Source organism: Pseudomonas sp. TTU2014-080ASC, assembly GCF_001446935.1.
GTDB lineage: Bacteria > Pseudomonadota > Gammaproteobacteria > Pseudomonadales > Pseudomonadaceae > Aquipseudomonas.
The window spans coordinates 57,672-173,014 of the sequence record NZ_LKKK01000013.1 but is presented as its reverse complement, the minus strand read 5'-3'; the positions used below and the strand labels follow the sequence as shown (position 1 = coordinate 173,014).

Here is a 115,343-nt window from a genome sequence, read left to right as displayed (position 1 = left end):
CAGCGCCTCAATGATGTGCTCCACCTCACGGATCTTATCCTTGGTGCTCTCACGGGAATTTACGTTGGGAATATGGAGGATGGTTTTTTCGTTTGGATCAAGCACCTTAAGCAGATCATCGGCATAGGCCCCCGAATAGAAGTAGTAACCGATATCTAGGTTCTTAAGATGCTCATAGCCATTGAGCTGTTCGTAGTAGGTATAAGTCACCGTATCGAAGCGGGCCTCATCCGCAGGGGACAACACCGCCTCAGCATCACCACGGAAGTAGGAGCCGGTCATCGCGACAATGTGCACCTTGTCGCGAGCAATCAACTGCCCAAGCTGCGCCCCCAACCGGTTCTCAGGGTTGGCAGAGACATGGTGAAATTCATCCACAGCGATCAAACGATCATCGAAGGCCTCAATACCAAACTTTTCTACGGCAAAACGGAACGTCGCATGGGTGCAGACTAGGACTTGATCTGTGCTCGACAAAAACGCACCTACCGCATTGACCTTGCCACCATCATCAGTGCCGGGGGCATCACATAGATTCCAACGCGGCTCCACATGCCAGTCAGCCCAAAACCCATAGCGGCTCAATGGCTCATCATGAAAGCTCGAACCAATAGACTTTTCAGGCACAACAATAAGCGCCTGCTTGATGTTTTGATGCGCCAGCTTGTCTAAAGCAATAAACATCAAGGCCCGACTTTTACCCGAAGCAGGTGGCGACTTAATCAGCAGGTACTGCTCACCACGACGCTCATAGGCACGCTCCTGCATCGGGCGCATGCCCAGCTCATTAGCCTTGCTTGAGCGGCCGTTCTGAGCATAAGAGACGGAAACAGAGGGAACAGTTTTAACCATGACTAAGCATCCGTTTAGGGCTTCATGCCCATGTAATTTGATTTTCGAGCAACTGAATTTTGGTGGATTTACCGTTTGCCCTTGGCTGACTTCTGTTTAGCCGTCATCTCGGTGTACAGCTCAAAGAGTTTTTCGAGGCGCTCTGTGTCGTTTTTAAAACGGCGACCAATGTAGATGCGCTCAAGCACTTCGTCATTACGCTCATGGGCGGCACGAAGGTTGGCCGGCATTTTCTCTGGGTCGTAGAGTTCAGCAATGGTGGCAGGGAAGTGCGCTTCGCGGGCAAGAAGAATATCTTCAGCACAACGCGTAAGATCAGCTTTGTTCTTTTCGGTTAGAGTAGGGACTGGAAAAGTATTCCACCCCAGGGTGTTGGAATAGCGAAAATCGGTCTTCATCTTTCCACAAATCGTGGCTATCCAAACCAAGTGTGAACGTGACATAACTAGCGCTAAATTCCAGAGCGGCGCGTCATAAAGGGCAAAAGCCTCACTAGTGACGCGTTCATTCCCGTCGAGAATCCCAGCAGGAAGGAATGGCCGAGCTTCAGAAGATGTGCGAGGCATGGCGATGGTATGAAATCTACCAAAGTACATTTCTCGAAACTGATGAGCCCTATTAGCCATTTCATTGGCACCTTTGTCGCGGCTTTCTTGCCGCATCGCTCGCACGCCTTCAATTCGCTGTCTGATTGATAAGATTTTCTGAGCCTCAGGTAAATGCGCATCTTCAATCCAAAGGCAGTAGCGTGCTAGCCCTCTAATAAACTCAGCTGAACCGTATATTCGTCGAATAAACCGCCCATGCTCCTCAGTTGTCAAACCTAGACTCGAAACCTCATCACGAGAAAGTAATAAATGGCCACCATCGACTGGCTTGTTGCCGAAACTCATTTCAGCCTGGCCACTCAACGGAAGTGAAGACTTATTCACTATTACACCAGGACCGGCTACCAAATAAGCATTGATGTGCTCACATTGCCGCTCGTTTAGCTGCCCGATATCACCAATCGAGAATAGGCGGCGCACAGCGCTAGGAGTGGTCGTAATTCCAATGATGACAACCATTACCCCTGCGTTATTAGAAGCTAGGTTGGTCCATTTGAAGCTGGTATGAGCAAAACAAATTTGACAACCGGTGGAGAAAACTTCCGGCCACAAAATCGGTACTTGCTGCCCCTGACAAATGGAATTGGTTGATACAAACGCAGCTGCTGCATTGGCATTACGACAATAGTCAGCCGCTTTGAGGAACCAACCAGCAACATAATCCAAGGATTTCCAGTTCTTTAATCGATGATCAAAGAGCTTCCTGAGATCATCCTTTTGCTCATCACTTTGCCAAGTACTTCCTAGATAAGGCGGGTTACCGCAGATGTACGTTTCTCCCCCTTCGTTTTCGAAGTCAATCTGCGCTTGAGTTAGTGGACTCTGAAAGAGGTCATCTGCTGCAAACTTAACCCCAGTACCAGAGGGTGGACAGGTACTGAGCCAATCCACCTGCAATGCATTTGCACAGGTAATCCAGTTCTGACTACTGAGAGGTAGAAACTCCAGCAGTGCTTCCTTTTGCCCCCGATAGAGGACATCGCACTGATACTCTGCAATGATTAGCGCCAGCCGTGCAATTTCCGCTGAAAAGTCCCGTAGTTCGATACCCCTAAAATTGGTTAGGGGTATATCGCTCTTACGGCCTGGCTCGCCACGGCGCTCATTAATTGTGCTTTCAATCTCACGCAGCTGTTTGTAAGCGATAACCAAGAAGTTACCTGAGCCGCATGCCGGATCGAATACACGAATACGGGCTAGGCGCTTACGCAAATTGAGCAAAGTACGTGGGTTATCGCCTGCCTCCTCAAGTTTGGCGCGCAGCTCATCCAGAAACAGCGGGTTAAGCACCTTAAGGATGTTAGGCACGCTGGTGTAGTGCATCCCTAAAGCACCACGTTCTTCATCATCAGCCACAGCCTGAATCATTGAGCCAAAGATATCTGGATTGATTTGCTTCCAATCCAGCGCGCCAATATGCAACAGGTAACTGCGAGCTATTTTGGAAAAGCGCGGTACATCCGGCTCGCCGGAAAACAGACCACCGTTGACGTACGGGAAAACATCCGCCCAGCGCGGCAGATTTGCCGAAGCTCGCTGAGCAATAGGCGTGTTCATGGCGCGGAAGATCTCGCCCATCACCTCGTGCAGGTTACTGGCATCACGCTCACTCATTTGTGCGAGCGTGTCGGTGAATAGGCCGGTGCCGTTGAAAATATCGGTGTCTTCAGCAAAAAAGCAAAAGATCAGCCGCGCCATAAAATGGTTCATCTCATGGCGGCGTTCGGCGGTTCCCCAGTCTGGATTGTCCTTGAGCAGCTCTACATAGAGCCGATTTAGGCGGCTGGTAGCGCGGATATCAAAGGAGTTCTCCCGGATCTGCTTAACGGTGGAGATACCGGCCAACGGCAAGAAGAAGCCAAAGTGGTCAGGAAATTGCTCATAGGCACAAGCAACTGTTTCCCCACTTTCGAGCTCTTCCGCTTCTAGGGTTTCACCATCGGTCGCCAGCACAAACTTGGCTTTAGCTCGCGCAGTCGCAGGACTGGCCTTGAGGGCTGCTAATGTCTCGCTGACCTGACCCGGCTCACACACTGCCAGATGGATGTTGTTGGTTTGCAGTACACCGCCAAGGTCAGACTTATTGGTAGCCCCCGTGCGTAAGCGCTTAAGCGTTGTCTCTTTGTTGCCAAAGGCTTGCAGAAACGCATAAGGGAACTCAGCACAGTCAAAAGGCTGGCTGGCAAGGTCTGTAATGGCTTGTTCAATCTCAACGGCGTTCATGTGGGGCTATTCCGGTCACTGCTGCCAAAGCAGCAAAGAAGCGAGCCCAAAGGCCCGCCATCCATGCAAAGTGACCCGATAATAAAGCAAGCCTAGATCAATGTAGAGAACCGTCCTCTAGCCATCCACGATTTGAGCCGGAAGTCGCAGTCACTACATCTGATGGTCGTAACGAGCCATTTTTAGCATGTAGTAGACGTAGTCCAGCTTTTCTTCCGTGGGCTCATCATCACGCAACCAGCGGATCTTAATGTCCAGGTACTGCGCCCACTCAATGCCCTTCTTAAAGGCTCGCCGATTATCATTTTTTGCAGCAACCTCGACATACTGATTCACCAAGTCGTATTGGCTTTTACCGGCTCGGTACTTGGCATTTTCAAAGGCCTGCTCGAGGTAGGGCATAGCTGCCTCGAACTCTTCTCTGCGGTAGTGGCACACCCCGCGCAGCCAAGGCTCCATCCAACATAGCTGCTCACCAAATCCATGGGCAGCTACTGCAGAGGCGTACTCATCGATCTGTTCCATTTGGGTTGTTGGATCTTTTTTCAGATCAAAACCTCGATACAACAGCCCAGCAAATTCATCAGGAATGACAAAGGCAGACTGTCGCTCAAGCAGGTCTAAATTAAGACCCACCGCAAAAAGACCGTACTTACTTTTAAGGGCAGCTACTACCTCATGGCGCAAAGGCATCCCAGGCCTTGCCTCTTGAAGACGACGCACAGTGTCTGCAACAGATGCCAATTTGCCGCCAAAAAAATTCCAGTAGCTGTAACAAGCATTGCCCCATACAAACTCAGCAGATTCGGGTGTTTCCTGCCGCAGCATTACTGGCTCCATCTCGGCCTTGAATTCGTTAACCTCTTCAGTGATCCACAATGTGTAGTCAGTTAACTGCTGGCAAACATCCGCCAAATACTGATGGCCATATATCTCTGTAATTCTTTTTGAGAGGTAAGTCGAAACCCTTGCGACCAGAAGAGCGACTAGCACGCTGATCTGCATAACCTCAGGCAGCACCTGTCCATGCTCTGCTTGGGCGGCAAAAGAGTCTTTAAAGTTTTTAAACAGCACAGGAAGCGCAGGAAGGCTTCTACCTTGTGCCCATCTCGTGGCGCTATCAAGGCGCTGCTGGCACTGGAAATTTTCGCTATGCGAACTTTTACCTGGGTAATGAAACTGCGTCTGCGAAAGGTTGCTCTCCCTGTAGGCCCAACGCATTACCTTTTCCAATGGCATCTCCACGCCACCGTCTTCATTAAAGGTAGGCAGGTACCAAAACATCTCACTCGGCATTTTTAAGGCTGAGTATGGAAGCCGACTCTCAAGCAAGCTCCGCTGGATAGAGATCACAAGTAAAGGCACTGCTCTCAAAGAGACAAAATGCCTGATCGTGTCTAACTTGCTGAGGTAGGTGCCCTCCTCACGAAGGATTCCATTGTAACCCTCAAGCAGATCGTTAAAGGTTTCCCCTACAGCTCCCATTATTTCTGGGCTAGGTATATAGGCCGTTAATGTGTAGCTGAGGATCTTGATTGCTTCCCCTAGATTAGAAAGCAGCCCGCCTTCCTCTTTTGCCAATCTGGACAGTTGCTTTTGTATCGCTTTTTTCTGCGATTCATCCAAATCGTCAGCGCAGGCTTCCTTACGCGGTAGAACCCCAAATGCGTCGTAGGCCAGCTTGACCAGCTGGCCTAAAGTGGCAAAACAATAGTCCTTACTCATTTCAAATCCTTAACACCCCCGGCCTTTTCTGGCCGGGGGCACGCACTCCTAGCGTTGATTAGGGTTAAGCTGCTTACCTCGATTACCGTGCACATGCGCGTTTGTTGGGTTTGTGCCCGACGTGCCACGGTTATTGTTCAACGCATCTGAGCGATGATTGTGCTGCTGGCGCTGTTGATTGCTGGTTGGCTTGGACATGACTTTCTCCTACTGGGTTTAAGAAATTCGTACCCTACCCAACCCGTCCAATCCGGTATCTATGCATTTTGGCGACGAACTTTTACCAACCGTCCCTGCATTAGAATCGTCCAATCCTAAGCGCTTTTGCCCGTGCCGGCTTTAAGCGCAGATGCTGCCCATTCTTGACCAGATACCTAGCTACCTTCTGCAAAACCTCCCGAGCGCACCTATCAGAACGCTCTAGCCGCCCAATCCCGCAATCCTCAGCAAAGCCTTCTTTATCAAAGTTGCTGCTGTGGCTGCGCCCTTGGCGTTGGGTGATGTCTTGCCACAGTTGACCTAGCTGCTGCGCCTTAAAGACATCCCGGCATACCTGATTGCCGTTAAATAGGTACAAAGCGTGTATGTGATAGCCACTGCCATCAGCCCTATCACCTTGCTCTACGGCGTAGATGTAGCCGATTAGGTGATCAAAGATTGGGTTACGTCGATGCTCACTGATTAGCAGGTCTAGGTCTTCAAACACATGCTCTATCCGTAAGCGGCCTTGAGCTTCGGTTTTGTAGTGGTAATCCATCCGTACAACCGTAGTGCGTGAATAGCGATCGGTAATGGCGTTGACGTATTCAGCAGCCCTTAGCGCTTGCTTACGCGCCAGCGAGCGCCTTTCGATTGCAGTGCGCTTATAGCGACGCTTATTCACTACACGCCTGATCTGATCGACCAGCAGGTTCATGCTGCTGTGATGATCTAGGTAAGCTGTACCAGCATCGTTTAAGCAAACCGGGCCATCAGCGCCTGATTCCAAACCAATATCATGGCAAGCGTCCCTAAACGCCTCTAAGTGCTCACTAAAGCTGTAGTCAGCATCAGCCATCACCAAATCCACCATTTGCTGAATGTGCTTGAAATAGCGTGATAGCCGCGTGGATGCGATACTTTGGGTTCTACCCTTGATACGAAAGGCTGGGCTATCGCATCCGCAGATAGCCTCAACCAAGGATTCAACCTGTAAGGCCACATCAGACTGGTTTAAGTAAGTCGTGCTTAGAAATGTTGTCATGATCAGTGCTCGGTTATGTGTACGCATACCAAGCAGCTGTTATGTATTTTTTTAATCTGAGGCTGTAGACGCAGTAGGTGTGCCCTACTGCTGTAACCTGATCACGATATTTTGCCAGGATACAGAGGGGTATCCTGTTAGCCATTTACCTTGTGTATTGGATTGATTGATAGGTGTTAGCTATTAGCTATTAGCTATATCAATAGATGCAGCATCAAGCGAACTGACATGGCTTTGTAAACTAAGGCAATGCGGAGCATCATTGCCTTAACTCATAAAGGGTTTAACAGTCACAGCGCATAACAGAGTTAGGCCACCAGCTCATCTTCATCAAGCGGCATAAAACGCCATGCCCTTAGATACGGCATGGCGTTCTTTGTGTCAGCTGACCTCTTTTAATAGCGCATTACAGGCTGCAGCTCCCAAAGCCTGATCTCGCTCAGCAATCCTCGCCAAGACCCATTCTTGGACTTCGCTTTCGACCCACGCACAAGCTCGCTCCCCCAGGGATACCGATTGTGGAAAGGTCTTTTCAGAAATGTATTTGTAAATGCTGGACCGCGAAAGACCGGTCAAGTTGATGACTTCAGGTAAACGAATTAGGCGCATGAGCTGGCTCCTCTGTATGGCTCAGAGGATTGGTGGGATATGTAAAAAAATATGAAAAAACAGCCACTCTTGCCTAGCCAGCACGAAGCACTTTCCCCCGCCAGCTGCTTCTTACGAAAAGGCCTCGTCACCTTTCCAATAAAGGATTGCGGCTCTCCCACCTGGACACCAAAAGTTAATTTGTCAGCCCTCACTGCACCCAAAATGAATGCAAAAAAACGTCCACTCAGATTCGAAGCACAAGAGCTCATGGCTTAATACTTTCAATACAAATACGCCACGAACCACATAAAACCGCTTAACACCCAGTAAAACTGGGAAATTTTGGATATATTTAGGTAATAGAATCATTCTAGAATGCTTATAGATCAGCAATAGATGTTACATATAACTATACTAGAACATATCTAGAATCGACGATAAACGGCACCCTGCTAATCACATAAAAGAATATAAACAAATGGGAATAACATTTTCTGACATAACAAAAAACACAGATAAGTTGAGTGAGTTGCTCAATGAGCCGCATCAAAACAACCGCCATGACATCTGGTTGTGGCTGCACCTCAACTACGACCATGATGCCAAGCTGCCTTACGAAAGCTGCAACAGCGAAACTATGCGTAGTGAGATCGCTTGGTTTTTAAAGCCAGAAAGATCTTTAATTGACTCAATTCCTTCAGAAAGAGCCCGTCTCTTATTGCCAGAGATCTATCTGCACTGGATTGGCTACGATGCACGCCAGCATGAGTGGCTACGCCCCAAGATTCGGAAGATGACGGGGCGTCATTTATCCAGACGCTTAGTACATCTCACTGGCAGAGATCGACTAATCGCAATGATTGATCATTGGGATAAGGATGTTGCAGATAAAGCAAACGAGGTCGAAGAACTACGTGATGACTGGCTCAGACATATATCCAAAGACAGCGAGTTCGAGTGGTTTGCCGACAAAAAAGAGAGCACTAAACGGTGCGTTTGTGCCTGGGAATGGCTTGAGAGGAATTACCTGAGGCCACGTTCATTACAGACTCCTATCAGCAACTACCAAGAGCTGCTGATCTTCTTCGACCATGAAGATATAAGCCGCAGCGAACGGGCGGTCATGATTCGAGAAATCAAGAGGCGATGGAACCGCAAGCAATTCGATGAGCGCACTGCCGACAAAAAACAAGTCAATGTGATGCTTTCGAAATCAGTTATCACCCAGCTGGATGAGCTAGCGAAGAAGCACGGCCTGAAGCGAGCTCAAATCATTGAGCGCCTAGTGAAGATGGAGGCAGACGCTGGCGTTTACCTCAGTGATAAATGATTACCATCTCCCGCAGAGATCATGGGATCGCCACAAGGAAAGCAATCGCATTCTGAGGTCAAATCCAGTCGACCGGTATTCCAAAAAGTATTCCAATGAAATTCTTAACCGATAATTTCCCTTTATTTTCATACAGATAATGAATCGTTTCAGATTACCCCGGCCCACCAAATCAAAACAGCCTAAACCCTTGATTATCCTAGAGATATTCAAGGGTTTTTGCTTTCCAGGGTCAGCAACTGTCCCAAAAGTGTCACAGTAGCGCTATCACAATGCTAGATTGCTCTAATCCAACGGATCAGCAATTGGGTACTCACCATGTATCTAGCACGTAGCTCTGACGGAAGACGCATACCCTCTACCAAAGAAGAAAAAGGCTACTGCCAATTGACAGCCAGGCAGGGTGAAATTAACGAGTGGCATTGGAGCCATAAACCCAAACGCGCCTGCAGTTACAATAAGGCTACAAGTTCCTGGCAATATCGCTGGCTTAGCTATTTACATGAGGGGGGCGAATGGGAAGTTGAAGTGGATGAACAAGGGCTTCACTTTGACGCCATTCACCGGAAGAAGCGCTTAGCAATAATGCTTGCACCAAAACTAGATCTTATTCTGCTCAATAGCTTCATAAATGAATCCGCCCGTAGGGCCTATAAGTCTGTCATCCTGTTCAGCGCAAAGGCCTTAGAAAAGTTCAAACTTGAAGACCAACTGCTCGTTCACCAAAGAAAACAGGACGAGACTTGGACATTTTTCTCCAACCACGCCTCAAAATACCAAGACCGCACCGCCTCCATCTGGATGGATCTCGATCAAGATGCAGAGCCAAACTTCTGCCTAACCTCCGGTGTCTACAACCTGTTTTCTTCACCTAAACGCTACAATGCAATCGGTATAAACCCCAAACCGAAACCACGATTCAGCAAGCGCTTATCCATTGCGCCCCACTTAACGGACTCAGCCTCACCGCCTCCACTAAGTGATCAGGAGCTAAGTGCGCATAGCGCATGGTCATTGCAAGACTTGAGTGACCGAGAATTTTTTGCAGAGTGAGGATGTTACCGCCCTTCTGCATAAGAGGTAATGGGCACCTGGGAAGAGCTTTTTGTTCTTCTTTTTACGGGTTTTCCGGATCATGCCCCAACGACTGGATAAACAACGAGAACAATTCGGACTGTGACGATATATCCAGCTTTGCGTACAGGTGCCGCCGGTGAACCTTGATCGTATCCGGCGAAATATTCAGCCGCTCTGCCATCGCTTTGGATGAAAACCCTCGCAGCACCAGCCGGGCCACTTCAAGTTCCCGTTCTGATAACACACCACTGCCAAAGTGGCTCAGGGCATCTCTAATCTGGCTGGCGATTGAATCTTGGTTCGGTGCAGGCTGCGTACTCTGCTGCCAATGATGCTGCATTAGTGGCAGCACCCACGATGACATCAGTGTCATCAGGCCAATTTCTTCTGGGCTGAATATTCGCTGCATGCCCAGTGACAGCGACAGGGTTCCGCTGCCCGGTAGCTGCAATATGAACTGGGCTTCGTCTTCCAGCACATTGTCGTGAAAGTAGTTCAGGTAGTAATCACTTTGCCGGAAGTGATCCGGCGCTACTTCTTCAAGGCGATACACCCCGCTGGCACAGCCCTCCCGGCATATCTGGAAGAACGGATCAAGCAGGTACAAGCCGTTGAGGTACACCAGCATTGAGGCCGGCTCACTGCTGGGTTGTGCATCGTACTCTTCCAGCGCCAGCGGGGCCCCGTCCTGCGGGTAGAAGATGGCAAGGGCGTTATCGAACGGCAGGCACTGCTGCAACAGCAGGATCAACTGCCTCCAAAAACTCTCAGCACCTAACTGCGAAACCGTCCGGCCTAAACCAGCGTGCATGCCAACTTCCCTGAACAGGCTCATGAATGGTGCTCCCTCTGTGCATCACCGTACTAGGTTTGTTTTTTAAAGCGCCAACCGTCAAGTGGAGTACCCCAAAGGGGGAATTGGCCGCCCCGAGCACAACTCATAGATTCGGAACAGCGAGAAAAAATACTCGCCCTGCTCCCCCCATTCGTTCCTGCCTCACCTCAAAAACAATTACGAGGATAGCGACATGACCGAGTCATCTGCGCCTGATGGCGCGTTAAAACCGACCCTGAGTGTTTTTGACGTTGTTGCCATTACTGTATCGGCAGTCACCCCCGCCAGCTCCGTGTTCGTCATCGCCCCATTTGCTATCCAGCAAGCCGGTAGCGGCGTTTTCCTGGCCTTTGTCATTGCTGCGGCTCTGGCCCTGATGTTTGCCCTCTGCTACGCCGAACTGGGGCGAGCCCATAACAGTGCGGGCGGTGAGTATGTTTACGCTAAGCGTGTGTTCGGTGGCGCAGCGGGCTACGTAACCTTTCTGACAGTGCTGGTCATGCTGCTGTTCATCCCACCTGTCTTGGCTACGGGAGCAGCAACCTATCTCAATAACGCCCTTGGCACCGGCTTCGACTCGCAAACCGTGGCATTGGTTATCGTCATTTGCAGCTACGCGCTAGGGGTGCTCAACATCAAACTCAATGCCTGGATAACCGGTACCTGCTTGCTGTTGGAAGTAGCCGCTTTGCTGGTGATTGTGTTCGTTGGCTTTGGTAATCCGGTACAGCCCGTCAGTGTTCTGCTTCAACCTCAAATTGTTGATAACGGCGTCTTACAACTAGCGCCATGGGCCTTGGTTTTCGGCGCGGTGGGCGTGGGCTTGTTCTCATACAATGGCTATGGTTCGGCTGTGTTTCTGGCAGAAGACATGAAGTGTGGCGGCAAGGGCATTCATAAGGCCGTGCTGTGGTCGCTGGGCCTGGTCGTACTGATCGAGCTGGTGCCCATTACCGCGCTGCTGATCGGTGCCCCTTCCCTCGCCGACATGATCAGCAGCCCCGATCCGATTGGCTATCTGCTGACCAGCCACAGTAACGAAACCATGTCACGGTTGGTCAGTGCGGGTATCTTCCTGTCGGTGTTCAACGCCATCGTCGCCATCGTTATTCAGATCAGTCGGGTGGTGTTCAGCAGCGGCCGCGATGAGCTGTGGACGCCCTCCATGAACAAGCTGTTCACCCGCATCCATCCGCGTTGGGACTCGCCGTGGCTGGCCACTCTGTTTCTGGCAATTCCGTCAGCATTGCTGAGCTTTAACTCGAACCTGGCCGACCTGACGTCGTTCAGCGTGCTGCTGATCATTCTGGTCTACCTGATCGTGGCACTGAGTGCTCTGATGAGCCGCGTTCTGCTGCGTGACCGCAGCCATCCCTATCAGATGCCACTCTGGCCAATACCCGCAGCACTGGCGCTGCTGGGCTCCGCCTATTTGCTGCTGAATTTGCTTCTTGAAGCATCAGCCCGGGACATCTTGATCATCATCGGAGTGCTGGCTCTGTCGGTCATCTTCTATTACACCAGCGGCCGGTATAGCCCGGCGTATCAGAAACTGTAAGAGGTGGTTATGCGCGCACGTCAGTTGGGCATCACATCAGGGCTGGGGACTCCCGGCGAATTTAACGCCATTACCGACGTTCCCGGCGTGAGGGTTGGCCACAGCACGATCAAAGCAGAGATCAATGGCAAACAGGTTCGCACCGGTGTCAGTGTCATCCAGCCACGGCCTGATGATGCCCGGCAACAACCCTGCTTTGCCGGGTATCACGTGCTCAACGGCAATGGCGATGCCACCGGCCTTGAGTGGATCAGTGAGGCGGGCCTACTGACCACACCACTGGCAATCACCAACACACACAGCGTTGGCATCGTGCGAGACACGCTGATTGCCCTTGAGCGGGAAAAACTGATGGACTCCGCGGTGTACTGGTGCATGCCGGTGGTGATGGAAACCTACGACGGCTTGCTTAACGACATTTGGGGGCAACACGTCGGCCCGCAACATGTGCGCGAAGCGCTCGATGCTGCAACACCAGGGCCGGTTGCCGAAGGCGCGGTTGGCGGCGGCACCGGGATGATTTGCCACGAGTTTAAAGGTGGCATTGGCACTGCCTCACGCAGATTGCCGGCAGAACACGGCGGCTGGACCGTTGGGGTGCTGGTTCAGGCCAACCATGGCAAGCGCCAGGAACTGCGGGTTGATGGTTATCCGGTGGGTCGTTTTCTGCTGGAGATTCCCTCGCCGTTTGATGATCAGGGCACGCCAGGCATGGGCTCAATTGTGGTGATTATCGCCACCGACGCCCCTCTTCTGCCCCATCAGTGCAAACGCTTGGCGCAGCGCGCCTCCATCGGTATCGCCCGCACGGGAGGCGGCACTGAAGACTCCAGCGGAGACATATTTCTCGCCTTCTCGACGGGTAACCGGGACCTTCCTCCTGCGGATTACGGACGCAAGAACCTGCCGTTCACAACGCCACTAAACATGGTGAATAACGACCACATATCTCACTTGTTCAGCGCTGCGGCGGAGGCGGTTGAAGAGGCAATCATCAACGTACTTGTGGCCGGAGAAGATATGTACACCGAACGAGGTGTTCTGGTGCCGGCACTGCATCAGCAAACGCTGCTGGACGCTTTAAAGCAGTCAGGCTGGAACCCTAGCTGCTAATAACCAGGATAAGGGCCTCCCGTTGCCCATTGCGTGAACAACGGGGGCCTCAAATCAACTGCGCAACAACCTCAACCCGTTAAACACCACCAGCAAACTAACGCCCATATCCGCAAACACTGCCATCCACATAGTCGCGTCACCAGTCAGGGTCAGGCCGAGGAAGATGGCTTTCACCCCCAGCGCCAGAACGATGTTCTGCTTAAGCACGCTAGCGGTTTTGCGGGATAAGCGCACAAAGGCCGGAATCTTGCGCAGGTCATCATTCATTAGCGCCACATCTGCCGTTTCAATGGCAGTGTCGGTACCAGCCGCACCCATGGCAAAACCAATCTGTGCCTTGGCCAATGCAGGCGCGTCGTTGATACCGTCGCCGACCATACCAACGACTTGCCCTTTGCTTTGGCTTTCGTTGACCCACGCCAACTTGTCTTCTGGCAGCAAATCACCACGGGCGTCGTCCACACCTACCTGAACGGCGATGGCGGCCGCAGTGTGTACGTTATCGCCAGTGAGCATGGTGGTGCGAACACCCAGCTCATGCAGCTCGGCGATGGCCTGGCGGCTGGTATCGCGCACAGTGTCAGCGACAGCCAGTAGCATCAGCGGGCGCTGCGGATCACACAGGGCCACCACACTCTTACCCTGACGCTCCAGTTCGCCGATCGTAGCTTCCAGCTCCGGCGTGCACAGGCCCAACTCCTCGACCAGCCGATGGTTACCCATATACAGCTGGACGCCATCGATAACGCCTTTGGTGCCGCGCCCCGCCAGCGCCTCAAAGCTATTCACCTCGAGTAACGCCACCGCATTGTTTTCAGCATGCTTGGCCAAGGCCCTCGATACCGGGTGATCCGAGCGCGCAGCCAGACTCGCAGCCCAGCAGCCATGCAGCGCTTCACTGTCTGGAACCAGGCTGATTGCATCTGTTTGCACCGGCTTTCCGTGGGTGATGGTGCCGGTTTTATCCAGCGCCAGCGCACTCAGATGACGGCCATTCTCCAGATAGACACCGCCCTTGATCAAAATGCCCTTTCGAGCTGCAGCAGCCAGACCACCGACAATCGTTACCGGTGTTGAGATCACCAGCGCACACGGGCAGGCCACCACCAGCAGCACCAGCGCCCGGTAGATCCAGTCAAACCAGACCCCGCCCATAAACAGAGGTGGAACTATCGCAACCAACAGCGCGAAAAGGAAAGCCGCCGGGGTGTAGATACGTGAGAACTGGTCAACAAAACGCTGCGTCGGAGCTTTCGAGCCTTGTGCTTCCTCTACCGCATGGATAATCCGCGCCAGCGTGGTATCACGAGCCACAGCCAGCACACGAAAAGACAGCGCACCAGCTTCGTTAATGGTCCCGGCAAAAACCTGATCGCCCTGACGCTTTTCCACCGGCAGGCTTTCGCCAGTAATCGGAGCTTGATTGACGGTTGAGGTCCCCTCCACCACTTCGCCATCCAAGCCAATCCGTTCGCCAGGCCTCACGCGCACCACACTGCCTACGGCAATGCTCTGTACATCCACTTCCTGCCAGCTGCCGTCAGCCTGATGAACGGTGGCTTTGGCCGGAGTCAGGTCCATCAGGCCGCGAATGGCATTACGCGCGCGGTCCAGCGAGCGCGCTTCAATCAGCTCGGCAATGGTGAACAAGACCATCACCATCGCAGCTTCCGGCCACTGTCCGATCAGCACCGCTCCGGTCACAGCAATGCTCATTAAGGCATTGATATTGAGGTTACGGTTCTTCAGCGCAATCCAGCCTTTTTTATAGGTGGTCAGGCCGCATAGAAGAATGGCTGCAACAGCGAAAACGGCCGAAAGCCATTCAGGGCTGATCGACGCAAACTCGACTACTTCGGAGGCAATCGCCGCCACACCAGCAGCAATAAGTGGCCACAGTGACTTGCGTGGCGGTTCGACAACAGTCTCGCTGCTGAGCTGGCCTTCTTCCTCAACCACCCCAGACAAACCCAATCCGCTTAAGGTGGAAAGGACCTCTGGCAGCGCATCACGGCTATGGCTGACCGTCAAAATGCGCTCAAGCAAATTGAACTGCATCGCGCTAATGCCCGAGACCTTTGCCAGCGCATCGCGAATCAGACGTTCTTCGGTCGGGCAGTCCATCTGCTCAATGCGTATGCGGCTGCTGAAATCTGCATCCAACGGCAAGGCCTGCATGCCCAGCCTGGCGATGGCTTCGGTGATCGGCGCAGTATCAGAGAGGGTATGATTGACGCTCAGCTCACGCTGCACAAGGTTGAACTGCAGTGCGTTAATCCCGTCAATGTCTGCCAGCTTGTTCTGAATAAGTGTCTGCTCGGTCGGGCAATCCATCGCCTCAATCCGGAAACGGCTTACATTCCCGTCAGAGACGTGGCTCTGCGGGCTGTCTGCAGTCTGTCCGTGGTCATGACCACGGTGATCATCTACCTTGTTTGTATGACTACCGTCACTGCTCATTTCTGCAACTCCCTTTAAGTCAGTGTTGCGCAGTTAACACCCTGTAGTAACTATAGGGTCAAGAGATACCGGCAAGGTTCAAGGAGGTTTGATGAAAATCGGTGAACTGGCGAAAAAGGCGGGCTGTCAGGTTGAGACCATCCGCTATTACGAGCGTATTGGCCTGCTGCCGAAACCCTCACGAACAGAAGGCAACTACCGTGACTACAGCAACGAGCAGTTGGAGCAAATCATCTTTATCCGTAATTGCCGCACGCTGGATATGAGCCTGGAAGAAATCCAGCAACTGCAAGATTTACGCAATCTGCCTAAAGAAAGCTGCGTAGGCATTAACAGCCTGGTCGATGCCCATATCCAACACGTGGAAGCACGTATCAACAGCTTGCAGTCTCTACACCAGCAACTGTGCAGCCTGCGCGAACACTGCACCGATCCGACCGATGCCAGCGGTTGCGGCATCGTCCGGCAGCTCAGTAGCGGCACGGTCGCCAAAGCGGACGAATCCGACCAGCACAGCCATGTGGGCCGTAGCCATTCGCATTAATCCTCACTGGGAAACATCTGATAAACAACCGCACTTGACCTGCCTCAACCTGCTGTAAGGCAATTCATGATTGCCTTACACAAATAGCGTTACGCACCTAACGCACTCGCAATGTGGCGACACCAATGCTTCTAAACCCATAACCGGCATGCTCCGTTACAGAACGGCCGGAGCATTCAGCGCCCGAAATAACTCGATGAGGAAATACGCGTGAAAGAACTTGAAATCATGATAGGGCTGCTACTGGCCGGTTTTATCCTGCTGGTGGTCGGTTATGCCAAATGCGATAAGAAAAAGGGCCTGTGCATGCTGACGACAGGCATTCTGATCATGTTCTCAACCATCGCTTACAAGCTCTATCTAGAGCTGGCCATCTGACTCCCAGCCTGTACGCTGCTGCTCCTGCCTGGCGGGCAGCGGCACAATGCCTTTATACCCAGACATGCTCCATCAACCCACGCTGAATACAGAGCAATTCATTACAGATAATTCTTATATACCGTGAATTCAACCAGTTAAACACGAATTTTACGGGATAAATCACCGCATCCGCTCATCAGATTCCATACCGCACGGTTAGATTGCCTACCACTTAAGCACTAGTCTTGGTCTTGGAACCATAACCACAAGCCCTACAAAGGCTCTGATGAGTGAGGATGTGCCAATGAGTGACAAACCCAAGCTGACAACAGTGGCGGGCGCGCCGGTCCCTGATAACCAGGACTCGATGACAGCAGGCAAGCGCGGCCCCATGTTGCTGCAGGATGTCTGGTTTCTGGAGAAACTTGCACACTTTGATCGTGAGGTTATCCCTGAGCGGCGCATGCACGCCAAAGGCTCAGGCGCATTTGGCGAGTTCACGGTAACCAAGGACATCTCCAAATACACAAAAGCAAAACTCTTCTCCAAGGTCGGTAAAAAAACACCGATGTTCGTGCGCTTTTCTACGGTAGCGGGTGAGCGCGGTGCAGCAGATGCCGAGCGTGATATCCGCGGTTTTTCCATGCGCTTTTATACCGAGGAAGGCAACTGGGATTTGGTCGGCAACAACACGCCGGTGTTCTTCTTCCGCGACCCTCTGAAATTCCCGGACCTTAACCACGCAGTAAAGCGTGATCCGAAAACCAACCTGCGCAGCCCCAACAACAACTGGGACTTCTGGACCAGCCTGCCGGAAGCACTGCACCAGATCACCATTGTCATGAGTGATCGCGGTATCCCCGATGGCTATCGTCACATGCACGGCTTTGGCTCGCACACATTCAGTTTTATCAGCCCAGACAACAAGCGTTATTGGGTCAAATTCCACTTCCACACCCAGCAAGGCATTAAAAACCTCACCAACGAGGAAGCCGAAAAGATCATCGCCAAGGACCGCGAAAGCTCGCAACGCGATCTGTTTGAAGCGATTGAAAGAGGCGATCATCCGAAGTGGACCATGTACGTTCAGATCATGCCGGAAGAGGATGCAGAGAAAGTCCCCTATCACCCGTTCGATCTGACCAAAGTCTGGCCGAAAGGCGATTACCCGCTGATTGAAGTCGGTGAGTTCGTGCTCAACCGCAACCCGGAAAACTACTTCCAGGATGTCGAACAAGTGGCCTTTACCCCGGCCAACGTGGTGCCGGGCATCAGCTTCTCGCCCGACCGCATGCTGCAAGGTCGTCTGTTCAGCTATGGCGATGCTGCCCGCTATCGCCTGGGCGTGAACCATCATCAGATTCCGGTTAACCAGCCACGCTGCCCCGTACACAGCTACCACCGCGATGGCGCCATGCGTGTGGACGGCAACCACGGTGGCCGGCTGCACTATGAGCCGAACAGCTACGGTGAATGGCAGGAGCAGCCCGGCTTCAGGGAACCGCCACTGAAAATTGACCCGCTGGCGGACCGTTTCAACTTCCGCGAAGACGATGACGACTACTACAGCCAGCCTGGCGCACTGTTCCGTCTGATGACGCCAGAACAGCAACAAGCGCTGTTCGACAACACTGCCGGTGAAGTGGGCGGAGCTGAAGAAGCCATCCAGCTGCGCCATATCGTTAACTGCTACAAGGCTGATCCGGCGTACGGAAAAGGTGTGGCCAAGGCACTGGGTATCGACTGGTCGAAAGTCAAAGTGTCATAACTTCAGCCGTCCATAACGCAAAACCGGGAAGTGCTCTCGCGCTTCCCGGTCTTCTGACATAACCGCTCTAATCCGTGTTATCAGGCTCCATCCGCGTGAAAGGCATTAGCCTCGAACAAGGCTGAGCTTGATTGCAAAGCCAACACCTTGTGGCCTAAACCGTGAGCCGTCACTCCTGCCCAAGCCAGCCCGGTACACCCTGACGAATCAGTCGGGAAAACTCAGGTGACTGATCTGCTGCTTTAGCACGCTCGGTAATCCTTCCGGCCTCACGCAGCTCATCCAACGAATAACCTGCCTGCAGTCCACCCAACTCTCCGACATAGCTGGGCAAGTAGCCGGTGAGTAGCAGGCGGTGATCAAACTTCAGGCCGTCCACAATGTTTTGCAGCATGTGGTAGACGATGGTGGTGCAGTTGGCGGTAACGGTGTTGTAGAAGCGCGGTTGCTCTACCAGCTCATTGGCTTGTTCCACATACTGCACAAGCAGCTCACGGATCGCCTCGGGCGGCATGTTGAGGCGATACAGATAGACATCCTCACCGCGAACATTGGTCCGTACCCGTACCGCATCGCGCTCGTCGGTAGCGACGATACTCAGCTCAAACTCCTTGAAGAACCCGCCGATTTCAGAGTATTTCTCGTTCTTTTCCTTACGAATCTCTACCGAGAACAGCAGTTGCTGCCCGTCCTCAAAACCGAACGAAACCAGCACATGGGCGATGGCGGGCATGCCCCAGTACGAGGTGAACAAATCGATCGATTTGAGCTTATCGAGATCATAGCGACGGCTTTCCCAGCGCACGTCGTAATCCTCATCACTGCGCCAGTTGAAGTTGCGCACGTTGTCCAGAAACAGCTGATTGTCCTCGATACGGCCGTGAGTCATTTGCGCCACATCGTCCGCCCACAGCCGCTGGTTGGACGGTTGCAAACTCTGCCACCACAGCAGCAGCACACCCATAAGCACGGCATAGGCCACGACTGCCCAGATCAGCGGGCGCGCCCAGATCAGCCATAGCACACCCACTCCGGCCAGGCTCCACAGGCCAATCAAGGCCCAGCTCAAGTATCCCGGCAGCGTCAGGCGATAACTCAGCGCCAACGCGCCCCAGACCAGCGACAGCAGCACAATCAGGCTGAGCAGCCCGCGCGGGAGAATAAAGGTCAGCAGATAATTCATCGTTGGGCCAGCTCCTTCAGGTGTTCATGAAGTATGCGTCGGATTTCCAGAATCGCTTCGGGGGTTTCCTGAACGCTGTGCCAAGAAGGGATGACTTTTTCGGATAGAGCGCCCGCGAGGTGCGAGCTGCTGTAAGGCACCACACCATCACTGCTCTGCTCTAACGGCACTTCCGGCGTGTGGTTGCCGATGATGCTGTGATAGCGCACCGTCGGCGAAATCGGCAGCTCTGCCGTGGCCTTGATAAACGGATCAAGGTCGCTCAGGTTGTCGATGCTGTTGAAGCCACGGTTAAGCGCCACCGGTGAAGCCGAGTTGGGATCCACCAGCACTTGCGCTATCTCGGCAAAGCGGTCGAGTACCGAGAACGGCAGCTTGACCAAACTGGAGGCCCAGCGCGAGACACGGTTTTCGGCAAACGGCGTACCACGGTGGGGAGCGGCTACAAACACGGCACGACTGACTTGTGGCAGCGGCTCAAACTGCAGATAGGGTGCGATCTTGCTTTGCGCCTGGCGGCGCCTTTTGCTGCTCAGCTCGTGGCGGGACAAAAAGTTCTGCCACAGCTCATCGCCAGTCGAAGACACCAGCAAGCGCGACAGTACGCCGCCCATGCTATGCCCGATCAGCACCACATCCTGGCTGGCTTTAGCCTCACCGGACGGATCAAAGTGCTTGAGGGTTTGCGCGATGGCGTCTTTGACCGCGCGGTTGTTGAAGGCAATGGGATGGTTGGTGGGATAGTAAACCTGCCAGATCTGGTAACGGTTACGCAGTTCCTCGTCGCCCAACACCTCGTTGGCCACGTTGATCCAGGCCTCCGGGCTGCTAGCCAGACCATGCAGCATGATGACGATGCGCCGGTTCGGATCATACGGCTGGAGCAAGTGCACATGCGGCGCTTCCAGCACCTCGCCACGACCGATCAAGGTCAGCATGGACTGCCGGGCAAAGCCGGAGCGCGCCAGCCACAAGCCGTAACCGGAGGTGTAATTGGCTGCCAGCGGCACGCTGTGGCCGACCACATTGAATCGGGATGTCCGATAAGGGTCGTAGCCGGTAAGCACCACAGTGTTACTGGCCAGAACGGCATCCAGGGTCTTGCCGGGAAAGCGGATAACCGAGGTCAACGCAGGAAACGGCGTTTCACTCCAGGGCTGCTTGTCACTGCGGCTATTAATTACGCGATCTCTTGTTACCGCGACCAACTCCGCGCCTAAACCATCACGACGATACTGATTGCGTAAACCGGCAAACGACAGCGCCGATGCTGGGATCAGCTCTTTGGGCAGCTGTCGGCCTTCTGCCAGCCGCACATCTTTCATGCTGCCGCGAATGGTCCATTCGCCCATCTGAATACGGAAGCGCCCGTCAGCGTGCTCACTCTGCGGCGGTCTGCCTTTGTACAGAGTAAACAGTCGGGTTAAGGCTTCTTGGGAGGCAAAGTTGTAGTAATCGCGCACTTGAGTCTGGCGATCCTCCAGCGCGCGCTCCTCAGTTGAGCGCGCGGTAAAGAACAGGTAGGCAAAGGCATACCGCGCACTTTGCAGATAGGCATTAATGCGCGCCTCCGCTGGCATTGAGCGGCTCTGCATGCCTTCCAATAGCCACAGTTCAGACAGCGCAGCCAAGCGGGTTTCATCCGCCACACCGCCATTATGCTCAAGAGCGGCCCGGCACTCAGTCAGATTGCGACGGCATTGCTTATTACTGATCCCGACTACCTGCAAACTGGTGCGGGCTGAAGCGCTGAGTTCACCGGTACTGAGAACATCACCGCGGCGTTGTGCCAGGTAATCCTCATTCTGGATGGTATTGACCTTAACTCCGGCGCATCCCGCCAGGGTGAGGGCCATCAGCAGTAACAACGCATTACGGGCTAAATGAGTGAAAGCGTAGGGCACAGTCATTCTCAACAGTCTGGTTAGACGCGCAGGTCAGTATCCATGACCCGGTCCGCGCTCAAGATGAACGCGGTGCGCCAGAGGCAAACAGAGGATGTTAGCTCAAAGTAATAGCAAACCAGACGAATCTAATCGTGCACCACGTTGCAAATACACTAGGCCTTGCGCCACAGCTGAGTCACTACAAACAGCCGGCAACGCTTACAGGGTTTAGGGCGTTACCCGCCGCGGTGACAGTTGCGGCTCACTGGCATTGACCAGCGTCCGGTATTCATCACCTTCAAGGCTAAACAAGATGAGGCTGGGGCTGGGGCTATTCACAGACTCTTCCACGCCATGCCTCAAAGAGGCTCTAGCCCTATGTGTGAATAGCCCTGATTGGGTTTACGCGAGCTAAATGAACAGACTCAACTTTGGAGTGCACCAAACCGACACCTTCACTTGATTGATCATTTATCTGCGATTGCAACTTGGAACGGGCAATCTCGACATACCCCACCCCCCCCATAACCAGGGCCAGAATCCAGGCACAACTAGTCAATATAAACTCACGCCAGGTCATACGTTTACCTCGTCACACCACACACTCAAAAACCTCCCTATCCGCTCCGGCATGCAGCCCTAGTAATACTCACTGGGAGCGCCGGAAAAACGTGCACCTGGCTAGCTCTTCATCTGCTCAACGCTCCTTGCGTTAATCGAACCATCAGAGCGGCAACCATGAATGATGGCGAGCAGTCCTCGCACCTAGTAACGTCTGAAATGAAGCTCACCACACGTCGCGCAGTGGGGACCTCGATAAAAAACCGGTAATCGCCAATGCGACTACCGGTTGGTTGATACATGTAGCGGCCCGAGTTAAGGCCCTACGATCACCTGAACCTGGCGTTTCTGATCGCCTTTGAGCGGGGTGTAGGTCTGAGAGGTAGCACCGGCGATATCCGTAAATGAGCCACTGCCAATTGACGATTCGATCTGCCACTTGTAAGTCAGGCCACTACACGCGCCTTCACAGACAACATTGGCGGTCAGAGCTTGACCAACCTTAGGAGAGCCATCAACCAGACCGTCTACCGTCACGCTCAGAGGCTGACCTTGAGAGATCACAGGAATCTCTGTGCCACCTTCGCCGACGCCCGGAATAGAGCTATCCAGCACAGCCAAAGTCTCAAGACTCTCGGACGGATCGGTGAGGTTGGCATCAGTCTTGGCCAGCGTTTTCACCGTAATAGTCTGCCCCAGATGCTCGGCCTGAATAGTCAGTTCGGTATCACTCCCGACCAGTGCTGAACCGGCGTACCACTGATAAACCGCCTCAGTCACATCATCGCCATCAGCGTCGGAGACATCGCTGGCCAGATTCCAATTAACGCTCAGACGGTCGCCGGTATTGACCAGGCCATTACCATCCTGATCCGCAAAGCTGATAACAGCAGGATTCACCACAACAGGTGCATTACCTTTGACAGTCCCTGTCGGAGCCGATGTGACAGCTGCCAGAGCTGATGCGGTGAAGCTCATACCAACCAGCAGGGAAAGCACCTGGCGGCCTTTGTTCAATTGGAAAATACGCATGAGTGCTAACCTCAGATAATTAAGTCAGAATTTTTTCCACATTCAGCACCCTGGCTGATCCTGATCCACATCCTTCACTACAGATGGTGTATCACCCATCACAGGATCAACTATTGAATTGGCCTTAGCGTGGCAACGAGAACATCCTGATTGATCTGAGGTTTGGCCTGTAGCAGCAAATTCCGCCAAGCACGTAAGAAAATCCTTAAGATCAGCCGTCACTCCCCGGCGACTAAAGGACGCACTGATAGCTGATTGCACAGGAGACTATGAAGCCATGCGCTATCTCTGTCCGCTCAAAGCAAAGAACTCTTAAGAGATGACGCAACAGCCGCAGGCCCCTTCTGCATATCCCCTACAAGCATCGGCGTAAGTTGAAATAAACAGTCGCTGGAAGAAGCCTAATGTGAAGGGGCAACCTCTGCACGATTGCCCCTTTCGGCTTTACCTTTCAACTGAATAGCAACCAATCACCGGCATCTCCAGTACTCTTCGCTGAAGGAACTAACGATTCAAATCTGAGAACGACCGTCCGTGATTCGCCAACTCAACGAGTAAGTCTGAGGGCTTCCAGAACAAAGGATCGGTCTCGGCATAGCGCGCGATATTGGCCAGCACGCGTTCCAAACCCACGCTATCGGCATACCACATCGGCCCACCCTTATAACGAGGGAAGCCATATCCATTCAGCAACGTAACATCAACATCCGAAGGCCGAAGAGCAATGCCTTGGTGTACGACGTTGGCCCCCTCATTAATCATCGCCGCTAGGTAGTGATCAATGATCGTCTGCTGAGTGAAGTGCTTGGGCACAATCCCCGCCTCCGCACGTACTTCACTGAGCACATCTTCAAGCTCAGGATTGGGGCGAGCATTCTTCCCGTCCTTGTCATACAGGTAATAACCGATCCCGGTCTTCTGGCCGAACCAGCCACGCTCACAGAGTTTGTCAGCAACACTGACATAGCGCAGCCGTGGATCACGCTGTGATGCTTTGCGCTTACGGGTAGCCCAGCTGATATCGCCACCCGCAAGGTCAACCACCTGAAAAGGCCCCATGGGAAACCCGAACTCGCGTACGGCCTCATCGATCTGATAGGGGCTGGCACCGTCCAGCATCATCAGCTCCGCAGCCTCCCGATATACCGCCAACATCCTGTTGCCGATAAAGCCATCACACATCCCCGCTCGGACCGGGGTTTTCTTCATGGATTTGGCGAGCTGAAAGGCGATTGCAACAGTCCTCTGATCAGCCTTCTCAGGGACAACCACTTCGACCAGCTTCATCAGGTTGGCGGGTGAGAAAAAATGAATGCCAATTACTCGCTCGGGGTGATCCAAGCCTTCACTCATTTCATCAATATTCAGATAAGAGGTATTGGTGGCCAGGATTGCGTCAGGCTTACAGGCTTTTTCCAGCTGGCAAAGCAGCTCCTTTTTGACCGCCATGTCTTCGAATACAGCCTCAATGATCAGGTCAGCCCCATGCAAAGCCGAATAATCAATATGGCAAGCCAAGCGGGCCAAGCGTTCCGCCTTGACCTCAGCACTGATACGATTTCTCTCTTGCTGCTTACGGTAGGACTCGGCGATAGCATTGAGCCCCCTCTCCAAATAAGCCTGCTCACGATCCAGCAACAGCACTGCGTATCCGGCGTCAAGCAACGCGATGCTGATGCCGACCCCCATCGTTCCTGCACCAATTACAGCAATTGTCCTCAGAGGCGTCGGCAAAACGACCGACAAACCCGGCATTTTCGAGGCAGCTTTCTCTGCCAGGAAGGCATGAATCAAGGCTGAACGCTGTGGACTTTCAAGGCATTCAGAGAACAACTCACGCTCTTTGATCAGCCCTTTCTCAAAAGGAAGCTCAAGGGATGCCTGTACGGCCTCAACAATTTTTGCGGGCGATACCAACCCTTTCTTGGCTAGAGCGATATCCTTGGCCTGATCAATCTCCACCCGGGATTGGTCTGTATCACTCATAGCCAATGCGTCGCGACTCCTACGCACACATTGTCCAGACTGAATAATCTCATTCGCAAATTGCACGGCCGCATCCTGCAGTACATCGTCGCTACATACTCGGTCGATCAGTCCTATCTGAACAGCAACAGAAGCCTTTACTGAGCGACCACTCACCATCATGTCTAAGGCCCGTGCCGCTCCCACTAACCGTGGTAAGCGTTGCGTACCTCCGGCACCTGGCATCAATCCCAAATTGACTTCCGGTAACCCCAGCTGCGCTGGGGCCACTGCAATTCTGAAGTGTGCTGCCAAGGCCAGTTCCAACCCACCACCAAGACAAGATCCCTTAATGGCTGCGATCACTGGTTTAGTACTGTTTTCGATTTGGGTGCACAACGTACTCAGACTAGGCCCCGTGACCTGACCAAACTCACGAATATCAGCTCCACCACAAAAGTGCTTGCCAGCCCCAGTCAGGACGATGGCAGCAATCTCCGAACTATTTACAGCACTGTCGATCGCATCAGCCAGAGCCTGTTTGACTGGCGAGCTCAATGCATTAACCGGCGGATTTGAAATTTCCACAACCGCAATACGATCGCGCCGGGAGATATGAACACACTGCAAGGAATTGGCAGCAGTAGCCTGCGTGAAAGAACTCATACTTATCACCGATATAGTGTGAATTGCATTGCGACGCGGGTGCCAGCGGGCAGCTGCCACCCGGTAAGTTGAAGTGACTCAGGCCAGTCGTGGCTGACTGGAATGCACGGAGGTGGCATCAGAATCTGCCAACGAAACTCCGGCGATATCCTGCGCATCCGCCTGCTCTGCCGTGGACAGTTCACTGGCTTGGTGGCCGGTTTTCTGCAGCAGCAGCAAAGTGCAGATCAGCGAAATAATCGCGTAGCTGCCAGCAGCAATTGCCACCCAGAAAATCTCGCCCGTGGAGTTCAGAATCCACTGTGCCAATACCGGTGTTCCGCCACCTATCAACAACGAACACAGCTGGTAAGCCAGCGAGAGCCCGGTGTAACGAATACGTGTAGGGAACGCACGAGCCAGGATGCCGCCAACCGCACCGTAAAACATTGCATGGGGAATCGTTGCCAACGCCATCCCTGCAGCTGCAATCCAGTACACCTTAGTTTCAATGGCAAAGAACATCAGCGGCATAAAGATCAGCTCAGGTACGAGCATGATTAATACCGCTTTGCGCATATCAATTTTCGACGTCAGCCAGGCGCCGATTGGCTGGGAAATAAATTGGACGATAAGGGCGATGATAATGATGCTCAGGAAGGTGTCCTGAGAATACCCCAGGGACTTAGTAGCCCAGGAAACAGCAAAGGTGGTTTTGAAATAAGTGACGTGTATTGCAGGCAATACCAGCGCCCCAATCAGCACCAGCTTCCAGTGGTTACGCAAGACTTCCACCACTGGCATTTTTACTGTCTTCTTCTCTTTAATCAGGCGTTTCATATCCTCCGTTTCTTCAAGCTTGAGTCGAATGACCATGCCGATCACAACCAGTGCAGCAGACAGCAGGAATGGAATACGCCAGCCCCAGGCTACAAAATCCGGGAGCGGGATCGAGCTAAGGCCAAAGAACACCAGAGTCGCCAACAGATTACCCGTGGGTGAGCCTTGCTGGGCAAACGCCGAGTAGAGAATCCCTTTGCCTTTCGGGGCCTGCTCACTGGCGATCAGAACAGCTCCGCCCCATTCTCCGCCAACAGCGATTCCCTGAATAATGCGCAGGATAACGAGCAGGATTGGGGCCCAGTAGCCGATTGATTCATAGGTTGGCAGCAGACCAATACCAGTTGTGGCCACCCCCATCATGATCAGCGTAATTACCAGCGTGGTTTTACGCCCAATCTTGTCTCCCAGGTGCCCGAAGATAAGCCCGCCAAGTGGTCGGGCAATAAACCCAGACCAAAGGGTAAGGAATGCCAGAAGTGTGGCTATACCCGGATCTATATCAGAGGGGAAAAATACCTTTCCAAAAACTAGCGCCGCCGCAAATCCATATATGTAGAAGTCATACCACTCAATGGTAGTTCCGATAAATGATGCGATCCCAGCCTTACGAGCTTTGGCTGATTGAGCTTTATAAGCAGATTCCGCTTCTCTGTTCATACACGAGACTCTTTATTGTTTTCCTTTAGTACGAGTGCGCCATTAATGCCGCGTCACATCAGGTCTGAGCGAGTCTAGTGATGAGTTTTATAAATAAATAATCTTTAAATCTTATCGTGTGATAAGCACTTTCGAGCTAGCAAAAATATGAATTCACCGCACTAAGAATTAGCCTATTTAACCTTGGAGAATAGGCTTTCAGGATGATCACCCCATACGAGCCACATCAGGAATGTAACGGCGAAGCAAACCCAGAAAACTTTGTGCAACCTGTGGTATCTCCCCCTCTAGGTAGATGGCGTGAGTCTCCGCCCTGACGGCACGATTACCTGTCTCCACATAGCGAACATCGGCACTCCAGGCATTAACCAGAGAACGCGGAACCAGCGCGACCCCCATTCCCAGCCCCACCATAGTGATAATCGTCTGCCAAAGCCTGGCCTCGTGCCGGATGATCGGGCTAAACCCTGCATCAACACACTGCGCCACGATCAGATCATGAAAATGCGGAGACGAGGCCCGGGGAAACAGAATGAAGCCATCATCTTTTAATGCTGAAAGCGCAATTTGCTCATGATTCGCAGCTGGATGACTGACAGGTAGGCACCCCACAAGTGTGTCGCTCATCAACAACTCGGAGGCTATGCCTGGTGCCATGCGCCCCCAGTGCACAAACCCTAAATCTAGCTGTCCACGCTGCAGGGCCTGCGCCTGTTCAGCGGTGTTCATCTCCACCAGAACCACTTCCAGCCCAGGATTCTCCAACTGAAACTGATTCACAGCAGCCGGTAGCCCACGGTGCAACATCGAGTTGACGAAACCAACACGGAGTCTGCCACTGAGCCCCTGTGATGCTCTCAGAGTCTGACGCTTCACCTGCTCCAGCTGGACCAGCAATGTTCGGCTTTCTGTGAGAAGGGTTTCGCCAGCAGCAGTCAGCTTCACAGACTTGTTGTTACGCAACAACAGCTGCACCCCAAGTTGTTCCTCTAGTTTTTTAATATCGAAACTTAGCGCCGGCTGCGAAATAAACAGGCGCGCTGCGGCACGGCCAAAATGAAGTTCCTCGGCGACAGCGATGAAATAGCGAAGCTGCTTGAAGTCCATTTCAGACCCTCATCAATCAGGATTACTTATCGTAGAGCCATATAATTGTATTGGAAGCTTATCAGTAGCAAACCTAGCATCCGGTCACATGTGAGCAATCAGGAGCAGCACAATGACCGATTTAAGCGCCATTTCGCTCGGGAAACCCTCCAATATTCCAGACAGTCATGGCCTCAATCTTTACCAGGCAGACTCATCACTGGAACGACTCTTATCCGTCTACTTATCCGGCGATGAACTGGACCAGTGGCGCCCCGTCATGAGCTCGCTGGGAGCACGTGCCGGAGGGGAACTGGACACCCTCGCTCTGTCTGCGGACAAAAATCCTCCAGTCCTCTCGTATCGCAGCCGTGCCGGTGCCGAGACACAGACAATCCTCAAACACCCAGACTACATTGCTCTGGAAAAGGCTGCGTATGCCGAGCTCGGCTTATCCTCCATGAGCCACCTACCGAACGGACCCACGCCTCTGGTTAAGTACGCGCTGACCTATCTGTTCGTACAGGCTGAGTTCGGACTGTGCTGTCCGGTTAGCATGACCGACTCGCTAACCCGGACTTTACGTAAGTACGGACACCCAGACTTGGTAGCACGCTACTTGCCCTCGCTAACCAGCCGCAATTTTGATGAGCTCTACCAAGGCGCTATGTTCATGACTGAACAGGACGCAGGCTCTGACGTATCCGCCACCACCACCTTGGCACGCAACGAAACTGGTCAGTGGAAACTCTATGGTGAGAAGTGGTTCTGCTCAAACCCTGACGCCGACCTGGCCATGGTACTGGCTCGTGTTGAAGGCTCCCCTGCTGGCCTGAAGGGAGTGAGCTTGTTTCTGCTGCCTAAACACCTCGAAGACGGTTCACATAATGCCTACCGTATTGTTCGCCTGAAGGACAAGCTGGGCACACGCTCAATGGCCAGTGGCGAGATCAGTCTTGAGGGCGCGACAGCGTACCTGATCGGAGAGCAGGGCCGTGGCTTTCAGCAAATGGCCGACATGATAAACATGTCACGTCTTTCCAATGGTGTGCGCTCGGCCGGCATGATGCGCCGCGCCCTGACCGAAGCTCTTTTCATTGCCCGCAAGCGCAAAGCATTCGGCAAACACCTGATCGACATGCCGCTAATGCAGCGGCAGCTTTTAAAAATGATGCTGCCGACTGAGCAGGCCCGCTCCATGTTCATGCAGATCGCTACCCTGCTGGCAAAAGCTGACAAAGGAGATGAGCAGGCCCAGAAATGCGTACGCATTCTTACTCCCATGATCAAATTCAGAGCATGCCGCGACGCCCGTAAAGTGACCGGCGATGCGATGGAGGTCCGAGGAGGCGTAGGCTACATAGAGGAATGGAGTGACCCACGCCTGGTGAGAGACTCCCATCTGGGATCCATCTGGGAAGGTACCAGCAATATTGTGGCACTCGACATTGCTCGCGCTCACACCCGCGAGTCAGCACTGGAACCTCTCAGCGACTACTTAAACAGCCTACTCAATGAGTGCGCTGACAGATTGCCATCAGATTCACTTTCACTCCTCAAAAGCATGCTGGTACGTACCGTAGCTGGCATGAAATACATGGCAGAAAACCAGTGCAACGAGGACGTGCGACGCGCAGGCAGTGCGCTCTACAACGCTACTTCAGCCATATTCATGACATGGGAGGCCATACAGGCGGGCGATTACCGACGTCTCGCGCTGGTGCATTTGATCCTGCAGCACAAATTACTTCCGCGCGACCCGCTGGTGCCTGGATATACGACGGCGCAGTTGGGCGTTCTCGGCCGCGTGGTCGATGAACAAAGCATCACGCTGGATGAAGCGATTCTTCTGCTTCCTGCCTAAACAACTTATAGGAACGGACTCACAATGACCCATCGAGGCGGAGCCCTGGCTGGCATCAAAGTACTGGATCTGAGCCGCGTACTGGGAGGCCCTTATTGCACTCAGGCCCTGGCGGACCATGGCGCTGAAGTAATCAAACTGGAACCCCCGAGCGGAGATGAAACACGCGCTTGGGGCCCACCTTTTGACGGAAGCACCTCAGCCTATTTCAGGGGCGTCAATCGCAACAAGAAAGGCATCTCCGTCGACCTGTCCATGGAACAAGGAAAAGAGATTCTCCTGCACCTTCTCAGTGAAGCCGATGTGCTGGTTGAAAACTTTAAACCTGGCACGTTGGAACGCTGGGGCCTGGGTTATGCAGAGGTGCTGAGTCAGCGATTTCCCAAACTCATCCACTGTTCGATCTCAGGCTTTGGCCTGAGCGGGCCACTGGGTGGCCTACCAGGGTACGACGCTGCAATTCAGGCCATCGCTGGCCTGATGAGCGTCAATGGAGATACAACAACGGGTCCGATGCGTGTCGGGCTACCAATTGTAGACATGGTCACCGGACTAAACGCTGTAACCGGTATTCTGCTAGCCCTGTATGAAAGGCAGCGCAGTGGTCATGGCCAGTTTATTGATATCACTCTCTACGACTGTGGCGTCTCCTTGCTCCATCCACACGTACCAAATTACCTAGCCTCAGGTAAGGAGCCTGTCCTAACCGGTAATGCTCATCCCAATATCGCGCCATACGACAGTTATGCCACGGGGGATAAACCTATCTATTTGGCCGTTGGCAATGACCGCCAGTTTGAGATTCTTTGTGAGCATATCGGCGCAGCACATCTGCTCAAAGATGAGCGGTTCACCAGCAATAGCCAGCGTTCGATTAACCGGGTGGCACTCAAAACTCAGCTGGAACTGCACCTCAGTACGCATGAAGCACAAGAACTTGCCAGTGCACTGATCTGTAAAGGCGTGCCATGCGGTGCAGTGGCTAGCGTGAAAGCGGTGGTGGAACACCCACATACGACCCATCGGCAGATGCTTGTGAAGCGGGATGACTATCAAGGCATCGCCTCGCCAGTAAAGCTCTCAAGAACTCCAGCGGTATATCACTCGTGCCCACCATCACTAGGAGAGCACACCTATGAAGTATTGAAGACCTATGGCTACACCGATGCCGCTCTGGAGACCCTGACAGCAACAGGTGTCATCACGTGCGGCTAATACCCGCCAGCTCTTCAATAGTTACAGACTCACTGCTCAACCATGGATTGAGGTGAGTAAACGAGGTCAATATGAAAGATGCATGGATTATCGACGCAGTCAGAACTCCAATAGGTCGCTACGCAGGCGCAATCAGTTCGGTTCGCGCAGACGATCTGGGCGCTGTCCCCATCAGAGCACTAATTGAGCGTCACCCCTCAGTCGATTGGGAGGCGCTGGATGATGTGATCTACGGCTGCGCCAATCAGGCCGGTGAGGACAACCGAAACGTCGGACGTATGTCCGCCTTACTCGCCGGACTACCGGTGAGCGCTTGCGGAACCACCCTCAATCGGCTTTGTGGTTCTGGCATGGATGCGGTGGCGATGGCTGCTCGCGCCATTCGGTGCGCAGAGGCTGAACTAATCATCGCAGGCGGCGTTGAATCCATGTCCAGAGCCCCCTTAGTTATGGCTAAAGCTGAACAGGCTTTCTCGCGGCAGGCTGAGATTTTCGATACGACTATCGGCTGGCGATTCATCAATCAACTGATGCAAAGGCAATACGGAACGGATTCGATGCCGGAAACGGCTGAGAATGTCGCTGAGCAGTATGCAATCTCTCGCGCCGATCAGGATGCGTTTGCATTGCACAGCCAAGCTAAAGCCGCAGCAGCAATTGCAGGCGGACGCCTGGCTGCAGAGATCGTCCCGGTCACAATTACCCAACGCAAAGGTCAAATCTCCACTGTCTTGAATGACGAACACCCTCGCCCGACCACTCACGAACAACTGGCCAAACTACCGACACCTTTTCGCCATGGCGGCACAGTCACGGCGGGCAATGCTTCTGGTGTCAATGACGGAGCCTGCGCCCTGCTACTGGCCAGTACGGAAGCAGCAAACCGTTATGGCCTGAAAAAAAGAGGCCGGGTTGTTGGCTGTGCAGTGGCAGGTGTTGAACCGAGGATCATGGGGATCGGGCCGGTTCCCGCAGTGCGCAAAGTATTGCAGCAAACGGGCCTTAAGCTGGAAATGATGGATGTAATCGAACTGAATGAGGCGTTCGCAGCACAAGGGCTTGCAGTCCTGCGTGAGCTGGGACTCGTCGACGATGACCCACGTGTAAACCCGAATGGGGGTGCCATCGCCCTAGGACATCCACTCGGTATGAGCGGCGCACGCCTGATCACGACGGCCCTGTATGAATTGGAACGCCAGAACAAGCAATATGCCCTGTGCACCATGTGCATCGGTGTCGGCCAAGGTATTGCCATGATTATTGAGAGAGCTGGCCGCTAAGTAACACTTCCATCACCTTGCCGGGACTTAACAGTCTGCTCATTGAGCTCGGCCAATTCCCCAAAAGCCCTGTTTCCATGCATGGCTTTCTTACGTTCCAGTATTGCTCCCTAGTAATACTGGAACGCTTTTTATCCACTCCCAAAAGCCTCTGCTCTCATCTAAATGACGTTATCTGCATCCTCAGCGGCTACGTTGCTCCTGAGCGTGCCTGGGCCTGCCATTCCATGCACTAACCTGTGCAGATCTTGGGGTGCAGATCTCAGCTACTTCATTATCCGATAGGCCCAAGGTCGTGCAAGCAAGCTAAGAAGCGACCGAGATGTATGAGCCACTGACACACCTCAAGCGCGTGTAGCACGCAACACCGACAGTGAATACAGGCTCTCACACTGATAACAATACACAGCCAGTGATTAGCTTCAGCTGATAAAAACTGCTGCACCTTAATTTCAATTGCACGCCCCTACCGCTTGGCACAGCAAACGAAATATGTCGTTCCCTGTGCATATTTATATGCGACAAGCCAGACATCCGCGGTCACGCCACCGCCCGGTGCGCCAAAGGCTCTGTAGATAAATGCACTCGGCCTTAGAACAGAAACTGAGCCAAGTGTTTTACACCCCGAAATATCGTTATTAGCTTTGTGCGCCAAAATCGCTGCTATCCGACAAGAAAAATCAGACATATCTGCTATCAGAGCCGCCTACATCACAATTCAATAAATCACCAATCATTATCAACCAGGCGGCTACTCAATGCTCATTATTCACCACAAAACAAGACCACTCTTAGCCAAATCAATACATCGGCCCGTATAATAAAATAAATCACACAAAAACAACCCTGAAAAACCAATCCAATACTCACACAATAACATCCCGCCGAAGAATAAAAACAGCATCCCAAAATTCTTCAAGAACTTCGTTAAACACCCCGCAAATTAAAAACATATCTAACAAAAACCGCCCATCGTTAAAGTTAAATCAATACACCAAATCACGGCAACCATTAGTCCAATCAATTATCAGGAATCTAAAAACACTCTAGTCAGCGACAACACGAACCCTGCACCAGCCCAAAGGAATGAAACTCACAAAACCGATAGCAACCATCTGACACTTGCGTAACATTTCCCTATACTCAAAATCATTCGCCACCTGTGACCACCTCCTTGAAGATAAAAAATATCCTGACGAAAGAAGACAACATCCTTATAGGTACGAAAAACAAAAACTCAAACCCCAAACATCTCAAGAACCATAAATATCAAACCGAGTATATCTAATATGGCACGGATACTTATCGCAGATGATCATACTGTTGTACGAATGGCAGTCCGCATGGTTCTTGAAAATGCAGGCCATGAAGTAGTTGGCGAGGCTGATTGCGGTGTGAATGTGGTAGCGCTAGCTAGGTCTCTCAGGCCACAACTAATCATACTTGATATAGACCTTCCACAAGTTGACGGCATTACTGTCTTACAACGTCTATGTTCGGGAGATGATAGTTTTAAAGTTCTGGTTTTTTCCGGAATGGGAGCCGATCAATACTCCATACGCTGCGCGCGTGAAGGAGCATCAGGTTTTATAAGCAAAAGCGGCAACATGGAAGAACTACTCACCGCAGTTTCGATTGTATTAAGCGGCTACACTATTTTCCCCACTTCACATTTACCAACCTTCAGCGCAACATCATCCAATAAATTTGACAACGAATCAGAAGCCATTAACCAGCTTTCCACTCGAGAGTTAACTGTACTGAGGTATCTTGCCCGCGGACAACGTATCCGAGACATTGCCAAAACACTTCTACTCAGTGAAAAAACTATTAGCACGTACAAAACCAGGCTCATCACCAAACTTCAAGTAGACAACCTTGCTGAACTTATTGAAATTGCAAAGAGAAATTCGATTATCTGAATAGAAGGAACCCTTCCATGAAAGCCTGACGTCGGAACGACCGGTATAAAGATGAAACTAAAACACTTGCTAGCGCTGGTTGTTAACAGCCTTTTTTACTTAATTGCTATGCAAATGAATTTCAGCAGAGCACGCCACTGGAACTCAAAGGTAGCCAACTTAAAGCATCAACGCAGGTCCAGCTCAGTGAGGCCGAATGGCAATGGCTGAGAAAAAAACAACGAATCGTCTTGGGCGTTTCACGCCCTGATCATCGCCCTTTTGACATTACCACCAGTGATAAGCAGTACGAGGGTGTGAGCGCAGACTATGTTGACCTTCTGCGGCAGACTCTAGACATTCCGTTCGATATCACTATCTTTGAAGACCGTAAGCAGGCCAGACAGGCGCTCATCAACGGCACAGTTGACCTACTGGCCAGTTCTAACAATTTTGATATCCAAGATGTAAGCCTGACACTCACTCAACACTATGCTCCTGACCAGATCGCACTTTACGTCAGGCTTAATGAGAAACGGACATTTCCGGAGTACTTCAACGGGGTGAAGATCGCCATACCGGACGATTACTTAACCCCAGCAACTATAAGGGAGTTCTTCCCTCACGCTTTAATCGAAACTTATAACTCGCGCCACGAAGCGCTGGCAGCTTTGGCTTTTGGCAAAGCTGATCTCTACTTGGGCGACTCCTACTCCGCCAACCTGATCATCAACGAGCAGTACTTCAACTACATTACGATTGAGCGACTGCTGCATACCCATCCTAGCGGTACCAGCTTCGCCATCCGCAAAGATAACGATACACTGCTCGAGATTATTAACACCGCCATACAGGCTATCAGCCCTCACGACAGTAGAGAGATTTTACGCCGCTGGGGCGGCGGCACCGGTTCCTCAATAACCCAGCCTCTGGAGTTATCGGCCAGCGAGCAGAACTGGCTGAGACGTCACCCGGAAATAGCGGTGGCCATTGGCTTGGATCAGGCTCCGATTGCGTTTATTGATCAAGACGACAACTTTGGCGGCGTTATGTCAGACCTGCTGAAGATAGTCACCCTGCGCACAGGCCTTAAGTTTAATGTACGCACTTACGGCAAAGGCCTCGACCTGATTAATGCACTCAACAACAATCAGGCAGACTTAGCTGCACTGTCCCCGAGCATTACCCGTGAGGCCACACTGCGCTTTTCCCTACCGTTTGCGGTGATGCCATTTGGTCTGGTGGTTAATCAGGACAACAATGAAGTATCCGACCTACCTAGTTTGGCAGGACAGCGGGTAGCTATTCCAAATGGCCATATCTTGCTGGAGTACTTAAAGGACCTTCACGGCATTCAAGTTATTAGATCCAATAACTTTGTCGAGGCTCTTGATCTTGCCAGTTCTGGTAAGGCCGATGTCGCGATCGCTCCCTTGATGATTGCCCGATATTATTTATTACACACGAAAGACCTGAATTTGAAAATTTCCGGGATTATTGGCCCGGATAAAGCCAAATTTTCTTTTGCCACCTCCAGAGCTAACACCGAGCTCGAGTCCATACTTAATAAAGTACTGCGTGAGTTACCCCCAGACGAATTGAATGTCATCAATACACGCTGGCGGGCCAACTCTGCTATGCGTGAATCACGCCTGGTTGACTATCAATCGATGATTCTGAAAATAGCCGCCTTGGTCTGCATTCTTATTGCGGCGGCTTTTATCTGGAATCTAAAGCTGCGTCGACAGGTTCAACAACGCCGCGCAGCGGAACATGCTCTCGGTGACCAGCTGCGTTTTATGCGCACCCTGATTGACGGCACTCCGCTACCCATTTACGTGCGAGACCGCGACGGCAAACTACTTACCTGCAACCAGTCCTACACCTCTTCCCTCGGGCTCTGCGATGATGATGTAACCGGCAAGACAGCAATTGAGGAAGGGGCCGTTTTGCCTGAGGAAGCCAGGCGCTTTCATGCTGACTATTTGCTGGCCATCCAGACTGGCGAACCGCTCGTCAAAGACCGCACTCTTCACGTGGATGAGCAGACATTTCACATCTATCACTGGATTCAGCCTTATCGGAACCGGCGCGGTGAAGTGCAAGGGGTGATTTGTGGCTGGTTAGATATCAGCGAACGGCATCAATTGGTCAGTGATCTACAAGCAGCGAAACAACAGGCCGATGATGCCAGCCGGGCAAAAACCACTTTCCTGGCGACCATGAGCCATGAAATCCGTACGCCGATGAGTGCCGTAATTGGCATGCTCGAACTGGCGTTGAAAAAGCGAGCCACTGAGGGGTTCTTTGATACCTCAGCTATTGAAGTGGCCTACAGCTCCGCCAAAGGGCTACTTGAGTTGATTGGCGATATTCTCGATATCGTTCGCATTGAGTCCGGACGTCTCAATCTTGCCCCCCGTCGCACCAACCTTCGCGAGCTGGCCAAATCTGTAATCCGGGTATTTGATGGGCTGGCCCGACAGAAAGGACTGACCCTCACTCTGGACTTTGACTTTGGTCCAGGTGCCAAGACCGACGTATTGGTTGATCCGGTGCGAATCAAACAGATTTTGTCCAACCTCATCAGCAACGCGATTAAGTTCACTGATATCGGCCAGGTGCAGCTGAATATCAAAGGCACACCATTGCCAGATGAACGAATTCGATTGAATGTACGGGTGGCCGATACTGGCCTTGGTATTTCCGCGCAAGATCAGGCGCAGCTTTTCAAACCCTTTTCCCAGGCCACTCAAACCACTACCGGAGCTCGAGGCGGCACGGGCCTTGGTCTGTCTATCTGCCGTTCGTTGTGTGAAATGATGGGAGGCTCTTTAAACCTCAGCAGCGAGCTAGGTGTAGGCACGGTTGTGACATTTGACCTGACCTTGAGCTGCCTGCCGGAAGCTAAAGCAACGAGCAGCGCAGACACCGAGAGGCTGTCCAGTGATAGCCACTCCTTGAATGTACTTGTGGTTGACGATCACCCAGCCAACCTAATGCTCTTGGCCCAGCAACTGGAGTTTCTCGGGCATGTTGTCACCAAAGCCAGTAACGGTTCTGAGGCGCTGGAGCACTGGCACAAACAGACTTTCGATTTAATCATTACCGACTGCAACATGCCGATCATGAGCGGCTACGAACTGGCGGAGGCAGTACGTCTGGATGAGTCGATGCGAGGCATTAATCCCTGCAGCATTTTTGGCTACACCGCCAACGCTCAGCCCGAAGAGCAAGAGCGTTGTCTGCGGGCTGGTATGAATAAGTGCCTATTCAAACCCATCAGCCTTGAGGAACTCAGCGAATGTACCGGGAGCATCGCCCCCACTCCGCAAGAAACAACATCAGACGGGGCGGACGACATGGACACATTTAACATTGCCGCAACTTACCAGTTAACCCGTGGTGACAAGACACTGGCGGCACAATTGCTGAATGAACTTGTACGCAGCAATCGCAGCGATCTCGACGAGTTGCAAACGATGGCCGGTAAGTTTGACCTCACGGGCGTAGCCAGCCTCGCCCACAGAGTTCGCGGAGCAGCGCGGATTGTCCAGGCCAAACATTTAATTGAAGCCTGCATGGAGCTAGAGGCCGCGGCAAAATCCCACGACACCACGCCTGAGCATTTGGCTGAGGCAGTGCAGAGCCTTAAGATGACTATTGAGAACTTGGAGCGTGCAATTCTCGCGACCCAGCACGACTAAGCACAGAATATTCAGGTGTAAGGGAATCATCAGTCAGCATTCCCTTACACAACTGAAGCGAACTACCGACATATCGCCAAGCGCCTCACGTTTAGGATGAACACAACTTCAAATGGGAGGCCGCATGATGCAAGCCCTTACAGTTTTAGTTCTGGAAGACCACGCCTTTCAGCGAGCGTTGACTGTCAATGCTCTTAAACATGCTGGAGTTGGCTGCATCATCGAAGCCGCAGACGGCCAAGAGGCGATCGACAAACTCTCAGAGAGTGGCGGTGCCGATGTAGCCATTTGCGATTTGCACATGCCTGGCATCGACGGCCCCCGTTTTATCTGCCAAGCCTTCCAGCAAGGTCTCATTAAAGGCGTCATTATTAGCAGTGATGTCGACCAGCCACTGCGCACCGGCGTGGCCAGCATGATCAGCTATTTGGGTCTGAACCTGCTCGGTGATTTGGGCAAGCCCCTGCAGGCCGAGCAGCTTTACTCACTGCTGAGCAACTTCAAAAAGAACGACCTTCACCAGCCGGTGCCACTGCCTGAGCTGCATGAGCTTCCCAACCCAGAAGAGGTTATACCGGCACTGGAGAATGGTGAGTTCCAAGCCTATTACCAGCCAAAGATGAATATTCGCACCCGCAAGCCTCAGGGTGCTGAAGTACTCGCACGCTGGCTTCACCCCAGACTTGGCTTGCTCAACCCGCGGCATTTCATGCCGTTCGTTGAAGCGAACAACCTGTTCGAGCCTCTGTTCAACCAGTTGCTGAAACAAGGCTGTGAACTGCAACGCCAGTTACAGACACAAGGCAAGCAGCTGGAACTGGCCTACAACCTAGATCCTTCCCAACTGGCTTCACGGAATCTGACCGAAGACATCAGAAAGATGCTGACTACCTATCAGCTGCGAGCCAGCAGCCTGATGTTCGAAGTCACCGAAAGTGGCCTGCTGTCGGCCCCGGCCACCAGTTATGAGAACTTTGTGCGCTTGCGCCTTATGGGCTGTGGCTTAGCGATGGATGATTTCGGCACGGGCTATTCGTCATTGCGGCGTCTGTGCGAGCTGCCCTTCAACCAGATAAAGCTGGATGCTTCCTTTGTGCAGAACACACAAAAACAGCCACGTTCCAAGGCGATCATCAAAACAGCACTGACCTTAGCCAGCGAGCTGGATATTTCTTTAGTGGTTGAGGGCGTCGAAACCATCCAGCAGCACAAAATCATTGAAGAGATGGGTTGCTCTCTTACCCAAGGCTTTTTTTATGCGGGGCCAATGCCCGCAGATCAGTTGCTGAGTTTTATCGCCCCCCGGCAAAACCTCAGCTCTTTTCCGCGCCATATCTAATCCACTGCCACAGAACGCCAGATACACAAAGGCCGGCATTTGCCGGCCTTTATCTGAGTGGATTACAGGTTTGACTGGGTGTATTGCGATTTCGGTTTGAAGTACAGGGTTTCGCCACGAGTCAGGTTGTCCAAGGACAAGTGATCCTTCGCCACCTCAGCCTCAATCGGCTCGCTCTGCCCTGCAATCTTCAGAGTCACGCGGGTAATCGCACCCAACGGGCGGATATCACGGACTTCCCCGGCCTGATGCCCCTCTTCTGCCTGGCGGGACAGGTGAATCTCGTGCGGACGGAACAGCACGTGTTTTTCCTCACCGACATACAGACGGTTGGCGTCACCGAGGAAGTGATACACAAAATCACTGGCCGGTTTCTCATAAACCTCGCCCGGTGAACCGATCTGCTCGACCACCCCTTTGTTCATCACCACGATGCGGTCAGCCACTTCCATCGCCTCTTCCTGGTCGTGGGTAACGAACACAGAGGTCAGGTGCACTTCTTCGTGCAGGCGCGCTAACCAGCGGCGCAGCTCTTTACGCACTTTGGCGTCCAGCGCACCGAATGGCTCATCCAGCAGCAGTACCTTCGGCTCGACCGCCAAAGCACGGGCCAGGGCAATACGCTGACGTTGTCCTCCGGACAGTTGCTCCGGGTAGCGATCTGCCAGCCAGTCCAGCTGCACCAGATCCAGCAACTCGTGGACCTTTTTCTTAATCACACTTTCATTTGGGCGCTCGCCTTTGGGCTTCATGCGCAGGCCGAAGGCGACGTTGTCAAACACCGTCATATGACGGAACAGTGCGTAGTGCTGAAACACGAAACCGACGTTGCGATCACGCACGTCGTGGTTCGATACATCTTCACCGTGGAACTGGATGCTGCCGGTGTCCGGGGTTTCCAGACCGGCGATGATGCGCAGCAGCGTGGTCTTGCCGCAGCCAGACGGGCCCAGCAGCGCAACCAGCTCACCACTTTTGATGTTCAGGTTGATGTTGTTCAGCGCTTTGAATGCATTGAAATTCTTGCTGACGTTAGTGATTTCAATCGACATGATTATTCGTCCTCTGCCTTGTGGCGCAGGCGGTTAATGCGTGACTCGCTCCACTGCTTGAGCAGCAGAATAAACAGCGCCAGAAGCAGCAACAGGCTGGCAACGCTGAACGCGGCGACGTGATTGTATTCGTTATAGAGAATCTCTACATGCAGAGGCAGCGTATTGGTGTAACCGCGAATGTGCCCGGACACCACTGATACGGCCCCAAACTCGCCCATGGCCCGCGCGGTACATAGCACCACGCCATAGATCAGGCCCCATTTTATATTGGGCAGGGTGACATGCCAGAACATTTGCCAGCCATTTGCCCCCAGAAGCCGGGCGGCCTCTTCTTCCTGCGTGCCCTGCTCCTGCATCAGCGGGATCAGTTCACGGGCCACAAACGGCACAGTCACGAATACGGTCGCCAGCACAATACCCGGCAAGGCGAAGATGATCTGGATATCGTGTTCGCGCAGCCAGCCACCAAAGAAACCTTGAGCACCAAACAGCAGGACATAGATCAGACCGGCAATCACCGGGGAGACCGAGAACGGCAAGTCGATCAGGGTGACCAGAATGCTCTTGCCACGGAAATCGTATTTGCTCACGCACCAAGCGGCGGCCACACCGAACACCAGGTTCAGCGGTACTGAAATGCCCACAGCCAGCAGCGTCAAGTTGAGGGCCGAGATAGCATCGGGTTCGAAGATGGCGGTGAAGAACGTACCTAAGCCCTGCTTCAACGCCTCACTGATTACCACCAGCAGTGGTAGCAGTAAAAACAGACTGAAAACTACCCAAGCCCCGCCAATCAACAGGCGGCGCCCCCATGCATTGCCCCGGCGTCTTGCATTGACCGAGGAGGCGGCTGTCACGGATACAGAAGACATCTCGACCTCCTCAGGATTTGGCGATTTTGCGCTGCAGCAGGTTGATCAGCAGCAGCAGAATGAACGACACCACCAGCATCAGCACGCCAATTGCGGTCGCACCGTGATAGTCATACTGATCGAGCTTGACCATGATCAGCAGCGGCAGAATTTCCGTCTTCATCGGCATGTTACCGGCGATGAAGATCACCGAGCCGTACTCCCCCACACCACGGGCAAATGCCAGCGAGAAACCAGTCAGCCAAGCCGGTAGCAAAGCAGGCAACAGTACGTAGCGAAACACCTGAAACGGCTTGGCGCCCAGGCAGGCTGCGGCTTCTTCAACTTCACGGGGAATGTCCGCCAACACCGGCTGAATAGTTCGCACCACAAATGGCAGGGTGACGAATGTCAGCGCCAGGGTGATGCCGATTGGCGTGTAAGCGATTTTGAAACCCAGCGCGGTGGCGAACTGGCCGACCATGCCGCTGGGTGCGTATAAGGCGGTCAGAGCGATACCGGCAACGGCGGTTGGCAGAGCAAAAGGCAGATCGATCATCGCTTCGATCAGCTTACGCCCTGGGAAGGTGTAACGCACCAGCGCCCAAGCCAAGAGCGTACCAATCAGCCCGTTGATCAGAGCAGCGGCGAACGCGGTTGCAAAACTGAGTTTCAAAGCAGCCCACACACGCGGTGCTGAAATAATGGCCCAGAACTGATCCCAGGTAAGCTGGGCAGCGTGAACAAACATGGCTCCGAGGGGAATCAACACCAACAGACTGAGATACACCAGGGTGTAGCCCAGCGTCAGCCCGAAGCCGGGTATGACGGGGGAAGTGCGACTAGACATTGCCTGTCCTTATCTGCTTGTACGACGGAACACACTACTCAGCCCTGATGCACAAACCCCATGTAGGTGCCGTGCAGCAGGGCTGATGATTGCGATCAAAGGTGGGACTGCTTAACCCACCCTGAACCTGCGGCTTAGTGAGCCTGATAGATCTGGTCGAAGATGCCGCCATCGTTGAAGAACTTCGGCTGAGCGGTTTTCCAGCCACCGAAATCGTCATCAATGGTGACCAGTTTCAGCGCCGGGAACTGCTTGCTGAACTCTGCTGCGACCGCTTCATTACGCGGACGGTAGAAGTTCTTCGCGGCAATGCGCTGACCTTCTTCGCTGTAAAGGTAATTCAGATAGGCTTCAGCCACTTTACGGGTGCCTTTCTTCTCGACGTTGGCATCCACGACCGCAACCGGCGGCTCAGCCAGAATCGACAGCGACGGAGCCACGATCTCGAAGTTTTCGCCGCCTTGCTCTTTCAGCGCCAAGAAGGCCTCGTTTTCCCAAGCCAGCAGCACGTCACCGATCTGGTTGTTCACAAAGGTGATGGTCGAGCCGCGCGCGCCGGTATCCAACACCGGAACCTGCTTGTAGAGCTTCTCTACGTACTCTTTGGCTTTTTCTTCGCTGCCGTACTTCTGCTGCGCATAAGCCCAGGCGGCGAGGAAGTTCCAGCGGGCACCGCCGGAAGTTTTCGGGTTAGGCGTAATGACTTCGATGCCTGGCTTGGTCAGGTCATCCCAGTCTTTGATGTTCTTCGGGTTGCCCTTGCGTACCAGGAACACGATGGTGGAAGTGTATGGCGTGCTGGACTGCGGCAGGCGCTCCTGCCAGTTTTCCGGGATCAGTTTGCCCAGCTTGTTCAGCTCGTCGATGTCGCCGGCCAAAGCCAGCGTCACTACATCGGCACGCAGACCATCAATCACAGCACGGGCCTGCTTGCCCGAGCCACCGTGAGACTGCTGAATGGTCACAGCTTCATTGCCTTCAGCCTGCCAGTGCTTATTAAAGGCAGCGTTGAACTCAACATACAGCTCGCGGGTTGGGTCATAGGACACATTGAGCAGGGTTTCAGCAGCGGCCACGGGGCCTGCAATCAGAGCGCTGGCCAGTGCAGCCAGAGCAAAACGGCGGATAGACATTATGTAGCTCCTAAGCATTTGATTCTGTTTGATTTATTAAAGTTGGCGATCAAAAACACATTCGTGACTGACAGCTACAACACCGGTTTGGCTTAATTGTCTGCGCCGGTTTCATGTCTACGCTCCCCCGCTATGCTCGAGTTGAGTACGTTGGTTTGGCTCAGGCGCTCTTGCTGGCTGGGGCCTGCAAGCGGAATTTCTCCTTGCGCTCAATCTGCACCACCTGACCGTTGTGCACGGTGATTTCCACCGAGCCAAACTTGAGGCCATTCAGCGCAGCCTGAATCTCACGCAGAATGCTGGCGTCGTCCTGGCCTTCAAAATTACGAACGGTTGCAGTCATTTTTATGCTCCTGTTGGGTCCCATTCGACTGGTGAGAACAAGGGGTAGCCGCTGGGTGTGAATCGATAGTAGTGAGCAATTGATATTCTTAAAAATACCGTTTAAGAACATTTATATTCCTAATGGAAATATATAATTCAAATCTAAATCGAACGTGCAGAATCGATAAAAGTGAATAAGCAAATAAGTTCTTATTCTTTTTGATATCTGAAAACTCTTCCTACACTGCGCTCAACAGATATGTGCAGGAGAGCCAGACATGCGAAATGACACCACCCGCTACCTGATCATCCCGGGCTGGCAAGGCTCCTCAGATGAGCATTGGCAAAGCCACTGGCAACGCGTTCTGCCTAATGGTGCACGGGTTGAGCAGAAAGACTGGCTAAGCCCTAACCGTAAAGATTGGGTTGACGAGCTCAACCGCACGATCGCGAGCGATCCACGCCCGACCATCCTGATTGCCCACAGCCTGGGCTGCGTCACCGTCGCTCATTGGGCCGTAAGCGCCCCCGTTGAACTGCTGCAACGCGTACGCGGGGCGCTGCTGGTCGCACCAGCCGACGTCGAGCGAGCCAACTGCCCGCCAGAGCTGCAAAACTTCGCGCCCATTCCCAATCAGGCGCTGCCCTTCCCCAGCCAGTTGGTGGGCTCTGATAACGACAGTGCTGCCAGTGCCGCACGCGCCATCGAGCTGGCTCGCCAATGGGGCAGCGATGTGGCCATCCTCAGTGGAGCTGGCCATATCAACGTCAAATCCGGGCATGAACGCTGGGAGCAAGGCTTCGCCTATCTGTATCGCCTGCAGCACCGAACAGAGCAGCTGCATCGTCTGCGCGCCTAACGCAGCATTGGAATTTATATACAGCTTGGACACCAGGCTGTGCAGGAGCATTTTGATGAGTCCGAACACCCTCAGCGAACAGGCCTTACTGACTTTCGCTGACGCCGATAAAAGCCCACTTAGCATCCGCGCTAAGGCGCTGGTGTTTATTGACCCGCGCTCCCGGGAATTGCGCGATCAGGTCGAGCAGCTGGCGACACAACCACTGCCCTTATTAATTGAAGGCGAGACCGGTACGGGTAAAGAACTTTTGGCCCGCCATATTCACCGCGCCAGCGAGCGCCCTGGTCTGTTTGTCGCGATCAGCTGCAGCGGTCTGAGCCCGCAATACGCGCAGGCAGAGCTGTTTGGCTACGCTGCAGGCGCCCATCACGGTAACTCCAGCAGCCGGGCGGGCTGGTTCGGCTCGGCGAATAACGGAACCCTGTATCTAGATGAAATTGGCGATCTGAGCCCTGAACTGCAGGAAGATTTGCTGAGCGCTCTGGAAACCGGAGAAACCTGGCGGGTCGGTGCCAAGCAGCCAACGCCTGTTGATGTACGCCTGCTGGCCGCTACCAGCATCAACCTGGAACAGGCCGTCAGCGCCGGCAAGTTCAATGAACGTCTCTATCGGTATCTGATCGATGGACGCATCACGCTGCCGCCGCTACGCGAGCGTGTGGGGGATATTTTGCCGCTGGCTGAATACTTTCTGGGAATTTATGCACAGCGCCTTAATGTGCCACTGCCGGAGATCAGTGATGAGGCGCAGCGGCGCCTTGAGCTGCACAGCTGGCCGGGCAACACCCGCGAGCTGGAGAACGCCATCCACTTTGCCCTGCTGGTCAGCAGCGGCCCGGAACTGCTCAGCGAACACCTGAACCTGGTGGAACAGCGTCCGACAGTTGAGTCCATCGAAGACAGCATTAACAGCTTCATCAGGCGTGCCAGTCACAGCGATCTGTATGAGCTACAGAAGCTTATTGCAGCACAACTGGAGCGCCTAACAGAGAGGCTCTAAGCCATTCCCAGCCTTCATATGCATTTAAGGAATATACATAGCACTAAAAAATATTTATTAAGAATAACGAAACTATGCAGTATCGCCGACCAGCTTGGCTGAACGGCCATCAACAAACATAAATGCCTGCCAACAGGCGAGTGACGAGGAAAGTCTGCCCCATGCTTAAGAAAATTTTGCTGGCCACGGCCATTACTTCCAGCCTGCTGAGCAGCGCTGCTGTCCTGGCTGAAGACAAACCGATCCTGAATGCCTCCTACGATATTGCCCGTGAGCTGTTCGGCGAGATCAACCCGAAATTCCAGGCTCACTGGAAGGAGACAACTGGCAAAGACCTGAAGATTGACCAGTCTTTCGCCGGTTCCTCCCGTCAGGCTCAGGACATTATTCAAGGCAAGAAAGTCGACATCGTGACCTTTAACCAAGTGACCGACGTAGACATCCTGGCCAAGCGCGGTCTGGTGCGCAAAGACTGGGCTGAGCAGTTCCCGAACAATAGCTCGCCTTACTACAGCACCACAGCCTTCCTAGTGCGCAAAGGCAACCCGAAGAACATTAAAAGCTGGGAAGACCTTGCCCGTCCTGACGTAAAACTGGTGTTCCCTAACCCGAAAACCTCCGGCAACGCCCGTTACAGCTACCTGGGTGCCTGGCTGCATGCGAATGAAGCGTTCAATGGCGACGAAGCCAAAATCAAAGAGTTTGTCGGCAAAGTGCTGCGTAACGTAGAGAACTTCCCAACCGGCGGCCGTGCAGCCACTGTTGCATTCGCTCAGAACGGTCAGGGCGACGTGCTGCTGACCTTCGAATCGGAAGTGGTCAACATCGCAAATGGCGAAGAGTTCAAGTCCGGTGGTTTTGAAATCGTCGTACCGCCAGTCAGCGTTCTGGCTGAGTTCCCGGTTGCCCTGGTCGACAAAGTGGTCGATGAAAAAGGTACCCGCGACGTCTCCAAAGCCTACCTGGACTTCCAGTACAGCAAAGAGATTCAGCAGCTGCTGACCAAGTACAGCTACCGTGTGCACAACCCGGAAGTGGTCGCCGCGACTGCTGATCAGTTCCCGAAAATCCGCCTGATCAACCCGACTGATGTTCTGGGCAGCTGGGACGATATTACTGCCAAGCACTTCGACGCAAATGGTATCCTTGACCAACTGTTGGCCGAGGGTCGCTAAGGTTCAGCATCAAAGCGCCCCGAACTGGCTGCTTAATATGCAAACCTGGACTCAACAGGCTTGAGTCAACAACAGGCCGCCCATAGAGCTTTACTGAAACGTCGCCGAGGCAGTCAGCGCAGGTAGTTTCAGAAGGGCTCTAAAGGCGGCCTGTGTATTTAGGGCTATATGCGTGTCTAGATCACCACGTTTCTTTTTGCAGAATCCTTTGCTCCCAGGCTTTGGCCTGAGCTTTGGTTTCAGCGTCTTTTATATCTCACTAATCATTCTGTTCCCGATCTCGGCGCTACTGCTGTACGTCAGCGATATGAGTTGGGCGCAGTATTGGCAAGCGATCACTGATCCGCGCGTTGTGCAGAGTTACAAGGTGACCATCAGCGGCGCCTTCTACTCAACCATTGCCGCCGTGCTGATTGGCTTACTGCTAGCCTGGATCATCACTCGTTACGACTTCCCGGGCCGCCGCTTGGTGGACTCTTTGGTTGATCTGCCTTTCGCCCTACCGACTTCGGTGGCTGGCCTGACCCTGGCCGCGCTGCTCGCACCTGGTGGCTGGCTGGGGCAGTGGCTTGCGCCCTTTGGTTGGAAGGTTGCCTACGCCTACCCGGGCATCATCATCGCAATGGTCTTTACCAGCCTGCCGTTCGTGGTGCGCACGGTGCAGCCGGTTCTACAGGACTTGGGCAGCGACTATGAAGAAGCCGCCCGCACTCTGGGTGCAAGCCGCCTGCAAACATTCCGCCACGTGGTTCTGCCGACACTGACCCCGGCGCTGGTCACCGGTGCGTCACAGTCTTTTGTGCGCAGCCTCGGCGAGTTCGGCGCGGTGATCATGATTGCCGGCAACATTCCGTTCAAAACGGAAGTCTCCTCGCTGATGATTTTTGTGCGTCTGCAAGAGTTCAATCACACCGCCGCGGCAGCCATTGCCTCGGTGATTCTGCTGGCCTCACTGCTGCTGCTGTTCAGCCTGCAAGTGGTTCAGGGCCGCCTGTTCAAATGGCAACGGCAAGGCAAATGAAAAAACCACAACACTGGCATCAATGGCTGCTGATCGCACTTGGCCTGACTCTGGTCACGCTGATGCTGATCCTGCCTCTGGCTCTGATTTTTACTAAGGCGCTTTCCGGTGGCCTCGATCTGCTGTGGAGCAATCTGAATGAAGATTACATGCTCCACGCCATCGGCCTGACTCTGCTGGTCGCAGTGCTGACCGTGCCAATCAACATGTGCTTCGGCATCATGCTGGCCTGGTGCGTCACCCATTACGACTTCCGGGGGCGCAAGCTGTTGACCACGGTAATCGACATTCCCTATGCGGTTTCACCGGTGGTGGCAGGCCTGTGCTATCTCGTCGTGTACGGCCTTGAACATGCACTGGGGCGCTGGTTCTACGACAACGGCATGCAACTGATGTTTGCCTGGCCGGGCATCGTCATGGTTACCGTTTTTGTTACCGCACCGTATGTGGCGCGGATTCTGATTCCGGTGATGCAGAGCCAGGGGCAAGATGAAGAAACCGCAGCGCTGTGCCTGGGTGCCAACGGCTGGCAGATTTTCTGGAATATAACCCTGCCGAAAATCAAATGGGCGCTGCTGTACGGCGTGGTGGTTACCAACGCCCGGGCGGTGGGTGAGTTCGGTGCGGTGTCGGTAGTGTCCGGCACCATCCTTAACCAGACCCTGACCCTGCCGCTGCTGGTAGATCAGTTGAACAACGACTACAAACCCGCCGCCGCCTTTACCGCCGCAGGGCTGCTGGCCTGCATGGCCCTGCTCACCTTGCTGCTGAAGACCTTTATGGAATGGCGGCAACGCAACCTGATGAAACGCGCCGAAGCCTGATCAGGCGCATTACGGGCCTGCGCCGCAGGCCCGCTTCAACCGTAAGGCGAAGGCTCCGGCAGCTTGCCGGTGACCAGCCAGTTACCCAGATCACGCACTTTGTAATCCAGTGGATCATGAAGTGTGTGCACCCGCACGTTGCGCCAGAAGCGGTCGAAGCCGTAGCGTGAGCTGGTCGCGCTGGCGCCCATGTTTTCAAAAATCTTCGACGTGATCTCCAGCGCAGCCCGTGCTGAAACCACCTTTGCCTCGCTGATCGCCAACGCAACCTCGGCGCGTTCATTGAGCGTCAGCACCGGCTTCTCCCACGCTGCCTGCAGACGCTGAGCCGCGTGTTCCGCCAGCAGATACGCCGAGCGATAGTGCAGCCACAGTTCGCCGTAGCGCTGCTGAACAAACTGATCCTCGGTAGCCAGCGCCACACCAGATGCGGGCCAGGCCCGACTCTGCTCACGGGTATAGCGCTGCGCAGCATCCAAAGCTCCCTGCGCATTACCCAGGTACAGCTGCACCAACACCAATTGCGCCAGACATGCCCGTAAAGTGCTGCGCGGACTACCGCCTGGCCCGAGTAACTCACTGCTGTCGACGAAGACGTTTTCAAACTGCACCGTACCGCTGTCAGTCTGACGTTGGCCGAAACCATCCCAATCGTCATTCACAGCAATGCCTTCACGCTGACTGGGCAGCACGATGAAAACCCGGTCGTTCGGGTTATGGTTGCGCGGCGCACTGACCACCAGAGCATCCGCACCTAAAGCCCCCGAGCAGAACGACTTGTTGCCATTGAGCTCGTAATGTTCATCGCGGCGTTTGAGCTTCAGGCGGTTGTCCCGGCCATTGGTGGCATTGCCCCAGAACCAGTGCTCGTGCACCGTGCGGCTCAGCCAGATGCGCTGCTGCTCGGCATTGCCATAGAGCAGAATGGTCGCCACCTGCAAATGCTGGAAGGCAAACAGGTGGGCCAGCGAGCTGTCCACCGCAGCCAGAAACCGCACGATGCGGTATATCTCCGGCCACACCATTCCTTGCCCGCCAAACTGCTGCGGTACAGCCAGCGTCAGCAAGCCACTGTCCCTGATCAGCTGGCGCTCAGCCAGAGCACTGCCGCCCTGGCGTTCACGCTGCACCACGTTGGCAGCCAGTTTGCGCGCAAGTTTTTCCACGCGCTCGCTGCGATCGGTGAAGTCCTTAGGAAACAGCCTCGGTTCCAGCACGGGATGCAAGCCCGCAAAGTTCTGCCCGGTCACACGAAGCTGCTGGCGCATGTTCTACTCCTCCAACCAGACAGCCACATCCAGCGCATCCACAGCCCTAGGCAGCAGCCCTTCGGCGACAAATGCATCGGCTATTTTCTGCTGCTCATTGAGGCTCGCACGTTCCACCCGCTGCACCTGATAGCTGCGGCGACTGTTAGCTTTCTCGACAATCGCCGGGTCCAGATTACCCCACAGAGGGCTGAGTACCTTCGCCGCCTCTGCAGGGTTAGCACGCAGCCACTCGGCCGCCGACAGCAGCTGTTCAAACACCACGTTCAGCACTTGCGGATTGGCCTGAGCAAATTTACTGCTGGTCAGGTAATAGCGTTTGTAATCGGCCAGATCGCGGCCGTCTGCCAAGGTGCGGGTCGGTAATTGCTGCTGCGCACCACTGAGGAACGGCTCCCACGTTACCCATGCATCAACCTTACGGTTTTCAAATGCAGCGCGGCCGTCTGCCGGAGTCAGATAAGCAGGCTGAATATCCGAGAACTTCAGCCCGGCCTTAGCCAAAGCCACCAGCAATAGATAATGGCTGCCAGCCGCTTTGGTGACGGCGACTTTCTTTCCTTTGAGCTGCTCCAGGCTGGTCAGGGGCGAGTCTTCGCGGACGATGACGGCCTGTGCCGAAGGCGATGCTGCTTCCTGGGCAAAATAAGTCAGCTCCGCCCCTGCTGCCTGAGCGAACACCGGCACCGTATCGGCCACATCAGCAGAGAGATCGATGTTGCCGACATTCAGTGCTTCCAGCAGCGGCTGGCCATTGGGAAATTCATGCCAGCTGAGACTAATGTCGAGTGGGGCCAATGCACGTTCAAGGCTACCGTTGCTCTTGAGCAAACTGATCAGGGTCGAAGATTTTTGATAGCCGATCCGAAGCTTTTTAGCTTCATCGGCGGCCTGGGCGTTTGCTGTGACAAGGATCAATACAAGGCCCATGGCCAGTATTGATTGAAAGAAAAATCTTAGGCGCTTGGGCATGGCAGACCTCTATCTAGACGTGCCGGCCAGCCTCACGGCCGGATCACGCACAACTTCAGGGAAACAGGTATGAAGTCCGGTGATCCGGTAGGGACAAAGCTAAATGATCTAAAAATCATCGAACAAATAATTTTTAGAAATTAGCTTATAGAAAGTAGTAAGAAGGTTTTCTTATTCCGATAGGTTATTTAAACTTAATAATAAATTCTTTTTAAGTACTGTCGAATTGTCCTTAGAGTGCGCCCCATCCGGCAAGTTCATCTGCCGTTGCTGGCTGGGGGGCACTTCCACGATGGTAGCTAGCGAGTGTCATCGCCCTTTGCAGCACCTTCTAAAAACAGCAATAACGATATGTATTTTTTGGAGCCCACGATGAAAAGAACAGCTCTGGCCGCAGCAGTAACGCTGGCAGCCGTCGCCAACCCAGCAACTGCCGCGTTCATTGAAGACAGCAAAGCCACACTCAACCTTCGCAACTTCTACATCGACCGCAACGACAAGAACACTGCCAACAGTTCTGGTGAAGCCCGCGAGTGGGGCCAAGGCTTCCAGCTCAACTACACCTCCGGCTTTACCGAAGGCACCGTTGGTTTTGGTCTGGATGCTATCGGTCTGGTAGGCGTGCGCTTAGATGGTGGTGGTCGCTCAGGCAAAGCTGGCATCGATCGCAACCCAGGCCAGCTATTCCCGCTTGAGAGCGATGGCTCTGCGGTGGATAACTACGGTAAAGCCGGTGTAACGGGTAAAGTCCGTTTCTCCAAAACCGTTGCCCAAATCGGCACCCTGCAGCCGAAACTGCCGGTGGTGAACTTCAACGACGGTCGCCTGCTGCCGCAGACCTTTGAAGGTGGGCAGATCACCTCCAACGAAATCGACGGCCTGACTCTGATCGGCGGCCAGCTGGAAAGCAGCAAGACCCGTTCCTCCACTGATGACGTCGGCCTGCGTATTGGCGGCTCCAAAGCTGACGCTGAGTCGAACAAGTTCTACTACGCCGGCGGTGACTACAAAATCACCGACGACCTGACTGCGCAGTACTACTACGGCAACCTCGAGGATTACTACAAGCAGCACTTCCTCGGTCTGGTGCACAACTGGAAACTGCCTACCGGCTCTCTGAAAACTGACCTGCGTTACTTCAACAGCTCGTCTGACGGCAAAAACAGCAGCGTCAGCGGTCGTGCCGAAGGCTTCACCAGCACTGGTTACTGGGCTGCTGGTGATACCGATAAAGGCGAGGTCGACAACCGCACTTGGAGCGCCCTGTTCACTTACAGCCTGAGCGGCCACTCCATCAGCGCGGGCTATCAGCAAGTGTCCGGCGACAGCGCCTTCCCGTTCCTCAACCAAGGCGACGGCTCGACTGCTTACCTGATCACTGATCGCCAGCTGGGTAAATTCCTCAACGCCGGTGAGCGCACTTGGCTGACCGAATACGGCTATGACTTTGCCGAAGTGGGTATTCCTGGCCTGAAAGCCACCATCACTTACCTCTCCGGTGACAACATCGACGCTGCAGATGGCGACCGCAAAGAGTGGGAGCGCGACTTCCGTCTGGATTACGTCCTGCAATCGGGCTCGCTCAAAGGTCTGGGCTTCTCCTGGCGTAATGCCACCCAGCGTGGCAATAACGAGAAAGACCTCGATGAAAACCGTCTGATCGTCAGCTACAGCCTGCCGCTGCTGTAATCCCGGCGCGCAGTCACCTGTATAGAAAACCGGCCTGATCATCAGGCCGGTTTTTTTTGCGCTGAAAATCCTCCGAAAGCCCATAAAAAAGCCGACCTGATCACTCAGGTCGGCCTCATTACAGCGGGGTCAGCGTTGCTTCAGAGCAGCGGCAAGCTGTAGGTCACAAACAACTGGTTCTCGTCCTGATCGGTTTCGTTGTTGCCGCGCAACGTCGCGTTTCGCCATGTGAAGCCCAGGCCTTTGAACGAACCTTCCTGCAGTACATAGTCCACGCGGAAGTCACGCTCCCACTCTTTGCGATCGCCATCTGCTGCATCAATATTGTCGCCAGAGACATAGTTGATCGACGCCTTCAACCCAGGAACCCCGGCAGCACTGAAGTCATAACCGTACTCAGCCACCCAGCTGCGTTCACCGGCGTTGGTGAACTTACCGATCTGACGGTTAGTGAACAAATACGCCGTGGAACCGTCACCCTGATTGAGGAACGGGAAGGCGCTGTCGCCAGATATCTGCTGATAACCGGCACTGACCCAGTGGCCGCTAAGACTATAGGTAAACAGCGCGCTCCACGTCTGGTTATCCACCTCACCACGATCACTGTCGCCTGCAGCCCAGTAGCCAGCGCTGCGGTAGCCTTCGGCACGACCGCTGGCACTGCTGTTCTTGCCGTCAGACGAACTGTTGAAGTAACGCAGATCGGTTTTCAGGTTACCCACCGGCAGCTTCCAGTTGTGCACCAAACCAAGGAAATGCTGCTTGTAGTAATCCTCAAGGTTGGCGTAGTAGTACTGCGCGGTAAGATCGTCGGTGATCTTGTAGTCCCCCCCGGCGTAGTAGAACTTGTTGGTATCGGCAGCTGAGGAAGAGCCTGCAATTCGCATCCCGATGTCGTCAGAAGAGGAGCGGGTCTTGGTGCTTTCCAGCTGACCGGCAATCAGGGTCAGCCGATCAATTTCGTTGGAAGTAACTTGGCCGCCTTTGTAGGTTTGCGGCAGCAAGCGGCTGTCGTTGATATTGATCACCGGCAGTTTCGGTTGCAGGGTGCCGATCTGGGCGATGGTCTTGGACAGGCGCACTTTGGCGGTGACGCCACCCTTGCTGTAGCTGTCTTCAGCGCTGCCGTCACTGTCGACCGGAAACAGCTGACCGGGGTTACGGTCGTGACCGTTTTTGCCAACCCGGCCACCACTGTCCAGGCGCAGGCCGACGAGGGCAATCGCATCCAGACCAAAACCAACGGTGCCTTCGGTAAACCCAGAGCTGTAGTTAAAAATCAGCCCCTGCCCCCATTCGCTGGCCTCGTTGTTGTTATTGGCTGTGTTTTTGTCGTTGCGGTCGTAATAAAAGTTGCGGAGGGTCAGCGTCGCTTTGCTGTCTTCAAGAAATGCAGCAGTGGCCTGGTTAGCCAAAGCGGTAAGCGTCACGGCCGCAGCCAGAGCGGTTTTATTCATTACGGGCTCCAAAATGAACAGATCGTTTTTTATGATTGGGTGGTGCGGAGGGCTATGACGATCGTCAACTGCAGCCGAGGAAACTCCCCCAAACAACCTCTCTGCGGGAGGCTTCTGTCGTTACATCTGGGGTGAACTCTGGGGAGGATTAAACAACACAAAAAAGAAGCTACTGTTACAAGGAAATGAGGGATAAGAATAAAAATCCTGCCGAATATAACCAGGCAAATCATCAGTAAACGTGTACTGATCCTGCGAACAACTCCTGTAAAAATCTGTTTTCTGAATTAAATACGAAAAAAATCAACTGCATAAAAGCGCGCTCATTCGCAGCAAATCTGCACCCAGAGGTTGCCGATTTCGATGCAGGATTGCTCAGCCCAAACAATTCCAAAATGTTATAAACAAATTGTTATTTATTCTTTTTAAAAACTAAAAAGTCGCCGCATAGTGAGCACCACTTAACGCATTCACAGGAGCTCACCTCTATGTCTATCCGTCTCGGCGATATCGCCCCTGATTTTGAACAAGACTCCAGCGAAGGCCGCATCCGTTTCCACGAGTGGCTAGGCGACAGCTGGGGCATTCTGTTCTCCCACCCGGCTGACTTCACGCCGGTGTGCACCACTGAGCTGGGCTTCACCGCCAAGCTCAAAGACGAATTTGCCAAACGCGGCGTCAAAGCTATTGCCCTGTCAGTTGACCCGGTTGATTCGCACCTGAAGTGGATCGACGACATCAACGAAACCCAGAACACCCGCGTCAACTTCCCGATTCTGGCGGACGCTGACCGCAAGGTTTCCGATCTGTACGACCTGATCCACCCGAACGCCAACGACACCCTGACCGTTCGCTCGCTGTTCATCATCGACCCGAACAAAAAGGTGCGCCTGACCATCACCTACCCGGCCAGCACTGGCCGTAACTTCAACGAGATTCTGCGGGTGGTTGATTCCCTGCAACTGACCGACAACCACAAGGTCGCCACACCGGCTAACTGGGTTGATGGGGATGAGGTGGTGATCGTGCCGTCGCTGAAGGATGAGGAAGAGATCAAGCAGCGCTTCCCGAAAGGCTATCGCGCCGTGAAGCCTTACCTGCGCCTGACCCCGCAGCCTAACCGTTAAGGAGTCAGCATGCTGGTTGTAACACTGGGTGGCAGTCCAAGCCTGAAGTCCCGCAGCAACATCCTGATTGAACGTGCAACACAGTGGTTACACCAGCACGGCGTTGAGGTGGTGAGCTTTCAGGTACGGGACTTCCCAGCTGAAGATCTACTGTTCGCCAACTTCAACAGCCCTGCCGTGCAGCACCTGAACGAACAAGTGGCCCGTGCAGATGGCCTGATTGTCGCTACACCGGTCTACAAGGCGTCGTTCTCCGGCGCCTTGAAAACACTGCTGGATTTACTGCCGGAACGCGCCTTGAACCACAAACCCGTACTGCCCATCGCCACTGGCGGCAGCAGTGCCCACATGCTGGCCGTGGATTACGCCCTGAAACCTGTTCTGGCAGCACTGAAAGCGCAAGAAATGCTACACGCGGTATTTGCCGTAGACAGCCAAATTGCCTATGGCGAGAACGGCAACCCGGCACAACTGGCGGAGGTTCTGGAGCAACGTCTGGAAGACGCCCTTGAGCACTTCCATTACGCCCTGGCCCGACGCCCGACAACGATTGACCCCAGCGTACTGAATGATCGGCTGATCAACTCACGCTGGAGTATTTAAAACCAACGCTGAACCCAAAGTCGCCGAAAGGCACTTTTGAGAAATACAACCTTACTCGCCCGCCAACGGGCAAGCAGGTAGCCAACATAAAAACTCAACGTAAAGGAGAGCGCCATGCGCACTATCACTTTGCGTCGGAGTCTGGCCGCCCTGTTTGCCGCGGCCATCACTTTCGGCGCTATTACTCAGGCTCAGGCCGAAAACCTGCGTATCGGCTACCAAAAGTACGGCACCCTCGTGCTGCTCAAAGCCAAAGGCAGCCTTGAAAAACGCCTGGCCGAGCAAGGCGTAACCGTCACCTGGACTGAATTCCCCGGCGGCCCGCAGCTGCTGGAGGGCCTCAACGTAGGCTCGGTGGATTTCGGCGTGACCGGCGAAACCCCGCCTGTATTTGCTCAGGCAGCCGGTGCTGATCTGCTCTATGTGGCCTACGAGCCACCAGCGCCGACCAGTGAAGCGATTCTGGTGCCGAAGGATTCGACACTGAAATCCGTTGCCGACCTCAAAGGCAAAAAAGTCGCCCTCAACAAAGGCTCCAACGTGCATTACCTGCTGGTCCGTGCACTGGAAGATGCAGGCCTGAAATACAGCGACATCCAGCCCATCTACCTGCCACCGGCCGATGCCCGCGCTGCATTTGAGCGCGGCAGCGTAGACGCCTGGGTGATCTGGGACCCGTTCCAGGCAGCCGCCGAAGAGCAGCTGCAAGCCCGCACACTGCGTAATGGCGAAGGCCTGGTCGACAACCATCAGTTCTACCTGGCCACCCGCCCTTACGCAGAGAAGAACCCGCAAATCATCACCACCCTGATCGAAGAAGTCCGCGCCGTGGGCGAAGACTCGCAGAAAGATCCGGATGCCGTGACCGCTCAGGTCGCCCCGCTGTTGGGCCTGCCGGCAAGCATCACCTCAGTTGCGGTGAAACGTCAGGGTTATGGCGCGCAGTTCCTCACGCCTGAAGTGGTCAGCGCTCAACAGAAGATCGCTGACACCTTCGCCCAGCTGAAGCTGATCCCAAAGCAGCTGGTAGTGAAAGACGTTATCTGGACCCCGCCCGCCAAAGTGGCGCAAGCGCAGTAAGCCGTTGCCCTGCTACCGCCGCAGAGCGGTAGCAGGTGGCCTTTTTCCTGAGGAGACAACTCCATGAGCTTGAATGTTTTTTGGTTCCTGCCCACCCACGGTGACGGCAAATACCTGGGCACCAGTGAAGGCGCACGCGCCGTCGATCACGGTTACCTTCAGCAAATTGCCCAAGCCGCTGATCGCCTTGGTTTCGGTGGTGTACTGATCCCCACCGGGCGTTCCTGCGAGGACTCCTGGCTGGTGGCTGCCTCGTTGATTCCGGTCACCCAGCGCCTGAAGTTTCTGGTCGCGCTGCGCCCCGGCATCATCTCGCCGACCGTTGCAGCCCGTCAGGCGGCAACGCTGGATCGCCTGTCCGGCGGCCGTGCGCTGTTCAACCTGGTAACCGGCGGTGATCCGGACGAGCTGGCCGGTGACGGTCTGAACCTGTCCCACGCCGAGCGTTACGAAGCCTCTGTCGAGTTCACCCGCATCTGGCGCCGCGTGCTGGAAGGCGAAACCGTGGATTACGACGGCAAGCATATTCAGGTCAAAGGCGCCAAACTGCTCTACCCGCCTTTGCAACAACCGCGTCCACCACTGTATTTCGGCGGTTCTTCAGATGCCGCTCAAGACCTCGCCGCCGAGCAGGTTGAGCTGTACCTGACCTGGGGCGAGCCACCGGCAGCCGTTGCCGAGAAGATTGCCCAAGTCCGCGAGAAGGCCGCCAAACACGGCCGCGAAGTACGCTTCGGTATCCGTCTGCACGTGATCGTGCGGGAAACCAACGAAGAAGCCTGGGCCGCCGCCGACCGCCTGATCAGCCATCTTGATGACGACACCATCGCCCGCGCCCAAGCCTCTCTGGCCCGCTTCGATTCCGTTGGCCAGCAACGCATGGCCGCCCTGCACGGCGGCAACAAAGACAATCTGGAAGTCTCGCCAAACCTCTGGGCCGGTGTCGGTCTGGTGCGTGGCGGTGCCGGTACCGCGCTGGTGGGCGATGGTCCAACTGTCGCGGCGCGGGTGAAGGAATATGCCGATCTGGGCATCGACACCTTCATCTTCTCCGGCTATCCGCATCTGGAAGAGTCATACCGCGTGGCTGAACTGCTGTTCCCGCATCTGGATGTAAACCGTCCGGAGTTGCCGCAGAACATCGGTTACGTCAGCCCGTTCGGGGAAATGATCTCCAGCGACATCGTGCCCAAATCCGCCTCGGCCAGTTAAGCAGTCAGGAGTTGAGGTCAGTATGAGCAATTCAACCCTTCATTCAGTGGCCCTGCGCCTGGCACCCTGGGCCTTGCCCGTGGTGCTACTGGCGGCGTGGCAACTGTCGGTGGTCAGCGGCCTGCTCTCCACCCGTATTCTGCCTGCGCCCAGCGCAGTGATCAGCGCAGGCTGGGAACTGCTGAGCAGCGGCGAAATCTGGACCCATCTGGCGATCAGCGGCTGGCGCGCAGGCGTTGGTTTTCTGATTGGCGGCGGCATCGGCCTGCTGCTCGGTTTTATCACCGGCTTATCGAAGTGGGGCGAGCGCCTTTTAGACAGCTCGGTACAAATGATCCGTAACGTGCCGCATCTGGCCCTGATTCCACTGGTGATCCTGTGGTTCGGCATTGATGAGAGCGCGAAGATTTTCCTGGTCGCCCTCGGAACCCTGTTCCCGATTTACCTGAACACCTATCACGGCATCCGCAACGTCGACCCGGCCCTGGTAGAAATGGCACGCAGCTATGGCCTGTCCGGCTTCAGCTTATTCAGCCAAGTGATTCTGCCCGGCGCCCTGCCCTCGATTCTGGTCGGTGTGCGCTTTGCTCTGGGCTTTATGTGGCTGACGCTGATCGTGGCGGAAACCATCTCAGCCAGCTCCGGCATTGGCTATCTGGCGATGAACGCCCGCGAGTTTTTGCAAACCGACGTCGTGGTGCTGGCCATTCTGCTCTATGCCGTACTCGGCAAATTGGCTGACGTAGCGGCCCGCGCTCTGGAGCGTGTGTGGCTGCGCTGGCACCCGGCTTATCAGGTGAAGGGGAAAAACCAATGACCGCCCTGCACACCTTGAAACGCGGTATTCCGCTGGCGATCAACGGTATTCACAAAGCCTTTGGCGAACGTGAAGTGCTGAAGAACATCGACCTGCACATTCCGGCCGGGCAATTCGTTGCCGTGGTGGGCCGCAGCGGCTGCGGCAAAAGCACCCTGCTGCGCCTGCTGGCCGGGCTGGATAATCCGACGCGTGGCGAACTGCAGGCTGGCAATGCTCCATTGGCCTCAAGCCGCGAAGACATCCGCCTGATGTTTCAGGACTCGCGCCTGCTGCCCTGGAAACGGGTGATCGACAATGTCGGCCTGGGCCTCAAAGGCAACTGGCGTCCGCAGGCTGAAGAAGCACTGGCAGCGGTTGGGCTGGCTGATCGCGCCAATGAATGGCCAGCGTCGCTGTCCGGCGGCCAGAAGCAGCGTGTGGCACTGGCCAGAGCCCTGATTCACAAGCCACGCCTGCTGCTGCTCGATGAGCCACTCGGCGCGCTGGATGCCCTGACCCGCATCGAGATGCAGCAACTGATCGAGCGCCTGTGGCAACAGCATGGTTTTACCGTGCTGCTGGTGACCCACGACGTCAGCGAAGCAGTGGCCGTTGCCGACCGGGTGATCCTGATCGAAGACGGTGAAATCGGTCTGGATCTCAACGTCGATCTGGGGCGACCACGGCAACGCGCATCAGCACGCTTGGCCGCTTACGAAGAACAAGTACTGAACCGTGTTCTGGCGCTGCCTGAGCTGCCGCCCGAACCTGAACCCACTTCCCCTTTGCCCACGCAACTGCGCTGGGCGCTTTAACCCAAGGCCGTATACGTATTTCCCCAAAATGATAGGAGTTACACCATGACCATTAAAGCCATCAACGTGCGCAACCAGTTCAAAGGCACCATCAAAGAAATCGTGCTGGGCGACGTACTGTCTGAGATTGATGTGCAGACTGCATCCGGCATCGTTACTTCCGTGATCACAACCCGTTCTGTACGCGAGCTGGAACTGGAAGTCGGCAGCGAAGTGATTGCCTTCGTGAAATCCACCGAAGTGTCGATTGCCAAGCTGTAAGCCGCAGGGGATACAGGTCGACATCCTGTCGGCCTGCAAGGAAGGCTGGCACCGCGAATGGAACGGAGCGGGTAGCTCCGTTCCGGCAGCGGCAGGTAAGCCTTTGCTTCGCATTGAAAATGCCAGAGATAAGAAGCATGACGTGGCGGGCGGTAACCCATGCAGCGGTACGACATGCAGCCCCGAAAACCCGGAAGAATCGGGGGCCGGCGGTAAGCCGGTGACGCTTCGTTACAGTGTGAACTTCAAACCTGTCATGGGACTTTCAGCACTGCCACAGGCTGATAAAAACCTGTGACAGTGTCATGACAGCGCCTTAACCGATGGTCATCAGGCTGGCGTTACCACCAGCTGCTGCCGTGTTCACGCTCAGAGCGTGTTCGATTAGCAGACGCTCCAGCGGAATGTCGGTTTCACCTTTGTTCAGACCATGTACTGCAATGATTGCGCCCGGACGTTTGGCCGCCAGCTGGCAGACTTCGCGCAGCTGATCGGAATCACCGTGGTGCAGCACCGCTTCAAATGCCACCTCTGTATCAGCCCACTGGCTGACCAGAGTGATGCGCTCCTGCACTGGCTTCGGCAGCTTGGCGAACAGCTCACGAGTAGCCGCCGACTCCTGCCAAACCACTTCACAACCCACCGCCAATGCAGCAGCCAGTTGCACCAGCAGATCACTGCGCTCATCAGCCAGACCCAATACACGCTCACGCGGCAGCAGGCTGTAAGTGTTGCGTTCACCGGTCGGACCTTGCAGCTCCTGCACCACGCCGCTCAGGGCCAATGCGTCAAACTGCTTGATGGTCGCGATCAATGCCGGCTCATGCTGCTCGCTCCAGTCCAGCAATGCCTGGATGACCTCGGCATGGGCCTGCGGGCAATCGCGCTCAACACCACTGTCCTGAATGATCTGCTTGCAGGCCGCGTCTTGCGGACGGGTAGTCAGCAGGCGGTACATATACAGCGGGCCACCGGCTTTCGGGCCGGTGCCAGACAGACCTTCACCGCCGAACGGCTGTACACCGACCACAGCACCGACGATGTTGCGGTTGACGTAGAGGTTGCCGACTTTAGCGGTATCCACCACTTGGGCGATGGTCTCGTCGATGCGGGTATGCACGCCGAGAGTCAGGCCGTAGCCGCTGTCGTTGATCTGCTTGAGCAGAGCGTCCAGCTCAGCGCGGTTGTAACGCACCACGTGCAGCACCGGACCGAAGACTTCGCGCTCCAGCTCATCAAAGCTTTCCAGCTCGATCAGAGTCGGCACCACAAAAGTGCCAAGCTTGATCTGGTCGCCTTTGACCCGGGCCAACTGATGCACCTTGCGGCCTTTGGCGCGCATTTTCTCAATATGGCGGTCGATGTTGCCTTTGGCCTCTTCGTCGATCACCGGACCAATGTCCGTGTTCAGACGCTCTGGGTTGCCCAAGGTGTATTCAGCCATAGCGCCTTTGAGCATGGTGATTACGCGATCGGCTACATCATCCTGAACGCACAGCACGCGCAGTGCAGAGCAACGCTGACCGGCGCTGTCGAATGCGGAAGCCACCACATCAACCACAACCTGCTCGGTCAGAGCGGAAGAGTCGACGATCATCGCGTTGAGACCGCCGGTTTCAGCGATCAACGGCAGCGTGCGGCCCTGAGCGTCGAGACGGCCAGCCAGACCACGCTGGATGATGCCCGCCACTTCGGTGGAACCGGTGAACATCACGCCACGCACACGCTCGTTACCGGTCAGACCAGCACCGACAGTTTCGCCGTTGCCCGGCAGCAGTTGCACCGCACCGGCCGGTACACCGGCTTCATGCATGATGCGGATGGCTTGGGCGGCGATCAGCGGGGTCTGCTCAGCCGGCTTGGCCAGCACGGTATTACCGGCAGCCAGTGCAGCGGCGATCTGACCACTGAAGATCGCCAGCGGGAAGTTCCACGGGCTGATACACACCACCGGGCCCAGCGGGCGGTGAGTGTCGTTACTGAAATGATTACGCGCCTGAGCAGCGTAATAACGCAGGAAGTCCACAGCCTCGCGCACCTCGGCGATGGCGTTGGCGAAGGTCTTACCGGCTTCACGCACCAGCACGCCCATCAGCTGCTGCATCTCAGCTTCCATCAGGTCAGCAGCACGCTCCAGCACGGCGGCGCGCTCGGCAGGCAGAGTGGATTGCCAAATCTGGCCGCTGGAGACGGAGCACAGCACTGCGTTTTCTACGTCTTGCGCCGTGGCTTGATGCACATAACCGACGATATCGCGGTGATCTGCCGGGTTACGCACCGGCAGCGCCTCGCCCAGCGGGGAAACCTCGCAACCGAGCATTGGCGCGGCTTTGTAAACCTGATTGGTGCTGCTCAGCAGTGCCGAAGACAGTGAGCCCAGACGGTGTTCGTTGGACAGGTCGATACCTTCGGAGTTGAGGCGCGCATCGCCATACAGCTCACGTGGCAGCGGGATGCGTGGATGCGGCAAGCCCACCTGACCTTCCTGTGCAGCCATGTGCTCAACCTGTGCAACCGGGTCTTCGACCAGGTCTTTGAGGGAGATGCTCTGGTCAGCAATACGGTTAACGAAGCTAGTGTTCGCGCCGTTTTCCAGCAGACGGCGAACCAGATAGGCCAGCAGTGTTTCGTGGCTACCCACCGGTGCGTAAATACGGCACGGACGGTTGAATTTGCCGTCAGCCACTTTGCCTACGACCTGCTCGTACAGCGGCTCGCCCATGCCGTGCAGGCACTGGAACTCGTACTGGCCCGGATAGTAGTTCTGCCCGGCGATCTGGTAGATGGCCGACAGGCTGTGAGCGTTGTGGGTGGCGAATTGCGGGTAAATCGCTTCCGGCACCGCCAGCAGCTTGCGCGCACAGGCAATGTAGGACACGTCGGTGTACGGCTTGCGGGTATAAACCGGGTAACCTTCCAGGCCTTCAACCTGGGCACGCTTGATTTCGCTGTCCCAGTAAGCGCCCTTCACCAGACGGATCATCAGACGATGACGGCTGCGCTTGGCCAGATCGATCACATAGTCGATCACGTAAGGGCAACGCTTCTGGTAAGCCTGAATGACAAAACCGATACCGTTCCAGCCGGCCAGCTCAGGGGCGAAACACAGGCGCTCAAGCAGATCGAGGGAGATTTCCAGGCGATCCGCTTCTTCAGCATCGATGTTGATACCAATGTCGTACTGCTTGGCCAGCAGGGTCAGCTTCAGCAGGATCGGGTACAGCTCGTCCATCACGCGGTCGTACTGGGCACGGCTGTAACGCGGGTGCAGCGCTGACAGTTTGATCGAGATGCCCGGACCTTCGTAAATGCCACGGCCGTGGGAGGCCTTACCGATGGCGTGGATCGCCTGCTCATAGGACGCTAGGTATTTCTGGGCATCTTCTTCGGTCAGCGCGGCTTCGCCGAGCATGTCGTAGGAGTAGCGGAAGCCTTTGCTTTCCAGCGTGGTGGCGTTGGCCAAAGCTTCAGCAATGGTTTCACCGGTGACGAACTGCTCGCCCATCAGGCGCATGGCCATGTCCACACCCTTACGGATCAGCGGCTCACCGCCTTTACCGATGATGCGGTTCAGCGAGGTCATCATGCCGCTTTCGTTGTGGGTCGCCACCAGTTTGCCGGTGATCAGCAGGCCCCAGGATGCAGCGTTAACGAACATCGACGGGCTGTTGCCCAGATGCTGGCCCCAGTTGCCGTTGCTGATCTTGTCGCGGATCAGCGCGTCGCGGGTGGCTTTGTCCGGGATGCGCAGCAGCGCTTCAGCCAGGCACATCAGCGCTACGCCTTCCTGGGACGACAGGGAGAACTCTTGCAGCAGGCCTTGAACCAGGCCCTGACGGCCACCGGCGCTCTTCTGGTTACGCAGCTTCTCAGCAATGCCCAGGGCCATTTTATTGGCGGCTTCGGCGGTTTCCTGCGGCAGGCGGGCCTGCTCCAGCAGCATGGCCAGCGCTTCCGGCTCAGGACGGCGGTAGGCGGAGGTAATGGCAGCGCGCAGTACAGACTGCGGCAGGATGCTTTCAGCGAAGTCGAGGAAGACTTGCAGGCCCTGCTCATTGAGGGTTTCCAATGGCTCTTCACCGGCAGCGGCGGCGAGACCGGTCATCTCGGCAGGGGTCAGACCTGCCTCGAGTTGCTCCAGATAGGTGAAGATCGCCTGTTTGATCAGCCAGTGCGGTGTGCGGTCAATCGACTGGGCAGCCAGTTTGAGTCGCTCACGGGTTGCTTCATCCAGCTTTACGCCAAGGGTAGTGGTAGCCATTGGTCCATCCTGTTCTGGGGCATGCTCTTTAAAAGTGGCGAGAGATTAACTCCCAATAGCGGCAAGGTGCAACCAGGTGCAACCCAGCATTAACAAGGGTTAACGTACTACTTTGGTCGAGTCATCGGCCTGCAGGCGGCATTCTAGCCGGGGCCCGCAACCGATAAGTTGCAACTTAGTGCAACCTGCATCATCCAGTGCTGGCGCGATCCTCAAAAACGCAGCTCAACGCCGCTGCACAACCCGAAAACTGGCCGCATATTGCTCTTTTTGAGCAAAGCACATGCCGGAGGTTTTTGCCGGTCATCCGACAGGCTGCCACGATGAAATAGAACTTACGTGCACAAATAAGGCGCAACCAGAATCCCTGCCTTCAGTGACACCCAATGCACAGGCAAACCGCTCATCAGCCACAGCCTGATGGCGCTGCTGCTCACCGTGGCAACAGCATTTTTCATACGGGTACTAAACCCAGCTGAGCAGCAGCGGCGGAATCTCCTGCAGTGCCACCACCTGATCGACGGCCCCCAGTTTGATTGCCTCTTTGGGCATGCCAAAGACCACGCAGCTGGCTTCATCCTGGGCTAGTGTGCGGGCTCCGGCCTGCTGCAACTCCTTCATCCCCAGCGCACCGTCCGAGCCCATTCCGGTGAGCAAAAAAGCCATCACACTGCGCCCAGCGGTAACAGCCGCCGAGCGGAACATCACATCCACCGACGGGCGATGACGGCTGATCAGCGGACCATCCTTAACATCCACATGCAGATGCCCGCCATCGCGCTTGATCAGCATATGCCTGCCACCCGGTGCAACCAGCGCCAGCCCCGGTTGCAGCCGGTCGCCGCTGACTGCTTCGCGCACTTCAATGCTGCACAGGCTGTTAAGGCGCTCGGCAAAGCTGCCGGTGAATTTCTCCGGCATGTGCTGGACGATGGCGATCGGCGGTGCGTCAGCGGGAAGCTGAGTCAACACGTACTCAAGGGCCTGAGTGCCGCCGGTAGAAGCCCCGATCAGTACAACCCGCTCAACCGCCCGAAGCGCGGATCGCCCAACCGGCTCAAGCGCGGACCTGGACGATGCGGGTAAGGCTTCACGGATCAGCTGCGCCCCGGCCACTTTGGCTGTGGCTGCCGTGCGGATGGCGTTGATCAGCTGCTGCGCACTGTCTTGAAGAAACCCGCGCAGCCCCATGCTGGGCTTGGCAATCACCTCCACCGCCCCCGCCGCCAGCGCCTGAACACTGACAGCCGAGCCCTGCGCGGTCAGGGTTGAACACATCACCACCGGCGTGGGCCGGGTGGCCATGATCTGACGCAGAAAGGTCAGACCGTCCATGCGCGGCATTTCCATGTCGAGGATGATCACATCCGGCCAGTCGTTCTGCATCTTCTGCATCGCCAGTAACGGGTCCAGCGCGGTGCCGATCACTTTGATATCCGCGTGTGGCGCCAGCAACTGCTGCATGGTTTCACGCATCACCGCCGAGTCGTCCACAATCATTACCCTGATCGCCATCAGCGTTTGACCTCCGCCTGCACTCTGTTGATGGCCGTCCCCCGGCGCACCCAAACATCTCCGCTGCGCAGCTCAAAGCGCACATAACGGTAACCCTGGCCGCCAAGATCCTGCGCCGTGATCCGCAGTTTGCGCGCTGCCATTAACCGTTCGATAAACGCCACGTTCTGCGCCGCCACATCCAGCGCCAGATGCTCGCCGGGCTGGGTAAAACTGCGGGCACCACCAAACAGTTTGTATTGCCCCTGCTCCGGGTTCAGGCCGTGGTTACGGGCCTGCTGCTCCAGCCAGTGCCAAGCCTGCATGCCGTAACGGCCATCTGCGGCAACTCCGGCTGCGGCGGGCTGACCGGGCAACTGAAAGTGGCACATGCCGCCAATGCTCAGCCCCGGATACCACATAACAATGGCCACGCAAGGCCCCAAGAGGGTTTCAACCCGAATATCACCGCGACCGAAATACAGGTCTCCGGGGTTCAGAAACACGCGTTCGGTCATGCTTCTAACCTGCGGTAGATGGCACTGCTGACCTGCTCAAGGGGCAGTCGGTGTTCGTACAGGGCCTCAGAATGGCCGACCAGCAGCCAGCCACCCGGCTTGAGCCTTTGCACCACATGCTCCAACACGCGCTGCTTGGTCTTCACATCAAAATAGATCAGCACATTGCGCAGCAGGATCAGGTCAAACGGGCCGATCCCCGCAGCGCTCTGGTTAAGGTTGAGCTGAATAAACTGCACGTTCTTGCGCAGCTCACTGCTCACCAGAAACTGCCCCTGATAGCTGCCCTGCCCCTTAAGGCAATAGCGTTTGAGGTAATGCAGCGGAATATTTTTACTGCGCGCCAGCGGATACAGGCCGCGCTGGGCACAGCTGAGCACCTGACGGCTGATATCACTGCCGAGCACCTGCCAGGCCCGCGGTTGACGCGCCTCGTGCAGCAGCATGGCCAGGGTATAGGCCTCCTCACCGGTGGAACAAGCGGCACTCCAGGCAGTGAAATCCGGTTGAGTGGCCGTCTGCGGCAGGATCACCTGACGGATAAAGTCAAAGTGTCGGGGCTCACGGAAAAAATAGGTTTCGTGGGTAGTGATCAGATCAATCGCCGTTTCCAGCTCATCCGCCCCCTGCGCAGAAAGCAGAAGCTGGTGGTACTGCCCGTAACTGGCCAGCCCCAGTGCACGTAGACGTTTGCCCAGACGGCCGCGAATCAGCGGCTGTTTAACCGGCGGCAACTGAATGCCGACCTGCTCATAAAATAAGGTTTGCAGTTGCCGGAATTCGCTGTCGTTCAGCGGAATGGATGACTCCAGCCCCGCATCACTGAGCGTGCTGGGCCACATGGTTTACACTCCAGTCTCTGCGCATTGGCCGACCAGCCCGGCCAGCTCATCCAGCGCCAGCACCTGGGTAAAGTCCAGAACCACCCTGATGCTTTCTTGATGACGCAGAATTCCGGCAATGAAGTCTGCGCGGATGCGCGCACCAAAACCGGGGCGCGGTTCAATCTGCCCGGGCAGTACATCGAGCACATCGTTGACCGCATCCACCAGCACACCGATCAGCTGCGGCGGCTCAGCCTGATCCACCTCGACAATCACAATGCAGGTGCGCCGCCCGATCTGCGTACGCTCGCGGCCCAGGCGCAAGGCCAGGTCCAGTACCGGCACCACCGCGCCGCGCAGGTTGATCACACCGCGCAGAAAATCCGGCATCAGTGGGATTTCCGTGAGGCTGCTGAACTCGATGATCTCCCGCACCTGCGCAATCGACAGGGCAAACTGCTCATGCCCCAACGTCATCGTCAGGTACTGCTCAGTGGTGATCGGCTCAGCGACGGAGCCCGACGATTGACTCATGGCGCGCATCCTAGAAACGGGTAAAGGTGGATTCGTCAATCGGCTCTTCAATCACCGCCCGTGTCACCTCGCGGCGGCTCAGGCCTTTGTGGGGTGTGGCTGCCGGTGCCATAAAGCGCTGTCGTGCGGTGCTGCTATTGAGCTGGAAGAACTGGATCATCTCCTGCAGCTGCATAGCTTGACTGCTCATTTGCTCAGCCGTGGACGACAGCTCTTCTGACGCCGACGCATTAACCTGGGTGATTTGCGCCAGCTGCCCCACCGCCATATTGATCTGCTCAAGCCCTGAGTTCTGCTCCCGCGATGCCGCGGAGATTTCCTGTACCAGGTCGGCCGTTTTGCCAATGGACGGCACCATTTGTTCCAACAGCTTTCCGGCGCGCTCAGCAAGGGTCACGCTGTCTGCCGCAACCGCGCCAATCTCCTGGGCCGCCACCTGGCTGCGCTCGGCCAGCTTGCGCACCTCTGCCGCCACTACGGCAAAGCCTTTGCCGTGATCACCGGCGCGGGCCGCTTCAATTGCGGCGTTTAAGGCCAGCAGGTTGGTCTGATAGGCGATGTCATCAATAATGCCGATCCGGCTGGCGATCTGGCGCATGGCACTGACCATTTCCGAAACCGCCGCGCCGCCTTCCACCGCATCTTTAGAAGACTGACTGGCAATGCGATCCGTTGTGGTGGCGTTCTCACTGTTCTGCGCCACCATGGCAGAAATCTGCTCCACCGAGGAACTGGTCTCCTCCACACTGGCGGCCTGCTCGGAAGCATTCTGGCTCAGGGCCTGAGCCGATGCCGCCACTTGCTCAGAAGCTGATGCGAGTGAATCCGAGGTCATGCGCACATCGGCCATGATGGTGCGCAGCTTGAGCACCATCTGCTGCAGGCTGAACAGCATGCTGGACTGATCGCCGTTGCGCAGCTGCATGTCCTGAGTCAGGTCGCCAGCGGCCACGCGCTGCAACGACTCCATTGCCACAAATGGTTCGCCACCCAATTGCCGGAGCAAGCTGCGGGTGATCATAAAGCCCAGCACCAGCGCTATCAGCACGCTCAGCAGCATCGCCCCTACTGATACTTGCAACAGCCAGTGGTAGCGCTGCTCGGTCTGGTCGTAAACGGTTTTCGCCACCTCCAACTGCACATCGACCAAGCGGTTAAAGCCTGCCGAAACCGGGTCGATCACCTGATACAGCTCATCACGAATAAAGATCCGCAGGGCCTCTTCATCCTTGTCATCAAATATCCGCCGAAGACGGCTGGTGGCTTCCCGTGCCTGATCCTTCAGGGGTTTTACCTCATCCACCAGTTGCTGCTCATGGGCGGACAGACGTGTCTCGGTGTAACGCTCCCAGCTTTCATCAATCACCGCCTCAGCCTGGGTCAGATTGCGCACGCCCTCATCCCAGCTGTACGAGCCGATCTGCACCTTGTGGCTGATATCCACAATCTTCACGGCGTAGTTATCGGCAATCACCTTCAGATCGCGCAGCGGCACCACGCGATCGCTGTAGACCGTGTGCAGGCCCTCATTGGCGGTGCGCATGCCGGAAATGCCGAGCACACCGATCAGCACCATAAACAGGATCAACACGCCGGCAAGTAAGATCAGCCGGGTTGCCACTTTCAAATTGTCGAACATAGCCTTCTCCTGTTTTGAGCGTGTTACCCGGCGTGTTCCGAATGCCAGGTGTACGCGGACGCACTGGCCCGCTTGATCAGTTGAGCCACATCCAGAATCAGCGCCACGCTGCCATCACCCAGAATAGTTGAGCCGCTGAGAAAGGCGTTTTGCGCAAACAGCTGGCCCAGCGGCTTGATCACCGCTTGCAGCTCACCCATCAGTTGATCCACCACAATGCCCGCACGGCTGCTGCCGTATTGCACCACCAGCAGGCTTTCACGCAGGCCCTGCGCCGCCGGCTTGCCAAACAACTGACGCAGGCGCACAAACGGCAGGGCTTCGCCGCGCAAGTCGAGCAACTCGTGATCGCCAACCTGGCCGCTCAGGTCGACACATTCGATAACCTGCTCCAACGGCAGGACAAATGCCTCGCCAGCCACCCGCACCTGGAAGCCTTCGATAATGGCCAGAGTCAGCGGCAACCGAACCCGCACCGTGGTGCCCTGCCCGGCGCGGCTGAACAGTTCGACTTCGCCACGCAGCTTTTCGATATTGGTGCGTACTACATCCAGACCAACGCCGCGCCCGGAGAGGTTGCTGACAGCTTCGGCGGTGGAAAACCCAGCGCGGAAGATCAGCTCAAACAGGTCGCTGTCGCTGACCTCCTGATCGGGCTGAAGCAAGCCCCGCTCCACAGCTTTGGCATGGATGCGCGCACGGTCCAGACCACGGCCATCGTCACTGATCTCAATAACCACGCTGCCTGACTCATGAAAGGCATTCAGGCGCAGTTGGCTGCGCGCAGGCTTACCGGCCGCCAGGCGCTCATGGGCCGACTCGACACCATGATCGATGGCGTTACGCACTAAATGCAGCAGCGGATCGCTGAGCTTCTCCACCATGGATTTATCCAGCTCAGTCTCTGCACCAGTGATGTGCAGTTCGATGTCCTTGCCCATCTCCCGGCTGAGATCACGCACCACTCTGGGAAAACGCTGGAACACCTCACCAATGGCGACCATACGCAGCGCCAGCGACACATCGCGGATATCCTCCACCAGCGTGGTCACCACCTCGCTGGCTTCCTGTCGAGTCTGCTCACTGCCGTGCTGAGCGGCGCGGGCAGCCGCATCGGCTATTACCAACTCACCGACCAGATTAATCAGCTGATCCAACTTGCTGACTTCAACTTTGATAAACAGCTGCTCGCCTTTGCTTTTCGGGGCCGCTGTACTCTCGGTCTTATCCGCAACGGCGTCCCGCTCATCAGCCCCGACGGGTACCAACAGCGCTTGGTCCACCTCAGCCAACGCACCACAGGCAATGAGCATTTCCAGCAACTCGGCACGCCCCTCAGGCAAGTCACGGAACAATTGCGTATAGGCTTCAGGCGGGCTGTGCGGCGGCAGGATGTTCAGCTCGCAGTGCTCAAGCAGAAATGTGAAGACATCCTCAATCGCCGCCTGCCCGGCCTCACACTCGAATTGAATTTCATAGCTGAGATAATTCAGCTGCGGATCAAACGCCGCACCACTTGGAATGCCATGAGTCAGGGTGCGCAGTTGGACAATCCGCCCGACAGCGCTGAGGTAGCGCAGAAACGAAATCGGCTCCAGCCCCAGGCTCAGCACCTGCGGAAATGGCCGCAAAGAAATATGCCAGTACGGGCTGCCCAACACCTCGGTCTGGTGCTGAGGCTCAGCTGCGGCCGGCTGTACATGCGGCTCAGCCGCTGCTGCCTGTAAATATCCGCTCAACTGATCGAGTAAACGCACCCGCAAATCCGGGTCCGGATCGTGATGTTCGCGGCCCTGCTCGACTTCCGTGATCATTCCGGCGATGTAATCACCGCAAGTCAGCAGCACCGACAGCAAAGCACCGTCCAGCTCGGTGTCCCCCGCCCGCACCTGCTCCAGCACGCTTTCCAAGGTGTGGCAGAAGCTCACCAGATGATCCAGCGCAAACAGCCCGGCCGAGCCTTTAATCGTGTGCACAGCCCGGAACACCGCATTAACCTGCTCGGCCTCAAAGCCGCTGTGTTCCAGGTGGAGCAACGCTGCATCCATCTCCGCCAGCAACTCGCGGGCCTCCTGCACCACCACTGCGCGGGCCTGATCCAGATTCATACCGAAACACCCGAGTCGACCAGAACGCGCTTGAGGTTGAGCAACTGCACGACCTCCGTAACCGCTGGCGCAAAACTCTCTAAGAGTAATGTGCTGTCTCGGCACGCGGCCTCACGCTGAGCCCACAGCAGAATCTGAACAGCACTGCTGTCGAGTTCGGCAACCTGGCTCAGATCCAGACGCAAGCGGGGATGTGTCTCAAGCAGACGCAACAGCTCATCGTGCAATGTCCCGGCACACGCCACTGTCAACTCGCCGGACAGCTCAAAACAGGCAGCGTCTGCATCGTCCTGTTTGTGGATAACGACCATGTCAGCCACCTCGCCCCTTTTCTGCACGGACATGCAGTTTTATTTGTGTGCAAAAAACTATAGGTCAGCCATCAGCACTCAGCGAATCAGACACCAACACACGCGCTCACACACTCAGCTTGGGCTAAGGCAACATTGGCAACCTCGTGCTGTCTTCTATGCTGACTGAACGCTAAAAACGGAACCTGACTATGCCTTTTCTGCTCCCCCGTTCGTTGCTCCGCCTGTGCCTGTTAACGCTGCTGGGCCTGCTCAGTGCCTGTAGCACGCTGATGCCCAGCGATCCGCCACGTGTCCAGCTGGTTAATGTGGAGCCACTGCCCGGCGAAGGGCTGGAAATGCGTTTTGCCGTGACGTTGCGGGTGCAAAACCCGAATGACCGCGCCATCAGCTTCAACGGCCTGGCGCTGGATTTGAAAGTGAACAACCAGCCGCTGCTAAGCGGCGTCACTGATCAGAGTGGCGAAGTGCCCCGCTATGGCGAAACCCTGGTGCGAATCCCGCTGACCCTCTCGGCCTATTCCGCATTGCGCCAAGCCTGGGCAGTGAGTAACAACCCGACCCTGCAAAAAGGCCTGCCTTATGAACTCAGCGGCAAGCTTAGCGGCGGCCTGCTTGGCAGTGTCAGATTCAAGGAAAAGGGGCAGCTGGACTGGCCGCAAACCCCGGCCCGCTAAGGCTTGGCCCCGGTTGCGGGCCAAACCGGGCAAAACCTTATACAATATGCGGCCTTTTTCACCGGAATAACCAAGGACTAAACAGTGAGCACTTTGCCGCCTTGCCCCAAATGCAACTCCGAATACACCTATGAAGACGGCACCCAGCTGATCTGCCCGGAGTGCGCACACGAGTGGTCGGCCACTGAAAGCGCCGATGCTGGCGACGACGTCAAAGTCATCAAAGACTCCGTAGGCAACGTTCTGCAGGATGGCGACACCATCACTGTGATCAAAGACCTCAAGGTCAAAGGCTCTTCGCTGGTGGTCAAAGTCGGCACCAAGGTCAAAGGCATCCGACTGGTTGACGGTGACCACGACATCGACTGCAAGATCGATGGCATCGGCGCCATGAAGCTCAAGTCCGAGTTCGTGCGTAAAGTCTGACGCCCCGCACAGCAACGCTCAAAGCCCCGGTTTGCCGGGGCTTTTTTATGCCCACAAGAAAACTAACCCCTCAAATCGATGCTGTTAAAAAAAAACATCAATACGCGTGCTCTCAAACTGGACTAGCGGTCATACATATCTGCGCTAACCTTCAAGTAGCCTCACTTGGAACGGCATCACCAAAACGGAATTATCGTGCTTCAAAGAACAACAAAAGCCGACACACCTGTACCTACAGCGCAACGATATGAGGCCGCATTATTCATGAGACCCGGATACCTGGCTCGCGCGTTGAGCGCAGCCCTAATGGTTGTCGCTCTCTGCCCGGCCAACGCCACTGAGAGCCCAGCCCCTGCTATGCGTAGCAAAAGCCTGCTCAGCCTCAACTGGCAGGATGCACAAACCCAACACCACAGCCTCAAGCTTGACCTCAGCCAACTGGATGCCCTGCCCCAACGCGAGCTCATCCAGGAGCTCCCAACACCGCTGGGTATACCCGGCGAGCACCATTGGCAGGGCATCAGCCTGCGCGAGTTACTCAAACTCAGTGGCCGTCAGAGCACCTCTCTGCGCCTGATGGCTCTGAATGGCTACTTCGCGCAGATCCCAATGACCGACATTGAGCGCTTCGACCCGCTACTGGCCTACCGACGCGACGGCCAGAACCTGACAATCCGCGACAAAGGACCGTTCATTCTGATTTATCCGTTTGATCAATCCCGCGAGCTGAACCAGCAGATCTACATAAACCGGTCAGTCTGGCAGATCCATGAAATCCACATTGAATAAGTACTCGCCGCTGCGCAAGCTCAGGAACTGGCTGCGCGGAAGCTGGCTGACCGAGGGGCTGGTGGTAGCGGTCATCCTGATGATCATCTTCACCCTGGTAGCCCTGCGTATTGCCCAGTTGGAAATGCACGCGCTGTCACATCCGCACCAGAGCACCGACCGCTGGAAGATCACCAACATCGCCCTTGAGGTGCATAACCTCGACCACTTGGCGCTCAGCAGCGTGAGGAACAAGAACCCTGAAACCTACGAGGCACTGGCTGTACGCCTGGAAGTACTGGCCAGCCTGTTGATGGAGGAAGACTCCGACAAAGACTCCGCGAGTAGCCTGTTGCACAGCCTGCCTGAATCCAAACACATCCTGGAAAAACTCAGGATGCAGATTGATCAGTGGAGCTACCAACTGGCCAACACGGCTGATCCTCAACAGACGGCCCTGGACATCTCGGAAAATGTCGGCCTCCTTGTGCATGGACTCCGCAACGCGGTGCTGGCCGTGCACATCGCCAGCTCCATCGAGCAGGACAAAATTCGCGTCAACCAACACGACCGCCTGGCCACGCTCAACTGGATCCTGGCTGCCCTGCTGATCGGTATCGCCATACTGGTGATGAAGCTGATCCTTGACCGGCAGGCCGCTAAGCGCATGTCCAAACACCTGGAGCTGGTCAACAAACGCCTCGAATCCAGAGTCGAGCGACGCACCCGGCAGTTGGCTGAAAGCAAAGAATTGCTGCGCTTTATTCTGGATGCCAGCCCCAGCGAAGCCGCGCTGGTCGGTGCCGACACAGGCGAGGTGATGTTTATCAACAAAACCCTGCTCGACCGCATGGGTCGCCACACACCACCGGACACCCTGTTCCTGAAAACGCTACTGGTGGATCGCGCCGTGGGTGAGCAGTTTCTCGATGAGCTGGATCTCTATGGCCGCGTCGACAACCTGGAAGCGCAGATCATGCCGGACAACCCCTACTGGAGCTCCCTGTCCGCGAAACTGGTGGAAATTGAAGGCAAGCTGGCTCACCTGCTGTGGGCCTTTGATGTCAGCGAACACCGCAAGCTAATGAGCCTGCTTGAAGCGCAAGCCAACACCGATGCCATGACTCAGCTTTACAACCGCAGGGCGTTCTACCGCGCGGGCGAGAAAATCATCGACAGTTGCAAGCGCTACAACCACTCCTGCTGCCTGCTGATGCTGGACATCGACCACTTCAAACACATCAATGACACCTACGGTCACGCCGCCGGTGATTTGGCCATCTGCATGCTCAGCGATATTCTCCGCACCAACCTGCGCGACGCCGACATCATTGGCCGCATGGGTGGCGAAGAGTTTGCCGTACTGCTGCCCCACACCGATATGCAGCAAGCCCTGGACAGCGCCGAACGGCTGCGTCTGGCCGTCGCCCAAACCACCATCAGCAGTGAAACCGAGACCTTCGGCATGACGCTGTCCATCGGCACCGCTGTGTTTGATCCGCTTACAACCGAGACCCTCGAACTGCTACTGATCAAAGCTGACAAAGCCCTGTACAGGGCCAAGCAGGCTGGTCGTAACCGCGTGGAGAGCTGAGTTTCATGACTAAAAATGTGCTGATTGTCGACGACAGTATGGTGTCGCGCATGATGACTAAAAGCATCATTGCCAACCTGCATCCCAACTGGACCATTTATGAGGCCAGCAACGGCGAAGGGGCGATTGAGAGCTGCCGCCAACACGCCATAGACCTCATCACCATGGACCTGAACATGCCTGGCATCAGCGGCCTGGACGCCGCCACGCAGATTTTGCAGGAACACCCTGGGATCAAAATCGTTATGCTCACGGCCAACATTCAGTCCGCCATCCAGAACAAGATTCAGGAGCAAGGCTTGAGCTTCATGGCCAAACCCATCACCGCTGACAAGGGGCCTGCGCTTCTGCGCGCGCTGGGGCACTGAGATGCATAAGCTTTCGACCCTTCAGACCGACGTGCTATGCGAGATGTTTAACATCGGCATCGGCCATGCTGCGGCCGTAATGAGTGAAATGCTGCAGGACGAAGTGCTGCTCAATGTCCCGGAAGTGCACTTTGTGACAGTCAGTGAAGTCACAGACCATCTCGGGCGGCGCAGCAAATCCATGTATTGCATCCGCCAGCCCTTCAACGGCCGCTTCTCCGGCAACGCCCTGCTGATCTTCCCGGAAGACAAAAGCCTGGACATCATCAAAGGCATCATCGGCGAAATTCCACCGGGCACCGAGCTCGGGCAGTTTCAGCGCGATGCCCTGATGGAGGTCGGCAACGTCGTGCTCAACGCCTGCCTGGCCTCGCTCTCAGAAATCACCAACACGCCGTTCGAGTGCAGCATTGCCTCGGTGGATGCCGGAGATACGCGAAAAGTCCTCGGTTCGCGGGTGCAAAACCACGTGGTACTGCTGATTCACATCAGCTTTCAACTGAAGAAACAGGATATTGAAGGCTTTGTCGTGTTTGTCATGAACTCCACGTCCTACGAAGACATGATCGCCGCTGTTGACCGCTTTATTGAGCGTCTGGGATAAGTTCCACAGCCAAGCGCACGCCGCAAATCAGCCCAACCGGCGCAAAAACTGCGGTCATATATTCGCCCCGCCAGACAGCCATTGTATTGCTATTACACCTAACACCAAGGTGTGATAAAACCTGTTCAAAAATACTCAACACGTAACACGTCCCACTTCCCCATTCTCCATTCCATGGTGTTGTATGCGTAGTGCAGTGTGGTATCTGCTGCTGTTGATGTCCTTCGGAATTTCTGCCGAAGAGTGGAAAGTGCTGGGGGATGAACAGTTCGCTCCTTACAGTTTTATGTCACCAGACAACCTGCAACCGCAAGGCCACGACGTCGAGCTGGTAAAAGCCGTTCTCAACGAAGCTCAAGTCACCTATAAGCTGCACCTCTACCCTTGGGAGCGGCTCAAAAATCTGCTCAACAACGGCAAAGCCACCGCCGCCTTCCCCTTCGCCGACACCCCAGAGCGCCGCAAGCAATACGAACTTGTCGGCCCCATCCGCTATGGCCGCACCGTCTTCGTTGCAGCCCGGCATGTCGAGCTGCCAGACTGGAAAACCTTCGCCGATCTGACGCCCTACACCATCGGCCAAGTCCGGGGTTACACCTACCAGGCCGACTACGACAAAGCCGAACTCTCCCGCAACACCCACGCCAACACCCCGCAACAACTGGTTTCAATGCTGCTGGCAGGACGCATCGACATGATCGTCGGGGATCAATCCCAACTGTTGTACTGGCTAAAACAGAAGAAGGCACAGGATCAGGTCCGCGTGCTGCCCAAACCACTGGTGGTCATGCCACGCTTTGTTGCCTTCCACAAAGGGGACTACCAACGCGCACAAGTGTTTTCAGCCGCCCTGGAACGGCTGCGTAAAACAGGAATGCTTGAACGGTTTTATCAGAGCCTGGACTGAGGCGTCTGACAGGTCACCTACTGCACCGGCAGCAGGTTCATAAACAACAGGCTTTGCGCGTAGTTCACGCCCAGACGGCGATAGCGCTCATCCAATACATCGGTGAGCAGATCAAGTCGCGCGACGATCTTGCCGAACTCCACCGCATAACTGAGGTTGCGCCCATCAGCGGAGATTTCGTTAGACAGCAGCCAGGGCTTGCCTTCGGCATCTGTGCGCTGCGCCAGCATCCAACCAGCGATTTCAATGTTACGCGCAGCGTTGTGGACAAACTCCGGGTTGATCGTATCGCTCATGTAGTACTCAGTGCGCCCGCCGTGAGCCGTAATCAACATACTCGCCAACGAATAAATAAAGGCACCGACACGATCCCCCTGATACTCAGCACTCAGGGCATAACTCAACGCCGCGATATCCTTGCGCCCGCCCAACTGCGGCAGCGGCTGATCGCTTTCAATAGCTCGGTGCACCGCCGCCTTAGCCGCCTCGGCATCTGGCAAGCCGGTCTTGCGCCATTCCCGCGGGTTACGCAGGTACAGCTTGTCCATCAGGCGATACAAGCTGTTGAGGTTGTTGCGCATACCGATGGTGGCCATACGGTCAGCGTGAGTCTGAAAGAACTCGCTGGGCTTGGCCGAAGCGCTGTTGGAGATGATGGTTTTATGATCCTGGCGGGTTGAGCAGCCGCTGGTAGCGAACAGGATCAGTGCCAGAAGCGGTAAAAAACAGCCGAACTGCGCCATCGCGGCCAGGCCCCAAGGCCCACCGTTGCGATCTTTCATCCGTTCCAATCGCTGCACAGTACTCATCAGTGGAGGTCATCCGCTGCGGTGTTGTGAGATAACGCTAGCAAAAACAAACCAACTTTGACCAATTTTTAACCAAAAAAGGTCAATAAATCCCAACGACTTACCGCCACCTGTTAAATCCCTTTAGTAATTGGCAGACAGCACTCGCGGCAAAAAGTTGAGTTTTTTTCCTGATCCAGGGGAAAAAACTGAAACAAACTCAATTTGATACAGCCTCACCGTCAATCAGTGACAGCAATCACAGTATGATGGCCGGCCGTTTTTGTTACAGATCGCTCAATGTCCTCTGCACTACTTTTCACCACGCTGTTCTTCGGCCAGGGCCTGCTGGCCAATCCCCCTGAAAACATGATCACTGCCAAACAAATTGCCCGGCAAATCTACGCAGCCCAGCCCACCACCTTTTATTGCGGTTGCCGCTTCAGAGGGAATCAGATCGACCTGGCCAGCTGCGGCTACCAACCCCGTAAACAACCAGAACGCGCCCGCCGCCTGGAATGGGAGCACGTGGTACCAGCCTGGGTGATCGGTCATCAGCGCCAATGCTGGAAAAACGGTGGCCGCAACAATTGCTCGCGCAATGACAAAACCTATCAGGCCGCCGAAGCCGATCTGCACAACCTGGTACCCAGCATTGGCGAAGTGAACAGCGACCGCTCCAACTTCGCCCTCGGCATGCTTAGCCAAAAGCCCAGCCAATACGGTGCCTGCAAGATGGTGGTGGATTTCTCCGCAAAAACCGCCATGCCGCCGGAGCACACTCGCGGAGCGGCGGCACGCATCTATTTATATATGTCCGATCACTACCGCCTGCGCCTGTCCAACCGCGACCGCCGCACGTACGAAGCGTGGAACCGCCAATACCCGGTAACTGAATGGGAGCGCTGGCGTAACCAGCAAGTCGGCTGCGTGATGGGCCATGGCAACCCGTATGTGGGTGAAGTGGATACCGTGCAATGCCTGCTGCAAAAGGTGTTAAGCGCGCGTTGATACCTTGACGCAATTCGCGGCTGAAACCGCTCCTACAGGATCACGCAATGCGCACTGTAGGGGCGGTTTCAGCCGTGAAATACCTCACGGATGCTCGACACAAACTATTGCGCTGTTACAGCCTCGAAACCCTCTTCGAGACGGCGCTTACGCCGCGCATTAAGCAGGCCGATGCAGACGATCAACACCGTCAGCAAGCCGGTCGCCATCACTTCATTCTGATGCGCAGGCATGGTCAGCATGATCCCCAGCGCCACCACGATGAAAATGATCACCGCCCAGGTCAGCCACGGGTACAGCCACATGCGGAACTCAATCGGCTTACCGCTGGCCAACAGTTGCTTACGCATACGCAGCTGAGCAATCGCGATCACCAAATACACCAACAGCGCCACCGCGCCGGAAGTCGCCAGCAGGAAAGAGAACACCTCGCCCGGCGCAAAGTAGTTGGCGATCGTAGTCAGAAAGCCCACCGCCGTACTGGCCAACACCGCCGCGCGCGGCACATGGGCTTCATTAGTGCGCTTGAGTACAGCAGGTGCGTCACCACGTTTTGCCAGCGAGAACACCATGCGAGAAGACGTGTAAATCGCCGAGTTCAGGCAGCTGGCAACCGCCACCAACACCACCAAATCCACAATCAGCTTGGCATGCGGAATGTTCAGCAACTCCAGTGCACGCTGGTAAGAACCGACCTGAGTCAGCATCGGATCGTTCCACGGCACGATGGAAATCACGATAAAGATCGACACCAGATAGAACAGCGCAATCCGCCAGATCACCGAGTTGGTCGCACGGGTGATCTGCTTGGCCGGGTCTTTCGACTCAGCCGCTGCAATGGTCACAATCTCCGTGCCCATAAAGCTGAACATGGTCGTTAGGAGTGCGCCGATTACAGCCGCGTAGCCATTAGGGAAGAACCCACCAAAGCTGGCCATGAGATTCGACAAACCGCTGACTTCACGGTCCGGCAGACCACCCGCCATCGCAAACGCGCCCAAGGCGATAAACGCAATGATCGCGATCACCTTGAGCAGCGCAAACCAAAATTCGAACTCACCGTAACGGGCCACGCTAAACAGATTGGTAACCGTCAGTAAAAAGGTCACAGCCAGGGCAAATATCCAGGTATCAATCGCCGGGAACCAGGCGTTGAGAATGGCCGCAGCGGCGATGGCTTCCAGCGGAATCACCAGCACCCAAAACCACCAGTACAACCAGCCGATGGTAAACCCGGCCCAGCGGCCGATGGAGCGATCTGCATAGGTTGAGAAGGAGCCGGTATCCGGCGAAGCCACCGCCATTTCGCCGAGCATGCGCATCACCAGCACCACCAGCGTGCCAGCGATCAGATACGCCAGCAGCACCGAAGGCCCCGCCGCCGCAATGGCATGCCCGGAGCCGACAAACAGACCGGCACCGATTACACCGGCGATAGAGAGCATGGTGACGTGGCGGGATTTAAGACCTGGAGCAAGAGAGGCATCGTTGCCTTTTTTAGGCAGCTCAGACGCGAGAACGACTTTCGACATTAAAACAACCCTTTGTTGTTATTGGGTATTCATGGCGCGCTTCGTGGGCGACACCATCAGGCAGCCGTGCAGGGATCCACGACGACTGGTCGGACGTGACCGATAGGTCATCCGACCGTGAGCGCTGTAAAAAATTTCAATCAAACGGTGAAAAAAACTTTCACTGCAAGTGACATACGCCAGACGGCTGATTGAGCAAAGGCTGCGTCAGCGCACCAACAAGACCTTCCGTTTTGTTCTGTTTTTCTGAACAGATATGCCATCATCTCGCCGCTACTGCACCGAACGAGCGCGGTCAGTCCGAATGTTCTGTGGCCGTACAGAACAGAATCTGAAAACACTCAATAAAGAGAACGCCATGAAGAAGTTGGCCGTAACCATTGGATCCCTGTTTGGTGTCTTCGCCAGTATTGTCGGCGTAGTCGCCATCTTTTTTCCCGATGCCCTGAACCTGCAAAAAAATAAAATCGACAGCTTCGAAGTGGAGATCAACACCCGCGCCGATGCCGATGCGTTGTACAAATTTCTGGAAGAACACCCAGGCAAACTCGTGCAACTGTCAGTCAACGTATGCAGCACCCGCGAACACAGCAACGCCCAACCGCGCCTGGAAAGGCTGAACTACGGATTGCGCGTCTACCACGATGACTGCGACCCGAGCGGCGAGTTCATGTGCACCAGCGACACCTATTACTTCGCCGACTATGAAGACGAAAAAGCACACGTCTGGGGCTGGGACAAATTCGGTGACTGCGCCAATGGCGAAGACTCCGGCGTCAATGGCGTAGGCGGCTACTTTATGGTGCCGGAAGGCGCTGGCTTTGGTCAGGGCAACCTGGAATGGATGCTCGACCCGGTCGACGCGAAAGAAATCGCCCTGAAGAACTACTGATCACGACGCATACGGTGGGTGGCCGAAGCCATCCGCCGTAGCCAACGCCAGCTAGCCCCCCCGCCCTACACGCCTACCGCAAATCCCCGCCATTTCACGGTTTAAGCCGTTCCCACACCGAACACGCGCCACTTGGTAGGAGCGGTTTCAGCCGCGAGTATCTACAAGTTCGGCACAACCCGCCGTCTCTACTCCGGCCTGATCAAGTCGCGTAATAGCCAGTTTGAACAGCAACAGCGCATGACCACCCTAGACAGCAGAGCCCTCTCCATCCGCAACCGCAAAACGGTGGCCTGACACCAAACCGTAGGGTGGATGAGCGAAGTCATCCACCATTGGCCAGTGCGAAAACTGCATAGACCAGAGTTGTATTCGCAAATTTGGTGGATGAAAAAACGCCAGCTACGCGCCCCGATCCACCCAACGCAGGCTCGCTCGTTGCCCAACCAGCGCTGTCTGCTCACAAAGCCTTTCTCCACAGAAAAACCGCATGCGCCACAGACCACGCCGTGAATTAAAGCCCGTTTAGGTTCAGGTAATCACAGCATCAATGGAGAACAATCGTACGAAAATATGATGGCATATCGCCCATTTTTCGCGATAAGGTCGGGGGACAAAAGCCAAGGGAAAATATATGGCAGTCAAAAGCGGTCTGAATAAACAACAAAAACACCTAGCCGTACTGATAGATGCCGACAACGCCTCCGCCGCGATTGTCGAAGGCCTGTTTGAAGAGATCGCCAAATACGGCGTCGCCAGCGTTAAACGCATCTACGGCGACTGGACCGGCCCGCAACTCGGCAGTTGGAAGAAAGTACTGCTGGAACACTCTATCCAGCCCATCCAGCAATTCGCCTACACCACCGGCAAAAATGCCACCGACAGCTCCATGATCATCGACGCCATGGACCTGCTCTACACCCACCGTTTTGAAGGCTTCTGCCTGGTCTCCAGCGACAGCGACTTTACCCGGTTGGCAGCGCGGATTCGGGAAGAAGGTTTAGAGGTGATCGGCGTGGGCGAACAGAAAACGCCCAAGCCGTTTATTAGTGCTTGCGACACCTTTATCTACAGCGAACTGCTGCGCAAAGAACAAATCAGCGAAGAGCCCGAAGTCACCAGTGTCCCCGCCAGCGAAGCGCCTGCAACAGAAACCGCCGCCGCAAAACCACCCAAAGCGCCCACTGCACTGATCGCCAAAGTCATCGACGACATCTCCGACGAAGACGGCTGGACCACATTGTCAGCTCTGGGCGTAAACATTCGAAAACTCAAACCCGACTTCGACGCCCGCCTCTACGGCTACGCCAAGCTCTCAGAGCTGATTAAAGCCCGCAACGGCCAGTTCGAAATGCAGCAACAAGGCGTAACCGCCACAGGCGGCCGAGTCCTCGCCGTCCGCAACCGCAAAAACGGAGGCTTTACCACCACCATCAAGACGGTATCTACGTACTGAATTTAGAAATCGAACCTCAAAACATCAATAAGTTTTAAACCAGAAATACAAAAATGAAAATACTCAAACTTAAAACAGTAAACCTTCACAACGGCATAAACCTCGATATAGATCTAAATGAAAATATAAATCTATTAGTAGGAATAAACGGATGCGGAAAAACTAGCTTACTAAACACAATAGACTGGCTACTAAAGCCTAATCTACAAAAATTAGCCACTGTCGACTATCGTGAAATATCGATAACCTTTACTACAAACAAAGAGCTCTACACCCTAAGATCCATTAAAGACACATCTAAAGTACAACTCTCGTTACACAACAGCAAATTTACCCCAACACCGTTAATCATTGACCTCATCCACACCCCGAGAAACTCAGACATTGAAGAGGCGGAAATCTATTATGGAAATTTATCTCCAGAAAAACATGAGTTCGACCTATGGAACTTTCTAAAATCTTTAAACACCCCAACAACGATCACACTAGACAGAACACTTACAGCAGAATCAGACGATGTTATATACTTTGAAAATGCGAAAAACAATAAGCAACGCACACTAAAAAAGAAAACCCCACTAAGCAGAATAAAAGAAGTAACCGCCTTAAAATATTCAGAATACCGTTCAGCACAAATAAAAAACGACGAAAAACTAAAACTAGATATTATAATGTCTGCCCTCCAAACACCAGACAAAATATTTGACTCACCACTAACACCGATGACACCGAAAGATATTAAGAACCTTGAAAACAAGGTAACCAGATATCTCTCAACCGCATTTAAAGCCGAAGAAATTGAACCAGTAGTCCAAACTTATTTCTCATCATCAAAGATGCTAGCAAAAAGAACAGACATAAGCACCAGCAAAGACAGCTACATTATTAACTTTCTAATATCACAATATCGTCAAATTGAAATATTAGCTAAAGCCTTCAATGACTACGAAACTGAAAACTCTAAAGCTTATAAAGCCATCCAAGACTACCTAAGCGCTGTAAACAGCTTCCTTAACGACAGTGGAAAACAGATAGATTTTGATGACAACTCTGGAAGACTAGTATTCAAGTTTATTCATGAAAATGAAAATAGATCCATAGACTACCTTTCTTCAGGTGAGAGACAGATACTTATATTATTCACCTTCATTGCCTTTGTAGCACAAAAGAATGGAATTTTTATCGTTGACGAACCAGAACTTTCACTTCATCCAAAGTGGCAATACGAATTCATGGAGTCACTGCTAAAAGTCTGCCCAAAAAACACTCAAATAATAATAGCCTCGCACTCACCAGATATCGTCGGAAAATATAAAAAATACTGCATCCCAGTTAGGGGGCAAAAAAATGCAAGCTGATGTTGACTTACAATACATCCCCGCCAGGGGGGTGGATGGCGCAGCAGCCCTAGACATATTCTATACTGATTTCAACGAGGTATTTTTCTACTTCGAAGACGAAGACCAAGAAAACCTTTACGACGAAATAATAAGAAAAATACTTCCTGACATTAAGATGGCAAGAGTCTTCCCTTTACAAGGAAAATCCTCTGTATTAAAACACGCCAGCGCAGAAGAAAATTCCGAAAGATCCTCCCAATCCATTTACGTATTAGACAAAGATTTCGACGATCTTCTTAACAAGAAGCACACAAAGAGCAATATTTTCTACTTAGACAGATACTGCATTGAAAACTATTTAATTGACGAACCAGCCATTGCAAAAGTAATAATTGAGACTTACCCGAAAGCAAAAATCAACGACATAGAAAGCTCAATAAACATTGACGAAATAATCAATAACCACAACCTAATACATCTATTCAAATTATTTTACTGCGTCCAAAAGCTTGAACTCGGCCTTAAAAATTGCAGTAAAAAGTGCGACCACTTTACTGAGACCAAAAAGCGCTGGATATTGGACAAAGGCAAGATCAATGAATACGAACAAGAAGTACTTAATAAAGCACTAGAATTAAAAAGACACCCAAAACTCACAGACATACAGAGTGACTTTCGACTAAAACTGCCCGACCAGTATTCTATACACGAACTGGTAAGTGGTAAGTTCTTACTCGGATTGGTTTTCAGCTACATAAAGTCTAAATACTCACTTGGCGCCATATCTCTTGACTCATTCACTTACAGAATCGCCAAGAACTGTGACCTCAGATCATTAACTCAATTAAGTATTAGCATACGGACATTCCTCAAACTCCAAACCGCAAATCAGACTTGGAGCGATTTATAATAAGGAATAGAAACGCCCGTCAAATTGGCGGGCGTTTTCATTCAGCTATCAAACCCGATCAAACCACTTCCGCAGCAACCTTCTTCTGCTTCTTCTTAGCCTGATACTCACTGCATGCATCATGAAACGCCTGCAGCAGCGCGTTGTAGTCGCTCTTATCCCAATAGCGATATTCCGGGTGCCATTGCACGCCGACGGCGAAGTTTTTCGCGCCGATTACGCTAACCGCTTCGATCTGGCCGTCCTCAGCAACGGCTTCGATTTGCAGGCCTTCACCCAGGCGGTCGATGCCTTGGCCGTGGAGGGAGTTGACCTTAACCACGCGTTCGCCGATCAGGTTATGCAGCACGCCGCCTTCGGTCAGGGTGACGTCGTGCATTGGGCCGTAGGCGACGTCGTCCGGTACGCCTTTGCGCTCGCGGTGGTCGAGGCGGCCGGGGACTTCGTGGACTTCGCGGTGCAGGGTGCCGCCGTGCAGGACGTTGAGTTCCTGTACGCCACGGCAGATGCCGATAAAGGGAATGCCGCGGTCAATGCAGGCGCGCATCAGGCGCAGCACGGTGGCGTCGCGGGGTTTGTCGGCAAGGCCGAGGCCGGGGTGGTCGTCGCCGTACCAGCTAGGATGCACGTTCGACAGGGAGCCGCCGAACATGATGCCATCAACATTGTCGAGCACGGTTTCCATGTCCAGATCATCGCCAAAGGCGGGAATCATCAGGGGAAACGCACCATAACCGGTCACTGCCTGTATGTACTTCTCGCCAACCAGGTGAAACCAACCGATATCACGGTCGGTCAGCTGCCAGCGACACAGGGGAAGGCCAATCATTGGTTTACTCATTTCAAGGGTGTCCTCTTCTAAGAACCGCTGCGGTGGCCGGTGGCCGCCCGGAGTCGGGTTCTGTTGATTGAAGTGGGCTGCCCTTGAGGGAGCGGTCTCAGCAGCGTGACGGGCACTCTGAGAGCCCGTTCCCGCAAGGGGCACAGAGGCGTTTAGCCTCTGCACCAGCGCCGCGCCCGCGCGGCTGTTTTTGTTATCGGTGTTGCAAAATCTACTGCAAAAAAAGGGCCGGTCTTGCGACCAGCCCTTTCATTAAATCGTGCGTACAAAGCGTTCCAGCGCAGCGAACGCGTTCGTACTCGTGCAGGCAGCCAGCAACCGGGCCGAGTGGCCCGATTGAGTATGGCAGTGCTGAGCCGAAGTGCGACGCTGCATTGGACGCATAGGCCTTAACCGTTGCTCGGGAAGGCGAACTGCGCAGCCTCGTGGCTGGCGCGCTGCGGCCAACGCTGAGTGACAGCTTTCTTCTTGGTGTAGAAGCGTACGCCGTCCGGGCCGTATGCGTGCAGGTCGCCGAACAGAGAGCGCTTCCAGCCGCCGAAGCTGTGGTAGCTGACCGGTACAGGCAGCGGTACGTTAACGCCGACCATGCCCACTTCGATTTCGTCTACGAAGAGGCGAGCCGCTTCACCGTCGCGGGTGAAGATGCAGGTGCCGTTGCCGTATTCGTGATCGTTGATCAGCTTCATCGCCTCTTCCAGGCTGCCGACGCGCACGATGCACAGTACCGGGCCGAAGATTTCATCGGTGTAGATGGTCATTTCCGGGGTGACTTTGTCGAACAGCGTGCCGCCGACGAAGAAGCCGTTTTCGTGACCTTCAACCACCAGGCTGCGGCCGTCTACAACCAGCTCAGCGCCCTGCTCTACACCAGCGTCGATGTAGCCTTTAACTTTGTCACGGGCAGCAGCGGTCACCAGCGGGCCCATGTCCAGACCGCAGGAAGTGCCAGCACCGATTTTCAGGGCTTTGATCTGCGGAACCAGTTTTTCTACCAGCGCGTCAGCGATCTGATCGCCTACGCAAACGGCTACGGAGATGGCCATGCAGCGCTCGCCGCAGGAACCGTACGCTGCGCCCATCAGTGCGCTGACGGCGTTGTTCAGGTCGGCATCCGGCATCAGTACGGCGTGGTTTTTCGCGCCGCCCAGAGCCTGTACGCGCTTACCGCGCTTGGTGCCTTCGCTGTAGATGTATTCAGCAATCGGGGTCGAACCTACGAAGCTCAGGGCTTTAACTTCCGGGGCTTCGATCAGCGCGTCTACCGCTTCTTTGTCGCCGTTGATCACGGTCATTACGCCCTTCGGCAGACCGGCTTCCAGCAGCAGTTGAGCGATAAACAGGGTGGAGCTTGGGTCACGCTCGGACGGCTTGAGGATGAAGCAGTTACCGCAAACGATGGCCAGCGGGTACATCCACAGTGGCACCATCGCCGGGAAGTTGAACGGGGTGATACCGGCAACAACGCCAACCGGCTGCAGGTCAGTCCAGGCGTCGATGTTCGGGCCGACGTTACGGCTGTAGTCGCCTTTGAGGATTTCCGGCGCGCCACAGGCGAACTCGACGTTCTCGATGCCGCGCTTCAGTTCACCAGCCGCATCTTCCAGAGTTTTACCGTGTTCTTCGCTGATCAGCTGGGAGATTTTCGCTTCGTTCTGCTCAAGCAGTTGCTTGAAACGGTACATGATTTGCGCGCGCTTAGCAGGCGGCGTGTTACGCCAAGCCGGGAAGGCAGCTTTGGCCACGTCGATGGCCTGCTGGATGGTGGCGCGGTCCGCCAGCGCGACTTTCTTAGTCACAGCACCGGTGGATGGGTTGTATACGTCAACGCTGCGGCCAGTACCCTGAACCACTTCGCCGTTAATCAAATGGCCAACAATGCTCATGCAAACCTCACTTACTTGTTCTTGAATCGGGCTGCGCACTGGCAGCCCGTGAAGATCACTTGATCTCGGTTTCGACAAAGACCACTTCATGGTCGGTGTCGTTAATTACGTTGTGGCATACCCCGGCTTTGCGGAAGTAAGCCTGGCCGGCCACCAGCGGAGCGCGCTTGTCGCCCTCCGGGGTTTCCAGCAGCAGGGTGCCGTTGGTCATCGGCACCACCACATAGTCATAACCGTGGCGGTGGTGGCCGGTTTCGGCCCCCGGTGCAAAGCGCCATTCGGTGACGATCACTTCATCGTTATCCACCTGAACGGTGGGTACTGCTTGTGGGCGCTGGCTCATTAGTCGAGCACCGACAGCACGTCACCTACAGCGTTGAACAGGGTGTCCAACTGCTCAGGGGTGGTGTTGAAGGTTGGGCCAAACTGCAGGGTGTCGCCGCCGAAGCGCACGTAGAAGCCTGCGTTCCACAGTTTGATACCAGCCTCGAACGGACGGATCACCGCGTCGCCGTCGCGGGCAGCAATCTGGATCGCACCGGCCAGGCCACAGTTACGGATGTCGACGACGTTCTTGGTGCCCTTCAGGGCGTGCAGCTTCTCTTCGAAAATCGGTGCCAGGGCAGCGGATTGTTCGATCAGGTTGTCTTTCTTCAGCAGGTCCAGGGTGGCAAGGCCAGCAGCCATGGCAACCGGGTGACCGGAGTAGGTGTAGCCGTGGCCAAACTCGACCATGTGCTCCGGCGTCGGCTGGTTCATAAAGGTGTTGAAGATTTCGCTGGTGGCGATCACTGCGCCCAGCGGAATCGCACCGTTGGTGACCTGCTTGGCGGTGTTCATGATGTCCGGGGTTACGCCGAAGTATTCAGCACCGGTCCACTTGCCCATACGGCCGTAAGCGGTGATCACTTCGTCAAAGATCAGCAGGATGTTGTTCTGGGTGCAGATTTCACGCAGACGCTGCAGATAGCCAACCGGCGGAACCAGTACACCGGCAGAACCGGACATTGGCTCGACGATGACGGCAGCAATGTTGGAAGCGTCGTGCAGCTCGATCAGTTTCAGCAGTTCGTTGGCCAGCTCAACACCACCGGTTTCCGCCATGCCTTTGGTGAAGGCCATGTTCGGTTGCAGTGTGTGTGGCAGGTGGTCAGCGTCCATCATCTGGCCGAACATTTTGCGGTTGCCGCCAATGCCGCCCAGGCTGGTACCGGCGATGTTCACGCCGTGGTAGCCACGGGCACGGCCGATAAATTTGGTTTTGCTCGGCTGACCTTTCAGACGCCAGTAAGCGCGGGCCATTTTCACCGAAGTATCAGCACACTCGGAACCGGAGCCAGTGTAGAACACGTGATCCAGGCCAGCAGGCATGATCTCAGCGATCTTCTCAGCCAGCTGGAAGGACAGCGGGTGGCCGTACTGGAAGCCCGGTGCGTAGTCCAGGGTGCTCAGTTGCTTGGCAACGGCTTGCTGGATTTCAGTGCGGTTGTGACCGGCACCGCAGGTCCACAGGCCAGACAGGCTGTCGAACACGCGACGGCCTTTGTCATCAATGAAGTAGTTGCCATCGGCCCCTACGATCATGCGCGGGTCACGCTTGAACTGGCGGTTGGCGGAGAACGGCATCCAGTGGGCGTCGAGGTTCAACTCGCTGGATACGGATGGCAAAGCGGTCTGCGGCATGTTCATGTGTGACCTCGCAAGGACAAACGGTGTTTTTGTAAGAGAAGCAGTTGCAGACAAAGGTGCCAGAGGCTTAGAGTCAGGAAAACATGACTCTTTATATCTTTAGTTAAGTGTTCACTAAACTATGAGCATTCGCCGCCCGGAACCTCTCGCCCAAGTCAGCGACTTTGATATTCGCCTGATCAAACTTTTTCGCACGGTCGTTGAGTGCGGCGGCTTCTCTGCAGCGGAAAGCGCGCTGGGCATTGGTCGCTCTGCGATCAGCCAGCAGATGAGCGATCTTGAGCAGCGACTGGGTTTGCGCCTGTGTCAGCGCGGGCGTGCCGGCTTCGCCCTAACCGAAGAAGGCCGCGAGGTCTATCAGAGTTCCATGCAGTTGCTGGCGGCGCTGGAGAGCTTCCGTACCGAGGTCAACGGCCTGCACCAGCATTTGCGCGGCGAGCTGAATATCGGCCTGACCGATAACCTGGTGACCATCCCGCACATGCTGATCACCAACGCCCTCTCCCGTCTTAAAGAGCGCGGCCCGGACGTACGCATCAATATCCGCATGACTACGCCCTCGGAAGTTGAGCAGGGCATTCTCGATGGTCGCCTGCATATCGGCGTGGTGCCGCAGGTGGGCGCGCTGTCCGGGCTGGAATATCAGAGCCTGTATGAAGAGCGCTCGTTGCTGTACTGCGCCGTTGGACATCCGCTGTTCTATGTGGATGATCAGCAGCTGGAGGACGAGCGCCTGAACGCGCAGGAGGCAATTGCGCCAACCTTCCGCCTGCCGCCTGATGCACTGAGCCACTACCAGATGCTCAACTGCACGGCGAGCGCCTCTGACCGCGAGGGCGTAGCATTTTTGCTATTAACCGGGCGTTACATCGGCTACTTGCCAGATCACTACGCCAAAGCCTGGGTGCAGGAAGGCCGTCTGCGCGCACTCAAGCCCGATACCCGCTTCTACGACATCAGCCTTGGCGCTGTAACGCGCAAAGGTCGCCGCGCCCATCTGGTTCTCGAAAGCTTCCTCAACGAGCTGGCTGCCAGCAGCTGACTCGCTCCCGCCTCGTCAATTTTTTTACCGCCAGTTTAATGGCGGCAAGGATTTTGCTATCAAATCGCCATAGGCTAAGGCACCCTAAATAGAGCGCCCGGCCCAAAGGTGCTTGCTACGAAAGTAACTCGCTAACGAACCAGACAATAAAGAGAGTAACGATGTCCTTCTTCACACCGGTTCTGGCACTGATGAACCGTGCACGTTACGCGCATAAATTCATGCTGATTTTTGCCGTTTTCATGCTGCCTTACTGCGGCTTGTCCATTAGCAAACTAGCGGACGTGAATGCGCTGCTTGAGCAGTCACGTCTTGAGATGCAAGGGCTTGAAGCGATCGAGAAGTACCTGCCGGTTTACCGCCAGGCCCTTGAACTCGGCGGCCTGCACGTAGTCAGCTATGCGCGCAACAAAGATGACGTAAAAACCATGCTCACGGCCCAGAGCGAAGCCTTCACCCGCCAGGCACAGGAGCTCAACGCGCAGCTGACTAACCCACTGTTCAAAGACCTGCTGAGCCCGACAGCAGACCCTGGCCAGGACATCGACAAGAAGAAGCTCGGCAATCAGGGCCTCAGCACACAGATGATCGTGCATAGCCGCTACCTGCACGCTCTGACAGGCAACCTGAGTGAAATCACCTCTGCCAGCAAACTCAGTCAGGACAGCGACCCGCGCATCTACCGCAACATCAACCTGCTGCTGACCCAACTGCTGCCAATGTACGAGGTGATGAACAACACCCGCACCTACTCCGGTTATCTGGCGGCTTATGGTTATCTCGAATCCACCACACGCCCGACCATCGTCAACCACCTTTCAGCGTTGGAGCTGCACAGCGACAAGTCAGGTATTAAGGGCAATGAACAAGCCATTGCGCTGATGGCAGAAGCCGCGAAACAAGCAGCTGAAGCCTACAAGCGCGACATTATTGATGTGTACACCAAAAGCGGTTTCTTCGATCTGGAATGGCAGGACCGCTGGAAAACCCGCTATGACGACGCTTTAGCGCAAGTGGAGCTACTCGAGCAGGCTAAAAACATTCTGCTCAGCGAAACCGCCGATCTGCTTCAGGCGCGTATCGACGAGAATGTCCGCTCACTGGCGCTGTGGGCCACACTGCTGGGGCTGGTCGTGATGCTCCTGATCTACCTGTTTGTCGGTTTCTACCTGTCGGTGCGTCAGGCAATCCGCGACATTACCGGAGCAACCCGACGCATGGCCGAAGGTGATTTGCAGAACCGTCTGCACACTCAGGCTCGAGACGAACTGGGTGATCTGGCCCAGGACTTCAACGAGATGCAAAGCCGTGTCAGCCAGCTGATCCGCGAAGTGGCCGTTTTCTCCGACTCCACCCGCAGCAAGGCGCAGAATGTCAGCGACATTTCTTCCGCCAGCCAGGACAGCATTCAGCGCCAGGCCCGTGAACTGGAACTGATTGCCACGTCCATGAGCGAGCTGGTCAGCAACGTGCAGGAAGTCAGCCGTAACTCGCATGTAACAGCAGAAAAAGCCAACCTGGCCGGTGACAAATGCCGTGAAGGCCGCACTCAGGTTGAGCATGCGGTTAACCGCATTAATAAGCTGTTTACCGAGATGGAAGATTCCATTAATGCGATTACCTCGGTTGAGCGTGAAAGCCAGGAAATCGCCAAGGCCGTTGACCTGATCAAAAGCGTGGCAGAGCAGACCAATCTGCTGGCCCTCAACGCTGCGATTGAAGCAGCACGCGCAGGCGAGCAAGGCCGCGGCTTTGCGGTTGTGGCAGACGAAGTCCGCAGTCTGGCGATCCGCTCGCATCAACTAACCGGTGAGATTGATCAGACCATCGACCGTCTGCGCGTGCAGGTCAGCAACGCGGTGAAAACCATTCGCGGCAGCCACCAGAGTGCAGCACAGAGCGTTGAGCAGATTGATCTGACGGCCAGCATCTTTGAGCAGATCACCGGCAGCATGGATCAGATCATCGACCACAACATCCAGATTGCTTCCGCTGCAGAGCAGCAGGCTACGGTTGTTCAGGGCGTTGAACAAAACACGCTGGAGATTAAAAACCTCAGCGAAGGCACTGCGGAGGAAGCGCAGAGCACCGTGAGTATCAGCGATGAACTGGCCGGCATGACCCGCGACCTGCATAAACTGATCGCCACATTCAAAGTGTGATCTTTGTGCAGCGCCAGCCCGCTGGCGCTGCACCACTTTGGCGCTGCGCGCACCACAAAGTCGCAAAAAATAAGATTAAAAGCGCCGCGTATTTTCATGCAAGCGACATCTGATGACAGAAATCAGACGGATCTTAAGCTTGTTATTCACTTAGCACTCGGGTATCAGTGCTCCTACCCAGCCACAACCACCTGCAAACACGACTATGACCGCTGTAGTGCCTGAACCTTCAACTGCTGAAAAACCTGTCGGCCGCATCCGACAGAAAAACAAAGCCGCCATTATTAAAGCTGCCGAAGAAGAGTTTGCCCGTCACGGCTTCAAAGGCACGAGCATGAACACCATTGCTCAGAATGTCGGCCTGCCCAAAGCTAACCTGCACTACTACTTCGGCAACAAGCTGGAACTGTACAAAGCGGTTCTGCTCAACATTCTTGAACTGTGGGATACCGCGTTCGACAGCATTACAGCGCAGGACGACCCTTACGAGGCTTTGTCCGGTTTTATCCGCGCCAAAATGGAATACGCCCGTCGCCACCCGAAAGCCTCACGCATCTATGCGATGGAAGTGATCAGCGGTGGTGAAATCCTCGCCAAGATGCTCGGGCAGGATTACCGCGACTGGTTCCGTGGTCGCGCAGCTGTGTTCGAAGCCTGGCAGGCCGCCGGCAAGATGGACCCGATTGACCCAACGCACCTGATCTTCCTGCTGTGGAGCAGCACTCAGCACTATGCTGACTTCGCTTCACAAATCAGCCGTGTAACCGGGCAGGCGCGTATGACCAAAGCCGATTACGATCAGGCGTCTGATAATCTGGTGCACATCATCCTCAAAGGCTGTGGCATTAAGCCGCCTGTAAATTCCGATGCCGTTCACCCTGCTTGAACCCTGCGAATACCGCGAAGAAATCCGTAAAAGCCGCTTTATCGCCCTCGCCGCTCCAGCCACCAGTGCTGATGCGGCCATGGCGTTTATTGCCGCACACAGCGATCCGGCAGCCAGCCATAACTGCTGGGCGTGGAAGGTAGGCAATCAATACCGCTTCAATGATGACGGCGAACCTGGCGGCACTGCGGGGCGACCGATTCTGGCGGCCATCGAAGGGCAAGATTGCGATCAGGTCGCCGTGCTGGTGATACGTTGGTACGGCGGCATCCAGCTCGGCACCGGCGGCCTCGCCCGCGCTTATGGCGGCAGCGCCAATAAGTGCCTGCAAGCAGCGCAGCGTCAGGAGTTGGTTGCCCGCAACCATTACCGCTGCCATTGCCTGTTTGCCGAGCTGCCAGTGCTCAAGGCACGCCTGAATGATCTGGACTGCTTGCTGGTCAGCGAAGCCTACGATGCAAGCGGAGCCGAACTGGAGCTGGCCCTGCCGCCACAACGCGAAGCAGACCTGCAACGCTTACTGGCAGATATCAGCCGTGGGCGCAGCGTGTTGCAGGCGCTCTAGCCGCCGTCCCGAGCAAGACAAGATCGCGTGATAGCGGCAGAAAACGTCGTATCCGATCAAGCAAGGCGCACGCCCCTGCTAAAGACTCCGTTCATACCGCTGCGTTATGCAGTACTGATCAGGAGTCCGATATGGCCGCCAATGCCACTCTCGCCAGTGTCCCGGACAAGCACTGGCAAGCCCGTGTGGAACTCGCCTGTGCCTTTCGCTGGGCCGCACGCCTGGACATGCACGAGTCCATCGCCAACCACTTCAGCTATGCGCTGAATGAAAGTGGCCGGCAGTTTCTGATCAACCCCGGCGGACGCCACTTTTCCCGTATCCGCGCCAGCGATCTGCTGCTGATTGATCTGGACGCACCGGATGCCAGCACCAGCAGCGCCACTGACCCGACCGCCATGGCGCTACACAGCGCGCTGCACCGCAATCACAAGCACGCCCGCTGCCTGCTGCACACGCACTCGCGCTACGCCACCGCGCTGGCCTGCCTACAAGACCCGACGCTACCGCCGATTGAGCAGAACGCCATGCGCTTCTTCGAGCGTGTTGCCGTGGATGACGGTTTTGACGGCATGGGCCTGGGCGACGAAGCGGAGCGCGTCGGCCGCCTGCTGGGTAATAAACCAATTCTGCTGATGGGCAACCACGGCGTTCTGGTGGCTGCCGAGAGCATCGGTCAGGCTTTTGATGACCTGTATTACTTCGAGCGGGCCTGCGAGCTGTACTTCATCGCCCGTTCCAGCGGTTTGCCGCTGCGCGTTGTCAGCGATGAGATCGCCCGTAAAACGCGCCAGCAGTGGCTGGAATACCCCAATTTTGCTCAGCAGCACTTCACCGCGCTGCTGCAGATTCTCGACGAAGAGGAGCCAGATTACCGCGCCTGATGAAGACGCCGCAGAGCGTCCATAAGAAGCCAAAACACTGCCTTCATAACAGAAGTAGGAGTTGTTCCGATGGCCAGAAAAACCGTAATGCCTTACGTGCTCAGCAGTCTCCTCGGCAGCCTTGCCCTGACCAGCTACGCCAGCGATCCCGCCAGTTGCCAGACGGTGCGTTTTGCCGAAGTCGGCTGGGCTGATATCTCCGCCACCACCGCGCTGAGCAGCGTGGTACTGGATGGCCTGGGCTACAAGACCAGCAGCCAGCTGGCTTCAATCCCCATGGCTTACGCCGGCATGCAGCGCAAAAATCTCGATGTGTTTTTAGGCGGCTGGATGCCATCAATCGAGTCTATGGCCAAACCCTTCCTTGATGACGGCAGTGTAGAGCGCGTGCGCACTAACCTGCTCGGGGCCAAATACACCCTGGCGGTACCGGACTATCTGCACGAGCAGGGACTGAAAGATTTCGCTGACATTGCCAAGTTCAAAGATCAGCTCAAAGGCCGCATCTACGGCATCGAATCCGGCAATGACGGCAACGTGATCATCGACGGGCTGATCAAAGCCAATCAGTTCAGCCTCGGCGACTTCAAGCTGGTGGAGTCCAGTGAAGCCGGCATGCTCTCACAGGTGCGCCGCGCCACCAGTGCCAAGCAGCCAGTGGTGTTCCTGGCGTGGGAGCCGCATCCGATGAACAGCAACTTCTCAATCCGTTATCTGTCCGGCGGCGATGAGAGTTTCGGCCCCAACTACGGCGCGGCAGTGGTGGATACCCACGTACGCAAAGGCTATCTGCAGGAATGCCCTAACGTCGGCAAGCTGCTGAACAACCTGGAGTTCCAGCTGGGCATGGAGAACGAGGTGATGGACGCCATCATCAACCAGAAAGCTGATCCGCGTGCTGCGGCTACAGACTGGCTGAAAAAGAACCCGCAGGTGCTGCAAGGCTGGCTGCAAGGCGTAACCCACTTCGACGGCACTGAGGCACTGCCTGCTGTGAACAAGACTTTGGGCTTATAGGCCCAGGTTTTTTTCCGGGTTATTCAGCAAGGGTTGGCGCATCACCGGTGCGCCCCAACTCTGGCTGCGGTCGTTGCTCGGCGCACAGCCAAACTTGGCCCGGTACACACGGGAGAAATGCTCCAGCGAACAGAAGCCTGAGCCTGCCGCCACCTGCGATACACTCAGGCGGGTTTGCTGCAGCAGGCTATGGGCACGGGACAAGCGCAGGCTGAGGTAGTACTTGAGCGGCGAAAGCCCGGTGTACTGCATAAACTGGCGCTCCATTTGCCGACGAGACAGCCCTACACGGCGGGCAATTTCTTCGCAGGTCAGGGTCTCTTCAATATGCTGCTCCATCAGATCGATAGCCTTGTACATCTTGCGCGCCAGCGTGCCGAGATTGCGCTTATGGCCGTCAGTCTGGCTGCCTTCTGCCTCTCGCACCTCGCTGACCAGCATGTGCATGGCCACCTCTTTGGCCAGGCTGCCCTGCACCTGATTTTGCAGCCAGCTCAGCAGCATATCCAGCACCGAGGTTGCCCCGGCGCAGGTCATGCGCTGCCGCTCTACGGTGTAGAGCTGGGCACTGGTCTGAATGCGCGGGTAGCTTTCCTGAAAGCCTTGCAGGTTATCCCAGTGAACGGCGGCTGCATGGCCATCCAGCACACCGGCGGCAGCCAGCAGTTCAGTGCCGGTTTCGATCCCGACCAGCACCGCACCAAAGCAAGCCTGCCGGCGTAACCAGCTGCGTAACTGCGGATTTTGTGTGTGCCGGTGTACGTCAAAACTGGCGATCACCACACACAGGTCGTAGTCCGGGCTGCAAGCGATGCTCTGATCGGCACTGCTGCGTAAACCATTACTGGCGCTGACCGGCTCGCCATCCAGCGATAGCAATTCCCAGCTGAACAGCTGCTGCTGCGTCAGCCAGTTGCTGATTGCCAGCGGCTCGATAAAAGCGGCCAGGCCGAAGTTGGAGAAAGACGGCATCAGCAGAATACCGATGCGCATGGGTGTACTGCGGCTGTCTCGCCAGCCATCGAACACCGTTGGACTGTTCTGCTCGTTCATAACAGGGTCCCGCCAGGCATATGAGCGCCCGCGACATGGGCGGGCGCTCTATTTATCGACTACGGTGGCTAAGTGCTGCGGTCCCGCACTGCACCCTCCCGACCTCAACGCTGCCGGGTTTGCCACTCGGGATGAATCCACACCGGTGCCTTGCTGGCTGGCAACGGTGCGCGTCCCCGGATCATATCGCTGGCTTTCTCAGCAATCATCACGGTTGGCGCGTTTGTGTTACCGCTGACGATAATAGGCATGACTGAAGCATCCACGACGCGAATGCCGTCCAGCCCCAGCACGCGCAATTGCGGGTCAACCACCGCCTCCGGATCACTCGCCGCGCCCATCTTGCAGGTGCCGCTGGCGTGGTAGCCGGTCTCGGTAATGGTGCGCGCCCAGTGATCCAGTTGCTCATCGGTGACTTTGTCCGCGCCGGGCACCAGCTCTTCACCGACAAAGGGCTGCATGCTCGGCTGCTGCATGATCTCGCGCACCAGCCGCGCACCAGCACGCATGTCGGCACGGTCCTGCTCGGTTTTTAGGTAGTTGAAGAGAATCTTCGGAGGCTTTTGCGGATCGGCACTGGCCAGGGTCACGCTGCCCAGGCTGGTAGGACGCATGAGGTCGATATGCACCTGGAACGCATGCTCGGGCACCAGATCAACACTGCCCGGCTGCACCGCCAGCGGCATAAAGGTCAGTTGCAAGTCCGGGTGTTTGACCCCGGCGCGGGAGCGGATAAACGCGCCCACCTCAAAGTGGTTGCTGGCCGCCAGCCCGCCCTTATCGGCAAACCAGCGCGCACCGATCAGCCATTTGCCCGGTGCTGTAGTCCAGGGATAAATCGACACCGGCTGCTTGCAGCGGTACTGCACCACTGTGTCGGGGTGATCATTCAGGCGCTGGCCAACGCCGGGCAAATCGTGCACCACGTCAATGCCGTGCTCGCGCAGGTTTTTGGCATCGCCCACACCGGAAAGCATAAGCACCTGCGGCGAGTTGATCGCCCCGGCAGTCAGTAGCACCTCTTTACGGCTGGCGGCCTGCTGCATGCGGTCGTTGTGCATAAACTCCACGCCCACTGCCCGCTTACCCTCGAACAACACGCGATGCACCAACGCACCGGTCATCACCGTGACGTTGCCGCGCCCAAGCGCTTCCATCAGATAGCCCCGCGCCGTGCTCCAGCGTTTGCCATTGCGGGTGGTGCGATCCACCGGGCCAAAGGCCTCCTGACGGTAACCGTTAAGGTCATCCGTGGCGGCGTAACCCGCCTCTTCACCGGCCTTGATAAAAGCCTGATGCAGCGGCGTGTTGATATCGCCAGGCGTCACGTGCAGATGGCCGCTGGCACCCCGGTATTCATTAGCGCCATCGGCATGATTCTGCGCACGGATGAAGTACGGCAGCACCTCGGCATAACTCCAGCCATCGCAGCCCTCTTCTGCCCAACTGTCGTAATCGCAGGCATGCCCGCGAATGTAGACCATGCCGTTGATTGAGGATGAGCCACCCAGCGTGCGCCCACGGGGCGTACCGATACGGCGACCGCCCAGATACGGCTCCGGCTCAGTCTGGTAGCTCCAGTTATAGGTGGTGCCGCCGACCACAATGCCGACAGCCGACGGCATGTCGATGGTCCAGCTGCGGTCCAGCGGGCCGAACTCCAGCACCAGAATGTTTACCGCTGGGTCTTCACTCAAACGATTGGCCAGCACACAGCCCGCTGATCCAGCCCCGACAATTACGTAATCGTATTCAAGCCGCTGCACGCTAAGCCCCTTTTATAACGAACGGAGACAGGCCGACTGCGCGTGCCTTCAGACGCAGTCGTTCGGGAAGCAACAATCAGGCTTGCGCGCCGTGAAGCGCCTGGAACACAAGCTTGTGGAAGTGGTGAACCAGATGCTCACTCTCGTTGCTGCGCTCGGCGTCGATCATGTAGCGGCCCTGGTCGTAGCCGATGGAATGCAGGCCCTTTTGCACGGTGACATTCAGCTCGATGTCTTCCGGGCCCAGTTCCTCGTTCATCCAGCGCATGCATTCGCTGGTCACCGCCGGTACTTCGTCGTGGGCGCTGTAGTAACCGAAGCGCAGCAGGGAGCGCTCGGCATCTAGCGGGATCATGATGAAGGTGCCGATAAACTGGGAATACGGGAAGGTGTACAGGGTGTTGTTCGGCCACATGCCGATGTTGAAGAAGCACTCTTCCGGGTTGCGCTCACCTTCCAGTGGTACGCCGTAAGCATGGGTGGCATCCATGTTGGCCGGAGCCGCGTAAGTCCACCAGTTGTCACGCTTGATCAGCTGGTAGCCTTTGAAGTCGATCAGGCTGGCCAGATCGATATGACACGGACCGGACAGCTTGAAGTGATAACCCTCAATGGAGTTATCCATGATCACCTTCCAGTTGGCCGGCACGATCACGTCCTGTTCGTCGATCAGGCGCATCTTGTCGAGCTTACTGAAGACCTTCTTCATTTGCTCATCAGCACCGGGGAACAGCTCAGCCATCGACGGTGCGTTGCTGTCCAGGTTGAAGTAGATAAAGCCGCCCAGCTCTTCTACTCGCACTTTGGGAATGTTGTAGTCCTGCTTGTCGAAGGCGATCAGGCGCTCGCTGCGCGGGGCGCTGCGCAGGCTGCCGTCCATCTCATAACACCAGGAGTGGTAAGCGCAGCGCAGGATGCGCGTGTTGTTGCCACGACGGGTTTCCAGCAGGCGATTGCCACGGTGCTGGCAGACGTTGTGGAAGGCATGGATCTCGCCTTCGTTGTTGCACGCCACCACCACACTCTGATCAAAGATGTCGCAGACCACGTACTGCCCCGGCTCGGCGAACTCATTGCGGTGTCCGGCCAGGTGCCAGCCTTTCATGAAGATTTTGTCGCGTTCATCCTTGAACAACTGGTCATCAAAGAAATAACGCGAAGGCAGGGTAAAGGCCTGCTCAGGGGCTTGTTCATCCCAACCGGCGATGGATGCATTGGGTTTCAGGGCAACAGAAGACATGGCGAACCTCCTAAAACAATGACTGGCGTTGGAGGTGAATCTAGGGCTGCACAAAAGCGCGCTATTGATCAAAAGCGACAATCTGAGCGCGCTTCTGATCAATGTCGTAATCAGGCATGCCGCCATCGCTTTGTGGCTATCCGACCGGGCACCTGCGCAAATGCAGGAAAAATCTGACCGAACAGTTAGAATATTCGGCTTTTCTTATGTTTTGAGGTTGCCATGTACGACTGGCTCAACGCCTTGCCCAAGGCTGAACTCCACCTGCATCTGGAAGGTTCGCTCGAACCTGAGCTGCTGTTTGCCTTGGCTGAGCGCAATAAAATCGCCCTGCCTTGGAATGATGTGGAAAGCCTGCGCGCCGCGTACGCCTTCAACAACCTGCAAGAGTTCCTTGATCTCTACTATCAGGGCGCCAACGTGCTGCGCACTGAGCAGGACTTCTACGACCTGACCTGGGCGTACCTGCTCAAGTGCAAAGAGCAGAACGTGATTCACACCGAGCCGTTCTTTGATCCGCAAACCCACACAGACCGTGGCATTCCGTTTGAAGTGGTGGTGCGCGGCATTCAGCAGGCGCTGAAGGATGGCGAGAAACAACTGGGTATCAGCTACGGCTTGATCCTCAGCTTCCTGCGTCACCTCAGCGAAGAAGAAGCCTTCAAAACCCTGGAGCAGGCGATGCCGTTCCGTGACTCGTTTATTGCAGTCGGCCTGGACAGCTCTGAAGTGGGCCATCCGCCCAGCAAGTTTCAGCGCGTATTTGCCAAAGCCCGCAGCGAAGGTCTGGTCGCAGTGGCGCACGCCGGTGAGGAAGGCCCGCCCGAATACATCTGGGAAGCGCTGGATCTGCTCAAGGTCAAACGCATCGACCACGGCGTACGCGCCATTGAAGACGAGCGTCTGATGCAACGCATCATCGACGAGCAAATCCCGCTGACCGTGTGCCCGCTGTCCAACACCAAGCTCTGCGTGTTCGAGGACATGCGCCAGCACAACATCCTGCAAATGCTGGAGCGCGGGGTGAAAGTCACGGTGAACTCGGATGACCCGGCCTACTTCGGCGGCTACGTCGGCGAAAACTTCGCCGCGCTGTACGACAGCCTGAACATGAGCAAAGAACAGGCCCAGCGCCTGGCGCAAAACAGCCTGGATGCACGGCTGGTCTGAGCGTAGATCCTACGGTGGGTAACCTGCTGCGCAGGCTTACCAAACCCTACAAAAGCCACGACTGCCGCCAAACCGTAGGGTGCGATAAGACCGCAAAGCGGTTTATCCACCAAGCGCCCGCACAGGCCGCCGCTATTGTGGATCAGTCGCATACCCATGGTGGGTAACCTGCTGCGCAGGCTTACCACACCCTACAAAAGCCACGACTGCCGCCAAACCGTAGGGTGCGATAAGACCGCAAAGCGGTTTATCCACCAAGCGCCCGCACAAGCCGCCGCTATTGCGAGTCATGCAACATCCACGGTGGGTAACCTGCTGCGCAGGCTTACCGCACCCTACAAAAGCCGAGACATGCGTAAACCGTAGGGTGCGATAAGACCGCAAAGCGGTTTATCCACCAAGCGCCCACACAGGCCGCCGCTATTGTGGATCAGTCGCATATCCATGGTGGGTAACCTGCTGCGCAGGCTTACCACACCCTACAAAAGCCACGACTGCCGCCAAACCGTAGGGTGCGATAAGACCGCAAAGCGGTTTATCCACCAAGCGCCCGCACAGGCCGCCGCTATTGTGGATCAGTCGCATATCCATGGTGGGTAACCTGCTGCGCAGGCTTACCACACCCTACAAAAGCCACATCATTTACAACATGCCGGTTTTGTCAGCTCGGTTGACCGACTAGTTAGCTTCATCTAGATTCACTAGGCACTCACTTTCAGAGTTAGCCTAATGAACATGCACGCCAACCTATGCAGCACCTCGATCACTGCCTTCAGCGCAGTTGAGCTGCCGTGTGTGTTCACTGTCTCGCCACCTGTCTCTGTCGCGCCGCCTCCGGCATCTCAGACGCCGCCACCGGGCTCGCGCTTCTAACGACGCACGCTCACGTCCAGCTTCCGTTCTCCTCACACGCTTGGGGCTGGATGTCGTTTACCGACTCAGACAGGTTTAATCATGACTACGCGTAATTCCGTGTGGGCCACGTACGGCACCACCACGTTGTTTGTTCTGCTATGGGGCAGCGGTGCGATCTTCTCCCGCTGGGGGCTGGATCACAGCTCGGCGTTTGCCTTCCTGACCCTTCGTTTTGTGCTCGCACTGGGCATGCTGATCGCACTGGCACCAATGCTGGGCCGCTTGCTGCCGCGCCCCGGCACCAGCACGCAGGTGATCTTCAGCGGCATGCTGCTAATCGGCGGTTATTCGATCTGCTATTTCCTTGCCTTGGAAAACGGCATCACGCCCGGTGTGCTGGCAACAGTATTAGGCGTTCAACCGATTCTCACGCTGCTGCTGGTTGAGCGACGCTTCTCCCCTCTGCGCCTGTTCGGATTGCTACTGGCCTTGCTGGGGCTGGCGCTGGTGGTGTTTCAGGGGCTGCTCAAGGCGCACTTTTCATTGTGGGGCATCAGCTATGCATTGCTGGCACTGGCTTGCATGACCTGCGGCGCCATTCTGCAAAAGCGGGTTAATCAGTCACCGCAGGAGGTGCTGCCGCTGCAATATGCGGTCAGTCTGGTGATGTGCCTGCTGTTCGTGCCGTTCAAACCATTTGAGCTGGAATGGGTCGCGGGCTTCATCATCCCTTGGCTGTGGCTGGGGCTGATGATTTCAGTGGCGGCGCAGATTCTGCTGTACCGGCTGATTCAGGCGGGCAATCTGGTCAACGTCACCAGCCTGTTCTATCTGGTGCCGGTGGTCACGGCGATCATGGACTACCTGTTCCTCGGCAATCTGCTGTCGGGCCTGAGTCTGCTCGGCATGGCTGCGATTCTGGCTGGCCTGGCGCTAGTGTTCCGCTTTAGTCGCTAGAGATATTCGCGACTGAACTCGCTCCTACAGGGTTGTGTTTGCTAGGAGCGGCTTCAGCCGCGAAGCGCTATCTCACTCAGATCAGAAGCTGAAATCCACCTTGGTCCACAGGGTGCGGCCCGGCTCGTTAAAGCCTTGTGGATCATCCTGAATAAAGCCGAAACCGGCGTTGCCAGTCAGGTTCAGGTGCTCGCTGTAGGTCTTGTCGAAGAGGTTATCCACACCAGCGCTGACTTTGACCTCAGGACTGATGCGGTAGGCCGCATTGAGGGAGAACACGCCAAAACCGCTGCTCTTCTCCAGGTCCTTACCAACCACGTTACCTTTGTTGATATCCACCCGGTTCTGGCTGTCGACCACACGCCACAGCGCTGCAGCGCTCCAGTCCTCACGCTCATAAGCCAGACCAAAGCGCGCTTCCAGCGGCGGCGTTTGCGACAGCGGACGGTCGTCGGAGCTGTTCTTGCCCCATGCGTAAGCGATGCTGGCATCGGCCTTCCAGTTGTCCGTCAGGCGATAGCTCGCGCCCATTTCGCCGCCCATGATGCGCGCATCAATATTGCTGGCTTCAGAGCGGGTATGCCCCGGCATCATGCCTTGTGAATAACTGAACAGAATGTAATCACGCACCTGCCCGGCGTAGGCGGAAACCCAGGCTTCCACTTTCTCGGTTTTGTAGTTGAGGCCGATATCTAGCTGGGTGGTTTTCTCTGGGTTCAGACTCTCCATTGGCTGCACGAAACCAACCGGGCCGGGGCTTGCGGAGAACAGCTCCCAGTAATCAGGGAAGCGCTGAACATGCCCCAAACCCGCGTACCAAGTCGCCGGAATGGCTTGCAGGTCCTGCTCGTAGCGGACAAAACCGCTGGGCAGTGTGTCACTGCGGGTTTCGTCGTAAGTCGGGTTATCGCGCAGGGTCATGCCGCTACCGATGGTTTTGCGAAAGTCTTTGACCGAGGCCCGATCCACCCGCGCACCGGCGATCCAGCGCTGATCGCTGCTCAGATGCCAGGTCAGTTCACCGAATAACCCGTAGTTGTGGAATTCGGCGTCTTTATCCCACGGTTTTTGATCTAAGTCCTGATAGGTGCTGGTCATCATGTCGTAGCTGGAGCCGCGCTTACGGTGCTCGTTGCGCTGGGCATCGACACCACTTTTCAACTCAAGATCGTCCCACGCCCAGGTACCAACCAGACGCGCGCCGAGTGTGCGGCGGTCGACGTTGGAGGCCATCGGCCCGGCCATCATGCCGGTGCTGCTGGGGGTACGCAGGCTGAAGTTGTCCATCACGTGATCGGCATAGTTGTAATACACGCGGCCTTCCAGACTGTGGAATACATCACCGAGATTATCCAGGCGCACCTTAAGGCCGAGGGTTTCACGGAGAAACTGACTGCCGTCCATGCCGCGACCGGCATAGCGGGCTTCGCCGTCGCCACGTCCGGCACTGAGTTCGATCAGGGTGTCTTCGTTCGGCGTCCAACCGAGCAGCACATCGCTGTTCCACTTCTCCCAACGCGACGGCACGGTGTCGCCGTTGCCATCTTCGTAATCATCGGCCTGCGCGGAGTTAGCGAGCAGGCGGATATAGCCTTCGCTGCCACCCGCCGCCGCATCCAGCCTGCGGTCGAAGCGGCCGTTGGAGCCTGCCAGCACGCTGCCATTGACCCGCCCGCCGAGTTCCTGAAATCGCTCAGTGTCGCGTTCAAACAGAATGGTGGCTGCTGAGCTGCCAGGCCCCCACAGCACAGTTTGCGGACCTTTAATCACGGTGAGCTGATCGAAGTTTTCCGGCGACAGGTACGAAGTCGGCGCGTCCATGCGGTTCGGGCAAGCACCGAGCAACTGACCGCCATCGGTGAGGATATTCAAACGTGAGCCGAACTGACCGCGAAATACCGGATCACCATTGGTGCCACCGCTGCGAATCGCGCTGAAACCGGGGATGGTCTTCAGGTAATCAGCACCGTCAGCAGCCGGGACCGGCTGGCGCGGCTGTTTCGGGTCGGTCACCACGGTCACGGGCGAGTGTTGCGCCACACCGGTGACGACAACTGGCGTCAGGTGCAGGTGTTCGGCATCAGCAGCTTCCTGCGCCAGACTCTGCGTGGTGCAGAGCATCCCCAGGCACAGAGGTGCCAGCGCAAACGGCACAGAACGGTTAGAAACAACGTGACAGACTTTCTTATAAGCAGACATAAACATTCCCGGATTCGAGATAAAAAGGAGCCCGCCCCACACAACGACTGTGCAGGTACGACACAGAACCGATTAATCAGGAATACACAGGCGGTGCGCGGCAGCGCGCTCCGGGGAAAATGGCCGGACTGCCCTCGCCCAGTACCGTTGGAACCTGCAAACGCAGCAGCGGCTGTGGCGCAGCGTTGAGACGCACACAACCCGCCAAGGTGGCCGGGCTGTGCAGGAGCAAAGTGCAGTAGCCGCACTTGGCCCAGACCTCGGCATGCCCGCTGTGGTCATGCTGCTGTTCAGCATGCTCACCGCAAGCCAGCTCACTCATCCACGCGGGTTCAGCCGGTTGCACCAGCTGCGAAGCCAGTGCCCCGAGGCTGATCAGCAGCATGGCCAACAGCCCCAGCGCCGAACCGCAGCGGTGAATGAATGAGTACGACTTAACCCGCATGGCGATCAATTAGCCCTGAAACTCAGTGGTGCTCATGCGTGCCGGGGGACGGTGCCTCTTTTTGCACGGCCACTTCGACTTCAACCGCTCCGGCTTTTTCGAAATTCAGCGTCAGTGGAAAGCGCTCACCGTCTTTAGCCTGCTGTTTTAAACCGAACAGCATGATGTGATAGCCCATCGGCGCAAACGTCACCTCACCGCCTGCAGGCACCTCAACCGTCTGCACCTGCTGCATTTTCATCACCCCCGCAGCGTGTACGTGCTCGTGCAGTTCGGCTTTCTGTGCCACCGGCGTGCTCGCGCCGAGCAGGCGGTCAGCGGTCTGGCCGTTGTTATGAATCACAAAGTAAGCCGCAGCCGTTGGTGCCACAGGCGGCATTTCCCGCGACCAGGGGTGGTCGATATGTAAGCTGCCGGCCTCGTATTCGTGAGCGTTGGCACTCAGCATCGGCAGCAGCATGGCAGCAATCAGCAAGGTCTTTTTCAGCAGCATGGTGGTTCTCCCTGAAGGGTGGACATCAGCAAAAATCAGTTTTCTGATAACTCACACAACCGATCAACATCACACAAACGCAACGCAGGCCATTAGTGATAGGCCGGGCAGATTGATGAGGTGATCGGTCAGCAGCGCTGGGCGCTGCCAGGCAACTCAGGCCAGAACAGGAGACGCTCGTGGATTGGCCGAAGGCCAGAGAAAACGCACAGCAGTCGCCGGACTCAGCCAACTCGCCAGGCGAATAGTGCGGGTAAGCGGCAGAAGTCCGAGCAAACCGAAGAATGCGGCCAGCAGCACGGCACTAAAACCGGAGCTGAGTGCACAACCGGAGCCGGTTGCCGGGTTAGGCGCAATGACACCGGAACCGTTAAGATCGGCCCCGGCACCGAAATTGCCCTCGAATGAACAGTACTGGCCATCCAGACCGCTCAGTTGCAGGCCAGCCATCTGTCCATGGCCTATGCTGCAGACGAGCGCACTGAACAGAACGCTGAAGTACAGCATCCAGGCGAACAGTCTTTGGTCTGATCGGCGCAATTTCATGGAGGCGAACTCTATCACTTATCACCATAAAGATTAGCTCCATTTACGCTGTGGTGGATTGACGCAACGCAGCTTGCCTGCAGGACGCGGAATACGCCAAACGGGTGATCCCATCATCGTTTTGGCATAATCGTACTTGTAAGCTGGACATTCGCCTCAGGGTTCGGCAATTTGGGGATGTTCGCCCCTTCATATTCGGCATTTATAACCTATGCACTCTGATCTTCGAGGCGCCCTGCGCCTGGCGGGCGTTTACATTTTTATCGGCGCATTGTGGATTTATGGCACTGATCGCTTGCTGCATCTGCTGGTCAGCAATATCGATGTCATGGTGCTCATGCAGTCGCTCAAGGGCTTGCTCTTTACCTTGGTAAGCGGTGCCTTGGTGTTTATCACCTGCTACAAGGGGCTGAATTACCGCCGTCGGAGTCTGGCCCGGATTGAACAGTCCAACCGCCTGCTGGATATGGTGCAGCAGCACAGCGCCATGGGCACCTGGTCGCTAAACCAAGACTTTCACTGGAGTCCTGCTGCGCTCAAGCTGCTGGGTCGAGACGCCCATGATCAGCAGGCCAGCCTCGCTCACCTGCTGACCTGGCTGCACCCGGCCGAACGCGGCGCGGTACAACGGGCCGTACAGGCGCTGCTGGATGATCACACCGAGCTCAACGTCTGTGCCCGCCTTATGCAGCACGCGCAGCAGCAACCGATCTGGGTTCACCTGCGCGGTGAGGCCAGTGCCGATGGCAGTATTCATGGCACGTTGCAGGACATCAGCCTGCAAAAGCGCGATGAAGCCGCACTGCATGAAAGTGAAATGCGCTTCCGCCAGCTGTTCGAACAGACGCCGCGCATTGCCGTGCAAGGGTATGACCGCGAGAACCGGGTGATTTTCTGGAACGAGGCCAGCACTCAGCTGTATGGCTACAACGTCAACGACGTGATGGGACGACGCATGGAGGAGCTGATTGTGCCGCCCCTGCAGCGTCGCAAAATGAGCACTGCTAACAATTTGTGGCAGCTCAACGGTTCGGCCATCAGCGCGGGCGAAATCCAGCTGCAGCGTAAGGACGGCGGCTTGGTCTGGGTGCACTCCAGTCAACTGGTGATTCGTAACCGCCTGGATCAGCTCGAGAAGTACCATATCGACATCGACCTGACCGAACAGAAGAAAATGCACGAAGAGTTGCAGATCAGCGAGAACCGTTACCGCTCGCTGGTTGACCATCTGGCCGATGCCATTTTTATCGTCAACAACCACAACCTGCTGACTTTTGTTAACCCGGCATGGGAACACGTCACCGGTCACCGCATCGTTGAAAGTCTGGGCAGCCCGCTGCACCGCTTTATCCCCGAGCTGGGCCAGATGCCGCTGCGCCAGCAACTGGATGACCTGCGCTCCGGTGCCGAAACCAGCCTGCGCCTGGAATGCCAATTGCTGAACGATCAGGGCCAGGTTCGCCAAATTGAGCTGCAACTGAACCGCAGCGAACCGGATGGCTGCCTGCATGGCAGCCTGCACGACGTACAAGAGCGATACCTGACACAGCACCTGCAACAGGCGCGTAATTCGGTGATGGATAAACTGCTGGGCCAGCAGCCATTGGAGAAGATACTCCACGGCATCACCCACAACCTGGAGCGGCTACAGCCGCAGATGCGCGTTTCGATCATGCTGCTCGACAGCCAGGGCTGCCTGTTTATCGGCGCAGCGCCGAGCCTGCCGCAGAGCTACTGCCAGGCGATTGATGGGATACGCGCATCAACAGGTATCGGTTCCTGTGGACATGCTGCAAGCACGGGGGAGATGGTCATTGCCGAAGACATCAGCACCCACCCCAACTGGGCAAACTACCGTGAACTGGCTTTTTCGGCTGGCCTACAGGCCTGCTGGTCACTGCCATTCAAAGATGAACGAGGCAAGGTGTTAGGTACATTCGCGGTCTATTACCCACACCCGACCAAACCCAGCGACGCAGATATCCAGCTGGTCACCGAGTTCACCCGCCTGGCCGGCCTGGCCGTACAAACCTGTGGCCGTACGGAGCGGGCTAACTGATATCACTTGATATCTTTAGCAGCCAGTAGGCGACGGATGGTCCGCGCTGATGCAGCTCATTCCGACGAACGTCAGGAATGAACTGCTTCAGGTCAATTTCAGACGAAGCTTTCGGTTCTAGACTCAAGTCCTCTTTCACCGGAGGACCGTCCATGAAAATTGCAATCCAACCAGTGACCACATCCACCGGCCAGAACTGGCAGGTTTCTCTCGACCGCCAGCGTGTGCTGTTTCATACCGAGACTGAAGCCCGTGAGTTTGTCAGCACACTGCAGCGCCGGATCACAGCGCCACACACGCTGCCGACACAGCAACGCATTGCCAGTTAGGCCGGCGAGCGGGCAGGCCGCTGCTCAGCCCAACGGGTAAAGAAAGAGAAAAATACTGCCAGCACGCCGCAGCTGAAGATCAGCACGGCAACAGGCCAGGCAGTGCCTTCATGCAGCACACCAACCAAGCTCGCAGTGCTCGCGGCGATGACAAACTGCACACTGCCAAGCATCGCCGAAGCACTGCCAGCGTGACTACCCTGCCCTGCCATGGCGCAGGCCGAAGCGTTAGGCAACAGAATTCCCAGGCAGGCAATACAACCGAATAACGGAACCAGCAGCGGCCACAGTTGAGCCGGTTTGGCCAGAGCAACCAATAGCAGTGCAAGGCCACAAGCCAGATAGAACCAGACGGTGATATTCAGCCAATGCGCCGGCCCCTGTCGGGCTACCAGCCAGGCATTGAGCTGGGCCACTAAAACAAAACCCAGCGCATTACCGCCAAACAGGAAACCGTAGAGCTTAGGGTCAACGCCATACAGCTCAATAAAGATGAACGGCGACCCGGCCACATAGGCAAACATCCCCGCCATGGCAAAACCGCCAGTCAGGGAATAACCGAGAAACGGCAAGTCACCCAGCAGGCGCTTGTATTCACGCAGCGCACCACTGAGCGGTGCAGGCGGCGCGTTCTTATCCAGGGTTTCCGGCAGCCACAGGGCAATCGCCAGCAGGCACAGACCGCTGAATATGGCCAGGCAGTAGAAAATCGAAGACCAACCGAACGCTGTCAGCAACAGCCCGCCAAACAGCGGCGCAAGGATCGGCGCCAGGCCCATCACCAGCATCATCTGCGAGAACACCTTGGCCGAGTTGATCGGATCGCACAGGTCTCGCACCACCGCCCGTGAAACCACCATCCCGGCGCAGCCACCCAGCGCCTGAATAAAGCGCGCCACAATCAGCCATTCCAGGCTTGGCGCAAACGCACAGGCCACAGACGCCAGACAGAACAGTGACACGCCGATCAGCAGCGGCTTGCGCCTGCCGAAGCGGTCAGCCATCGGCCCATACATCAGTTGGCCGATGGCCAGACCGACAAAGTAGGACGCCAGAGATAACTGCACATGCTCAACATCCGTCGAGAATTGTTCAGCCAGTGCAGGGAAACTCGGGAGGTAGAAATCGACAGCCAAAGGGCCAAAGGCGCTGAGCGCGCCCAGAATCAGGAGAAGGCGTAATGTCATGACAATCCAATCGCTTAGGCGCCCCAATACAACTCGGCGGGACTACTGCGCCAATGATCACACAGTGACGAATATGAGCAGGTTTACTGCGCCCTGCTCCGTTTTTATTAATGCTGCTCGTCGACAGCCTTGCTGGAGCCTCTGCTCAACTTGTCCGCCATCGATTCGACCAGCAAGTAGAACATTGGAATCAGGAAGATTGCCAGCACTGTTGCGGCCAGCATTCCACCTATCACGCCAGTACCAATGGAGTGGCGACTGGCCGAGCCCGCGCCACTACTGATGGCCAGCGGCATCACGCCGAGAATAAAGGCCAGCGAGGTCATGATGATCGGCCTAAAACGCAGACGAGCTGCCTCCAGAGCCGACTCAAATATGCCCATGCCCTGCTGCCGGTTGAGCACGGCGAACTCAACAATCAGGATCGCGTTCTTAGCCGCCAGGCCAATCAGCGTGACCAAGCCGACCTGGAAATACAGATCGTTTTCGATGCCGCGCAGCCACACCGCCAGAATCGCGCCAAACACCGCAAACGGAACCGCCGTCACCACCGCTAACGGCAACGTCCAACGCTCATACTGGGCAGCCAGAATCAGGAAGACCATGATCAGACCGAACACAAACGCACTGCTGCCGGAACCTTGTGTGGCCAGCTCCTGATAGGCCGACCCAGTCCAGCCAATGCTGTAATCACTGCCTAAGACTTCATCCGCCACCTGCTGAATCGCCTGCAAAGCCTGCCCAGAGCTGTAGCCCGGAGCCGGGCCACCGAGAATTTTCGCCGCCGGGTAGACGTTGAAGCGGGCAAAAGTGTCCGGCCCCAGAATCCGTTCGACCCGCACCAACGTGGCCAGCGATACCAGATCACCACTGGCCGCACGCACGTAGACCTGTGACAGATCCTCCGGTTTGCGGCGGAAATCCGACTCCGCTTGCAAGCTGACCTGGAACGTCCGTCCGTACAGAGTGAAGTCATTGACGTAGTAACTGCCAAACGTGGACTGCATGGCGGTAAATACTTCATTCACCGTCACGCCTAAGGCCCGCGCCTTGGTCCGGTCAAGGTGGATGTAGTACTGCGGAACATCCGCACTGAAGGTGCTCTGCACCCCAGCCAGCTCAGGGCGCTTGGTTGCGGCAGCAACAAACGCCTTGACCTTGCTGGCCAGTTGCTCGACCGAACCGCCGCTGCGGTCCTGAATAAAGCCTTCAAAACCACCGGTGGTGCTCATCCCGGTGATCGGTGGCGGGTTAAAACTCATCACCACGCCGTCTTTCTGCGCCGCGCCCATGGCCATAAAGGTCTGGGTCAAGTTGCGCGCATCCAACTCGGGCGTTGTGCGCTCGCGCCAGTCTTTCAGCGGCACAAACGACACACCGGCATTGCTGCGGGTCCCAAAGGTGAGCAGGTCAAAACCGGCGAACGTCACCACGTTTTCCACTGCAGGATGATCCATCAACTGTTTGGTGACCGTATCGGTCAGCTCTGCTGTCCTGCTGAGGGATGCTGCCGGTGGCAGGTAGTAAGCATTGAGTACGTAGCCCTGATCTTCACTTGGCACCAACGCACTGGGAACTCGATTGAACAGCACGACCATCAGAGCAATCATGCCGCCAAACAGCACTAGCCCGATCAAAATCCGCTTAAGGAAAAACTGCACGCCTGAGGCATAGCCGGAGGTGAGTTTGTCGAATACCCGGTTGAATGCCCTGAATGGTGCAGCCGGTTCGTGATGACCGGGCTTGAGCAGCAAGGCGCACAGCGCCGGGCTCAGAGTAAGCGCGACAATCCCGGAGATCACCACGGAGACGGCAATGGTGATCGCAAACTGTTTATACATTTCCCCGGCCAAGCCTCCGAGGAAACCTACCGGCACGAACACCGCACACAGCACCAGAACAATGGCGATAATCGGGCCAGTCACCTCCTCCATCGCCTTGATGGTCGCCTCACGCGGGCCGATTTTGTCAGTGGCCATCACCCGCTCGACGTTCTCGATCACCACAATCGCGTCATCCACCACAATACCGATGGCCAGCACCAGGCCAAACAGAGTCAGCAAATTGATGGAGAAATCCAGCACGTACATACCCGCAAAGGTACCGACCAGCGAAACAGGAATCGCCAGCACCGGAATCAGCGTGGCACGCCAGTTCTGCAGGAAGATAAACACCACCAGCACCACCAGTACGATCGCCTCGAAGAAGGTGTGCACCACCTCTTCAATCGATACCTTCACAAACTTGGTGGTGTCATAGGGCACCGCATAACTCATGCCCTCCGGGAAGTTCTGCGACAAAAGCTTCAGCGCGTTATTCACCCCGTCGGCGGTATCCAGCGCATTGGCCCCCGGCTGCAGGAACACACCAAACGCCGCGTTCTGCTGGCCATTGAGGGAAGTTTTCAGGGAATAGTCCTGTGCCCCCAATTCAATGCGCGCCACATCCTTAAGCAACAAGCTGGCACCGGTGATGTCGGTACGCAGGATGACGTGCTCAAACTCTTCCGGCTTGGTAAAGCGCCCTTGAGTCGTCACCGTGTAGGTGAAGGCCTGATCTTCTTTCAGCGGCTGCTGACCAAAGGTCCCGGCGGCAAACTGAGAGTTCTGTTCGCGGATCGCGTTAACCACATCGGTTGGCGTCAGGTTGTACTGCGCCAGTTTGTCCGGCCGCAGCCAGATACGCATGGAATAGTCTTTAGAGCCGAACTGAGTAACATCGCCCACGCCGGGTAAACGCTTGAGTTCGTCGATCACGTTGATCAGCGCGTAGTTGCTGATATACACCGGGTCCAACGAACCATCCGGGGAAAACAGCGTGACCACCTGGAGGATGTCGGACGACTTCTTCTGCACCTTCACCCCAAGCCTGCGCACCTCTTCCGGCAGTTTCGCCAGCGCGGCCTGGACTCGGTTATTGACGTCAATGGTGGCCTGATCCGGGTCGGTGCCCACTTCAAAGTAGACCGACAGGCTCATCACATCGCCGCCAGAATTGGACTGCTGATAAATCATGCCCTCCACGCCGTTAATCGACTGTTCCAGCGGCGCGGCCACGGTTTCCGCGATCACCTGTGCGCTAGCCCCGGAGTAGCTCGCCGTCACTGATACTTCAGGCGGGAGGATCTGTGGGTATTGCGCCACCGGCAATGAACGCATGGCCATCAGGCCGGCCAGCACGATGACGATGGAGATAACCGCAGCAAAGACCGGACGATCGATAAAGAAGCGCGAGATCACGATAGACGCTCCTTAAGAGTTACTGGCAGGTGCGTCGACAGGCTTGACCGGTACATCGGGGCGTACTTTGAGCACACCTTCGATAATCACCCGATCGCCGGGGGCAATGCCGGACAGAATCACCCAGCGCCCGTTCACAGTAGGCCCTGTGCTGACAATCCGCGCCCGGGCAATGTTGCCTTCGTCCACCACGTACACGAAGGTCCCGGCCGGCCCCTGCAGCACTGCCTGTTCCGGCACGCTGAGCGCATCCGGCTGAGTAATGCCATGCACCTGAATGCGGACAAACTGCCCCGGTAGCAGGGACTGATCCGGGTTCGGCAGCACCGCCCTAATACTTACTGCGCCGGTGCTACGGTCGACCAGGCTATCAGTGAAGTTCACTGTGCCTTCGTGTGGGTAGACACTGCCATCGCCGAACATCACCTTGACCATCAGCTTTCCGTCTTCCGGCATCACCAGCGTGCCGTTGTGTAGGCCGCTGCGCACGCTCTCCAGATCGGAGTCAGGAACAGCAAAGTTGACGTAGATCGGATCAAGCTGGGTGATATTGCTAAGCAGGCTGGCATTCGGATCACCAGCCACCATCAGGCTGCCTTCCGAGACAGTTTCCTTGCTGGTAATGCCGGAAATAGGGGCCTTGACCGTGGTGTATTCGAGGTCGATTCTGCGCGCTTCAACCTCCGCCTGAGCCGCCTGGATATTGGCTTTGCTCTGCTCAAAGTTGGAAATTGCGTTATCCAGCTCACTTTCGCTGGCGAAGCCTTTTTTCTGCAGCTCGCGGATGCGCCCCAGATTGCGCTCCGCCTGACGGTAGCGGGCCTGTTCCTGAGCCAGTGCGCCTTTGGCACGGCTTAACGCGGCTTCATAGGTGCGCGGGTCAATACGGAACATCACTTGTCCTTTATTGACACGGTTACCTTCTACATAGGTACGTTCCTGTAGAATACCGCTGACTTGTGCCCGCAACTGCACCTCGCGAAAGCCTGCCGTACGTGCGGAGTACTCATACTGCAGCGGCAAAGACTCGCTTTTGACAGTGGCCACCACCACTCCCGGAGCAGGAGGCGCATCAGCGGCATGAAGCGAAGTAGACAAGGATGCAGCCAGAAAACCACTGGCAAAAACCGCATTGCGGACAGAGAAGCGCATGAATGTCTCCATGTGACTCAAGGCATAACATTCACATAGCCGCATGCATACACTGGGTCCTGTAAGCGGCTTGTGATCTTTTATTACTATTCTTCAGAACTGAGACTAGTCAGAAATTCCAACCTCGCCATGCGCAGAACCAAAGAAGACGCCGAGAAAACCCGCATCACCATTCTGGAGGCCGCTGAAACGCTGTTTCTGGAAAAGGGAGTTGCCCACACCAGCCTCGAGCATATTGCTCGCCAGGCTGGCGTAACCCGTGGTGCGGTTTATTGGCACTTTGCGAACAAGGCTGACCTGTTCACTGCCATGCTCAATCAGGTGCGACTGCCGCCGGAGCAATTGGTTGAGCGAATCAGCGGCTGCCCGGAGCATGACCCGCTGCAGACATTGCGTCAGCTGTGTGTGGATGCCCTATCAGGCTTGGTGCAGGACGAGAAAAAGCAGCGCATCTTCACCATTTTGCTGCGCCGCTGCGAATTCACTGAAGAACTGCGCCCGGCAGAAGAACGCCACGAAGCCTTCATCAATCTCTTTATCGAGTTGTGCGAACAGCAGTTCAACAATCCTGCAGTTCGCCCGCGCCTGTATCCAGGTATTTGCCCGCGCCTGGCGGCACGCACTGTGCACGCAGTACTAATCGGCATGTTCCATGACTGGCTGCGCGACCCGACGATTTTCAACCCTGAAATCGACATCAGCCCGATTGTCGATGCCTGTTTCAGGGGGTTGGTGAAGGACTGGCACTGCTGCCCCCCAAATGATCAGGCCAAACCTGCTCCGTAACCGGCTTCGGCAATGGCGATGATCAACGCATCGTCAGACTGAGCGCTGGTGACCTGCACCACACCGCTGCTCAACTGCACCTTGACCTCAGCGCTGGCAT

At 55.6% G+C, this 115,343-nt stretch carries 94 protein-coding genes and 2 pseudogenes (2 of these 96 cut by a window edge); 48 read left to right on the top strand and 48 right to left on the bottom strand.

Features of this window, described 5'->3' with window-relative positions; translation table 11 throughout:
• The 5 genes from AO726_RS17280 to AO726_RS17260 all read right to left on the bottom strand — a co-directional run.
• Nucleotides 1–852: the 5' portion of a DEAD/DEAH box helicase gene (locus AO726_RS17280; RefSeq protein WP_058069351.1), read on the bottom strand. The gene continues 1,218 nt to the left of window position 1, outside the view; 852 of the gene's 2,070 nt are visible here — the first part of the coding sequence; it begins with the start codon at nt 850–852; the stop codon falls past the left edge of the window.
• 68 nt (nt 853–920) lie between these two features.
• Nucleotides 921–3,683: a class I SAM-dependent DNA methyltransferase gene (locus AO726_RS17275; protein ID WP_058069350.1), complete on the bottom strand. Its 2,763-nt coding sequence runs from the start codon at nt 3,681–3,683 to the stop codon at nt 921–923.
• A gap of 153 nt (nt 3,684–3,836) precedes the next feature.
• On the bottom strand, nt 3,837–5,408 hold the full coding sequence (locus AO726_RS17270; protein ID WP_058069349.1) for a hypothetical protein: 1,572 nt from the start codon (nt 5,406–5,408) through the stop codon (nt 3,837–3,839).
• A 298-nt stretch (nt 5,409–5,706) separates the two neighbouring features.
• Nucleotides 5,707–6,678 (bottom strand): inovirus-type Gp2 protein, encoded by a 972-nt coding sequence (locus tag AO726_RS17265; RefSeq protein WP_241492142.1) that lies wholly within the window; start codon nt 6,676–6,678, stop codon nt 5,707–5,709.
• A gap of 354 nt (nt 6,679–7,032) precedes the next feature.
• Nucleotides 7,033–7,260 (bottom strand): helix-turn-helix transcriptional regulator, encoded by a 228-nt coding sequence (locus AO726_RS17260; protein ID WP_058069348.1) that lies wholly within the window; start codon nt 7,258–7,260, stop codon nt 7,033–7,035.
• Between the two features lie 460 nt (nt 7,261–7,720).
• Here AO726_RS17260 and AO726_RS17255 point away from each other — a divergent pair, with 460 nt between their 5' ends.
• Nucleotides 7,721–8,572, top strand: a complete 852-nt coding sequence (locus AO726_RS17255; RefSeq protein ID WP_058069347.1) for a hypothetical protein — start codon at nt 7,721–7,723, stop codon at nt 8,570–8,572.
• 919 nt (nt 8,573–9,491) lie between these two features.
• Here the strand turns inward: AO726_RS17255 and AO726_RS21040 are convergent.
• Nucleotides 9,492–9,647 (bottom strand): annotated as a pseudogene (locus AO726_RS21040) (tyrosine-type recombinase/integrase); the annotation flags it as partial.
• 42 nt (nt 9,648–9,689) lie between these two features.
• Nucleotides 9,690–10,484, bottom strand: coding sequence for a helix-turn-helix transcriptional regulator (locus AO726_RS17245; RefSeq protein ID WP_058069345.1), 795 nt, complete (start codon nt 10,482–10,484; stop codon nt 9,690–9,692).
• Between the two features lie 193 nt (nt 10,485–10,677).
• Between AO726_RS17245 and AO726_RS17240 the strand changes: the two genes are divergently transcribed.
• Nucleotides 10,678–12,042 (top strand): APC family permease, encoded by a 1,365-nt coding sequence (locus AO726_RS17240; protein ID WP_058069344.1) that lies wholly within the window; start codon nt 10,678–10,680, stop codon nt 12,040–12,042.
• A gap of 9 nt (nt 12,043–12,051) precedes the next feature.
• On the top strand, nt 12,052–13,155 hold the full coding sequence (locus tag AO726_RS17235) for a DmpA family aminopeptidase (protein WP_058069343.1): 1,104 nt from the start codon (nt 12,052–12,054) through the stop codon (nt 13,153–13,155).
• 54 nt (nt 13,156–13,209) lie between these two features.
• Here AO726_RS17235 and AO726_RS17230 read toward each other — a convergent pair whose 3' ends face one another.
• A complete protein-coding gene (locus AO726_RS17230) occupies nt 13,210–15,492 on the bottom strand; it encodes a heavy metal translocating P-type ATPase (protein WP_058069437.1) in 2,283 nt (760 codons plus the stop codon).
• Between the two features lie 217 nt (nt 15,493–15,709).
• Here AO726_RS17230 and cadR point away from each other — a divergent pair, with 217 nt between their 5' ends.
• The 3 genes from cadR to AO726_RS17220 all read left to right on the top strand — a co-directional run bounded on the left by cadR (nt 15,710) and on the right by AO726_RS17220 (nt 18,290).
• Nucleotides 15,710–16,162 carry a Cd(II)/Pb(II)-responsive transcriptional regulator gene (cadR, locus tag AO726_RS17225; protein ID WP_058069342.1) on the top strand — a complete coding sequence of 151 codons (453 nt, stop codon included), beginning with the start codon at nt 15,710–15,712 and terminating at the stop codon, nt 16,160–16,162.
• A gap of 210 nt (nt 16,163–16,372) precedes the next feature.
• Nucleotides 16,373–16,540: a hypothetical protein gene (locus AO726_RS21285; protein WP_162838892.1), complete on the top strand. Its 168-nt coding sequence runs from the start codon at nt 16,373–16,375 to the stop codon at nt 16,538–16,540.
• A 286-nt stretch (nt 16,541–16,826) separates the two neighbouring features.
• Entirely contained in the window at nt 16,827–18,290 is a 1,464-nt protein-coding gene (locus tag AO726_RS17220) for a catalase (RefSeq protein ID WP_058069341.1), read from the top strand.
• A 169-nt stretch (nt 18,291–18,459) separates the two neighbouring features.
• Here AO726_RS17220 and AO726_RS17215 read toward each other — a convergent pair whose 3' ends face one another.
• The 6 genes from AO726_RS17215 to AO726_RS17190 all read right to left on the bottom strand — a co-directional run bounded on the left by AO726_RS17215 (nt 18,460) and on the right by AO726_RS17190 (nt 28,169).
• Nucleotides 18,460–19,473 (bottom strand): Lnb N-terminal periplasmic domain-containing protein, encoded by a 1,014-nt coding sequence (locus tag AO726_RS17215; protein ID WP_058069340.1) that lies wholly within the window; start codon nt 19,471–19,473, stop codon nt 18,460–18,462.
• Entirely contained in the window at nt 19,470–21,383 is a 1,914-nt protein-coding gene (locus AO726_RS17210; RefSeq protein ID WP_082629178.1) for an esterase/lipase family protein, read from the bottom strand. Before AO726_RS17210 ends, AO726_RS17215 begins: the two co-directional genes overlap by 4 nt.
• Nucleotides 21,384–22,235: 852 nt before the next feature.
• Nucleotides 22,236–22,952 carry a ZirU family protein gene (locus tag AO726_RS17205; protein ID WP_058069339.1) on the bottom strand — a complete coding sequence of 239 codons (717 nt, stop codon included), beginning with the start codon at nt 22,950–22,952 and terminating at the stop codon, nt 22,236–22,238.
• A 504-nt stretch (nt 22,953–23,456) separates the two neighbouring features.
• Nucleotides 23,457–25,643: a 3-hydroxyacyl-CoA dehydrogenase NAD-binding domain-containing protein gene (locus AO726_RS17200; protein ID WP_241492141.1), complete on the bottom strand. Its 2,187-nt coding sequence runs from the start codon at nt 25,641–25,643 to the stop codon at nt 23,457–23,459.
• An 18-nt stretch (nt 25,644–25,661) separates the two neighbouring features.
• Entirely contained in the window at nt 25,662–27,062 is a 1,401-nt protein-coding gene (locus AO726_RS17195) for an MFS transporter (protein ID WP_058069337.1), read from the bottom strand.
• Between the two features lie 207 nt (nt 27,063–27,269).
• Nucleotides 27,270–28,169 carry a LysR family transcriptional regulator gene (locus AO726_RS17190; protein ID WP_058069336.1) on the bottom strand — a complete coding sequence of 300 codons (900 nt, stop codon included), beginning with the start codon at nt 28,167–28,169 and terminating at the stop codon, nt 27,270–27,272.
• 112 nt (nt 28,170–28,281) lie between these two features.
• Here AO726_RS17190 and AO726_RS17185 point away from each other — a divergent pair, with 112 nt between their 5' ends.
• The 6 genes from AO726_RS17185 (at nt 28,282) to AO726_RS17160 (ending at nt 39,454) form a co-directional block, all read left to right on the top strand.
• Entirely contained in the window at nt 28,282–30,012 is a 1,731-nt protein-coding gene (locus AO726_RS17185; protein WP_058069335.1) for an acyl-CoA dehydrogenase family protein, read from the top strand.
• A 24-nt stretch (nt 30,013–30,036) separates the two neighbouring features.
• A complete protein-coding gene (locus AO726_RS17180; RefSeq protein WP_058069334.1) occupies nt 30,037–31,227 on the top strand; it encodes a CaiB/BaiF CoA transferase family protein in 1,191 nt (396 codons plus the stop codon).
• A 71-nt stretch (nt 31,228–31,298) separates the two neighbouring features.
• On the top strand, nt 31,299–32,507 hold the full coding sequence (gene pcaF / locus AO726_RS17175; RefSeq protein WP_058069333.1) for a 3-oxoadipyl-CoA thiolase: 1,209 nt from the start codon (nt 31,299–31,301) through the stop codon (nt 32,505–32,507).
• Between the two features lie 1,289 nt (nt 32,508–33,796).
• Complete coding sequence (locus tag AO726_RS17170; RefSeq protein WP_082629177.1) at nt 33,797–34,429, top strand: response regulator transcription factor; 633 nt, start codon at nt 33,797–33,799, stop codon at nt 34,427–34,429.
• Between the two features lie 230 nt (nt 34,430–34,659).
• A complete protein-coding gene (locus AO726_RS17165) occupies nt 34,660–38,115 on the top strand; it encodes an ATP-binding protein (protein WP_058069331.1) in 3,456 nt (1,151 codons plus the stop codon).
• Between the two features lie 124 nt (nt 38,116–38,239).
• Nucleotides 38,240–39,454, top strand: coding sequence for an EAL domain-containing response regulator (locus AO726_RS17160; protein ID WP_275044103.1), 1,215 nt, complete (start codon nt 38,240–38,242; stop codon nt 39,452–39,454).
• A 62-nt stretch (nt 39,455–39,516) separates the two neighbouring features.
• On the opposite strand, the gene AO726_RS17155 is transcribed toward AO726_RS17160, so the two are convergent.
• The 5 genes from AO726_RS17155 to oscA form a co-directional block, all read right to left on the bottom strand.
• Complete coding sequence (locus AO726_RS17155) at nt 39,517–40,506, bottom strand: sulfate/molybdate ABC transporter ATP-binding protein (protein WP_058069330.1); 990 nt, start codon at nt 40,504–40,506, stop codon at nt 39,517–39,519.
• 2 nt (nt 40,507–40,508) lie between these two features.
• Nucleotides 40,509–41,381: a sulfate ABC transporter permease subunit CysW gene (gene cysW, locus AO726_RS17150; protein WP_058069329.1), complete on the bottom strand. Its 873-nt coding sequence runs from the start codon at nt 41,379–41,381 to the stop codon at nt 40,509–40,511.
• Nucleotides 41,382–41,391: 10 nt separating this feature from the next.
• Nucleotides 41,392–42,210 (bottom strand): sulfate ABC transporter permease subunit CysT, encoded by an 819-nt coding sequence (gene cysT / locus AO726_RS17145; protein WP_058069328.1) that lies wholly within the window; start codon nt 42,208–42,210, stop codon nt 41,392–41,394.
• A gap of 134 nt (nt 42,211–42,344) precedes the next feature.
• Nucleotides 42,345–43,343 (bottom strand): sulfate ABC transporter substrate-binding protein, encoded by a 999-nt coding sequence (locus tag AO726_RS17140; protein ID WP_058069327.1) that lies wholly within the window; start codon nt 43,341–43,343, stop codon nt 42,345–42,347.
• A 160-nt stretch (nt 43,344–43,503) separates the two neighbouring features.
• Entirely contained in the window at nt 43,504–43,686 is a 183-nt protein-coding gene (gene oscA, locus AO726_RS17135; protein ID WP_058069326.1) for a sulfur starvation response protein OscA, read from the bottom strand.
• 259 nt (nt 43,687–43,945) lie between these two features.
• Between oscA and AO726_RS17130 the strand changes: the two genes are divergently transcribed.
• From AO726_RS17130 to cysW (AO726_RS17110), 5 genes are all read left to right on the top strand, one after another.
• Nucleotides 43,946–44,527, top strand: a complete 582-nt coding sequence (locus tag AO726_RS17130) for an alpha/beta hydrolase (RefSeq protein ID WP_058069325.1) — start codon at nt 43,946–43,948, stop codon at nt 44,525–44,527.
• Between the two features lie 55 nt (nt 44,528–44,582).
• Entirely contained in the window at nt 44,583–45,530 is a 948-nt protein-coding gene (locus AO726_RS17125) for a sigma 54-interacting transcriptional regulator (protein ID WP_058069324.1), read from the top strand.
• A 161-nt stretch (nt 45,531–45,691) separates the two neighbouring features.
• Nucleotides 45,692–46,705, top strand: coding sequence for a thiosulfate ABC transporter substrate-binding protein CysP (gene cysP, locus AO726_RS17120; RefSeq protein WP_058069323.1), 1,014 nt, complete (start codon nt 45,692–45,694; stop codon nt 46,703–46,705).
• 172 nt (nt 46,706–46,877) lie between these two features.
• Complete coding sequence (gene cysT, locus AO726_RS17115) at nt 46,878–47,726, top strand: sulfate ABC transporter permease subunit CysT (protein ID WP_058069322.1); 849 nt, start codon at nt 46,878–46,880, stop codon at nt 47,724–47,726.
• Nucleotides 47,723–48,550, top strand: coding sequence for a sulfate ABC transporter permease subunit CysW (gene cysW, locus AO726_RS17110; protein ID WP_058069321.1), 828 nt, complete (start codon nt 47,723–47,725; stop codon nt 48,548–48,550). The genes cysT (AO726_RS17115) and cysW (AO726_RS17110) overlap by 4 nt, the downstream gene beginning before the upstream one ends.
• 35 nt (nt 48,551–48,585) lie before the next feature.
• On the opposite strand, the gene AO726_RS17105 is transcribed toward cysW (AO726_RS17110), so the two are convergent.
• Complete coding sequence (locus tag AO726_RS17105) at nt 48,586–49,818, bottom strand: acyl-CoA dehydrogenase family protein (protein WP_082629176.1); 1,233 nt, start codon at nt 49,816–49,818, stop codon at nt 48,586–48,588.
• Nucleotides 49,819–49,821: 3 nt separating this feature from the next.
• The gene (locus AO726_RS17100; protein WP_241492139.1) at nt 49,822–50,748 is read right to left on the bottom strand and encodes an aliphatic sulfonate ABC transporter substrate-binding protein; all 927 of its coding nucleotides are present in this window, start codon (nt 50,746–50,748) and stop codon (nt 49,822–49,824) included.
• A gap of 414 nt (nt 50,749–51,162) precedes the next feature.
• On the opposite strand from AO726_RS17100, the gene AO726_RS17095 reads away from it, so the two are divergent.
• Nucleotides 51,163–52,479: an OprD family porin gene (locus AO726_RS17095; protein WP_058069319.1), complete on the top strand. Its 1,317-nt coding sequence runs from the start codon at nt 51,163–51,165 to the stop codon at nt 52,477–52,479.
• A gap of 140 nt (nt 52,480–52,619) precedes the next feature.
• Here AO726_RS17095 and AO726_RS17090 read toward each other — a convergent pair whose 3' ends face one another.
• The gene (locus AO726_RS17090; RefSeq protein WP_058069318.1) at nt 52,620–53,936 is read right to left on the bottom strand and encodes an OprD family porin; all 1,317 of its coding nucleotides are present in this window, start codon (nt 53,934–53,936) and stop codon (nt 52,620–52,622) included.
• 488 nt (nt 53,937–54,424) lie between these two features.
• On the opposite strand from AO726_RS17090, the gene AO726_RS17085 reads away from it, so the two are divergent.
• From AO726_RS17085 to AO726_RS17055, 7 genes are all read left to right on the top strand, one after another.
• Nucleotides 54,425–55,063: a peroxiredoxin gene (locus AO726_RS17085; RefSeq protein WP_058069317.1), complete on the top strand. Its 639-nt coding sequence runs from the start codon at nt 54,425–54,427 to the stop codon at nt 55,061–55,063.
• A 9-nt stretch (nt 55,064–55,072) separates the two neighbouring features.
• Nucleotides 55,073–55,666, top strand: a complete 594-nt coding sequence (gene ssuE, locus AO726_RS17080) for an NADPH-dependent FMN reductase (protein WP_058069316.1) — start codon at nt 55,073–55,075, stop codon at nt 55,664–55,666.
• A 114-nt stretch (nt 55,667–55,780) separates the two neighbouring features.
• A complete protein-coding gene (locus tag AO726_RS17075) occupies nt 55,781–56,746 on the top strand; it encodes a sulfonate ABC transporter substrate-binding protein (protein WP_058069315.1) in 966 nt (321 codons plus the stop codon).
• A gap of 63 nt (nt 56,747–56,809) precedes the next feature.
• Nucleotides 56,810–57,958 (top strand): FMNH2-dependent alkanesulfonate monooxygenase, encoded by a 1,149-nt coding sequence (gene ssuD, locus AO726_RS17070; RefSeq protein WP_058069314.1) that lies wholly within the window; start codon nt 56,810–56,812, stop codon nt 57,956–57,958.
• A 22-nt stretch (nt 57,959–57,980) separates the two neighbouring features.
• Nucleotides 57,981–58,775, top strand: a complete 795-nt coding sequence (gene ssuC, locus AO726_RS17065) for an aliphatic sulfonate ABC transporter permease SsuC (protein ID WP_058069313.1) — start codon at nt 57,981–57,983, stop codon at nt 58,773–58,775.
• A complete protein-coding gene (ssuB, locus tag AO726_RS17060) occupies nt 58,772–59,572 on the top strand; it encodes an aliphatic sulfonates ABC transporter ATP-binding protein (protein WP_058069312.1) in 801 nt (266 codons plus the stop codon). The genes ssuC and ssuB overlap by 4 nt, the downstream gene beginning before the upstream one ends.
• Nucleotides 59,573–59,617: 45 nt before the next feature.
• Nucleotides 59,618–59,833, top strand: a complete 216-nt coding sequence (locus AO726_RS17055) for a TOBE domain-containing protein (RefSeq protein WP_058069311.1) — start codon at nt 59,618–59,620, stop codon at nt 59,831–59,833.
• A 316-nt stretch (nt 59,834–60,149) separates the two neighbouring features.
• On the opposite strand, the gene putA is transcribed toward AO726_RS17055, so the two are convergent.
• From putA to AO726_RS17015, 9 genes and pseudogenes are all read right to left on the bottom strand, one after another.
• Nucleotides 60,150–64,094, bottom strand: coding sequence for a trifunctional transcriptional regulator/proline dehydrogenase/L-glutamate gamma-semialdehyde dehydrogenase (gene putA / locus AO726_RS17050; RefSeq protein WP_058069310.1), 3,945 nt, complete (start codon nt 64,092–64,094; stop codon nt 60,150–60,152).
• A gap of 465 nt (nt 64,095–64,559) precedes the next feature.
• A complete protein-coding gene (locus AO726_RS17045; protein WP_058069309.1) occupies nt 64,560–65,609 on the bottom strand; it encodes a protein-glutamate methylesterase/protein-glutamine glutaminase in 1,050 nt (349 codons plus the stop codon).
• Nucleotides 65,609–66,106 carry a chemotaxis protein CheD gene (locus tag AO726_RS17040; protein WP_058069308.1) on the bottom strand — a complete coding sequence of 166 codons (498 nt, stop codon included), beginning with the start codon at nt 66,104–66,106 and terminating at the stop codon, nt 65,609–65,611. The genes AO726_RS17045 and AO726_RS17040 overlap by 1 nt, the downstream gene beginning before the upstream one ends.
• Nucleotides 66,103–66,948, bottom strand: coding sequence for a CheR family methyltransferase (locus AO726_RS17035; RefSeq protein WP_058069307.1), 846 nt, complete (start codon nt 66,946–66,948; stop codon nt 66,103–66,105). The genes AO726_RS17040 and AO726_RS17035 overlap by 4 nt, the downstream gene beginning before the upstream one ends.
• Nucleotides 66,949–66,951: 3 nt before the next feature.
• Complete coding sequence (locus AO726_RS17030; protein ID WP_241492138.1) at nt 66,952–67,464, bottom strand: chemotaxis protein CheW; 513 nt, start codon at nt 67,462–67,464, stop codon at nt 66,952–66,954.
• Nucleotides 67,465–67,474: 10 nt separating this feature from the next.
• Nucleotides 67,475–68,524: a methyl-accepting chemotaxis protein gene (locus AO726_RS21650; RefSeq protein ID WP_446737433.1), complete on the bottom strand. Its 1,050-nt coding sequence runs from the start codon at nt 68,522–68,524 to the stop codon at nt 67,475–67,477.
• Between the two features lie 42 nt (nt 68,525–68,566).
• A pseudogene (locus tag AO726_RS21645) lies at nt 68,567–69,103 on the bottom strand (MCP four helix bundle domain-containing protein); the annotation flags it as partial.
• Nucleotides 69,104–69,126: 23 nt separating this feature from the next.
• Nucleotides 69,127–71,211: a chemotaxis protein CheA gene (locus tag AO726_RS17020; RefSeq protein ID WP_058069304.1), complete on the bottom strand. Its 2,085-nt coding sequence runs from the start codon at nt 71,209–71,211 to the stop codon at nt 69,127–69,129.
• Nucleotides 71,208–71,522 carry an STAS domain-containing protein gene (locus AO726_RS17015; protein WP_058069303.1) on the bottom strand — a complete coding sequence of 105 codons (315 nt, stop codon included), beginning with the start codon at nt 71,520–71,522 and terminating at the stop codon, nt 71,208–71,210. The genes AO726_RS17020 and AO726_RS17015 overlap by 4 nt, the downstream gene beginning before the upstream one ends.
• Before the next feature lie 191 nt (nt 71,523–71,713).
• On the opposite strand from AO726_RS17015, the gene AO726_RS17010 reads away from it, so the two are divergent.
• From AO726_RS17010 to AO726_RS16980, 7 genes are all read left to right on the top strand, one after another.
• Nucleotides 71,714–72,199, top strand: coding sequence for an LEA type 2 family protein (locus tag AO726_RS17010; RefSeq protein ID WP_058069302.1), 486 nt, complete (start codon nt 71,714–71,716; stop codon nt 72,197–72,199).
• Nucleotides 72,200–72,283: 84 nt separating this feature from the next.
• Nucleotides 72,284–72,625, top strand: coding sequence for a zinc ribbon domain-containing protein YjdM (locus tag AO726_RS17005; RefSeq protein ID WP_058069301.1), 342 nt, complete (start codon nt 72,284–72,286; stop codon nt 72,623–72,625).
• A gap of 306 nt (nt 72,626–72,931) precedes the next feature.
• Nucleotides 72,932–73,414, top strand: a complete 483-nt coding sequence (locus AO726_RS17000) for a molybdopterin-dependent oxidoreductase (RefSeq protein ID WP_058069300.1) — start codon at nt 72,932–72,934, stop codon at nt 73,412–73,414.
• Nucleotides 73,395–74,987 (top strand): GGDEF domain-containing protein, encoded by a 1,593-nt coding sequence (locus AO726_RS16995; RefSeq protein WP_082629174.1) that lies wholly within the window; start codon nt 73,395–73,397, stop codon nt 74,985–74,987. The genes AO726_RS17000 and AO726_RS16995 overlap by 20 nt, the downstream gene beginning before the upstream one ends.
• 5 nt (nt 74,988–74,992) lie before the next feature.
• Nucleotides 74,993–75,355, top strand: coding sequence for a response regulator transcription factor (locus AO726_RS16990; protein ID WP_058069298.1), 363 nt, complete (start codon nt 74,993–74,995; stop codon nt 75,353–75,355).
• Nucleotide 75,356: 1 nt separating this feature from the next.
• Nucleotides 75,357–75,959: a chemotaxis protein CheC gene (locus AO726_RS16985; protein ID WP_058069297.1), complete on the top strand. Its 603-nt coding sequence runs from the start codon at nt 75,357–75,359 to the stop codon at nt 75,957–75,959.
• Between the two features lie 184 nt (nt 75,960–76,143).
• Entirely contained in the window at nt 76,144–76,866 is a 723-nt protein-coding gene (locus AO726_RS16980; protein WP_058069296.1) for a substrate-binding periplasmic protein, read from the top strand.
• A gap of 17 nt (nt 76,867–76,883) precedes the next feature.
• On the opposite strand, the gene AO726_RS16975 is transcribed toward AO726_RS16980, so the two are convergent.
• Complete coding sequence (locus AO726_RS16975) at nt 76,884–77,648, bottom strand: hypothetical protein (protein WP_446737432.1); 765 nt, start codon at nt 77,646–77,648, stop codon at nt 76,884–76,886.
• Nucleotides 77,649–77,954: 306 nt separating this feature from the next.
• Between AO726_RS16975 and AO726_RS16970 the strand changes: the two genes are divergently transcribed.
• Complete coding sequence (locus AO726_RS16970; RefSeq protein WP_058069295.1) at nt 77,955–78,665, top strand: endonuclease; 711 nt, start codon at nt 77,955–77,957, stop codon at nt 78,663–78,665.
• A gap of 104 nt (nt 78,666–78,769) precedes the next feature.
• On the opposite strand, the gene gabP is transcribed toward AO726_RS16970, so the two are convergent.
• A complete protein-coding gene (gene gabP / locus AO726_RS16965; RefSeq protein ID WP_058069294.1) occupies nt 78,770–80,197 on the bottom strand; it encodes a GABA permease in 1,428 nt (475 codons plus the stop codon).
• A gap of 358 nt (nt 80,198–80,555) precedes the next feature.
• Here gabP and AO726_RS16960 point away from each other — a divergent pair, with 358 nt between their 5' ends.
• The 4 genes from AO726_RS16960 to AO726_RS16945 all read left to right on the top strand — a co-directional run bounded on the left by AO726_RS16960 (nt 80,556) and on the right by AO726_RS16945 (nt 84,795).
• Nucleotides 80,556–81,089: a hypothetical protein gene (locus tag AO726_RS16960; protein WP_058069293.1), complete on the top strand. Its 534-nt coding sequence runs from the start codon at nt 80,556–80,558 to the stop codon at nt 81,087–81,089.
• A 634-nt stretch (nt 81,090–81,723) separates the two neighbouring features.
• Nucleotides 81,724–82,545: an NYN domain-containing protein gene (locus AO726_RS16955; RefSeq protein WP_058069292.1), complete on the top strand. Its 822-nt coding sequence runs from the start codon at nt 81,724–81,726 to the stop codon at nt 82,543–82,545.
• Between the two features lie 53 nt (nt 82,546–82,598).
• Nucleotides 82,599–83,903: an ATP-binding protein gene (locus tag AO726_RS16950; RefSeq protein WP_058069291.1), complete on the top strand. Its 1,305-nt coding sequence runs from the start codon at nt 82,599–82,601 to the stop codon at nt 83,901–83,903.
• Complete coding sequence (locus AO726_RS16945) at nt 83,893–84,795, top strand: DUF4435 domain-containing protein (protein WP_058069290.1); 903 nt, start codon at nt 83,893–83,895, stop codon at nt 84,793–84,795. The genes AO726_RS16950 and AO726_RS16945 overlap by 11 nt, the downstream gene beginning before the upstream one ends.
• Nucleotides 84,796–84,853: 58 nt before the next feature.
• Here the strand turns inward: AO726_RS16945 and AO726_RS16940 are convergent, their stop codons facing one another.
• The 4 genes from AO726_RS16940 to AO726_RS16925 all read right to left on the bottom strand — a co-directional run bounded on the left by AO726_RS16940 (nt 84,854) and on the right by AO726_RS16925 (nt 89,211).
• Nucleotides 84,854–85,636: a gamma-glutamyl-gamma-aminobutyrate hydrolase family protein gene (locus AO726_RS16940; protein WP_058069289.1), complete on the bottom strand. Its 783-nt coding sequence runs from the start codon at nt 85,634–85,636 to the stop codon at nt 84,854–84,856.
• Between the two features lie 389 nt (nt 85,637–86,025).
• Complete coding sequence (locus tag AO726_RS16935; protein ID WP_058069288.1) at nt 86,026–87,522, bottom strand: CoA-acylating methylmalonate-semialdehyde dehydrogenase; 1,497 nt, start codon at nt 87,520–87,522, stop codon at nt 86,026–86,028.
• Nucleotides 87,523–87,577: 55 nt separating this feature from the next.
• Complete coding sequence (locus AO726_RS16930) at nt 87,578–87,865, bottom strand: cupin domain-containing protein (RefSeq protein WP_058069287.1); 288 nt, start codon at nt 87,863–87,865, stop codon at nt 87,578–87,580.
• Nucleotides 87,865–89,211, bottom strand: coding sequence for an aspartate aminotransferase family protein (locus AO726_RS16925; RefSeq protein WP_058069286.1), 1,347 nt, complete (start codon nt 89,209–89,211; stop codon nt 87,865–87,867). Before AO726_RS16925 ends, AO726_RS16930 begins: the two co-directional genes overlap by 1 nt.
• Nucleotides 89,212–89,332: 121 nt before the next feature.
• On the opposite strand from AO726_RS16925, the gene AO726_RS16920 reads away from it, so the two are divergent.
• The 6 genes from AO726_RS16920 (at nt 89,333) to AO726_RS16895 (ending at nt 95,767) form a co-directional block, all read left to right on the top strand.
• Nucleotides 89,333–90,253, top strand: coding sequence for a LysR family transcriptional regulator (locus tag AO726_RS16920; RefSeq protein ID WP_058069285.1), 921 nt, complete (start codon nt 89,333–89,335; stop codon nt 90,251–90,253).
• 161 nt (nt 90,254–90,414) lie between these two features.
• A complete protein-coding gene (locus AO726_RS16915) occupies nt 90,415–92,415 on the top strand; it encodes a methyl-accepting chemotaxis protein (protein WP_058069284.1) in 2,001 nt (666 codons plus the stop codon).
• Between the two features lie 205 nt (nt 92,416–92,620).
• Nucleotides 92,621–93,301 (top strand): TetR/AcrR family transcriptional regulator, encoded by a 681-nt coding sequence (locus AO726_RS16910; protein ID WP_058069283.1) that lies wholly within the window; start codon nt 92,621–92,623, stop codon nt 93,299–93,301.
• A complete protein-coding gene (locus tag AO726_RS16905) occupies nt 93,282–93,866 on the top strand; it encodes an IMPACT family protein (protein WP_058069282.1) in 585 nt (194 codons plus the stop codon). Before AO726_RS16910 ends, AO726_RS16905 begins: the two co-directional genes overlap by 20 nt.
• A 131-nt stretch (nt 93,867–93,997) precedes the next feature.
• On the top strand, nt 93,998–94,750 hold the full coding sequence (locus AO726_RS16900; protein WP_058069281.1) for a class II aldolase and adducin N-terminal domain-containing protein: 753 nt from the start codon (nt 93,998–94,000) through the stop codon (nt 94,748–94,750).
• Between the two features lie 69 nt (nt 94,751–94,819).
• Complete coding sequence (locus AO726_RS16895) at nt 94,820–95,767, top strand: choline ABC transporter substrate-binding protein (protein ID WP_058069280.1); 948 nt, start codon at nt 94,820–94,822, stop codon at nt 95,765–95,767.
• On the opposite strand, the gene AO726_RS16890 is transcribed toward AO726_RS16895, so the two are convergent.
• From AO726_RS16890 to AO726_RS16880, 3 genes are all read right to left on the bottom strand, one after another.
• A complete protein-coding gene (locus AO726_RS16890; RefSeq protein ID WP_058069279.1) occupies nt 95,762–96,820 on the bottom strand; it encodes a GlxA family transcriptional regulator in 1,059 nt (352 codons plus the stop codon). The two genes, AO726_RS16895 and AO726_RS16890, sit on opposite strands and share 6 nt — an antisense overlap.
• A 104-nt stretch (nt 96,821–96,924) precedes the next feature.
• Entirely contained in the window at nt 96,925–98,586 is a 1,662-nt protein-coding gene (locus AO726_RS16885; protein WP_058069278.1) for a choline dehydrogenase, read from the bottom strand.
• Between the two features lie 76 nt (nt 98,587–98,662).
• On the bottom strand, nt 98,663–99,826 hold the full coding sequence (locus AO726_RS16880) for an aromatic ring-hydroxylating oxygenase subunit alpha (protein ID WP_058069277.1): 1,164 nt from the start codon (nt 99,824–99,826) through the stop codon (nt 98,663–98,665).
• A gap of 222 nt (nt 99,827–100,048) precedes the next feature.
• On the opposite strand from AO726_RS16880, the gene AO726_RS16875 reads away from it, so the two are divergent.
• Both AO726_RS16875 and AO726_RS16870 read left to right on the top strand, forming a co-directional pair.
• Complete coding sequence (locus AO726_RS16875; RefSeq protein WP_058069276.1) at nt 100,049–100,996, top strand: adenosine deaminase; 948 nt, start codon at nt 100,049–100,051, stop codon at nt 100,994–100,996.
• A 954-nt stretch (nt 100,997–101,950) separates the two neighbouring features.
• Nucleotides 101,951–102,808, top strand: coding sequence for a DMT family transporter (locus AO726_RS16870; protein ID WP_058069275.1), 858 nt, complete (start codon nt 101,951–101,953; stop codon nt 102,806–102,808).
• An 81-nt stretch (nt 102,809–102,889) separates the two neighbouring features.
• Here AO726_RS16870 and AO726_RS16865 read toward each other — a convergent pair whose 3' ends face one another.
• The 4 genes from AO726_RS16865 to AO726_RS16850 form a co-directional block, all read right to left on the bottom strand.
• Complete coding sequence (locus AO726_RS16865) at nt 102,890–105,007, bottom strand: TonB-dependent copper receptor (RefSeq protein WP_058069274.1); 2,118 nt, start codon at nt 105,005–105,007, stop codon at nt 102,890–102,892.
• A 76-nt stretch (nt 105,008–105,083) separates the two neighbouring features.
• Nucleotides 105,084–105,452, bottom strand: coding sequence for a DUF2946 domain-containing protein (locus tag AO726_RS16860; RefSeq protein WP_058069273.1), 369 nt, complete (start codon nt 105,450–105,452; stop codon nt 105,084–105,086).
• 22 nt (nt 105,453–105,474) lie between these two features.
• Nucleotides 105,475–105,945 carry a copper chaperone PCu(A)C gene (locus AO726_RS16855; protein ID WP_058069272.1) on the bottom strand — a complete coding sequence of 157 codons (471 nt, stop codon included), beginning with the start codon at nt 105,943–105,945 and terminating at the stop codon, nt 105,475–105,477.
• A 156-nt stretch (nt 105,946–106,101) separates the two neighbouring features.
• Complete coding sequence (locus tag AO726_RS16850; RefSeq protein WP_058069271.1) at nt 106,102–106,491, bottom strand: DUF2946 domain-containing protein; 390 nt, start codon at nt 106,489–106,491, stop codon at nt 106,102–106,104.
• A 211-nt stretch (nt 106,492–106,702) separates the two neighbouring features.
• On the opposite strand from AO726_RS16850, the gene AO726_RS16845 reads away from it, so the two are divergent.
• Both AO726_RS16845 and AO726_RS21280 read left to right on the top strand, forming a co-directional pair.
• Nucleotides 106,703–108,550 carry a PAS domain S-box protein gene (locus AO726_RS16845; protein ID WP_058069270.1) on the top strand — a complete coding sequence of 616 codons (1,848 nt, stop codon included), beginning with the start codon at nt 106,703–106,705 and terminating at the stop codon, nt 108,548–108,550.
• A 152-nt stretch (nt 108,551–108,702) separates the two neighbouring features.
• The gene (locus tag AO726_RS21280) at nt 108,703–108,879 is read left to right on the top strand and encodes a hypothetical protein (RefSeq protein ID WP_162838891.1); all 177 of its coding nucleotides are present in this window, start codon (nt 108,703–108,705) and stop codon (nt 108,877–108,879) included.
• On the opposite strand, the gene AO726_RS16840 is transcribed toward AO726_RS21280, so the two are convergent.
• The 3 genes from AO726_RS16840 to AO726_RS16830 form a co-directional block, all read right to left on the bottom strand.
• Nucleotides 108,876–110,066 carry a Bcr/CflA family multidrug efflux MFS transporter gene (locus AO726_RS16840; protein WP_058069269.1) on the bottom strand — a complete coding sequence of 397 codons (1,191 nt, stop codon included), beginning with the start codon at nt 110,064–110,066 and terminating at the stop codon, nt 108,876–108,878. The two genes, AO726_RS21280 and AO726_RS16840, sit on opposite strands and share 4 nt — an antisense overlap.
• Nucleotides 110,067–110,173: 107 nt before the next feature.
• Nucleotides 110,174–113,305 (bottom strand): efflux RND transporter permease subunit, encoded by a 3,132-nt coding sequence (locus tag AO726_RS16835; RefSeq protein ID WP_058069268.1) that lies wholly within the window; start codon nt 113,303–113,305, stop codon nt 110,174–110,176.
• A gap of 12 nt (nt 113,306–113,317) precedes the next feature.
• Nucleotides 113,318–114,457 (bottom strand): efflux RND transporter periplasmic adaptor subunit, encoded by a 1,140-nt coding sequence (locus AO726_RS16830; protein ID WP_058069267.1) that lies wholly within the window; start codon nt 114,455–114,457, stop codon nt 113,318–113,320.
• Between the two features lie 129 nt (nt 114,458–114,586).
• Between AO726_RS16830 and AO726_RS16825 the strand changes: the two genes are divergently transcribed.
• Nucleotides 114,587–115,243, top strand: a complete 657-nt coding sequence (locus AO726_RS16825) for a TetR family transcriptional regulator (RefSeq protein WP_058069266.1) — start codon at nt 114,587–114,589, stop codon at nt 115,241–115,243.
• On the opposite strand, the gene AO726_RS16820 is transcribed toward AO726_RS16825, so the two are convergent.
• A protein-coding gene (locus tag AO726_RS16820; protein ID WP_058069265.1) for a heavy-metal-associated domain-containing protein crosses the window boundary here: on the bottom strand, nt 115,222–115,343 show its 3' portion. Its footprint extends 91 nt past the window's final position; 122 of the gene's 213 nt are visible here — the last part of the coding sequence; the start codon falls outside the window, past its right edge — the gene reads right to left on this strand; the stop codon is at nt 115,222–115,224. The two genes, AO726_RS16825 and AO726_RS16820, sit on opposite strands and share 22 nt — an antisense overlap.

Coding starts and splice junctions, on each gene's coding strand:
- AO726_RS17275 (WP_058069350.1), bottom strand. CDS start 3,683: ATGAACGCCGTTGAGATTGAACAAGCCATTACAGACCTTGCCAGCCAG.
- AO726_RS17270 (WP_058069349.1), bottom strand. CDS start 5,408: ATGAGTAAGGACTATTGTTTTGCCACTTTAGGCCAGCTGGTCAAGCTG.
- AO726_RS17265 (WP_241492142.1), bottom strand. CDS start 6,678: ATGCGTACACATAACCGAGCACTGATCATGACAACATTTCTAAGCACG.
- AO726_RS17260 (WP_058069348.1), bottom strand. CDS start 7,260: ATGCGCCTAATTCGTTTACCTGAAGTCATCAACTTGACCGGTCTTTCG.
- AO726_RS17255 (WP_058069347.1), top strand. CDS start 7,721: ATGGGAATAACATTTTCTGACATAACAAAAAACACAGATAAGTTGAGT.
- AO726_RS17245 (WP_058069345.1), bottom strand. CDS start 10,484: ATGAGCCTGTTCAGGGAAGTTGGCATGCACGCTGGTTTAGGCCGGACG.
- AO726_RS17240 (WP_058069344.1), top strand. CDS start 10,678: ATGACCGAGTCATCTGCGCCTGATGGCGCGTTAAAACCGACCCTGAGT.
- AO726_RS17235 (WP_058069343.1), top strand. CDS start 12,052: ATGCGCGCACGTCAGTTGGGCATCACATCAGGGCTGGGGACTCCCGGC.
- AO726_RS17230 (WP_058069437.1), bottom strand. CDS start 15,492: ATGGATTGCCCGACCGAGCAGACACTTATTCAGAACAAGCTGGCAGAC.
- cadR (WP_058069342.1), top strand. CDS start 15,710: ATGAAAATCGGTGAACTGGCGAAAAAGGCGGGCTGTCAGGTTGAGACC.
- AO726_RS17220 (WP_058069341.1), top strand. CDS start 16,827: ATGAGTGACAAACCCAAGCTGACAACAGTGGCGGGCGCGCCGGTCCCT.
- AO726_RS17215 (WP_058069340.1), bottom strand. CDS start 19,473: ATGAATTATCTGCTGACCTTTATTCTCCCGCGCGGGCTGCTCAGCCTG.
- AO726_RS17210 (WP_082629178.1), bottom strand. CDS start 21,383: ATGACTGTGCCCTACGCTTTCACTCATTTAGCCCGTAATGCGTTGTTA.
- AO726_RS17205 (WP_058069339.1), bottom strand. CDS start 22,952: ATGCGTATTTTCCAATTGAACAAAGGCCGCCAGGTGCTTTCCCTGCTG.
- AO726_RS17195 (WP_058069337.1), bottom strand. CDS start 27,062: ATGAACAGAGAAGCGGAATCTGCTTATAAAGCTCAATCAGCCAAAGCT.
- AO726_RS17190 (WP_058069336.1), bottom strand. CDS start 28,169: ATGGACTTCAAGCAGCTTCGCTATTTCATCGCTGTCGCCGAGGAACTT.
- AO726_RS17185 (WP_058069335.1), top strand. CDS start 28,282: ATGACCGATTTAAGCGCCATTTCGCTCGGGAAACCCTCCAATATTCCA.
- AO726_RS17180 (WP_058069334.1), top strand. CDS start 30,037: ATGACCCATCGAGGCGGAGCCCTGGCTGGCATCAAAGTACTGGATCTG.
- pcaF (WP_058069333.1), top strand. CDS start 31,299: ATGAAAGATGCATGGATTATCGACGCAGTCAGAACTCCAATAGGTCGC.
- AO726_RS17170 (WP_082629177.1), top strand. CDS start 33,797: ATGGCACGGATACTTATCGCAGATGATCATACTGTTGTACGAATGGCA.
- AO726_RS17160 (WP_275044103.1), top strand. CDS start 38,240: ATGATGCAAGCCCTTACAGTTTTAGTTCTGGAAGACCACGCCTTTCAG.
- AO726_RS17155 (WP_058069330.1), bottom strand. CDS start 40,506: ATGTCGATTGAAATCACTAACGTCAGCAAGAATTTCAATGCATTCAAA.
- cysW (WP_058069329.1), bottom strand. CDS start 41,381: ATGTCTTCTGTATCCGTGACAGCCGCCTCCTCGGTCAATGCAAGACGC.
- cysT (WP_058069328.1), bottom strand. CDS start 42,210: ATGTCTAGTCGCACTTCCCCCGTCATACCCGGCTTCGGGCTGACGCTG.
- AO726_RS17140 (WP_058069327.1), bottom strand. CDS start 43,343: ATGTCTATCCGCCGTTTTGCTCTGGCTGCACTGGCCAGCGCTCTGATT.
- oscA (WP_058069326.1), bottom strand. CDS start 43,686: ATGACTGCAACCGTTCGTAATTTTGAAGGCCAGGACGACGCCAGCATT.
- AO726_RS17130 (WP_058069325.1), top strand. CDS start 43,946: ATGCGAAATGACACCACCCGCTACCTGATCATCCCGGGCTGGCAAGGC.
- AO726_RS17125 (WP_058069324.1), top strand. CDS start 44,583: ATGAGTCCGAACACCCTCAGCGAACAGGCCTTACTGACTTTCGCTGAC.
- cysP (WP_058069323.1), top strand. CDS start 45,692: ATGCTTAAGAAAATTTTGCTGGCCACGGCCATTACTTCCAGCCTGCTG.
- cysW (WP_058069321.1), top strand. CDS start 47,723: ATGAAAAAACCACAACACTGGCATCAATGGCTGCTGATCGCACTTGGC.
- AO726_RS17105 (WP_082629176.1), bottom strand. CDS start 49,818: ATGCGCCAGCAGCTTCGTGTGACCGGGCAGAACTTTGCGGGCTTGCAT.
- AO726_RS17100 (WP_241492139.1), bottom strand. CDS start 50,748: ATGGGCCTTGTATTGATCCTTGTCACAGCAAACGCCCAGGCCGCCGAT.
- AO726_RS17095 (WP_058069319.1), top strand. CDS start 51,163: ATGAAAAGAACAGCTCTGGCCGCAGCAGTAACGCTGGCAGCCGTCGCC.
- AO726_RS17090 (WP_058069318.1), bottom strand. CDS start 53,936: ATGAATAAAACCGCTCTGGCTGCGGCCGTGACGCTTACCGCTTTGGCT.
- AO726_RS17085 (WP_058069317.1), top strand. CDS start 54,425: ATGTCTATCCGTCTCGGCGATATCGCCCCTGATTTTGAACAAGACTCC.
- ssuE (WP_058069316.1), top strand. CDS start 55,073: ATGCTGGTTGTAACACTGGGTGGCAGTCCAAGCCTGAAGTCCCGCAGC.
- AO726_RS17075 (WP_058069315.1), top strand. CDS start 55,781: ATGCGCACTATCACTTTGCGTCGGAGTCTGGCCGCCCTGTTTGCCGCG.
- ssuD (WP_058069314.1), top strand. CDS start 56,810: ATGAGCTTGAATGTTTTTTGGTTCCTGCCCACCCACGGTGACGGCAAA.
- ssuC (WP_058069313.1), top strand. CDS start 57,981: ATGAGCAATTCAACCCTTCATTCAGTGGCCCTGCGCCTGGCACCCTGG.
- ssuB (WP_058069312.1), top strand. CDS start 58,772: ATGACCGCCCTGCACACCTTGAAACGCGGTATTCCGCTGGCGATCAAC.
- AO726_RS17055 (WP_058069311.1), top strand. CDS start 59,618: ATGACCATTAAAGCCATCAACGTGCGCAACCAGTTCAAAGGCACCATC.
- putA (WP_058069310.1), bottom strand. CDS start 64,094: ATGGCTACCACTACCCTTGGCGTAAAGCTGGATGAAGCAACCCGTGAG.
- AO726_RS17045 (WP_058069309.1), bottom strand. CDS start 65,609: ATGGCGATCAGGGTAATGATTGTGGACGACTCGGCGGTGATGCGTGAA.
- AO726_RS17040 (WP_058069308.1), bottom strand. CDS start 66,106: ATGACCGAACGCGTGTTTCTGAACCCCGGAGACCTGTATTTCGGTCGC.
- AO726_RS17035 (WP_058069307.1), bottom strand. CDS start 66,948: ATGTGGCCCAGCACGCTCAGTGATGCGGGGCTGGAGTCATCCATTCCG.
- AO726_RS17030 (WP_241492138.1), bottom strand. CDS start 67,464: ATGAGTCAATCGTCGGGCTCCGTCGCTGAGCCGATCACCACTGAGCAG.
- AO726_RS21650 (WP_446737433.1), bottom strand. CDS start 68,524: ATGCTGCTGAGCGTGCTGATAGCGCTGGTGCTGGGCTTTATGATCACC.
- AO726_RS17020 (WP_058069304.1), bottom strand. CDS start 71,211: ATGAATCTGGATCAGGCCCGCGCAGTGGTGGTGCAGGAGGCCCGCGAG.
- AO726_RS17015 (WP_058069303.1), bottom strand. CDS start 71,522: ATGGTCGTTATCCACAAACAGGACGATGCAGACGCTGCCTGTTTTGAG.
- AO726_RS17010 (WP_058069302.1), top strand. CDS start 71,714: ATGCCTTTTCTGCTCCCCCGTTCGTTGCTCCGCCTGTGCCTGTTAACG.
- AO726_RS17000 (WP_058069300.1), top strand. CDS start 72,932: ATGGTTGTCGCTCTCTGCCCGGCCAACGCCACTGAGAGCCCAGCCCCT.
- AO726_RS16995 (WP_082629174.1), top strand. CDS start 73,395: ATGAAATCCACATTGAATAAGTACTCGCCGCTGCGCAAGCTCAGGAAC.
- AO726_RS16990 (WP_058069298.1), top strand. CDS start 74,993: ATGACTAAAAATGTGCTGATTGTCGACGACAGTATGGTGTCGCGCATG.
- AO726_RS16985 (WP_058069297.1), top strand. CDS start 75,357: ATGCATAAGCTTTCGACCCTTCAGACCGACGTGCTATGCGAGATGTTT.
- AO726_RS16980 (WP_058069296.1), top strand. CDS start 76,144: ATGCGTAGTGCAGTGTGGTATCTGCTGCTGTTGATGTCCTTCGGAATT.
- AO726_RS16975 (WP_446737432.1), bottom strand. CDS start 77,648: ATGAAAGATCGCAACGGTGGGCCTTGGGGCCTGGCCGCGATGGCGCAG.
- AO726_RS16970 (WP_058069295.1), top strand. CDS start 77,955: ATGTCCTCTGCACTACTTTTCACCACGCTGTTCTTCGGCCAGGGCCTG.
- gabP (WP_058069294.1), bottom strand. CDS start 80,197: ATGTCGAAAGTCGTTCTCGCGTCTGAGCTGCCTAAAAAAGGCAACGAT.
- AO726_RS16960 (WP_058069293.1), top strand. CDS start 80,556: ATGAAGAAGTTGGCCGTAACCATTGGATCCCTGTTTGGTGTCTTCGCC.
- AO726_RS16955 (WP_058069292.1), top strand. CDS start 81,724: ATGGCAGTCAAAAGCGGTCTGAATAAACAACAAAAACACCTAGCCGTA.
- AO726_RS16950 (WP_058069291.1), top strand. CDS start 82,599: ATGAAAATACTCAAACTTAAAACAGTAAACCTTCACAACGGCATAAAC.
- AO726_RS16945 (WP_058069290.1), top strand. CDS start 83,893: ATGCAAGCTGATGTTGACTTACAATACATCCCCGCCAGGGGGGTGGAT.
- AO726_RS16940 (WP_058069289.1), bottom strand. CDS start 85,636: ATGAGTAAACCAATGATTGGCCTTCCCCTGTGTCGCTGGCAGCTGACC.
- AO726_RS16935 (WP_058069288.1), bottom strand. CDS start 87,522: ATGAGCATTGTTGGCCATTTGATTAACGGCGAAGTGGTTCAGGGTACT.
- AO726_RS16930 (WP_058069287.1), bottom strand. CDS start 87,865: ATGAGCCAGCGCCCACAAGCAGTACCCACCGTTCAGGTGGATAACGAT.
- AO726_RS16925 (WP_058069286.1), bottom strand. CDS start 89,211: ATGAACATGCCGCAGACCGCTTTGCCATCCGTATCCAGCGAGTTGAAC.
- AO726_RS16920 (WP_058069285.1), top strand. CDS start 89,333: ATGAGCATTCGCCGCCCGGAACCTCTCGCCCAAGTCAGCGACTTTGAT.
- AO726_RS16915 (WP_058069284.1), top strand. CDS start 90,415: ATGTCCTTCTTCACACCGGTTCTGGCACTGATGAACCGTGCACGTTAC.
- AO726_RS16910 (WP_058069283.1), top strand. CDS start 92,621: ATGACCGCTGTAGTGCCTGAACCTTCAACTGCTGAAAAACCTGTCGGC.
- AO726_RS16905 (WP_058069282.1), top strand. CDS start 93,282: ATGCCGTTCACCCTGCTTGAACCCTGCGAATACCGCGAAGAAATCCGT.
- AO726_RS16900 (WP_058069281.1), top strand. CDS start 93,998: ATGGCCGCCAATGCCACTCTCGCCAGTGTCCCGGACAAGCACTGGCAA.
- AO726_RS16895 (WP_058069280.1), top strand. CDS start 94,820: ATGGCCAGAAAAACCGTAATGCCTTACGTGCTCAGCAGTCTCCTCGGC.
- AO726_RS16890 (WP_058069279.1), bottom strand. CDS start 96,820: ATGAACGAGCAGAACAGTCCAACGGTGTTCGATGGCTGGCGAGACAGC.
- AO726_RS16880 (WP_058069277.1), bottom strand. CDS start 99,826: ATGTCTTCTGTTGCCCTGAAACCCAATGCATCCATCGCCGGTTGGGAT.
- AO726_RS16875 (WP_058069276.1), top strand. CDS start 100,049: ATGTACGACTGGCTCAACGCCTTGCCCAAGGCTGAACTCCACCTGCAT.
- AO726_RS16870 (WP_058069275.1), top strand. CDS start 101,951: ATGACTACGCGTAATTCCGTGTGGGCCACGTACGGCACCACCACGTTG.
- AO726_RS16865 (WP_058069274.1), bottom strand. CDS start 105,007: ATGTCTGCTTATAAGAAAGTCTGTCACGTTGTTTCTAACCGTTCTGTG.
- AO726_RS16860 (WP_058069273.1), bottom strand. CDS start 105,452: ATGCGGGTTAAGTCGTACTCATTCATTCACCGCTGCGGTTCGGCGCTG.
- AO726_RS16855 (WP_058069272.1), bottom strand. CDS start 105,945: ATGCTGCTGAAAAAGACCTTGCTGATTGCTGCCATGCTGCTGCCGATG.
- AO726_RS16850 (WP_058069271.1), bottom strand. CDS start 106,491: ATGAAATTGCGCCGATCAGACCAAAGACTGTTCGCCTGGATGCTGTAC.
- AO726_RS16845 (WP_058069270.1), top strand. CDS start 106,703: ATGCACTCTGATCTTCGAGGCGCCCTGCGCCTGGCGGGCGTTTACATT.
- AO726_RS21280 (WP_162838891.1), top strand. CDS start 108,703: ATGAAAATTGCAATCCAACCAGTGACCACATCCACCGGCCAGAACTGG.
- AO726_RS16840 (WP_058069269.1), bottom strand. CDS start 110,066: ATGACATTACGCCTTCTCCTGATTCTGGGCGCGCTCAGCGCCTTTGGC.
- AO726_RS16830 (WP_058069267.1), bottom strand. CDS start 114,457: ATGCGCTTCTCTGTCCGCAATGCGGTTTTTGCCAGTGGTTTTCTGGCT.
- AO726_RS16825 (WP_058069266.1), top strand. CDS start 114,587: ATGCGCAGAACCAAAGAAGACGCCGAGAAAACCCGCATCACCATTCTG.